122 protein-coding genes are annotated in these 111,132 nt (G+C 55.5%); 63 read left to right on the top strand and 59 right to left on the bottom strand.

Annotated features, from left to right (window positions below):
* The first annotated feature begins 219 nt into the window (after positions 1–219).
* Both DS901_RS10880 and DS901_RS10875 read left to right on the top strand, forming a co-directional pair.
* Positions 220–1,920: a tetratricopeptide repeat protein gene (locus DS901_RS10880; protein ID WP_258546700.1), complete on the top strand. Its 1,701-nt coding sequence runs from the start codon at positions 220–222 to the stop codon at positions 1,918–1,920.
* Positions 1,907–2,782, top strand: a complete 876-nt coding sequence (locus tag DS901_RS10875; RefSeq protein WP_113776958.1) for a 4-(cytidine 5'-diphospho)-2-C-methyl-D-erythritol kinase — start codon at positions 1,907–1,909, stop codon at positions 2,780–2,782. The genes DS901_RS10880 and DS901_RS10875 overlap by 14 nt, the downstream gene beginning before the upstream one ends.
* Here the strand turns inward: DS901_RS10875 and DS901_RS10870 are convergent.
* The 3 genes from DS901_RS10870 to DS901_RS10860 are packed head-to-tail and all read right to left on the bottom strand — an operon-like array spanning position 2,770 to position 5,188.
* Positions 2,770–3,423: an HAD family hydrolase gene (locus DS901_RS10870; RefSeq protein ID WP_113776957.1), complete on the bottom strand. Its 654-nt coding sequence runs from the start codon at positions 3,421–3,423 to the stop codon at positions 2,770–2,772. The two genes, DS901_RS10875 and DS901_RS10870, sit on opposite strands and share 13 nt — an antisense overlap.
* A complete protein-coding gene (gene rsmD / locus DS901_RS10865; protein WP_113776956.1) occupies positions 3,420–3,977 on the bottom strand; it encodes a 16S rRNA (guanine(966)-N(2))-methyltransferase RsmD in 558 nt (185 codons plus the stop codon). The genes DS901_RS10870 and rsmD overlap by 4 nt, the downstream gene beginning before the upstream one ends.
* Entirely contained in the window at positions 3,974–5,188 is a 1,215-nt protein-coding gene (locus DS901_RS10860; RefSeq protein ID WP_113776955.1) for an NAD(P)/FAD-dependent oxidoreductase, read from the bottom strand. The genes rsmD and DS901_RS10860 overlap by 4 nt, the downstream gene beginning before the upstream one ends.
* Before the next feature lie 87 nt (positions 5,189–5,275).
* Here DS901_RS10860 and DS901_RS10855 point away from each other — a divergent pair, with 87 nt between their 5' ends.
* Positions 5,276–5,767: a peroxiredoxin gene (locus tag DS901_RS10855; RefSeq protein ID WP_113776954.1), complete on the top strand. Its 492-nt coding sequence runs from the start codon at positions 5,276–5,278 to the stop codon at positions 5,765–5,767.
* Positions 5,768–5,806: 39 nt separating this feature from the next.
* Here the strand turns inward: DS901_RS10855 and DS901_RS10850 are convergent, their stop codons facing one another.
* The 7 genes from DS901_RS10850 to DS901_RS10820 are packed head-to-tail and all read right to left on the bottom strand — an operon-like array spanning position 5,807 to position 12,452.
* A complete protein-coding gene (locus tag DS901_RS10850; protein ID WP_113776953.1) occupies positions 5,807–6,673 on the bottom strand; it encodes a mechanosensitive ion channel family protein in 867 nt (288 codons plus the stop codon).
* Complete coding sequence (locus DS901_RS10845; protein WP_113776952.1) at positions 6,645–6,941, bottom strand: 4a-hydroxytetrahydrobiopterin dehydratase; 297 nt, start codon at positions 6,939–6,941, stop codon at positions 6,645–6,647. Before DS901_RS10845 ends, DS901_RS10850 begins: the two co-directional genes overlap by 29 nt.
* Entirely contained in the window at positions 6,938–8,122 is a 1,185-nt protein-coding gene (locus tag DS901_RS10840) for a GNAT family N-acetyltransferase (protein WP_113777035.1), read from the bottom strand. Before DS901_RS10840 ends, DS901_RS10845 begins: the two co-directional genes overlap by 4 nt.
* A 31-nt stretch (positions 8,123–8,153) precedes the next feature.
* Complete coding sequence (locus tag DS901_RS10835) at positions 8,154–8,906, bottom strand: glycerophosphodiester phosphodiesterase family protein (protein WP_113776951.1); 753 nt, start codon at positions 8,904–8,906, stop codon at positions 8,154–8,156.
* Complete coding sequence (locus DS901_RS10830; protein ID WP_113776950.1) at positions 8,903–9,364, bottom strand: RidA family protein; 462 nt, start codon at positions 9,362–9,364, stop codon at positions 8,903–8,905. Before DS901_RS10830 ends, DS901_RS10835 begins: the two co-directional genes overlap by 4 nt.
* Positions 9,365–9,417: 53 nt before the next feature.
* Positions 9,418–10,722, bottom strand: coding sequence for an HlyD family type I secretion periplasmic adaptor subunit (locus DS901_RS10825; protein ID WP_113776949.1), 1,305 nt, complete (start codon positions 10,720–10,722; stop codon positions 9,418–9,420).
* Complete coding sequence (locus DS901_RS10820; protein WP_113776948.1) at positions 10,719–12,452, bottom strand: type I secretion system permease/ATPase; 1,734 nt, start codon at positions 12,450–12,452, stop codon at positions 10,719–10,721. The genes DS901_RS10825 and DS901_RS10820 overlap by 4 nt, the downstream gene beginning before the upstream one ends.
* 147 nt (positions 12,453–12,599) lie before the next feature.
* Here DS901_RS10820 and DS901_RS10815 point away from each other — a divergent pair, with 147 nt between their 5' ends.
* Positions 12,600–12,959 (top strand): hypothetical protein, encoded by a 360-nt coding sequence (locus DS901_RS10815; protein WP_113776947.1) that lies wholly within the window; start codon positions 12,600–12,602, stop codon positions 12,957–12,959.
* Here DS901_RS10815 and DS901_RS10810 read toward each other — a convergent pair.
* Positions 12,956–15,112 carry a transglycosylase domain-containing protein gene (locus DS901_RS10810; RefSeq protein WP_113777034.1) on the bottom strand — a complete coding sequence of 719 codons (2,157 nt, stop codon included), beginning with the start codon at positions 15,110–15,112 and terminating at the stop codon, positions 12,956–12,958. The two genes, DS901_RS10815 and DS901_RS10810, sit on opposite strands and share 4 nt — an antisense overlap.
* Positions 15,113–15,385: 273 nt before the next feature.
* Here DS901_RS10810 and DS901_RS10805 point away from each other — a divergent pair, with 273 nt between their 5' ends.
* From DS901_RS10805 to DS901_RS10785, 5 genes are all read left to right on the top strand, one after another.
* Complete coding sequence (locus DS901_RS10805) at positions 15,386–15,724, top strand: P-II family nitrogen regulator (RefSeq protein ID WP_113776946.1); 339 nt, start codon at positions 15,386–15,388, stop codon at positions 15,722–15,724.
* 32 nt (positions 15,725–15,756) lie between these two features.
* A complete protein-coding gene (locus DS901_RS10800) occupies positions 15,757–17,121 on the top strand; it encodes an ammonium transporter (protein WP_113776945.1) in 1,365 nt (454 codons plus the stop codon).
* Positions 17,122–17,352: 231 nt separating this feature from the next.
* On the top strand, positions 17,353–18,354 hold the full coding sequence (gene dgcN, locus DS901_RS10795; protein ID WP_113776944.1) for an N-acetyltransferase DgcN: 1,002 nt from the start codon (positions 17,353–17,355) through the stop codon (positions 18,352–18,354).
* A 59-nt stretch (positions 18,355–18,413) separates the two neighbouring features.
* Positions 18,414–19,373: an N-acetyl-D-Glu racemase DgcA gene (gene dgcA / locus DS901_RS10790; protein ID WP_113776943.1), complete on the top strand. Its 960-nt coding sequence runs from the start codon at positions 18,414–18,416 to the stop codon at positions 19,371–19,373.
* Entirely contained in the window at positions 19,370–20,236 is an 867-nt protein-coding gene (locus DS901_RS10785; RefSeq protein ID WP_113777033.1) for a D-amino-acid transaminase, read from the top strand. Before dgcA ends, DS901_RS10785 begins: the two co-directional genes overlap by 4 nt.
* Before the next feature lie 95 nt (positions 20,237–20,331).
* On the opposite strand, the gene DS901_RS10780 is transcribed toward DS901_RS10785, so the two are convergent.
* Positions 20,332–20,625 (bottom strand): DUF1244 domain-containing protein, encoded by a 294-nt coding sequence (locus DS901_RS10780; protein WP_113776942.1) that lies wholly within the window; start codon positions 20,623–20,625, stop codon positions 20,332–20,334.
* A 184-nt stretch (positions 20,626–20,809) separates the two neighbouring features.
* Between DS901_RS10780 and pyk the strand changes: the two genes are divergently transcribed.
* The 5 genes from pyk to DS901_RS10755 all read left to right on the top strand — a co-directional run bounded on the left by pyk (position 20,810) and on the right by DS901_RS10755 (position 24,040).
* Positions 20,810–22,255, top strand: a complete 1,446-nt coding sequence (gene pyk / locus DS901_RS10775) for a pyruvate kinase (RefSeq protein ID WP_113776941.1) — start codon at positions 20,810–20,812, stop codon at positions 22,253–22,255.
* Positions 22,256–22,287: 32 nt separating this feature from the next.
* The gene (locus tag DS901_RS10770) at positions 22,288–22,512 is read left to right on the top strand and encodes a hypothetical protein (RefSeq protein ID WP_113776940.1); all 225 of its coding nucleotides are present in this window, start codon (positions 22,288–22,290) and stop codon (positions 22,510–22,512) included.
* A gap of 110 nt (positions 22,513–22,622) precedes the next feature.
* Positions 22,623–22,823 carry a 50S ribosomal protein L35 gene (gene rpmI, locus DS901_RS10765; RefSeq protein ID WP_045997239.1) on the top strand — a complete coding sequence of 67 codons (201 nt, stop codon included), beginning with the start codon at positions 22,623–22,625 and terminating at the stop codon, positions 22,821–22,823.
* 17 nt (positions 22,824–22,840) lie between these two features.
* Positions 22,841–23,203, top strand: a complete 363-nt coding sequence (gene rplT / locus DS901_RS10760; protein WP_106746300.1) for a 50S ribosomal protein L20 — start codon at positions 22,841–22,843, stop codon at positions 23,201–23,203.
* Positions 23,204–23,317: 114 nt separating this feature from the next.
* Positions 23,318–24,040: a hypothetical protein gene (locus DS901_RS10755; protein WP_113776939.1), complete on the top strand. Its 723-nt coding sequence runs from the start codon at positions 23,318–23,320 to the stop codon at positions 24,038–24,040.
* A gap of 24 nt (positions 24,041–24,064) precedes the next feature.
* Here DS901_RS10755 and DS901_RS10750 read toward each other — a convergent pair whose 3' ends face one another.
* The gene (locus DS901_RS10750) at positions 24,065–24,691 is read right to left on the bottom strand and encodes a YrbL family protein (RefSeq protein WP_181820839.1); all 627 of its coding nucleotides are present in this window, start codon (positions 24,689–24,691) and stop codon (positions 24,065–24,067) included.
* 192 nt (positions 24,692–24,883) lie between these two features.
* Here DS901_RS10750 and pheS point away from each other — a divergent pair, with 192 nt between their 5' ends.
* The 4 genes from pheS (at position 24,884) to DS901_RS10730 (ending at position 29,708) form a co-directional block, all read left to right on the top strand.
* A complete protein-coding gene (gene pheS / locus DS901_RS10745) occupies positions 24,884–25,948 on the top strand; it encodes a phenylalanine--tRNA ligase subunit alpha (RefSeq protein ID WP_113776937.1) in 1,065 nt (354 codons plus the stop codon).
* A 384-nt stretch (positions 25,949–26,332) separates the two neighbouring features.
* Positions 26,333–26,761 carry an ASCH domain-containing protein gene (locus DS901_RS10740; RefSeq protein ID WP_113777032.1) on the top strand — a complete coding sequence of 143 codons (429 nt, stop codon included), beginning with the start codon at positions 26,333–26,335 and terminating at the stop codon, positions 26,759–26,761.
* Between the two features lie 95 nt (positions 26,762–26,856).
* Positions 26,857–29,253 carry a phenylalanine--tRNA ligase subunit beta gene (pheT, locus tag DS901_RS10735; RefSeq protein WP_113776936.1) on the top strand — a complete coding sequence of 799 codons (2,397 nt, stop codon included), beginning with the start codon at positions 26,857–26,859 and terminating at the stop codon, positions 29,251–29,253.
* An 11-nt stretch (positions 29,254–29,264) separates the two neighbouring features.
* Entirely contained in the window at positions 29,265–29,708 is a 444-nt protein-coding gene (locus DS901_RS10730) for a YtoQ family protein (RefSeq protein ID WP_113776935.1), read from the top strand.
* Here DS901_RS10730 and DS901_RS10725 read toward each other — a convergent pair whose 3' ends face one another.
* On the bottom strand, positions 29,709–30,407 hold the full coding sequence (locus DS901_RS10725; RefSeq protein WP_113776934.1) for a glutathione S-transferase family protein: 699 nt from the start codon (positions 30,405–30,407) through the stop codon (positions 29,709–29,711).
* A 132-nt stretch (positions 30,408–30,539) separates the two neighbouring features.
* Here DS901_RS10725 and mscL point away from each other — a divergent pair, with 132 nt between their 5' ends.
* Positions 30,540–30,968: a large conductance mechanosensitive channel protein MscL gene (gene mscL, locus DS901_RS10720; protein ID WP_113777031.1), complete on the top strand. Its 429-nt coding sequence runs from the start codon at positions 30,540–30,542 to the stop codon at positions 30,966–30,968.
* 57 nt (positions 30,969–31,025) lie between these two features.
* On the opposite strand, the gene ald is transcribed toward mscL, so the two are convergent.
* Entirely contained in the window at positions 31,026–32,144 is a 1,119-nt protein-coding gene (gene ald / locus DS901_RS10715; protein ID WP_113776933.1) for an alanine dehydrogenase, read from the bottom strand.
* A gap of 133 nt (positions 32,145–32,277) precedes the next feature.
* Here ald and DS901_RS10710 point away from each other — a divergent pair, with 133 nt between their 5' ends.
* A complete protein-coding gene (locus DS901_RS10710; protein WP_113776932.1) occupies positions 32,278–32,736 on the top strand; it encodes an Lrp/AsnC family transcriptional regulator in 459 nt (152 codons plus the stop codon).
* 10 nt (positions 32,737–32,746) lie between these two features.
* On the opposite strand, the gene DS901_RS10705 is transcribed toward DS901_RS10710, so the two are convergent.
* Positions 32,747–33,766 (bottom strand): YHYH protein, encoded by a 1,020-nt coding sequence (locus tag DS901_RS10705; RefSeq protein ID WP_113776931.1) that lies wholly within the window; start codon positions 33,764–33,766, stop codon positions 32,747–32,749.
* A 239-nt stretch (positions 33,767–34,005) separates the two neighbouring features.
* Between DS901_RS10705 and DS901_RS10700 the strand changes: the two genes are divergently transcribed.
* Positions 34,006–35,028, top strand: a complete 1,023-nt coding sequence (locus tag DS901_RS10700) for an aspartate-semialdehyde dehydrogenase (RefSeq protein WP_113777030.1) — start codon at positions 34,006–34,008, stop codon at positions 35,026–35,028.
* A 33-nt stretch (positions 35,029–35,061) separates the two neighbouring features.
* On the opposite strand, the gene DS901_RS10695 is transcribed toward DS901_RS10700, so the two are convergent.
* Entirely contained in the window at positions 35,062–35,949 is an 888-nt protein-coding gene (locus DS901_RS10695) for a DMT family transporter (RefSeq protein ID WP_258546698.1), read from the bottom strand.
* Positions 35,950–36,106: 157 nt separating this feature from the next.
* Here DS901_RS10695 and DS901_RS10690 point away from each other — a divergent pair, with 157 nt between their 5' ends.
* Positions 36,107–37,774 (top strand): DUF4139 domain-containing protein, encoded by a 1,668-nt coding sequence (locus DS901_RS10690; RefSeq protein ID WP_113776930.1) that lies wholly within the window; start codon positions 36,107–36,109, stop codon positions 37,772–37,774.
* A 64-nt stretch (positions 37,775–37,838) separates the two neighbouring features.
* On the opposite strand, the gene DS901_RS10685 is transcribed toward DS901_RS10690, so the two are convergent.
* On the bottom strand, positions 37,839–39,488 hold the full coding sequence (locus tag DS901_RS10685) for an electron transfer flavoprotein-ubiquinone oxidoreductase (RefSeq protein WP_113776929.1): 1,650 nt from the start codon (positions 39,486–39,488) through the stop codon (positions 37,839–37,841).
* A 205-nt stretch (positions 39,489–39,693) separates the two neighbouring features.
* Here DS901_RS10685 and greA point away from each other — a divergent pair, with 205 nt between their 5' ends.
* From greA to DS901_RS10645, 8 genes are read left to right on the top strand one after another with little or no spacing between them, the layout of a single operon-like run.
* Positions 39,694–40,164: a transcription elongation factor GreA gene (greA, locus tag DS901_RS10680; protein ID WP_113776928.1), complete on the top strand. Its 471-nt coding sequence runs from the start codon at positions 39,694–39,696 to the stop codon at positions 40,162–40,164.
* Between the two features lie 14 nt (positions 40,165–40,178).
* Positions 40,179–41,042 (top strand): hypothetical protein, encoded by an 864-nt coding sequence (locus tag DS901_RS10675; RefSeq protein ID WP_113776927.1) that lies wholly within the window; start codon positions 40,179–40,181, stop codon positions 41,040–41,042.
* Positions 41,043–41,048: 6 nt separating this feature from the next.
* Positions 41,049–41,978 (top strand): AEC family transporter, encoded by a 930-nt coding sequence (locus DS901_RS10670; protein WP_113776926.1) that lies wholly within the window; start codon positions 41,049–41,051, stop codon positions 41,976–41,978.
* A 38-nt stretch (positions 41,979–42,016) separates the two neighbouring features.
* Positions 42,017–42,847, top strand: coding sequence for an S-formylglutathione hydrolase (gene fghA / locus DS901_RS10665; RefSeq protein ID WP_113776925.1), 831 nt, complete (start codon positions 42,017–42,019; stop codon positions 42,845–42,847).
* On the top strand, positions 42,844–43,287 hold the full coding sequence (locus DS901_RS10660) for a YaiI/YqxD family protein (RefSeq protein WP_113776924.1): 444 nt from the start codon (positions 42,844–42,846) through the stop codon (positions 43,285–43,287). The genes fghA and DS901_RS10660 overlap by 4 nt, the downstream gene beginning before the upstream one ends.
* A gap of 59 nt (positions 43,288–43,346) precedes the next feature.
* Entirely contained in the window at positions 43,347–43,970 is a 624-nt protein-coding gene (locus DS901_RS10655) for an HAD family hydrolase (protein ID WP_113776923.1), read from the top strand.
* Positions 43,967–44,896 carry an ornithine cyclodeaminase family protein gene (locus DS901_RS10650; protein WP_113776922.1) on the top strand — a complete coding sequence of 310 codons (930 nt, stop codon included), beginning with the start codon at positions 43,967–43,969 and terminating at the stop codon, positions 44,894–44,896. The genes DS901_RS10655 and DS901_RS10650 overlap by 4 nt, the downstream gene beginning before the upstream one ends.
* Before the next feature lie 14 nt (positions 44,897–44,910).
* On the top strand, positions 44,911–45,831 hold the full coding sequence (locus DS901_RS10645) for an alpha/beta fold hydrolase (protein ID WP_113776921.1): 921 nt from the start codon (positions 44,911–44,913) through the stop codon (positions 45,829–45,831).
* Here DS901_RS10645 and DS901_RS10640 read toward each other — a convergent pair.
* Positions 45,828–47,066: an MFS transporter gene (locus DS901_RS10640; RefSeq protein WP_113776920.1), complete on the bottom strand. Its 1,239-nt coding sequence runs from the start codon at positions 47,064–47,066 to the stop codon at positions 45,828–45,830. The genes DS901_RS10645 and DS901_RS10640 overlap by 4 nt on opposite strands.
* 92 nt (positions 47,067–47,158) lie before the next feature.
* On the opposite strand from DS901_RS10640, the gene zapE reads away from it, so the two are divergent.
* Complete coding sequence (zapE, locus tag DS901_RS10635) at positions 47,159–48,214, top strand: cell division protein ZapE (RefSeq protein ID WP_113777028.1); 1,056 nt, start codon at positions 47,159–47,161, stop codon at positions 48,212–48,214.
* On the opposite strand, the gene DS901_RS10630 is transcribed toward zapE, so the two are convergent.
* Positions 48,211–48,858, bottom strand: coding sequence for a carbonic anhydrase (locus DS901_RS10630; protein WP_113777027.1), 648 nt, complete (start codon positions 48,856–48,858; stop codon positions 48,211–48,213). The genes zapE and DS901_RS10630 overlap by 4 nt on opposite strands.
* 111 nt (positions 48,859–48,969) lie before the next feature.
* Here DS901_RS10630 and DS901_RS10625 point away from each other — a divergent pair, with 111 nt between their 5' ends.
* The 3 genes from DS901_RS10625 to DS901_RS10615 all read left to right on the top strand — a co-directional run bounded on the left by DS901_RS10625 (position 48,970) and on the right by DS901_RS10615 (position 51,648).
* Positions 48,970–49,386, top strand: a complete 417-nt coding sequence (locus DS901_RS10625; RefSeq protein ID WP_113776919.1) for a hypothetical protein — start codon at positions 48,970–48,972, stop codon at positions 49,384–49,386.
* Between the two features lie 70 nt (positions 49,387–49,456).
* Positions 49,457–50,836 carry a leucyl aminopeptidase family protein gene (locus tag DS901_RS10620; RefSeq protein ID WP_113777026.1) on the top strand — a complete coding sequence of 460 codons (1,380 nt, stop codon included), beginning with the start codon at positions 49,457–49,459 and terminating at the stop codon, positions 50,834–50,836.
* A complete protein-coding gene (locus tag DS901_RS10615) occupies positions 50,833–51,648 on the top strand; it encodes a C40 family peptidase (RefSeq protein ID WP_113776918.1) in 816 nt (271 codons plus the stop codon). The genes DS901_RS10620 and DS901_RS10615 overlap by 4 nt, the downstream gene beginning before the upstream one ends.
* On the opposite strand, the gene DS901_RS10610 is transcribed toward DS901_RS10615, so the two are convergent.
* The 4 genes from DS901_RS10610 to DS901_RS10595 form a co-directional block, all read right to left on the bottom strand.
* Positions 51,645–52,124, bottom strand: a complete 480-nt coding sequence (locus DS901_RS10610; protein WP_113776917.1) for a hypothetical protein — start codon at positions 52,122–52,124, stop codon at positions 51,645–51,647. The genes DS901_RS10615 and DS901_RS10610 overlap by 4 nt on opposite strands.
* Positions 52,121–52,288, bottom strand: a complete 168-nt coding sequence (gene hemP, locus DS901_RS10605) for a hemin uptake protein HemP (protein WP_113776916.1) — start codon at positions 52,286–52,288, stop codon at positions 52,121–52,123. Before hemP ends, DS901_RS10610 begins: the two co-directional genes overlap by 4 nt.
* Before the next feature lie 163 nt (positions 52,289–52,451).
* Positions 52,452–52,787, bottom strand: a complete 336-nt coding sequence (locus DS901_RS10600; protein ID WP_113776915.1) for a DUF2794 domain-containing protein — start codon at positions 52,785–52,787, stop codon at positions 52,452–52,454.
* A 214-nt stretch (positions 52,788–53,001) separates the two neighbouring features.
* Positions 53,002–53,265, bottom strand: a complete 264-nt coding sequence (locus DS901_RS10595) for an I78 family peptidase inhibitor (protein ID WP_113776914.1) — start codon at positions 53,263–53,265, stop codon at positions 53,002–53,004.
* 107 nt (positions 53,266–53,372) lie between these two features.
* Between DS901_RS10595 and DS901_RS10590 the strand changes: the two genes are divergently transcribed.
* Positions 53,373–54,485, top strand: a complete 1,113-nt coding sequence (locus DS901_RS10590) for an S-(hydroxymethyl)glutathione dehydrogenase/class III alcohol dehydrogenase (RefSeq protein WP_113776913.1) — start codon at positions 53,373–53,375, stop codon at positions 54,483–54,485.
* 57 nt (positions 54,486–54,542) lie between these two features.
* Positions 54,543–55,262, top strand: a complete 720-nt coding sequence (locus DS901_RS10585; protein WP_113777025.1) for an NYN domain-containing protein — start codon at positions 54,543–54,545, stop codon at positions 55,260–55,262.
* 4 nt (positions 55,263–55,266) lie between these two features.
* Here DS901_RS10585 and DS901_RS10580 read toward each other — a convergent pair whose 3' ends face one another.
* Positions 55,267–55,884, bottom strand: a complete 618-nt coding sequence (locus tag DS901_RS10580) for a TetR/AcrR family transcriptional regulator (RefSeq protein ID WP_113776912.1) — start codon at positions 55,882–55,884, stop codon at positions 55,267–55,269.
* Between the two features lie 282 nt (positions 55,885–56,166).
* On the opposite strand from DS901_RS10580, the gene mbfA reads away from it, so the two are divergent.
* Positions 56,167–57,144 (top strand): iron exporter MbfA, encoded by a 978-nt coding sequence (gene mbfA, locus DS901_RS10570; protein WP_113777024.1) that lies wholly within the window; start codon positions 56,167–56,169, stop codon positions 57,142–57,144.
* Here the strand turns inward: mbfA and DS901_RS10565 are convergent.
* The 6 genes from DS901_RS10565 to DS901_RS10545 all read right to left on the bottom strand — a co-directional run bounded on the left by DS901_RS10565 (position 57,141) and on the right by DS901_RS10545 (position 62,287).
* Entirely contained in the window at positions 57,141–57,719 is a 579-nt protein-coding gene (locus tag DS901_RS10565; protein WP_113776910.1) for a GNAT family N-acetyltransferase, read from the bottom strand. The two genes, mbfA and DS901_RS10565, sit on opposite strands and share 4 nt — an antisense overlap.
* Positions 57,716–59,800, bottom strand: a complete 2,085-nt coding sequence (locus DS901_RS10560) for a molybdenum cofactor synthesis domain-containing protein (RefSeq protein ID WP_113776909.1) — start codon at positions 59,798–59,800, stop codon at positions 57,716–57,718. The genes DS901_RS10565 and DS901_RS10560 overlap by 4 nt, the downstream gene beginning before the upstream one ends.
* The gene (gene mobB, locus DS901_RS10555) at positions 59,797–60,288 is read right to left on the bottom strand and encodes a molybdopterin-guanine dinucleotide biosynthesis protein B (protein WP_113776908.1); all 492 of its coding nucleotides are present in this window, start codon (positions 60,286–60,288) and stop codon (positions 59,797–59,799) included. Before mobB ends, DS901_RS10560 begins: the two co-directional genes overlap by 4 nt.
* Positions 60,285–60,872, bottom strand: coding sequence for a molybdenum cofactor guanylyltransferase MobA (mobA, locus tag DS901_RS10550; RefSeq protein ID WP_113776907.1), 588 nt, complete (start codon positions 60,870–60,872; stop codon positions 60,285–60,287). The genes mobB and mobA overlap by 4 nt, the downstream gene beginning before the upstream one ends.
* Positions 60,873–60,992: 120 nt before the next feature.
* Entirely contained in the window at positions 60,993–61,454 is a 462-nt protein-coding gene (locus DS901_RS18580) for a hypothetical protein (RefSeq protein WP_147249904.1), read from the bottom strand.
* Complete coding sequence (locus tag DS901_RS10545) at positions 61,451–62,287, bottom strand: formate dehydrogenase accessory sulfurtransferase FdhD (RefSeq protein ID WP_113776906.1); 837 nt, start codon at positions 62,285–62,287, stop codon at positions 61,451–61,453. The genes DS901_RS18580 and DS901_RS10545 overlap by 4 nt, the downstream gene beginning before the upstream one ends.
* Positions 62,288–62,392: 105 nt before the next feature.
* On the opposite strand from DS901_RS10545, the gene DS901_RS10540 reads away from it, so the two are divergent.
* The gene (locus DS901_RS10540) at positions 62,393–63,115 is read left to right on the top strand and encodes an AzlC family ABC transporter permease (RefSeq protein ID WP_113776905.1); all 723 of its coding nucleotides are present in this window, start codon (positions 62,393–62,395) and stop codon (positions 63,113–63,115) included.
* A complete protein-coding gene (locus DS901_RS10535; protein ID WP_113776904.1) occupies positions 63,112–63,447 on the top strand; it encodes an AzlD domain-containing protein in 336 nt (111 codons plus the stop codon). Before DS901_RS10540 ends, DS901_RS10535 begins: the two co-directional genes overlap by 4 nt.
* Here DS901_RS10535 and DS901_RS10530 read toward each other — a convergent pair.
* Genes DS901_RS10530 through DS901_RS10515 form a run of 4 tightly spaced genes read right to left on the bottom strand, consistent with a single transcriptional unit; the run spans position 63,431 to position 65,189 of the window.
* On the bottom strand, positions 63,431–64,045 hold the full coding sequence (locus DS901_RS10530) for a hypothetical protein (RefSeq protein ID WP_113776903.1): 615 nt from the start codon (positions 64,043–64,045) through the stop codon (positions 63,431–63,433). The two genes, DS901_RS10535 and DS901_RS10530, sit on opposite strands and share 17 nt — an antisense overlap.
* A gap of 7 nt (positions 64,046–64,052) precedes the next feature.
* Positions 64,053–64,187: an aa3-type cytochrome c oxidase subunit IV gene (locus DS901_RS10525; protein ID WP_113776902.1), complete on the bottom strand. Its 135-nt coding sequence runs from the start codon at positions 64,185–64,187 to the stop codon at positions 64,053–64,055.
* Between the two features lie 55 nt (positions 64,188–64,242).
* On the bottom strand, positions 64,243–64,731 hold the full coding sequence (locus DS901_RS10520) for a DUF6173 family protein (RefSeq protein ID WP_181820838.1): 489 nt from the start codon (positions 64,729–64,731) through the stop codon (positions 64,243–64,245).
* Positions 64,728–65,189: an Lrp/AsnC family transcriptional regulator gene (locus DS901_RS10515; protein ID WP_113776901.1), complete on the bottom strand. Its 462-nt coding sequence runs from the start codon at positions 65,187–65,189 to the stop codon at positions 64,728–64,730. The genes DS901_RS10520 and DS901_RS10515 overlap by 4 nt, the downstream gene beginning before the upstream one ends.
* A 105-nt stretch (positions 65,190–65,294) precedes the next feature.
* On the opposite strand from DS901_RS10515, the gene DS901_RS10510 reads away from it, so the two are divergent.
* Complete coding sequence (locus DS901_RS10510; RefSeq protein ID WP_113777022.1) at positions 65,295–65,540, top strand: DUF6356 family protein; 246 nt, start codon at positions 65,295–65,297, stop codon at positions 65,538–65,540.
* Positions 65,541–65,558: 18 nt separating this feature from the next.
* Here DS901_RS10510 and DS901_RS10505 read toward each other — a convergent pair whose 3' ends face one another.
* Genes DS901_RS10505 through DS901_RS10495 form a run of 3 tightly spaced genes read right to left on the bottom strand, consistent with a single transcriptional unit; the run spans position 65,559 to position 69,051 of the window.
* Positions 65,559–66,578 carry an MBL fold metallo-hydrolase gene (locus DS901_RS10505; RefSeq protein ID WP_113776900.1) on the bottom strand — a complete coding sequence of 340 codons (1,020 nt, stop codon included), beginning with the start codon at positions 66,576–66,578 and terminating at the stop codon, positions 65,559–65,561.
* Positions 66,579–66,587: 9 nt separating this feature from the next.
* Positions 66,588–67,367 (bottom strand): Stf0 family sulfotransferase, encoded by a 780-nt coding sequence (locus tag DS901_RS10500; RefSeq protein ID WP_181820837.1) that lies wholly within the window; start codon positions 67,365–67,367, stop codon positions 66,588–66,590.
* On the bottom strand, positions 67,348–69,051 hold the full coding sequence (locus DS901_RS10495; RefSeq protein WP_113776899.1) for an acyl-CoA dehydrogenase: 1,704 nt from the start codon (positions 69,049–69,051) through the stop codon (positions 67,348–67,350). Before DS901_RS10495 ends, DS901_RS10500 begins: the two co-directional genes overlap by 20 nt.
* 114 nt (positions 69,052–69,165) lie before the next feature.
* Between DS901_RS10495 and DS901_RS10490 the strand changes: the two genes are divergently transcribed.
* On the top strand, positions 69,166–70,116 hold the full coding sequence (locus DS901_RS10490) for an L-threonylcarbamoyladenylate synthase (RefSeq protein ID WP_258546697.1): 951 nt from the start codon (positions 69,166–69,168) through the stop codon (positions 70,114–70,116).
* On the opposite strand, the gene DS901_RS10485 is transcribed toward DS901_RS10490, so the two are convergent.
* From DS901_RS10485 to ubiA, 3 genes are read right to left on the bottom strand one after another with little or no spacing between them, the layout of a single operon-like run.
* Positions 70,113–70,445, bottom strand: a complete 333-nt coding sequence (locus DS901_RS10485; protein ID WP_113776898.1) for a hypothetical protein — start codon at positions 70,443–70,445, stop codon at positions 70,113–70,115. The two genes, DS901_RS10490 and DS901_RS10485, sit on opposite strands and share 4 nt — an antisense overlap.
* Entirely contained in the window at positions 70,438–72,390 is a 1,953-nt protein-coding gene (locus DS901_RS10480) for an OmpA family protein (protein WP_113776897.1), read from the bottom strand. The genes DS901_RS10485 and DS901_RS10480 overlap by 8 nt, the downstream gene beginning before the upstream one ends.
* 56 nt (positions 72,391–72,446) lie before the next feature.
* On the bottom strand, positions 72,447–73,412 hold the full coding sequence (gene ubiA, locus DS901_RS10475) for a 4-hydroxybenzoate octaprenyltransferase (protein WP_113776896.1): 966 nt from the start codon (positions 73,410–73,412) through the stop codon (positions 72,447–72,449).
* 11 nt (positions 73,413–73,423) lie between these two features.
* Between ubiA and DS901_RS10470 the strand changes: the two genes are divergently transcribed.
* From DS901_RS10470 to DS901_RS10455, 4 genes are all read left to right on the top strand, one after another.
* A complete protein-coding gene (locus DS901_RS10470; RefSeq protein ID WP_113776895.1) occupies positions 73,424–74,146 on the top strand; it encodes a 16S rRNA (uracil(1498)-N(3))-methyltransferase in 723 nt (240 codons plus the stop codon).
* Positions 74,143–74,982, top strand: a complete 840-nt coding sequence (locus tag DS901_RS10465; protein ID WP_113776894.1) for a GNAT family N-acetyltransferase — start codon at positions 74,143–74,145, stop codon at positions 74,980–74,982. Before DS901_RS10470 ends, DS901_RS10465 begins: the two co-directional genes overlap by 4 nt.
* Entirely contained in the window at positions 74,975–75,493 is a 519-nt protein-coding gene (locus DS901_RS10460) for a hypothetical protein (protein WP_113776893.1), read from the top strand. Before DS901_RS10465 ends, DS901_RS10460 begins: the two co-directional genes overlap by 8 nt.
* A gap of 62 nt (positions 75,494–75,555) precedes the next feature.
* Positions 75,556–76,926 carry a glutamate--cysteine ligase gene (locus tag DS901_RS10455; RefSeq protein WP_113776892.1) on the top strand — a complete coding sequence of 457 codons (1,371 nt, stop codon included), beginning with the start codon at positions 75,556–75,558 and terminating at the stop codon, positions 76,924–76,926.
* 45 nt (positions 76,927–76,971) lie between these two features.
* On the opposite strand, the gene DS901_RS10450 is transcribed toward DS901_RS10455, so the two are convergent.
* From DS901_RS10450 to DS901_RS10420, 7 genes are all read right to left on the bottom strand, one after another.
* Complete coding sequence (locus tag DS901_RS10450; protein ID WP_113776891.1) at positions 76,972–77,334, bottom strand: DUF805 domain-containing protein; 363 nt, start codon at positions 77,332–77,334, stop codon at positions 76,972–76,974.
* Between the two features lie 145 nt (positions 77,335–77,479).
* Positions 77,480–78,091, bottom strand: a complete 612-nt coding sequence (gene plsY / locus DS901_RS10445) for a glycerol-3-phosphate 1-O-acyltransferase PlsY (RefSeq protein ID WP_113776890.1) — start codon at positions 78,089–78,091, stop codon at positions 77,480–77,482.
* Positions 78,091–79,371: a dihydroorotase gene (gene pyrC / locus DS901_RS10440; RefSeq protein WP_113776889.1), complete on the bottom strand. Its 1,281-nt coding sequence runs from the start codon at positions 79,369–79,371 to the stop codon at positions 78,091–78,093. Before pyrC ends, plsY begins: the two co-directional genes overlap by 1 nt.
* Positions 79,368–79,895 (bottom strand): aspartate carbamoyltransferase catalytic subunit, encoded by a 528-nt coding sequence (locus DS901_RS10435; RefSeq protein WP_113776888.1) that lies wholly within the window; start codon positions 79,893–79,895, stop codon positions 79,368–79,370. The genes pyrC and DS901_RS10435 overlap by 4 nt, the downstream gene beginning before the upstream one ends.
* Positions 79,892–80,449, bottom strand: coding sequence for a hypothetical protein (locus tag DS901_RS10430; RefSeq protein ID WP_113776887.1), 558 nt, complete (start codon positions 80,447–80,449; stop codon positions 79,892–79,894). The genes DS901_RS10435 and DS901_RS10430 overlap by 4 nt, the downstream gene beginning before the upstream one ends.
* A complete protein-coding gene (locus DS901_RS10425; RefSeq protein WP_113776886.1) occupies positions 80,446–81,405 on the bottom strand; it encodes an aspartate carbamoyltransferase catalytic subunit in 960 nt (319 codons plus the stop codon). Before DS901_RS10425 ends, DS901_RS10430 begins: the two co-directional genes overlap by 4 nt.
* A 52-nt stretch (positions 81,406–81,457) precedes the next feature.
* The gene (locus DS901_RS10420; RefSeq protein WP_113776885.1) at positions 81,458–82,228 is read right to left on the bottom strand and encodes a hypothetical protein; all 771 of its coding nucleotides are present in this window, start codon (positions 82,226–82,228) and stop codon (positions 81,458–81,460) included.
* Between the two features lie 103 nt (positions 82,229–82,331).
* Here DS901_RS10420 and DS901_RS10415 point away from each other — a divergent pair, with 103 nt between their 5' ends.
* The 4 genes from DS901_RS10415 (at position 82,332) to DS901_RS10400 (ending at position 88,579) form a co-directional block, all read left to right on the top strand.
* Positions 82,332–83,111: a uracil-DNA glycosylase gene (locus DS901_RS10415; RefSeq protein WP_113776884.1), complete on the top strand. Its 780-nt coding sequence runs from the start codon at positions 82,332–82,334 to the stop codon at positions 83,109–83,111.
* The gene (gene moaB, locus DS901_RS10410) at positions 83,108–83,641 is read left to right on the top strand and encodes a molybdenum cofactor biosynthesis protein B (RefSeq protein ID WP_113776883.1); all 534 of its coding nucleotides are present in this window, start codon (positions 83,108–83,110) and stop codon (positions 83,639–83,641) included. The genes DS901_RS10415 and moaB overlap by 4 nt, the downstream gene beginning before the upstream one ends.
* Before the next feature lie 67 nt (positions 83,642–83,708).
* On the top strand, positions 83,709–85,166 hold the full coding sequence (locus tag DS901_RS10405; protein WP_113776882.1) for an efflux RND transporter periplasmic adaptor subunit: 1,458 nt from the start codon (positions 83,709–83,711) through the stop codon (positions 85,164–85,166).
* Complete coding sequence (locus tag DS901_RS10400) at positions 85,166–88,579, top strand: efflux RND transporter permease subunit (protein ID WP_181820836.1); 3,414 nt, start codon at positions 85,166–85,168, stop codon at positions 88,577–88,579. The genes DS901_RS10405 and DS901_RS10400 overlap by 1 nt, the downstream gene beginning before the upstream one ends.
* A gap of 32 nt (positions 88,580–88,611) precedes the next feature.
* Here the strand turns inward: DS901_RS10400 and DS901_RS10395 are convergent, their stop codons facing one another.
* Positions 88,612–89,301, bottom strand: a complete 690-nt coding sequence (locus DS901_RS10395; protein WP_113776881.1) for a hypothetical protein — start codon at positions 89,299–89,301, stop codon at positions 88,612–88,614.
* Between the two features lie 144 nt (positions 89,302–89,445).
* On the opposite strand from DS901_RS10395, the gene DS901_RS10390 reads away from it, so the two are divergent.
* A complete protein-coding gene (locus tag DS901_RS10390) occupies positions 89,446–90,594 on the top strand; it encodes a helix-turn-helix domain-containing protein (RefSeq protein ID WP_113776880.1) in 1,149 nt (382 codons plus the stop codon).
* Positions 90,595–90,625: 31 nt separating this feature from the next.
* Here the strand turns inward: DS901_RS10390 and DS901_RS10385 are convergent, their stop codons facing one another.
* Positions 90,626–91,420, bottom strand: coding sequence for a protein-disulfide reductase DsbD domain-containing protein (locus tag DS901_RS10385; RefSeq protein ID WP_309472528.1), 795 nt, complete (start codon positions 91,418–91,420; stop codon positions 90,626–90,628).
* 110 nt (positions 91,421–91,530) lie between these two features.
* On the opposite strand from DS901_RS10385, the gene DS901_RS10380 reads away from it, so the two are divergent.
* The gene (locus DS901_RS10380; RefSeq protein WP_113777017.1) at positions 91,531–92,100 is read left to right on the top strand and encodes a YqgE/AlgH family protein; all 570 of its coding nucleotides are present in this window, start codon (positions 91,531–91,533) and stop codon (positions 92,098–92,100) included.
* On the opposite strand, the gene DS901_RS10375 is transcribed toward DS901_RS10380, so the two are convergent.
* A complete protein-coding gene (locus DS901_RS10375; protein ID WP_113776879.1) occupies positions 92,097–92,657 on the bottom strand; it encodes a TlpA family protein disulfide reductase in 561 nt (186 codons plus the stop codon). The genes DS901_RS10380 and DS901_RS10375 overlap by 4 nt on opposite strands.
* A 13-nt stretch (positions 92,658–92,670) precedes the next feature.
* Between DS901_RS10375 and argH the strand changes: the two genes are divergently transcribed.
* The 5 genes from argH (at position 92,671) to DS901_RS10355 (ending at position 98,525) form a co-directional block, all read left to right on the top strand.
* A complete protein-coding gene (argH, locus tag DS901_RS10370; protein ID WP_113776878.1) occupies positions 92,671–94,059 on the top strand; it encodes an argininosuccinate lyase in 1,389 nt (462 codons plus the stop codon).
* Entirely contained in the window at positions 94,056–94,229 is a 174-nt protein-coding gene (locus DS901_RS18755) for a hypothetical protein (protein ID WP_181820834.1), read from the top strand. The genes argH and DS901_RS18755 overlap by 4 nt, the downstream gene beginning before the upstream one ends.
* On the top strand, positions 94,229–94,567 hold the full coding sequence (locus tag DS901_RS10365; RefSeq protein WP_113776877.1) for a DUF2834 domain-containing protein: 339 nt from the start codon (positions 94,229–94,231) through the stop codon (positions 94,565–94,567). The genes DS901_RS18755 and DS901_RS10365 overlap by 1 nt, the downstream gene beginning before the upstream one ends.
* A gap of 72 nt (positions 94,568–94,639) precedes the next feature.
* A complete protein-coding gene (gene lysA / locus DS901_RS10360) occupies positions 94,640–95,917 on the top strand; it encodes a diaminopimelate decarboxylase (protein ID WP_113776876.1) in 1,278 nt (425 codons plus the stop codon).
* Between the two features lie 34 nt (positions 95,918–95,951).
* Positions 95,952–98,525: a TIGR02302 family protein gene (locus tag DS901_RS10355; protein WP_309472529.1), complete on the top strand. Its 2,574-nt coding sequence runs from the start codon at positions 95,952–95,954 to the stop codon at positions 98,523–98,525.
* A 3-nt stretch (positions 98,526–98,528) separates the two neighbouring features.
* Here the strand turns inward: DS901_RS10355 and DS901_RS10350 are convergent, their stop codons facing one another.
* Positions 98,529–99,404, bottom strand: coding sequence for a zinc-ribbon domain-containing protein (locus tag DS901_RS10350; protein WP_113776874.1), 876 nt, complete (start codon positions 99,402–99,404; stop codon positions 98,529–98,531).
* Between the two features lie 166 nt (positions 99,405–99,570).
* Here DS901_RS10350 and DS901_RS10345 point away from each other — a divergent pair, with 166 nt between their 5' ends.
* Genes DS901_RS10345 through DS901_RS10330 form a run of 4 tightly spaced genes read left to right on the top strand, consistent with a single transcriptional unit; the run spans position 99,571 to position 102,440 of the window.
* A complete protein-coding gene (locus DS901_RS10345; RefSeq protein WP_113776873.1) occupies positions 99,571–100,245 on the top strand; it encodes a cell division ATP-binding protein FtsE in 675 nt (224 codons plus the stop codon).
* Entirely contained in the window at positions 100,242–101,114 is an 873-nt protein-coding gene (locus tag DS901_RS10340) for a cell division protein FtsX (RefSeq protein ID WP_113776872.1), read from the top strand. The genes DS901_RS10345 and DS901_RS10340 overlap by 4 nt, the downstream gene beginning before the upstream one ends.
* Entirely contained in the window at positions 101,111–101,842 is a 732-nt protein-coding gene (locus DS901_RS10335; protein WP_113776871.1) for a lysophospholipid acyltransferase family protein, read from the top strand. Before DS901_RS10340 ends, DS901_RS10335 begins: the two co-directional genes overlap by 4 nt.
* On the top strand, positions 101,832–102,440 hold the full coding sequence (locus DS901_RS10330) for a pyridoxamine 5'-phosphate oxidase family protein (protein ID WP_113776870.1): 609 nt from the start codon (positions 101,832–101,834) through the stop codon (positions 102,438–102,440). Before DS901_RS10335 ends, DS901_RS10330 begins: the two co-directional genes overlap by 11 nt.
* Here the strand turns inward: DS901_RS10330 and DS901_RS10325 are convergent.
* Together DS901_RS10325 and DS901_RS10320 are read right to left on the bottom strand one after the other, a co-directional pair.
* Positions 102,424–103,119 (bottom strand): M50 family metallopeptidase, encoded by a 696-nt coding sequence (locus DS901_RS10325; protein WP_113776869.1) that lies wholly within the window; start codon positions 103,117–103,119, stop codon positions 102,424–102,426. The two genes, DS901_RS10330 and DS901_RS10325, sit on opposite strands and share 17 nt — an antisense overlap.
* Positions 103,120–103,124: 5 nt before the next feature.
* Positions 103,125–104,087 (bottom strand): acetyl-CoA carboxylase carboxyltransferase subunit alpha, encoded by a 963-nt coding sequence (locus tag DS901_RS10320; protein WP_113776868.1) that lies wholly within the window; start codon positions 104,085–104,087, stop codon positions 103,125–103,127.
* 138 nt (positions 104,088–104,225) lie between these two features.
* Here DS901_RS10320 and DS901_RS10315 point away from each other — a divergent pair, with 138 nt between their 5' ends.
* On the top strand, positions 104,226–105,059 hold the full coding sequence (locus DS901_RS10315; RefSeq protein ID WP_113776867.1) for a hypothetical protein: 834 nt from the start codon (positions 104,226–104,228) through the stop codon (positions 105,057–105,059).
* A 10-nt stretch (positions 105,060–105,069) separates the two neighbouring features.
* Here DS901_RS10315 and DS901_RS10310 read toward each other — a convergent pair whose 3' ends face one another.
* From DS901_RS10310 to smpB, 5 genes are all read right to left on the bottom strand, one after another.
* Positions 105,070–106,026, bottom strand: coding sequence for an L-malyl-CoA/beta-methylmalyl-CoA lyase (locus DS901_RS10310; RefSeq protein WP_113776866.1), 957 nt, complete (start codon positions 106,024–106,026; stop codon positions 105,070–105,072).
* Between the two features lie 136 nt (positions 106,027–106,162).
* Positions 106,163–107,347, bottom strand: a complete 1,185-nt coding sequence (locus tag DS901_RS10305; protein WP_113776865.1) for an amino acid aminotransferase — start codon at positions 107,345–107,347, stop codon at positions 106,163–106,165.
* A complete protein-coding gene (sseA, locus tag DS901_RS10300; RefSeq protein WP_113776864.1) occupies positions 107,347–108,213 on the bottom strand; it encodes a 3-mercaptopyruvate sulfurtransferase in 867 nt (288 codons plus the stop codon). Before sseA ends, DS901_RS10305 begins: the two co-directional genes overlap by 1 nt.
* 169 nt (positions 108,214–108,382) lie before the next feature.
* Positions 108,383–108,664 carry a hypothetical protein gene (locus tag DS901_RS10295; RefSeq protein ID WP_113776863.1) on the bottom strand — a complete coding sequence of 94 codons (282 nt, stop codon included), beginning with the start codon at positions 108,662–108,664 and terminating at the stop codon, positions 108,383–108,385.
* Positions 108,665–108,779: 115 nt separating this feature from the next.
* A complete protein-coding gene (gene smpB / locus DS901_RS10290; protein WP_113776862.1) occupies positions 108,780–109,253 on the bottom strand; it encodes an SsrA-binding protein SmpB in 474 nt (157 codons plus the stop codon).
* 109 nt (positions 109,254–109,362) lie between these two features.
* Between smpB and DS901_RS10285 the strand changes: the two genes are divergently transcribed.
* On the top strand, positions 109,363–109,806 hold the full coding sequence (locus DS901_RS10285) for an ion channel (protein ID WP_113776861.1): 444 nt from the start codon (positions 109,363–109,365) through the stop codon (positions 109,804–109,806).
* On the top strand, positions 109,803–110,984 hold the full coding sequence (locus DS901_RS10280) for a winged helix-turn-helix domain-containing protein (protein ID WP_113776860.1): 1,182 nt from the start codon (positions 109,803–109,805) through the stop codon (positions 110,982–110,984). Before DS901_RS10285 ends, DS901_RS10280 begins: the two co-directional genes overlap by 4 nt.
* Positions 110,985–111,132: the final 148 nt, after the last annotated feature.

The raw sequence follows: 111,132 nt of genomic DNA, 5'->3' as shown, positions 1-111,132 counted from the left end.
TAGTGTCGCTCTAAACGTAAAACGTCACACGCAATAGGCGTTGCGGAGCAGTCTTGGCAGGGCAAGCGGGCGGGCCATTATGGCCTGTCTTCTTGTGCCAGCGTCAGTGTTTTGAACCTTCAATTTAGCTTGATCCGCTGTGTTCACGAGGACGTGTTTGCAAGCTTCGCCAGCTGTGCGTAGGCTGCAGTTGAAACTTCCATAAGGCTTATTTGTATTTTGCTCAAACGTTCCTTTATTCCCGCTCTCGTTGTGTCTTGCTTTTTGACCTCTGGTGGGGCAGCACATGCCGATCCGGATGCAGGCGCATATTTGGCCAGCCGTCAGGCCGTCTTTGACAGCAATTTTGAAACCAGCGTGCGGTATTTAGCCGAAGGTTTGCTTGCTGATCCGACGAACGCTGATCTTTTGGACCTGAACTTGACCGCCTACGTTGCGCTGGCTGATTTTGATAAAGCGGTGGTTATCGCAGAGGCGCTTGCCGATCTTGATATCCGCAATCAGGTGGCACATTTGGTCTTGCAAGCGGATGCTGCCGACGCTGGAAACTGGGACGATATCTTTCGCGGGCTTGAAAACGGCCGCACGGTAAGCCCGTTGATTGATGGCGTGGCGCAGGCTTGGGCGCATTTGGGTAACGGCGATATGCGCAAGGCGAGCGCGGCGTTTGACCGGGTCATTGAAGCAGACGGGCTCGCTGTCTACGGAATGACCCACAAGGCCTATGCGCTGGCTTCCGTCGGTGATTTCGAAGGTGCGGAAGCCGTGTTTACGACCTCAATCGCAGGCGGGATGCGCTATAACCGCAATAGTGGTATCGCCCATGTTCAAATCCTTAGTCAGCTGGGCCGCAATGACGATGCGCTGACGGTTTTCGATTTGATTTTTGGAGCAAATTTGGACCCTGAACTGGTCATGCTGCGCGCGCAGGTAGCAGCAGGTGAAGCTGTGGCCTATGATGCAGTCGCGACCCCCCAGCAAGGCATTGCCGAGCTCTACCATATCACCGCTAGCGCCGTGATGGATGATGCGCATAGCGCTTACACATTGATGTTTGCCCGTTCGGCGAATTTTTTGTGGCCGGACAATTCGGGCGTAGTTTTGATGACCGCAGGCTTGCTGGAAAAGCTTGAACAATATGATCTGTCCAACGCGGCCTACACCAGTGTCGCGCGCGATGACCCCGCGTTTTATGCCGCTGAACTGGGCCGGGCTGATGTTCTAGAGGCAGGCGGGCGCGTTGATGCTGCCATCGAGGTGCTGGATGCCCTATCGCGGAGCCATTCTGATATGCCGCAGGTTTTTGCAAACCTCGGAGATGCGCTGCGCCATGATGGACAGTTTGATGCGGCAAAAGCCGCCTACACAAGTGCGCTCGAACTTTATTCAGATGACAACCCTGCCAAATGGTTTGTCTATTACACACGTGGTATCTGTGATCACCAAACGGATGATTGGTCCAGTGCAGAATCAGACTTTCGAGCGGCGCTTGCGCTCCAGCCTGATCATCCGATGGTGTTGAACTATTTGGGGTATTCGCTAGTCGAACGCGGTGAAAAGCTTGATGAGGCTTTGGGCATGCTTGAAACTGCGGCAGACGCGCGCCCGGATAGTGGTGCGATCATCGATAGTCTTGGCTGGGTGTTGTTCCAACTTGGGCGCTATGACGAAGCCGTTGGATTGCTTGAAAGTGCTGCCGCGCTCGTCCCTGTCGACGCTGTGGTGAACGATCATTTAGGGGATGTGTATTGGGCCGTTGGCCGCACCATCGAAGCCCGGTTCCAGTGGCACCGCGCGCTGTCATTTGATCCGCTTGAAAAGGACGCCGCACGTATCCGTGACAAACTAGAGCGCGGGCTGGATCTTGTACTGGTTGACGAAGGCCTTGCGCCGATCCGGGTGGCCAGTGGCGACAATTAAGGCGATCGCCCCGGCCAAGGTGAACCTCACCTTGCATGTGACGGGGCAGCGTGACGATGGGTATCATTTGCTTGATAGTCTGGTGGTGTTCGCAGGGGTCTGCGACCAGTTGAGCGCGACAATCACGCCTGACCTAAAGATCAGCGTACACGGCCCGTTTTCGGGCGGGGTGCCAACTGACGAAAGCAATCTGATGATCCGTGCAGCGCAGACGCTTCGCCGGGTACGTGGGGTGATCAATGGTGCCTCATTGACGTTAGAAAAACATCTGCCACATGCGGCGGGCATTGGCAGTGGTTCGTCGGATGCTGCGATTACCTTGGCGATGCTGGCCGAACTTTGGGGTGTTGCACCGCTTGAGGCCGAGCATCCCGCCGTCGCGGCGCTTGGCGCGGATGTGCCAGTTTGCTTGGCAGCGCCCAATCCGATGCGTATGTCCGGCATTGGTGAAGAACTGACACCGGTGCCGCAACTGCCCACCTGCGCGATTGTCCTGGTGCGCCCCAAGGTCGTGGTGCCAACAGCGCAAGTTTTTGCCAAAATGACCGATAAAAACGGCGCGCCTATGAAGCCAATGCCAGATGGCACGGATTACGATGTCTTCGTGGCATGGCTGCGCGAACAACGTAACGATATGCAGGCTGCGGCACAGGCGATTGCCCCTGAAATCAGCGCGGTTCTTGCCAAGCTCAATTCACTGCCCGGTGTCAGCGTTGCAGGCATGTCGGGGTCGGGCGCGACATGTTTTGGGTTGGTCAAAGACATGGCCACCGCGCGCCATGTCGCGCGGATTGTTCAGGTTTCGCAAATGGATTGGTGGGTTGCCCCCGCCGAAGTGCTAGGCACCAATCAGGTATTTTGACCCAGCCCCAACGCCTGTGTGATTTGGTCCATATGGGTAATTGGTGTAGCACCTGTATCGCCGATGCGGGCGGGGTCGCCATCTGCGACATAGCCAAAGCAGGGCATACCTGCAGCTTTGGCGGCTAAGAAACCAGCAGGCATGTCGTCGATCATCACCGTTTCACCCGGGCCGACGCCGTGATCTGACATGATTTTGCGCAGCATGTCGGGGCTTGGCTTGGGGCCGTGATCATGACCTGAATAAATCCGCCCGGCGAACAGATCAAATAGCCCAGAAGGCGCGAGGCTGATTTCCATCTTGGGCACAGGGCCGTTTGATGCAATCGCGCGTTTAACCCCAGCGCGGTCAAGCGCGTGGATCAGGTCAATCACCCCCGCGATGACGGGCACGCCTTTGCGCAAGGCCGCAAAAATTTCGACATAGATATCCGCCTCCCAAGTATCGGGAAGCTGCGCGCCACGGCGCGTGGCCTCAACGCCGACCCCTTCAATCGTGCCTCCTGCGAACATGTGATGGACGTCGTTGGGGCTGATAGTCAGGCCGAAACGCGCGAGATTGGCCGAAATGATCTGATCTGTCATGGGTTCAGTGTCGACCAGCACGCCGTCGCAATCAAAAATTACCAGTTTGGGGGTCATGAATTTGCCTCTAAGAATGTGACCCAGCTGTCGCCATAGCGGCGCTGATCACGTGTTGAAAATCCGGGTGGGGCGATTTGTGCGGTGCTTTCTTCCCAAACGATCAACGCGCCGGGCGCGATCCATCCGGCGGCGTTTGCCGAAGACAAGGCCTTTGCACCAAGCGCTTGCCCGTAAGGCGGGTCCAAAAACACCAATCGACAGGCTGTACCCGCTGCCAGCTGCGTCGCATCTGCGCTGATCAGCTTAGTGTCTGCTTGGCGTCGCAGCTTTGCAATGTTTTCACGGATTAGTTTTTGTGCCACCCGCCCGTTCTCAATGAATGTCACATGGGATGCCCCGCGTGAAAGTGCCTCAAGCCCGAGCGCACCCGTGCCAGCAAAAAGGTCCAATACTGTAACCCCGTTAATCGGATCACCAAAGCGACCGCCTTGCAGCACGTTAAACAGGCTTTCACGCACGCGGTCTGTTGTTGGGCGCAAATGTGCGGCCGTATCACCCGCGCCGACATCAGCCAACACAGTGCCGCGATGGGTGCCAGCAACGATCCTCATGGTTTCAGAAGGGCCTTCATATCTGTTGCGGGGTCGGTGATTTGTGCAGGTGTTGGGCTGCACCCTGCCTCGATCAGGCGTTTGCCGATCATGTAATTGCGTGGATCATTCATCGCATCAACCGCCAGCAATGTGTCGCCTTGAAAATACCAATGCGATTGCACGCCCGGCGCATCACCTTTGCGGATATAAACATCTGTGTAGCCAGTGTTCAGCCCGGCAATTTGCAATTTGCAATCATATTGATCCGACCAGAACCACGGCTTGGGCACATAGGGTTCTCCGTTGCCCATGATATTACGCGCGATGGTTTCGGCCTGGTCGATCGCATTGCCCACACTTTCAAGCCGAATACGCGTGCCCTTGAACAGACAAGATGCGCAATCGCCTGCAGCCCAGATATGCGGGTCAGACGTGCGTCCGTTTTCGTCAGTGGTGATCCCGCTATCGACTGTGATCCCGGCACTTTCGGCAAGAATCGTCGCGGGGGTGATTCCCACCCCGACAACGGCAAAATCGATGGCGATTTCGGTGCCATCGGTTAGGCGCGCGCCAGTGACATGATCGTCTCCAAGCAGGCGAACAAGCCCTACGCCTTCGCGGATATCGACGCCGTGTGACTTGTGTAGCGCACGGAAATAATCCGACGTTTGCGGCGCGGCGACTCGTTGCAAAATGCGATCTGCCATTTCGACCAACGTGACTTTTAGCCCGCGTTTCGCAGCCACCGCCGCTGCTTCTAACCCGATATAACCGCCGCCGATAATCAACACGTGCCGGCTTTCAACGAGCGCTGGTGCCATTGCACCTGCGTCGTCAAGATCGCGCATTCCGTAGACCCCATCGAGCATGCCACCGACGGATGCGGGCAACATGCGCGGATGTGCGCCGACTGTGAGTGCCAGTTCGTCGTAGCTCACAACACTGTTATCGGACAGGGTGACGGTCTTGTCTTGGCGGTCAATTGCGACCACCCGGGTGCTCAAACGCAGTGAAATTTGCTGATCTTCGTAGAATTCGGTGGGGCGCAAATACAGCCGTTCTTTAGGCATTTCCCCAAGTAAATAAGCCTTTGAAAGCGGTGGACGCTGGTACGGGGGCACAGATTCGGCCCCAATCATCGTGATGTCACCCGCAAAGCCGTCTTTGCGCAGTTTCGCGGCCAATGCGGCGCCAGCTTGGCCTGCGCCGACGATGACGACATGTGTCATGCTGATCTCCTTGGGGGTCGCCCACTTGTTTCACGCCCATCTATATGTGAGTCACCAAAAGAAACAAACACGAAGGGGCAAATAATAATGACAATAAAAACAGGCGACACACTACCAGACGCAACACTGCTGGTGCTAGGCGACAATGGACCAGAGGAAGTCGCGCTTGCCGATAAATTGGCGAACCGCAAAGTAATCATCTTTGGTCTGCCGGGTGCCTATACCGGCACATGTTCGACAGCGCATGTTCCCAGCTTTATGGTGACGTCTGATGATTTTATGGCCAAAGGCGTGGATGAGATTATCTGCGTTGCGGTTAATGATCCATTCGTGATGAAAGCATGGGGCGAGGCGACCCGCGCCACCGATGAAGGGATTACGATGCTTGCGGATGCGCGCAGCGAATTCACTACCGCAATCGGTATGGAATTTAGTGCGCCGCCTGCTGGGTTCATCAACCGTTCAAAACGCTATGCAATGCTGGTTGATAACGGTGTGGTCAGCATTTTGAATGCGGAAACTAATCCGGGCGAATGCGACATTTCTGCGGGTGAGACGCTTCTCGAAGCGATGGAATAGAAAAAGTCTGGGCGGCGCGTTTTACGCCGCCCAATCGGCCTAGCCGTTGGCTTGTACAATTGTCTGGGTCGGGAACGGAATATCGATCCCGGCTTCATCAAGCGCCTCTTTGACCTGACGTTTCATATCGGCTTGGAATTGGAATAGATCGCCACGATCACACCAAACACGCACCAGAAAATCAACAGAGCTATCACCAAGGTTATTGACCTGTATAAACGGTTCGGGATCGATTTTGGCACGTGGGTCGGCAAGGATTGTATCGCGGATCACCTGTTCAGCAGCTTTCAGGTTTGCACCGTAGCCGACGCCAAACACCCATTCTGCACGCCGTGTTTCATAGATAGAATAGTTGACGATCGTATTGCCCCAAACCTGCGCGTTTGGGATGATGATTTGTAGATTTTCGGGCGACGCGAGTTCGATAAAGTTCAGCGTGACATTTTGCACCGTGCCCATTTGACCGGATACTTCGACAAAATCACCGATTTTGACAGGGCGGAAGAATACGATCATCACACCAGCAGCGACGTTCGACAAAGTGCCTTGCAAGGCTAGGCCAATGGCCAAACCCGCCGCACCGATGACCGCGACAAATGATGTGGTTTGAACGCCAAATGTGTTCAGCACAAACAGGGAGGCAAAGCCAATCACCACATAGCGGGTGATGTTGCCAAGGAAATTAAACAGCGTGATATCAAGATGCGGGTTGGCTTGACCAAGTTTGACCAAACGCCGCCGTAGCCAGCCTCCAATGAAAAATCCGGCAACTAAAATAAAAATCGCGGCTGCGACATTTCCAAAGATAGAGACGAGAAACTGTACCGTCAGTACATCTCCGATGGTGTTTCCATTCCAAATGGCGGTATTTAACAGCTTATCCAAGACGGCCTCCTGCAAGTTCATCCAATTTTTCGCCAAGCTTGACGTCTCGCGCCGATAGACCACCTGCATCATGCGTGGTCAACGTGACCGCGACGGTTTTATAAATATTTGTCCATTCGGGGTGATGATCCCATTTTTCTGCCCAAAATGCAGCACGTGTCATGAACCCAAAGGCGTCAATGAAATTGGCAAAGCGGTAAGTCTTGCTAATTGCGTCGCGCCCGTCGGCCATGGCCCAGCCATTTGCCAATAGCGGGGAAATCAGATCTTCGCGTTCTGCCGGTGTCATTGCTGTTCCTCTTGGTCGGATTTCTTGAACGGGCCATAGCTGGTGAGGATTTCGATTTCATTGTCAACAGCAGCGCGTTCGGCCTCAAGATACTGCCCAACAGCGTCACGAAACCCGGGATCGCCGAACCAATGCAAAGAATGTGTGGCGACAGGTAGGTATCCGCGCGCAAGCTTATGTTCACCTTGGGCCCCGGCCTCGACTCGACGCATTCCGTTTTTGATCGCAAAATCGATGGCCTGATAATAGCAAAGTTCAAAATGCAGGCAGGGGTGGTGTTCTGTGCAGCCCCAATACCGTCCATAAAGCGTATCACGGCCGATGAAATTCAGCGCCCCGGCAACTGCCCGCCCGTCGCGCATAGCGAACACCAACAGCATGTCGTCGCGCAAGCAGTCTTGTGCCCGGTCGAAAAATTCTCGGGTGAGATAGGGGGTCCCCCATTTGCGACTGCCAGTATCTTGGTAGAACGTCCAAAATGCATCCCAATGGGTGGGTTGGATTTGATCGCCCGTCAGGGTGATGATTTCACCACCAAAGGCGTGCGCTTGGGCGCGTTCTTTGCGGATGTTTTTGCGTTTACGGCTGGACAGCGTCGCCAGAAATGCGTCGAAGTCTGCGTAGTCATCGTTGATCCAATGGTATTGTTGGCCAATGCGAGATTGCAGCCCCATTTCAGCGCCTGCGATGGCCTCGGCCTCGGTGCAGAATGTGGCGTGCAATGAAGACAGTTCATTGTCAGCGGCAATTTGGATGGCCCCTTGGATCAGGGCCGACATACCGACGGTTTCAAACCCCGGACGGGTTAAAAAGCGGCGACCTGTGGCTGGTGTGAACGGCACCGCGATCTGCAGTTTCGGGTAATATCGCCCGCCCGCGTTTTCATAGGCCTGCGCCCAATTGTGATCAAAGATATATTCGCCCTGACTATGCCCTTTGGCATAAAGCGGGGCGGCGGCGATCATCTGCCCGTCTTGATGCGCGGTCAGATAGCGGGGCTGCCAACCGCTGCCCGCGCCCACTGATCCGCTGTCTTCAAGCGCGCGTAAGAACCGATAGGTCGTGAACGGGTCAACGGGCCGCCCGGCTGCGTCTTCGGGGCAGGCGCAGGCATCCCATTCTGCGGCGTCAATGCTGGCAAGGCTGGGGTGCGCTGCGATCTCTATCGGGGTGTTGGTCATACCCACAGATTTGGGGTTGCGCGGCCTCGCGTCAAGCGCGGTACCCTTCAAAGGTCACATTTTCCGCGACTTCGCGCGCCTTTGCTTCTGCCTCGGGCGATCTGATGGTCCAACACAGCACGCGCGCGCCCTGCGATTTTAGAGTGGCCACGCGTGGGCGGTCTAGGTCATCGGCCTCGTGACTGATAAAGCACGCCCCGGTGCGGGCGTAATCTGGAATTTCGCGCAATTCATCACGTCTATCGCTGGGAACCTCGGGCCAAAATTCAGGCAGGTAGCTAGAGGTCGTGATCCCGCGCGGGATTTGCGGGGCAAGATGTGCCATCGCCGCAACGCTATGTGGGTTAAACGACATCACGGCGACGTCACCACTGTAGTTGGCAAGCGCGTCGGCGGTGGCCTTTTCAAGCTGGCCGACGTTCGGGCCCATCGCGCCGTCTTGATCTTTAATCTCGATCAGCAGCGGGACTTGTCCGCTCACCGCGGTCAGAACCTCTGGCAATGTCGGAATTGTGCCCGCGTCGTCCGTCAGAGGAATTTGCACCAATTCCGCAAGATCGCGCGCTTTCACGAGACCGGTTTGCGCGGTCAGCCGATCAAGCTGATCGTCGTGAAACACAATGGCGTGCCCGTCGCGCGATAGCTGCACGTCAATTTCAATGCCATAGCCTGCATCAATCGCGGCCTGTATCGAGGCAAGGCTGTTTTCAACGCAGCCCTTTGCACGGGTATGCAAGGCGCGGTGGGTGATTGGGCGGGCAAAGAAGGATGCGGGCAACGTCATTTGATTTGAAAGATCGCTTCGATTTCGACGGTGACGCCTAGCGGCAGGCTGGCCGCGCTGACAGCAGACCGGGCATGGCGGCCCGCATCGCCAAGGGCCGCAACCATAAAGTCAGATGCACCGTTGATGACCTTAGGCTGGTCCGTGAAATCAGCAGTGGAATTGACAAAACCAACCAGTTTTACAACGCGCACAAGCCGGTCGATGTCGCCATCACAAGCGGCCTTGAGTTGGGCGAGTAGGCTAATTGCACAGGCTTTGGCAGCGTCGGCACCTGCTTCTACACTTATATCAGCGCCCAACTTACCTGTAATCAAACCCTCTGCTGTGGCCGAAATCTGACCTGAAACGTAAACTATATCGCCAACAATAACATAGGGCACATAGTTGGCGGCGGGTGCGGGTGCGTCAGGCAGGGTCACACCCAATTCGGCCAGTTTTGTTTCAATCGCGCTCATGGGAATCTCCTGTCATTTTGTCGGACGCTAGCGGGCAATCAGGCTGCGTGCAATCACGTCTCGCGGAATGCTTTGGCAAAATAATCTGCGAGCGGCTTAAGCAGGTATCCCATCGGGCTCCGGTCCGCAGTCCGGATGAATGCCTCGACGGGCATGCCGGGGATCAGCGTCATATCTGCGGGCAGCCGGGCGATTTCACCATCGTTTAATTGTACCTCTGCGCGGTAGAATGACAGCCCCGAGTTTTCGTTCTGAAATGCATCGGCTGAAACTTGGGTGACGGTACCAAAAAGTTCAGGCGTGCGGCTGCGATCAAACGCAGAAAAGCGCAGCGTGACTTCTTGGCCCACGTAAATCTGATCGACATCTTGCACGTTTACTTGGGTCGCAATTACCAATGGGCGGTCTTGCGGGATCAAGAAAAGCACCGGATCGGCGGCACGGATGACAGATTGTTCGGCGAATACCTGCATGCCGTAGACGATACCAGACACGGGCGCGCGGATATCCAGGCGATCCAGTTGCCGGATCAATGTGCGGTGCCGTTCGGCCAGTTCTAGCTGGTTGTATTGCAGGTCGCGCAGGCGGGTGATTGCTTCTTCGCGCCGCGTAGTTGAGAGCGCTAGAATTTGCAGGTCTATTTCGGTGGCGCGTTCAGCGGCTTGCGCGGCTTGTGCCGAAAGATCCCCCATCGTGCCAAGCAGGCTGGCCTCTTCGCGCTGCAGTGACAAAACCCGGCTGGCCTGCGCAAGTCCGCGGTCAAGCAGCGTTTGCTGATCTGCCAGTTCTTGCGCGATCAAGGCGCGCTGGGTGGACAGGGCGGTTTGCTGTGCGGTGATGCCGTCGATTTGGCTCGCGATTTGGGCGCTTTGCTGGTGTAGCTGCTCAACCGCGCTTTGATTCGATTCACGGCGCGCCGCAAAAAGCCGGTTTTGCCCAGCAATCAGCTCGGCCGCTTCAGCCGTGCCTGCGTCGGTCAGGGTTGCGTCAAACGTCAGCCTATCTGCACCGTCGCGTTCTGCCTCGAGCCGCGCACGTCGCGCGAGAATTTCAAATAACTGCCCTTCAACAACAGCACGTTCTGATTGCAGTACTGCTGCATCAAGCCGGACAAGTAAATCGCCTGCTTCAACAGTGTCGCCTTCAACCACCAAAATTTCAGACACGACCCCGCCGTCAGGGTGCTGCACAACTTGGCGGTTGCGGTCCACTTCGATCTGGCCGCTGGTGACGACCGCGCCGGTGATTTGCGCAACGACGGCCCATGTTCCGAAGCCGCCAACAAGAACGACCAAGGTTAATATACCTGCCCAAAGCAGCCGTTGTGCAGACCAGTTATGTTGGGTTTGATCGGTCATGTGACGCCCCCGGCTTTGCCGCTTGCGCGTTGAATGTCGCCATGATTTTTGACCATGTCGGCCATCACGGCATCTTTGGGGCCAAAGGCACGGCGTGCGCCGTTTTCAATCACCAAAATCGTGTCGCATTCTTGGATCGCGGCGGGCCGGTGCGCCATGATAAAGACAATCGCTTTTTCGGATTTAAGCGTTTTGATTGCTTGATTGAGCGCAATCGACCCCTCGTTATCAAGGTTCGAATTGGGCTCATCGAGCACCAACATGACGGGGTCGCCATAAAGCGCGCGCGCCAAGCCGATCCGCTGAATTTGCCCGCCCGACAGTCGGCTTCCATTGGCGGTCACACGGGTGTCATACCCATCGGGTAAGCGCAAAATCATATCATGCGCTGCGGATTTTTGCGCTGCTTTGACCACGGCTGCGTCATCCGGTTGCAACGCCATCCGGGCGATGTTTTCTTTGATTGTGCCGTCGAACAACTGCACGCGCTGCGGCAAGTAACCGATATATTGCCCCAAAGTGTCGGGATCATATTGCTCAAGCGCGGCGCCATCTAGTCGGACTTTACCCGCCGCTGGCTGCCACACCCCGGTCAGCACCCGTGCAAGCGAAGATTTCCCCGCACCAGAGGTGCCAATTACCCCAACGGCCTGACCCGGTATTACGTTGAAGCTGACGGAACGCAGTGCGGGACTGGTCTCTCCGGGGGGGATGACTGTGGCTTGCTCTACATGTAAAAACGCGTTGGGTTTTGGTAACTTTGTGCGTGTGGTGTCGTCTGGGATTTGACTGAGCAGGACTGATAGGTTGTTCCAGCCTTCGCGTCCGCTCTGAAATACCGCCCACTGACCTACGATCGCTTCAATAGGCGCGAGGCCGCGGCCCAATAGGATTGATCCAGCAATCATCGCGCCGGGCGATAGTTTATTGTTGAGCACTAAGTAAGCCCCAAGACCCAGCATTGCCGATTGCAAGATAAGCCGGAACGTTTTGGTCAGGGTCGTGAATGTGCCCGAGGTGTCAGCGGCTGATATGGCGGCGTCTAGCGACTTTCCGCGCGCTTGCTGCCAACGGCCAAATGCGGCGTCGCGCATCCCCAAAGAATGTACCATCTCGCTTTCATGGCGAATTTGGTTGCCGAGCTGATCGGCCGTAAACCGGGCTGTGTTCGCCGTAGCCAGTGGCTTGCGACTGCTGAATTGGTTCATCAGTGCCACAGCGACCAGGATGATCGCCCCAAGCAAAGCAAGCATCCCCATCAGCGGATGGAATATGAAAATGCCCATGAAAAACAGAGGTGCCCAAGGCAGATCAAATGCCGCCATCAACGCCGGAGACGTGATCATGCGCTGGATGGATTCGAGGTCGCGCAACCCGGTCGCTGCTTCGCGCGGGGCGCGTGCGAGCGTTGTGGCCTGCATAACGGCGGCAAAGACCGGACGATCTAGCTGCGTTTGAAACTGTGCGCCAACACGGGCCATGACCCGTCCACGGACATAATCCAAAATGCCCATCATCCCGTATAGAAACCCAACGAGAGCCGATAGTGCGATCAAGGTCTCAAACGACCGCGAACTCAGCACGCGGTCATAGACGTTCAACATATAAAGCGGCCCGGTCAGCATCAACAGGTTCACAAAGAAGCTGAAAATTGCGACGGCCCAATAAAGCGCGCGGCTAGACTGTCTGGCAGCGCGCAGTTGAGACAGACCTTTGGCGTTGTCGGGCATGAGTGAGAATATCCTTACTGCGCAGATTTTGCGCAACGTATAGCAAAACACAAGAGTGTTAACCTTCAATCGACACCTATGAATTTACAGGCAAACATTCATTTAAAAGATTGATCATCTTGCCGCATTCCCGCTAGCCTTGTTGCTATGACATATTTGCCCAAAATTGCCTTTGCTCTGCTTGTCCCCAATCTCGCTTTTGCCGACCCGTTTGACGGTGTTTATAAACAGACGGCCCATTCGGAATGCGCGTTGGTTGGTGTTGATGGCGGATCACTTGAAATCAAAGACGGGATTTTTCATGGCGTTGAAATGCAATGCCGCATGACCAACCCTATTGATATCAACGAAATGGACGCAACCATTTTTCAGATGGAATGCTCGGGCGAGGGGCAAACCTGGTCGGAACGTGCCATCTTTATGAATGACGCCGAACAAACCGGCATCATTATGGTGTGGAACGGCTATGCGTTTCGCTATTCGCGCTGCGAAGATGGCGAATATTAGTCGCCGATAATCGAATCCAGCAGATTCAGGATATCCTGATCGAGCACCTCACCGCCTTCGCTGTGCAAGAGACCTGAATCGACAGGGCGTTCCGGTACAACCAGCGGCAGCGGCGTCGGTGTTTTATCGGCCAGCACACGGGTCATGGTTTCGCGCCAAATCGTTGCGGGCAGTCCGCCGCCCGTGACACCTGTCAGTGGACGGTTGTCATCGTTGCCCATCCAAACCCCGGTGACATAATCGCCAGTAAATCCGATAAACCACGCGTCGCGCGCGCCTTGGGTTGTACCGGTTTTTCCGGCGATGTCCCACCCATCAATCCGTGCACGGCCTCCGGTGCCTTCTTCGACAACTTTGGTCATCATCCACGTCAATTGACGTGCTGCGTTTTGGCTGATGATGCGTTCACCGATGCCAGATCCTTGCGAATCCATCAGCGATTCATTGTCGCCACGAATACGCAGATCTACCAAGCCGTAGGGTGTCACTTGCGACCCACCGTTCAAGATGCCGGCATATGCGCCTGTCATATCCAATAACGTGCTTTCCGAAACGCCCAACGCCAACGCGGGTCCCGTCGCGAGATCACCGTTGACCCCAAAGCCATTGGCGACGTTCCGCACCAATTCGCGGCCGACATCTTCGGATAGGACAATCGCTGGAATATTGCGGCTTGTCGCAAGGGCCTCGATCATTGTGATTGGCCCTACGAATTCGTGGTCGTAGTTTTTAGGGCAATAATCGGCAGCACCGCGCACTTTCCAACAGATTGGGGAATCATCGATCATCGTGTAGGGCGACATGCCCAGATCAAGTGCTGCGGCATATATAAATGGCTTGAACGCCGAACCCGGTTGCCGGTTGGCTTGGGTCGCGCGGTTGAACGCGCCGGTTTCACCTATGTTGCGCCCCCCGACCATCGCACGTACCGCGCCGTCTGCGGACATTACGATAATCGCAGCCTGGGCCGTGGAATCGGCGCTGACCCTTTCCACGAACACGCTGATCATTGCTTCTTCGGCTGCGGCTTGGATTTCCGGGTCTAATGTGGTGCGGATATGCACATCTTCGGTGGTGTTGCGTGTGAATGATTCCGGCCCGCTGCGCATGATCCAATCGGCAAAGAATGTAGCGGCATTTGCGCGCGCGGTTTCCGATAGGGTCGCAGGGTTGGTTCGGGCCTCATTAGCTTCGGCGGTCGTTAAATAGCCTTGGTCCTCCATCAAGCCGACGACGACAGCAGCCCGGTTCTGGGAACGCTGCAAATTGGCGGTAGGCGCTAAGGTTGACGGCGCGGTGAGCAATCCGGCCAACATCGCTGACTGTGCGGGGTCTAACGCCCTTGCGGGAATGCCAAAGTAGCGTTGCGATGCGGCCTCAAAACCGCGTGCACCTGCGCCTAGGTAGGCGCGGTTCAGGTAGATGGCGAGAATTTCGTCTTTGGTATAGGCGATTTCCATACCGACAGAATACACAGCCTCGCGGGCCTTGCGCCAAAGCGAGCCTTGGCGACAGTCGTTTTCGTAGTCGGATTCCGATTCCCAGCGGGTGGGGTCAAATGGTACACCCAGACAAAGTAACTTTGCGGTTTGCTGCGTAATTGTGGACCCGCCGTGCCCAGACAGCGGCCCGCGCCCTTCGCGCAGGTTGATGCGTACAGCGGATGCGATCCCGCGCGGGGAAATACCAAAGTGGCGGTAGAAACGTTTGTCCTCTGTTGCGACGACGGCATTGGTAAGGTGGTCTGATACAGTACCAACCGTGACCATGCCGCCAAATTGGTCGCCGCGCCAGGCAAAGACTTCGCCGCGGAAGTCGGTCATTGTGACCGATCCACGCGTCCGCCCGTCAATCAGTTCTTCAACGGGGGGCATCTGAGCCGCGAAATAGAATGAAAATCCGGCGATGATCAGCCCAACGACAAGGCCAAGACGCCAGCTAACGGCCCAAATGATGCGGATGGCCCAACGGAGCGGCAGCAGAATCCAGCCCAATAGCCCGCGCGGCTTGCGCTGTTTTGGCGTGGCCTTGCGGCGGGCCGCAGGTTTCGCGACGGGTTTTTTCTTCGGCGCGGGCTTCTTTTTTGGCGTTGTTTTCGCCGGGTAGCGCTTATCGGCCACCAAAGGTGTCCGTTTATTGCCGTTTCCAGTCATTGTCTGCTCAATTGATTGTTTATCATATTTTTCACAACCATAACGCCGGTTTTCACAAATGTAGAGCGCGATGAGTCGCGGATACCATGTTTTTATATCGCTCAAAATGTAGGCGGTTGTGGCAATTTGTGCAAAAATTGTGCAACTGTGGCCGCTTTGTGGGCAGTTTAACACCTCGGAAACCTTGCTCGGACGGGGCGCACGCGGTTTTTGTCCCCTTGCAAGCCGTCGCTGCAAAAGCGGCGTGCATTTAAATATTGCAAGGGGACGAACGTGAAACTCATCATTGCAACAATCAAGCCGTTTAAACTCGAGGAGGTCCGCGAGGCGCTGACCACCGTGGGTGTACGTGGCATGATGGTGTCAGAAATCAAGGGCTTCGGCTCACAATCCGGCCACACTGAAATTTACCGCGGCGCAGAATACGCCGTGAATTTCGTGCCGAAGGTCAAGCTTGAAGTCGTCGTACCTGCGTCGATGGCCGAGCAGGTGGTTTCCACCATCGCATCCACCGCTAAAACCGAAAAAATCGGCGACGGCAAGATTTTCGTTCTCGACGTTGAAAGCGCCGTTCGCGTGCGGACAGGCGAGACAAACGACGACGCGCTGTAAGCGCGCCCCCAAAAAACAAGGGACAGACACTAATGAAACTCTCAAATCTTATTCCAGCCTCAGCGCTCGCGACTGCGATGCCGTTGGTGGCCTTTGCGCAGGACGCCGAAGTGGCGGTCGCTGTGCCAACGGATTCCGTCTTTATCTTTAACACGCTGCTGTTCTTGATCGGTGGCTTTCTTGTGTTCTTTATGGCTGCAGGCTTTTCCATGTTGGAAGCCGGTCTTGTGCGTTCAAAGAACGTGACCACACAGCTGACCAAAAACGTCGCGCTGTTTGGGTTGGCGTCAATCTTTTACTACCTCATCGGTTACAACCTGATGTACCCGCTCGGCGATTGGGCGATTTCCACTACGAAAATCGTAGAGGGTGAAGAAGTCGTAATCGGCTACCTATCTGGCCTCTTCGGTCCAGGTGTTCTGGAAGCTGTTGGTGTGACTGCTGAAGGCGCTGACGACTATGGCTATGCGTCGACCGGTTCAGACTTCTTCTTCCAGCTGATGTTCTGTGCGGCAACCGCATCGATCGTTTCTGGTACTGTTGCTGAGCGTATCAAACTGTGGCCATTCTTGATCTTCACGATCATCTTGACTGCAATTATCTACCCTATCACAGCCTCTTGGACTTGGGGTGGCGGTTTTGTTGATGATGCTGGCTTCTCTGACTTTGCTGGTTCGACCATCGTTCACTCTGTTGGTGGCTGGGCTGCGTTGACTGGTGCGATCATCCTTGGGCCACGTTTGGGCAAATACAAAGACGGTAAGGTAACACCTTTCCCCGGTTCAAACTTGCCATTGGCCACATTGGGTACATTCATCCTGTGGATGGGCTGGTTCGGCTTTAACGGTGGTTCACAGCTTGCTATGGGTTCCGTTGGCGATGTTGCTGATGTATCACGCATCTTCTCGAACACCAACGCGGCTGCTGCTGGTGGTGCCGTTGCTGCGCTGCTGCTCACACAGCTTTTGTACAAAAAAGTCGACCTGACAATGGTTCTGAACGGCGCACTTGCTGGTCTGGTGTCTATCACCGCTGAGCCTTTGGCGCCGTCTTTGGGCCTGTCTACGATCATTGGTATGATTGGCGGCGTCTTGGTTGTCGTTAGCGTACCACTTCTTGACAAGTTCAAGATCGATGACGTTGTTGGCGCGATTCCAGTTCACCTCGTCTGCGGTATCTGGGGTACGCTGGCTGTTGTGTTGACTGGTGGCGCAAGTGTTGGTCAGCAACTATTCGGTATCGTTGTGATTGGTCTTGCGACCATCGTTGCATCGGCTGTTGTCTGGTTCATCCTGAAAGCAACCGTCGGTATCCGGGTTTCTGAAGAAGCTGAAATCAACGGTTTGGATGTATCTGAACTGGGCATGGAAGCCTACCCTGAGTTCTCAAAAGGTTAAACTTAACCTTTGTGAAGTGAGCATGACCCGGGCGTTTGCGCCCGGGTTTTTTTTGTGTGCTGGTGGATCGAGATCCACCCTACGGGCTGTACGCAAAATTATTCGAACTATTGCAATTTGGCGCGATATTTTTGCGTCTTATAGCTGGCAATAGGCTAAGGTAACAAAGAATTCCCGCGATTGGCGCTGTAATCGTCAAGAAAGAGTTTTCCCTGCATTCGGAGTAGTCCCATGATCCAGACCCCATATCTTTTGTTTCTTGGCGATGCGCCTGATCAGCTTGCCGCGAAGGTGGCGCAGGGGATCAAAGATTGGCGCCCCGATAACGCCGTCGGCCAATTTCGCATGCCAGGTTGTGGTGCAGACGTCGGCGTTGCCGATATGACTCTCGCCCAAGCGAAAGAGGCAGGTGCCAAGACCCTTGTTATCGGGGTCGCCAATCGCGGTGGTGTGATTTCGGATGCGTGGAAAGAAGTCTTGGTCGAAGCCCTGCAAATGGGCTTTGATATTGCTTCGGGTCTGCACAATTTGCTGCGCGATGAAAACGACTTGATGGCAGCTGCACGTGTGAACGGGCGCACCTTGTTTGATGTGCGTATTCCGTCTGTGGCCTATCCAATTGCCAACGGCAAAAAACGTACAGGCAAACGTTGTTTGGCTGTAGGGACCGATTGCTCCGTTGGGAAAATGTACACGGGTCTTGCGATGGATGCGGAAATGCAAAAGCGCGGCTTGAAGTCGACCTTCCGCCCAACCGGGCAGACGGGCATTTTGATTACCGGGGGCGGTGTGCCGCTGGACGCTGTGATCGCCGATTTCATGGCGGGTGCGGTCGAATACCTAACCCCGGACAATGATGATGATCACTGGGATCACATTGAGGGGCAGGGCAGCCTGTTCCACGTGTCTTATTCGGGCGTGACGATGGCGTTGATCCATGGCGGCCAGCCCGACGCGCTTGTGTTGGCGCATGAACCGACCCGCGCCCATATGCGCGGTCTGCCGGGTTATGCGTTGCAAAGCCTTGAAAAGTTGCGCGATACCGCGCTTCCGTTGGCGCGTATCGCGAATCCAGATTGCCAAGTGATTGGTGTTTCCGTGAACACCCAGCATTTGTCTGAAGCGGAAGCCGAGGCATATCTGGCCGAAGTCGAAGCCCGCATGGGGCTGCCTGCGGTGGATACATACCGTCAAGGTGCTGAACGGCTGGTCGATGCGCTTGTGGCGCTGTAAATCAAACTTAACTAAATTTGATTGGGCCTCGTAGGGCAACGAGCGAAAAGGGTATCGTGATGAAGTTCGACGTAACGCGCGACGTGTTCCAGCTGGCGCAGGTGTTTACGATCAGTCGCGGATCGCGCACGCAGGCCGAAGTCTTGACCGTCACCGCGCAGGGTGAGGGCGTCACTGGTTGTGGTGAATGCGTGCCCTACGCCCGGTACGGCGAAACGCTGGATAGCGTGACCGCGCAGATCGCACAATTCGAAGGGACGTGGGACGATCTGCCCGATGCGCTGCCTGCGAGTGCCGCACGCAACGCGTTAGATTGCGCACTTTGGGATCATGCGGCGAAACGTGCGGGCAAACGCGTGTGGGATTTGTTGGATTTACCCGCGCCCAAACCCGAGATCACGGCCTTCACCCTGTCACTTGATACGCCAGAAGCGATGCAAGCGCAGGCCGCCAAAAATGCGTTTCGTCCGCTGCTAAAAATCAAACTGGGCACCCCAGATGATATGGCCCGGCTAGAGGCCGTGCGCCGTGGTGCGCCAGCGTCGCAGATTATCGTGGATGCCAACGAAGGCTGGACCGCTGACGTCTATGCTGACCTTGCGCCGCATTTGATCCGCCTTGGTGTGCAGATGGTTGAACAGCCGCTGCCCGCAGGCGCCGATGACATGCTTTCTGAGATCGCGCGCCCCTTGCCCGTTTGTGCCGATGAAAGTTGTCATGATCGCGCGAGCCTGCCGGGGCTCAAGGGTAAATACGATATGGTGAATATCAAGCTGGATAAGACAGGCGGGCTGACTGAGGCTCTTGCTTTGAAAGAGCAAGCGATCAAAGAGGGTTACGGCGTGATGGTCGGCTGCATGGTCGGATCGTCGCTTGCGATGGCGCCAGCGACCATTTTGGCGCAGGGCGTGGCGTTTACGGACCTTGACGGGCCGCTCTTATTGGCCGAAGACCGTGACCAACCACTGCAATTTGATGACAATGGCGTGCATGCACCTGCCGCCGCATTATGGGGATGACCATGCGCACAGTATACGTCAACGGCGACTACCTACCTGAAAACGAAGCCAAGATTTCGATCTTTGATCGTGGGTTCTTGATGGCCGACGGCGTTTACGAGGTCACGTCGGTGCTGGACGGTAAGTTGATTGATTTTGATGGTCACGCCAAGCGTCTTGCACGTTCTTTGGATGAGCTTGACATGCCACACCCGGCTGTGTTGCCCGATCTGCTTGAGGTGCACCGCGAACTGGTGCGTTTGAACGGTATCAAAGAGGGCATGATTTATCTGCAAATCACACGTGGTGCACCTGACGACCGTGACTTTGCGTTTCCCGACCCTGAAACGACGACCCCGACAGTTGTTCTGTTCACACAAAACAAACCCGGTCTTGCCGATAATCCGGCCGCGCAAAAAGGCATCAAGGTCATCTCTATCGAAGATCAACGCTGGGCGCGTCGTGATATTAAGACCGTGCAATTGCTCTACCCATCAATGGGCAAAATGATGGCCAAGGCCGCGGGCGCTGATGACGCTTGGATGGTCGAAGACGGAGCCGTGACCGAAGGCACGTCAAACAACGCCTATATTGTCATAGGCAACACGATCATCACCCGCAACCTCGGCAATGAAATATTGCACGGGATTACCCGCGCTGCCGTTTTGCGTTTTGCACGCGAGGCCCAAATGCAGGTCGAAGAGCGCAGCTTTACCATTGCTGAGGCGCAAGAAGCCGACGAAGCCTTCATCACCTCCGCCAGTACATTCGTGATGCCCGTGGTCGATATCGACGGCGCAACCATCGGCACAGGCACACCCGGCCCAATCGCCGCGCGTCTGCGCGAGATATATTTGGACGAAAGCCGTAAGGTCGCGATTTAAAGCACCATCTCAAAAGACATAGCCGCTGGGTGCATTGGGCCCCAGCGGCTTTTTAACTTTTGGCATTGCAGGGGCGCGGACATGTGGCCTTATAATCAACTATGCGATGTCTTGAACGCTTCTTGTGCTTCGGCGCTCGCTTCGGTTTGGTGTTTTGCTTTCCATTCCGCAAACGGCATTCCATAGAACGCTTCACGCCCCGCATCTTTGTCCATTTCGATGCCGCGTTCATTTGCGGCCTCTTGGTACCAGCGTGACAGGCAGTTGCGGCAGAATCCGGCCAGATTCATCATGTCGATGTTTTGCGCGTCGGGGCGGTCTTGCATCAAGTGCCGTTGCAAGCGTCGAAATGCGGCGGCTTCGATCTCGATCCGGGTTTGGTCGTCCATGGTATCCTCCGTTGTTGTCTTAACCTAGCTGCAATGGCAGCCTATAAAAAGGGCGCATGTGACATGTTTGATGTCATTCCGGTGTCACGCGTAGTAGGCTAGTTGTGATAGAGATAGAATTGCGCAATAAGGGCGCAAAGCCGGGTGTTATCGCTAACGGCATTAGACGCACGAAGGAATTATCATGAGACGTCACCGCAACGTAAAGATCGTCGCCACACTTGGCCCTGCCTCCAATGATTACGAAATGATCCGAGCGTTGCACGAAGCGGGCGCTGATGTTTTTCGTTTGAATATGTCACATGGTGATCACGCTGAAATTCGCGTCCGCCACGAAATTATTCGCCAAGTTGAAAAAGATTTGGACAGCCCGATTTCAATTCTCGCTGACTTGCAGGGACCAAAACTGCGTGTCGGTGTCTTTGCAAATGGCGAAGAGGAATTGGTCGTTGGTGCGTCATTTCGGTTAGATCTTGATGATGCCGAAGGCGACGTCAATCGCGTGAAGCTGCCGCATAAAGAAATTTTTGATGCCCTAGAGCCCGGCGCGCACCTGTTGGTGAATGACGGCAAAATCAAACTACGCGTGAAAGATTGCGGCGCGACTTTTGCGGATTGTGAAGTCATCGTCGGTGGCACAATTTCGAACCGCAAAGGCGTGAATGTGCCAGACGTGACCCTGCCATTGGCGGCGCTGTCTGAAAAGGATCTCAAAGACCTCGAATTCGTATGCGAATTGGGTGTTGACTGGTTGGCCCTTTCGTTCGTGCAACGTGCTGCCGATGTTGAACAAGCCCGTGCTTTGGCCAAGGGCCGTGCTGCGATCTTGTCCAAGATCGAGAAACCAAACGCAGTGAAATCGTTTGATGAAATTCTGAAAGTCAGTGATGGCATCATGGTTGCCCGCGGTGATCTGGGTGTAGAATTGCCTGTGCACGCGGTGCCGCCAATCCAAAAACAATTGATCCGCAAATCACGCGCGGCGGCGAAGCCGGTGATTGTTGCGACGCAGATGTTGGAATCAATGATCGATTCCCCAATGCCGACCCGCGCCGAAGTCTCCGACGTTGCGACCGCGATTTATGAAGGTGCAGATGCAATCATGCTTTCTGCTGAATCGGCGGCGGGTGATTATCCGATCGAAGCGGTAACCACGATGAACAATGTCGCAGGCGAGGTTGAAACTGACCCAACCTACACGGATATCATCGAGGCATCACGCCACACGGAGGGTAAAACAGTAGCGAACGGTATTGTGTCCGCGGCACGCGAAATCGCTGAAACGACCGATGTCAAAGCGATCTGCTGTTTCTCACAATCCGGCACGACTGCTTTGCTTGTATCACGCGAACGTCCGCGCGTGCCGATCATTGCCATGACCAGCCATATTGATACGGCGCGTCGCCTTTGCCTATCTTGGGGGACAAATTGTGTGGTCACTGGCCCGGTTGACCGTTTTAAGGATGCGGTGATCGCTGCTGTGCGTGCAGCCATTGGTCAAAACCTCGCGACCAAAGATGATATGGTGGTCATTACCGCTGGTGTGCCTTTCAACACGCCCGGTTCGACCAACATTCTGCGTGTCGCCCCGTGCGATGAACGTTTGATCTTCCCTGCCGAAGCGGATTAAGTTGTCGGGAAACGATTTGCGGGAACACTGATATGGATTTGGACCTGATTTTTGTGGTGGGCGTGCTGTGCTGCGCTTTTGCAATTCCGGCCTTGATCGCTGCGTTCTCGGATCGTCGCTTTCCGCGGGTCGCGATCGCATTTGGTGTGCTGGGCGGCGTCAGTATTGCTTATGCGATGCAAGAGAATCCGGGCGTCTATGGCATTTCGACGATTGACGAGATCTTTGTCGATGTGATCGGGCGCTATCTGCTCTAATCCACTTGCCAATTGTTCGGATGCGTCCTATACGGCGCGTCTGAACCCGCGCGTCCGGCCGATATGGCATGCCGAGTCGCGTTTTCTACCGACCCAAAGAGGAGACGGAAATGCCGAAGATGAAGACAAAATCGAGCTGCAAAAAGCGGTTCAAAACGACGGCTTCTGGCCGTGTCGTGGCTGCCCAAGCGGGCAAGCAACACGGCATGATCAAACGCTCGAACAAATTCCTTCGTAACGCACGTGGCACAACCACATTGTGCAAAGCTGATGAAGGTATCGTTAAATCAATGATGCCTTACGCACGTTAATTAGAGGGATTTAGGATATGCGCGTTAAAGGTGGTACAGTCACTCATCGTCGTCACAAAAAAGTTCTCGACGCTGCCAAAGGTTATTATGATCGCCGGTCAAAGACTTTTAAAGTCGCCAAACAGGCCGTCGACAAAGCCAATCAATATGCAACACGCGACCGTCACAATCGCAAGCGCAACTTCCGCGCTTTGTGGATTCAACGGATCAACGCAGGTGTGCGTTCAGTTGACGAAACACTGAACTATTCAAAGTTCATCAACGGCCTGACATTGGCTGGCATCGAAGTCGACCGTAAGGTTCTGGCCGATCTGGCCGTGAACGAACCTGACGCATTTGCGACAATCGTTGGCAAGGCTAAGGACGCACTGGCTGCCTAAGCTGCCAAGTGTACTGAATTAGAAAAGGCCGTGTCAGGAAACTGATGCGGCCTTTTTTGCATTCGTGGCTTTTTAGAAACGAAAACGCAACGAATCTACTAGATACTCTGCGCTATGATGATCTTGCGTTTTGTAATCTGTTGCACGTTGGTAGTTTATCCGGTGATCTGTCGGGCGGAAACAGGTTCGCTTGTCGGGGACGGTGCGTTTGGGTCAGCGCGCGGGTTGTTGGCGCAATCTATTGATGCAGCTGAACCTGCGTCAACAGGTGCGAGCCTATTTGCAGGCAGCGCGGGTGCAAGCTTTTTTGCACCATTTCCTGTGGTTGCACGGCATACGGCACCGCTTGGGATCGATGCCAGCGCGGTCCAGCGCGTGCGCTACATCATTGGGCAGGCTGAATCCCCGTTCGCAGGGTATGACGCGGTGCAGCACGGGGCCGTGATTAAGCCACCCAGACCGCCAACCCAGATGACCATTGGCGAAATATTTGTTTGGATTGCGGAAACACCGGGACAGCCGCATGCGATTGGTCGCTATCAATTTATCCCTGATACATTGACGCGCGTGGTTGAACAAACAGGTGCGCGCAGGACAGACCGATTTACACCGCAAATGCAGGACCGGCTTGCTGATGTGCTGCTGTTGGACGCGGGTTTGCCCGCATTTCTGGCCGGGGACCTTAGCCAGCAAAGGTTCATGAATAACCTCGCGGGTATTTGGGCTGGACTGCCGACATCGTCCGGGCGTTCAAAATATCATGGCGTCGCGGGGAACAGAGCGACCGTAACATTGGCGTATTTTCGATCTGAGATCGCTAAAATCGCACCAGGATGATGGCGACGGGTCGGGCGGGAGCCGTCAGATGGTGCTTGTCGAACGATCAATGGCTTTTAGAATACGGTCTTTCCCACTCATTGCAATTTTGCGGAATGCGCGTTTGCTAAATTGCGTAAAAGGCATGAGGGCTGGGTTGCCCAAACCGTCAATAACCATGAGGCGCGGATTCGTGTCGCCGCTAACGACGATGTTGCGCTGATGTATATCGTGAAAGTGGACCTGATCACGATTAAGCGTGTCAAAAAGTTCTTCAACATCATTTCGGAGTTTGGCCAGCGTGGTTGCGCTGTGTTGCATTTTATTTAGATAACTTGAAAATGTGGGGGCAAGATAACCATTCGGGTCTGATATTTTCTCTACGACAATGCCGGGGCCGTATGATGTATCACAAAACCCATAGTAGCGTGTCAGTCGATCGCAATGAGTTCCAGTGCGGGACAGCGTCGCAATATATTCGCTCAATTCGCGTTGCCAGCCACGTAGTCGATTGTAACGCCACACCGAATATCGTTTGAGAATGCGTTTCTTTTCATTTGGCTTTACGACCTTAATCAACCGGTTTTTCTTTTTGGGATGTTGAAAAATCAATTGACCACGCCCCTCCGCAAGGTGGCTTTGACGGGATAAATCATAGTAGGAATTTGACATGCGGTGACTTTGCAAGGTGCTTGGTTGGGGTGTTGACGCTGCGATTTGATTTATGACAGTTTCATGACTGATATGGAATACGTGGCATGTCGGGCGCTTGTGTCGCCTGTGGGTATAGCGTCTGTACCACATTGCATTCAGGCCCCGCTATGATAGCAGGGGGCGATAGGAAACCTGACAGTGTGTGGGCTGATGCAAGAACTTAAAAATAGATACCTTTCCCTAATTGCTGACGCTGCTGATGAGGCCGCGATCGAAGACCTGCGTGTTCAAGCGGTTGGCAAAAAGGGCGAAATCAGCCTGAAAATGCGCGAACTAGGCAAGATGTCCCCAGAAGAGCGCCAAACAGCTGGTCCTGCGCTGAATGCGTTGAAGGACGAAATTAACAGCGCCTTGGCAGGTAAAAAGGCCGCGCTTGCAGATGCGGCGCTGGATGAACGACTGCGGAGCGAATGGCTGGATGTGACATTGCCATCACGTGACCGCCGCGTGGGGTCAATCCACCCGATCAGTCAGGTCACCGAAGAGGTCAGCGCGATCTTTGCCGATATGGGTTTTTCGGTTGCCGAAGGGCCACAGATCGAATCCGATTGGTATAATTTTGACGCGCTCAACATTCCCGGCCACCACCCTGCGCGGGCTGAGATGGATACGTTTTATACGCATCGCGGCGCGGATGATGACCGCCCGCCGCACGTGTTGCGCACCCACACCAGCCCAGTGCAAATCCGCAGCATGGAGGCGAATGGCGCCCCTATACGCATCATCTGCCCCGGTCGTGTGTACCGTGCGGATTATGACCAAACGCATACGCCGATGTTTAATCAGGTTGAGGGCCTCGCCATCGATAAAGACATCAGCATGGCGAACCTGAAATGGGTGCTTGAGGAATTCTTTAGCGCCTATTTTGGTGCCCGCGTGAAAACCCGTTTCCGCGCGTCCCACTTCCCGTTCACCGAACCATCGGCCGAGGTGGATATTCAGTGTTCATGGGTTGATGGGCAGTTGAAGGTCGGCGAAGGCGACGGTTGGCTCGAGGTTCTTGGCTCTGGCATGGTCCACCCCAAGGTACTGCAAGCCGCGAAGATTGATCCCGATCTCTGGCAGGGCTTTGCCTTTGGCGTTGGCATCGACCGGATCGCGATGCTGAAATACGGCATCCCTGACCTGCGTGCGTTCTTTGATTCAGACCTGCGCTGGCTGCGCCACTATGGGTTTGGCGCGCTTCAAGTGCCGACGCTGCATGGTGGGCTGTAGGGAGTAAATGTGCAGTTAGTCGGAGTTTTGGTAGCAGCATACTATGATCGTTGCTTTGTTCTCGTATCACGTGTGTCGCGGTTGCAAGGTAGCCTATTGTGGTTTGGTCCTGTCCTGATGCTGATCTTACTTTTGGGGATGCTTGAATTACCTGCATGGGCGTTTGTGATGCTTCTCCTGATAGTGCACGTATTCTGCGTTCCAATGATGTTTGCGCACTATAATTATTGGAAGAACAAGTGAGCAGAAAGACGTGAAGTGGAGGCCACTTTTAATCTTGCCCGGCATCGCCGGGCAGCGCCCGGACCTCCCCCATGGGGAGGGCGCTTCGCACCCACCCTGAGGTCCGCACGCTGCCCTCTGTTTTGAATGAATGGAAACCAAATGGCCGATGAAATTGAAGACCTGCAAGACACATACCCCGGCGCGGGGACGTTTCGGTTTGGTGATGGGCCAGAGCTGTGCCAGCATTTGATTGCGCTGGTCCGCAAGGGCAAGAAACGCGCGACCTGCGCGCCGCTGTCAGAGTTTGACGATGACCCGGATGCGCTGCCCGTCGTGGGCCGCTGCGATATTGCCGCCAATTGGGATGGTACCCCCGCGTTGGTGATCCGCACAACGGGCGTCGAAGAGGTCCGCTATTGTGATGTCACCGAAGAGATGGCGCTGTCTGAAGGCGAAGACGACACGTTGCTTGCATGGCGCAAATCACACAAAGCTTATTTTAAGCGGAACGGCGAGTTTCACCCCGAAATGATGCTCGTATTTGAAACCTTTGAACTGGTCGAAGACCTTGCTGGTCGTGAACTTTGACGGGGCGGTGGGGTAAACCCCACCCTACAGCCTTTCCCATTTGTGCGTAATCCGTTAAGCCCAATCCAACCAATGCAAACCGCAGGACCGGACCTATGAAATTCACCCTCTCCTGGCTGAAACACCATCTTGAGACAGACGCGACCCTTGATCAGATCGCTGACGCGCTGACTGACCTTGGGCTTGAGGTCGAAGGCATCGAAGACCCAGCGGCAAAGCTGCGCGATTTTACCATCGCTAAGGTGACCCACGCCGAAAAGCATCCTGATGCGGACAAGCTGAAGGTCTGTAAGGTACAGTCGGATGAAGGCGAAACCCAGATTGTCTGCGGCGCGCCCAATGCGCGTGCGGGGATCACTGTAGTCTTGGCAAAACCGGGTACTTATATCCCCGGCCTCGATATCACTATCAAGGTCGGCAATATCCGTGGTGTCGATAGCTTTGGCATGATGGCGTCTGAAAAAGAGCTGGAACTGTCCGACGAACATAACGGCATCATTGAATTGCCATCGGGTGAGGTTGGTGAAAACTTTGCCGATTGGCTGGCTGCAAACGATCCGGCAAAGGTCGATCCGGTGATCGAGATCGCGATTACGCCGAACCGGCCTGATGCGTTGGGTGTGCGTGGGATTGCGCGTGATTTGGCCGCCCGCGGTTTGGGCACGCTGAAACCATGCGAAGTTGATCCGGTTGCGGCCTCTTTCAAGGCAGACCTGAATGTATCCATTGATGAGGATACGCTTGATGGGTGTCCAGTTTTCTATGGCCGCTTGATTAAGGGTGTGAAGAATGGCCCGAGCCCTGAGTGGCTTCAGCAGCAATTGCGCGCGATTGGACTGCGCCCGATTAGTTTCTTGGTCGATGTGACCAATTGGTTCACCTATGATTTGAACCGCCCCCTGCACGTATTCGATGCGGATAAGGTTGCTGGCAACCTGCGCGTACACCGCGCCGCAGGTGGTGAAGTGATCACTGCGCTTGATGACAAAGACTATACTTTGCAGCCGGGCCAGATGGTGATTTCGGATGATACTGGTGTTGAAAGCATTGCCGGGATCATGGGCGGTGCGGCGACCGGTTGCACCGAAGAGACCGTGAATGTGTTCGTCGAAAGCGCCTATTGGGACCCGGTGCAGATTGCATATGCGGGGCGCGCGCTCAAGATCAATTCAGATGCGCGCTACCGGTTTGAACGCGGTGTTGACCCGGCGTTCACGCCCGAAGGTTTGGAACATGCCGTACGCATGATCGTTGATATCGCGGGTGGCGAAGTGTCCGAAGTTATTCACGCGGGTCGCGTGCCTGACACGGCGCGCGCGTATAAGCTGGACGCAAAACGTGTGATCAGCCTAGTTGGGATGGATATCCCTGAAAGCACGCAGCGCCAGACGCTGACTGCGCTTGGATTCAAGCTTGAGGGCAATATGGCAAGCGTGCCCTCCTGGCGTCCGGATGTGCAGGGTGAGGCCGATTTGGTCGAGGAAGTCGCGCGCATTGCGTCCCTGACGAAATTGCAGGGCGTGCCATTGCCGCGGATGACCTCTGGCGTGCCAAAGCCGATTTTGACCGATGGGCAATTGCGCCAGCAAGCGGCGCGCCGGACGGCGGCGACGCTTGGGTACAATGAATGTGTGACCTATACGTTCATCGACCGCGAGGCCGCGACGCTGTTTGGCGGCGGTGATGACGCCACGATGCTTGAAAACCCGATCAGTTCGGAAATGTCACATATGCGTCCTGCGCTTTTGCCCGGTCTGTTGCGCGCAGCCGCCCGCAATCAGGCGCGCGGTTTCATGGATATGGCTTTGTTCGAGGTTGGGGCTGCTTTTCATGGCGGTGAGCCGGGGCAGCAACACAATCTGATCAGTGGCGTTTTGATCGGGCAGACCGCGCCCAAAGACGTGCATGGCGCGGCACGCCCTGTCGATCTATTTGATGCTAAGGCTGATGCCGAGGCGATCCTGAGAGCGATCGGCGCACCTGCCAAAGTTCAGATTATGCGCGGCGCATCCGAATGGTGGCACCCCGGACGGCACGGCAAAATTTGTCTTGGCCCGAAAAAGGTCATGGCTGTCTTTGGTGAATTGCACCCCAAAGTGCTCAGCACCATGGGCATCAAAGGGCCGGCAGTTGGCTTTACAATTTGGGTTGATGAAATTCCAACCCCGAAAAACAAATCCGCGACCCGGCCCGCGTTGGCCGCGACCGATTTGCAAGCCGTTGACCGCGATTTCGCCTTTGTCGTAGACGCCGATGTTGCGGCACTGACATTGGTGAACGCAGCGGCCGGTGCTGACAAGGCGTTGATCGCTGATGTGCGTATTTTTGATGAATTCATCGGCGGGGCGCTGGGCGAAGGTAAGAAATCGCTTGCCGTGACCGTGCGTTTGCAGCCCAAAGATAAGACGCTCAAAGACGCGGAGATCGAAGCGGTGTCAGCGAAAATCGTTGAAAAAGTCACCAAAGCGACCGGTGGCGTGCTGCGCGGATAAGGGAGAAAACCATGCTGAATGTCTATTTATCGGGTGAAATTCATACAGATTGGCGCGATCAGATCACCGCAGCGGCGGCGGATTTGGCCGTTACATTTTCTGCCCCGGTGACGGATCACGCGGCATCAGATGATTGCGGCGTTGCGATTATGGGGGCTGAGTCTGACAAGTTTTGGCACGACAACAAAGGCGCGAAACTAAACGCGATCCGCACCCGGCACGCTATTGAAAACGCGGATGTCGTCGTTGTGCGGTTTGGAGACAAATACAAACAGTGGAACGCGGCGTTTGACGCGGGCTATGCGGCGGCCTTGGGTAAATCATTGATCGTGATGCATGGGGCAGATCACCAACATGCGCTGAAAGAGATCGACGCGGCGGCCCTTGCGGTGGTGCAAGAGCCGGCACAAGTCGTTGAGATTTTGCGCTATGTCATCAGCGGGCAGTTGCCCTAACTACCCGTTTGGGTTCGGGATGAATTTGGCCTTTTGAACGGCTGGGCGGGCAAAAAACCGCTCAACATAGGCCGGCACGTTTTTCAGGTCGTGATAGCCGACTACGTCTTTGGTGCCATAAAATTCAAGCGCGTTGATCCAGGGCGCAATCGCGATGTCGGCAATGGAAAAGCCGCCCGCGATCCAGTCTTTTCCTTCAAGTTGGCCGTCTAAAACAGCCAAAAGGCGGATTGCTTCGTTCAGATACCGTTCACGCGGGCGGGGGTCTTCGATATCGGCACCGGCAAATTTGTAGAAAAACCCCATCTGCCCCAGCATCGGGCCAAGCCCACCCATTTGGAACATGAGCCATTGCGTGATCGTCGCCTTTTCGGCCGCTGTGTTTCCTAAAAACTTCCCTGATTTTTCAGCAAGATACAATAGTATCGCGCCGCTTTCGAATAGCCCGATAGGGCCATCTGGCCCGTTGGGATCAATGATGGCGGGGATCTTGTTGTTGGGGTTTAACGAGAGGAACGCGGGGCTTTTGACGTCTGCATCGCTGAGCGTCACAAGGTGCGGCTCGTAGGGCAAACCCATTTCTTCGAGCGCGATTGAAATCTTTACCCCGTTTGGTGTGGGGTACGAATAAAGTTGGATAACCGATGGGTCATTGGCAGGCCAACGCGCCGTAATCGGAAAAGCAGTTCTATCAATCATGATTGGTGGTCCTATTGTCGGTGTCTGGCCCCGTTGACTTATGTCCGCCGCACGAGATTAAAACCTATGGAAACCTTCCCAAAAATAGAGGATGATGTGCGCCAATGCGCAACAGAAAGAGTGAGACAAATTATGATCAACGAATTCAAAAGCTTTATCGCCAAGGGCAACGTCATGGATATGGCTGTCGGTATCATCATTGGTGCCGCCTTTACGGCGATTGTGACATCGCTTGTGGGCGATTTGATTAACCCAATCATCGGGCTGGTGTCCGGCGGTATGGACTTTACTAACAAATACGCGGTTCTTGCGGGCGAAGTTCCTGCAGGTGCGTCGCTCGAAGCTGCGCGCGAAGCTGGCGCATCGATCTTTGCTTACGGGTCGTTCATTATGGCTATCATCAACTTTCTAATTATCGCGTTTGTGGTGTTCATGTTGGTAAAGACAGTGAACCGGGCCAAAGACGCTGCTGCCAAAGAAGAAGAGGCAGCACCAGAGGCGCCAAAAGGCCCAACGCAAGAAGAGCTACTTGCGGATATCTTGGCAGCTTTGAAGAAGTAAGCTTCGCGCTATAGAGAAAGGTAAAAAGGCCCGCAGATTTAGCGGGCCTTTTTGTGTTTATGACTTAAGCGCGGCACTTGGCGATAACACGTCAATTTTAAGCGCTGTTCCAACGGCAGCATAGGTCAGTTTGCCTGCATGCACATTCAGCCCGCGCAGCAGATGCGCGTCATCTTCGCAGGATTGACGCCAGCCTTTGTCAGCCAATGCGATCATAAAGGGCATCGTCGCATTCCCAAGCGCGATTGTGGATGTGCGCGCGACCGCACCCGGCATGTTGGCCACGCAGTAATGCATGATTCCATCGACCTCGTAGACTGGGTCTTGGTGGGTTGTTGCGCGCGATGTCTCAAAGCAGCCACCTTGGTCAATGGCCACGTCCACAAGCGCTGCACCGGGTTTCAATTCGGCCAATTGCGCGCGCGAGATTAGCTTGGGGGCAGCCGCACCAGGGATCAATACTGCGCCGATGATCATGTCTGCTTCACGGGCAAGCTCTATAGTGTTGCCTGCGCTGGCGTAGCTGGTGTTGAACTGCCCACCAAATACGTCGTCAAGATAGCGCAACCGCGCAAGCGACCGGTCAAGCACAGTGACATCCGCGCCCATGCCCGCCGCGATTTTCGCGGCTTGTGTGCCAACAACGCCGCCGCCGATCACGACAACGCGGGCAGGGCCGACGCCGGGCACACCGCCCATTAAAACACCACGTCCTCCGTTAGCCTTTTGCAGGGTCCACGCCCCAACCTGCGGGGCCAAGCGCCCGGCGACTTCTGACATTGGCGCAAGCAGTGGCAGGCCGCCACGATCATCAGTGACCGTTTCATAGGCAATACATGTCGCACCTGATTCCATCAGATCACGGGTTTGATCCATATCGGCAGCAAGGTGCAGATAGGTGAATAGAATTTGCCCTTCACTCAGCATTTTGCGCTCAACGGCTTGGGGTTCTTTGACCTTAACGATCATATCTGCGGCCGCGAAAATCTCAGCGGCAGTGCCTGCGATAGCAGCGCCAGCAGCGATATAGTCGGCGTCGCTAAAGCCTGCGCCGATCCCAGCACCTGTTTCGATGGTCACGCTATGGCCGTGATTGACAGCCTCTTGTGTCGCGTTTGGGGTCATACCAACGCGGAATTCTTGGGGTTTGATCTCTTTTGGGCAACCGATGTGCATTGTTTCTCCTCCTGTGTTGGGAAACCTTCGGCCTGATCAGGCACAATTTCTTTGGGAATAGCATTGGTTGTTTGCGCTAACTGTGGCAAGATCGTGCGTAAATATTTTAAATTTCAAAAGGATTGTGCGTCACATGGAGCTGGACAGTATCGATCGCCGAATCTTGCAGGTGCTGCAAAAAACTGGACGCATGTCGAATGCGGAACTATCCGAGGTTGCGAACCTGTCACCATCGGCTTGCCACCGTCGGGTACAAAGGTTGGAAAAAGACGGCTATATCCGCGATTATGTTGCGCTGCTCGACCCGCGCAAAGTGGGCCTGCCGACAACCGTGTTTGTTGAAATCACGCTCAGCGCGCAAGCGGATGAGGTGCTGGACGCGTTTGAACGGGCGGTGGCACTGGTGCCAGATGTGCTGGAATGCCACTTGATGGCGGGTACAGCTGACTACCTGCTCAAGGTCGTGGCGGACGACACTGATGATTTCGCGCGCATCCATCGCCGTTATTTGGCGCGTCTGCCCGGTGTGGCGCAGATGCAATCTTCGTTTTCTTTACGGACGGTGCGGCATACCACGGCTTTGCCTGTATGATGCACCCATCTTACTGATCTGCGCCCGGAGGTGGGCCGCTCGGTCTGCCGCCACGTGGCGACGGGTCACAGCCGCCGTCTTCGTTGAGTTGGGTGCAGGCGGTTTGCCCGGTCAGGCAGGGCAGGATTTGGTTCGTCGCTGTATCTGATACGTGGTAGTGATAGCCCAACCCCGCTACGCTATGTCCACGGCAGGCGTCTAAATCAGCGGGTTCTGTGCCGTCTTGATCAAGCTGTTCGTACAGATCAAACCCATCCAGCGCGACACCCAATTGTGCCGCATGCCCATCGATCGCGGCTGCAACACGCGCGCCGCAGCCGTCCATGATCCCATGATAGTGATAGCCTTCGGAAGGGTTAATATGCCCCCCGCAATCATCGAACGGCCCAAGTGTATGCCCGCCAAGGATCAATTCAAGCGGCGCTGGCCCTTCGACCTTAACGCCGTTGAACGCTAGACCGACGCCTTGACGGATGTCGCTTTCGCTGGTTTCACGCGGGACCGGGCTAAGCGGGATTTGATAGGTGTTGGTGACGGTCTCACCGATAAAGCCGAGGCTACAATCAACGCAGATATTGTTGGGCTGCCCGGTTGCGTTGGTCGGATCACCGGCCACGATACAGCCGATCTCATTGTTACGCAGGAAAACATCACCAGTTTCTGGATCAAACATTTGCCAGATGTCATCTTGGTAAATTTCTGAGAGATTGGCGATGAATTCCCCATCGACATCCATGACTTTGCCGTCGACGAACCATTTGCCGCCAGCCTCGGCGGTGTCGGAAATGTTAAGCGGGCAATAAGGGCCAGTAATGTGGTCCGCTGGGGCCGCAACCACCGTAATATTCAGGCAATAACCTGCGGCGTTTTCGGACAATGTGCAGGGCGAAAGGCTTGGCTCTCCAACGATTGTGGCGGATTGATAGTGTGCCACAAGCGCATCATAGCGGTCTTGTTCTGCTTGGCTTTGGGCCAGCGCCGAGCTTGCAAAAACGGCGGTGGTAGCAAGTGAAAGGAGGGCGCGTTTCATGGGGCGGTTCTTTTCGGTTGTTGTTCGCGGTCAGCATATCGGGCTGTACGTACAATTCCAAATCACGTTTTGAACGAAAGGGTCTTATGTAAGCCTATACATCTAAACCCCAAAATCCGCTTTCGACGTATTTTTTGATGATCCGGGCGCATTGATAGATGCATGGCATTTTGTATGCCTCTTTTCCTTATTTCACGAAGGGTGTAACAGGCAGCAACCGCCAAAAAGGAATTGATGACATGGGCTATAAAATTGCCGTCGTAGGGGCCACTGGTAACGTGGGCCGTGAAATGCTGAACATCCTCGCCGAACGGGAATTTCCTGTGGACGAGATCGTCGCTCTTGCCAGCCGCAAATCGCAGGGTAGCGAAGTCAGCTTTGGTGAGAAGACCCTGAAGACAAAGGACCTTGATACCTTTGATTTCACGGGCTGGGACATGGCCCTATTCGCTGTTGGCTCTGATGCGACAAAAATCTACGCCCCTAAAGCCGCCGCTGCTGGCTGTGTGGTGATCGATAACTCTTCGCTTTACCGCTATGATCCCGATGTGCCGTTGATCGTTCCCGAAGTGAACGCAGATGCAATTCACGGTTACACAAAGAAAAACATCATTGCGAACCCGAACTGTTCGACCGCGCAAATGGTAGTGGCTTTGAAGCCACTGCACGACCGCGCGACAATCAAACGTGTCGTGGTCAGCACCTATCAATCTGTGTCCGGTGCGGGCAAAGGTGGGATCGACGAATTGTGGGATCAAACCAAATCGATCTACAATCCGACCGATGATAAGCCTGCCAAGCAGTTCACCAAGCAGATCGCGTTCAACGTGATTCCGCATATCGACGTGTTCATGGAAGATGGATCGACCAAAGAAGAATGGAAAATGGTCGCCGAGACCAAAAAGATCATCGACAAGGCTATCAAAGTCACGGCGACCTGTGTCCGCGTGCCTGTGTTCGTCGGCCATTCTGAGGCGATCAACATTGAATTCGAAGAGCACCTTGATGAGGACGAAGCCCGCGACATTCTGCGCGAAGCCCCCGGCATCATGGTGATCGACAAGCGTGAAGACGGAGGCTACGTCACCCCAATTGAATGCGTTGGCGATTTTGCAACCTTCATCAGCCGTATCCGCCAAGATAGCACAATCGACAACGGCCTGAACCTGTGGTGTGTCTCTGACAACCTGCGCAAAGGTGCGGCGCTGAACGCTGTGCAAATCGCCGAAGTACTGGGCCGTGAGTGTTTGAAAAAAGGCTAGTCGGTTCGTTCCGAACTGCTGGAAAAGGGGCGCTTACGGCGTCCCTTTTTGCGTTCTTGTGCGCCAAACGATCACCAGCCCTGAGGTCACAATCAAGGCGCTGCCGATCAACATAGCGGGTGTCACAGTTTCGCCAAAAAACAAAACACCGCAGCCGATCCCAAACAACAGCCGTACATAGCGAAACGGCGTGATGGCAGAGACTTCGCCCGTGCGCATTGCTTTCATCAACCCGCCATATGCAACTGCCCCGACCAATGCGAGCCCGATCAAATAGGGGGCATTTGCGGATGTGATTGCCGTAAACGGCTGGCCTTCATGGGCTGCATAAAGTGCGCCAGCAGCAAAGAGGGACATGAACCCGTAAAACCCCAATGCGGCGGTGCCCAGTGTTTTAGGGGCCGCGCGGCTGGCAAGGTCGCGCCCCGCGAAACCAAACATCCCAATCAGGGCAAGAATGGACGTCGCCGTAAAACTATCACCGCCGGGTTGGATGATGATGACAACACCCAACAGCCCAATAAAAATCGCAACCCAGCGACGTGGACCAACCGTTTCGCCGAACACCAACGCAGCCCCCGCAACAACGACAAGCGGGGTTGCTTGCAAGATGACCGTAGTCGCAGAAAGCGGTGTCAGCGCAAGGGAAAGCGCAAAGAATAAGCGTCCAAGAACCTCAAAAACTACCCGAACGCGCATTGCGGGCGATACAACATCACGGCTGATTAACCGGGTTTTGGTGACCATCGCCATAGCCCAAAACGCCAGCGCGCCACCCGCGCCAAAAAGCATCAAAAGTTGCCCCACGGCCATGCTTTGGGACGCCGCTTTGAACAAGACGTCTTCGATCGCAAAACAGGCCATCGCCCCGATCATCCACAGGCTGCCGATCAGGTTGGCGTGTCTATTTACTGCGTGCATATTGGCCCTCCACGGGCATGTGTGGGCGGCTTTACGGGGGCGGTCAATTGCTTGCAAACCGCCGCATGAATTTAATTTCCAAGCCACCCAAGGATTGCGTAGTGGCGCGCGTCCTACCATCATACAATTATTCAAAGTCCCAATGAGGAGACCACATATGTTGCGCCCACTTTTGACAACCAGCTTGATCGCGCTTTGCGCGCCCGCCTTGGCGGATAGTTTCACGGGCGAAGCCCATGTTGATACCGTCACAATCTACCCCGGCCTTGCGACGGTCACGCGGCAGGTCACGCTTGATTTACCCGCAGGGCAACATGAAATCACGGTGCCCGGATTACCCCAAGGGCTCATGACCGAAGGGTTGCGGTTGGCCGCACCGCAAGGCGTGCAAATTGGTGCCGTGAACCTTGCGCATGATCGTTTGCCCGTCACGCCTGACCAAACCTCGCCGGAAATTCAGGCCGCCAAAGATGAGGTCGAGCGGCTTGAGGACGTGCTGCGCATGCGTGATACGGCGATCGCGGAAATCCGGTTACGGATACAGGCCGCTGATGAGCAAATCGCATTCCTTCAAAGCCTCTCACAAGCCAGCGCGGGTGATGCATTGTCGGCCAATGGTATTGATGATATCCGCGCACTTTCCCAAATGGTCGGCGCCGAAACTTTGGCTACGCGTCAGGCGGGGTTTGCTGCTGAACAAGAGGCCCGCACCGCCGAGCGCGCGCGCGAAGACGACGTGAAGGCCTTGAATGATGCGCTGCGCGCGCTCGACGCCTTGATGGCTCCTGAAAAAGACGGATCAGTTTTGACGTTTTCTGTTTTGATGGCTGAGGCGGGCGAAGTCGCGATTGATGTTAGCACCCAAGAAGGCTTTGCCAATTGGGCACCCGTTTACGATATGCGGCTGACGACTGGAGATGCGCCTGTGTTTGATCTGGATCGGTCGGTGGTGATCAGCCAAAGCAGCGGTCAAGATTGGATGGATGTAAAGCTGGTGCTATCTACCGCACGTCCAGGTGAACAAATCGCCCCCAGCGGCGTTTGGGCGCCGTTGCGCCAGATTGTATCCGAAGAAGATCTAGAGAAAGAACGCAATGTGCGTGCGGTATCTGACCGAATGTCCGGGTCTGTTGCCTTGATGGACGCGCCGGCGCCTATGGCGATGGTCGCCGAGATGGCACCTGCCGTGGTCGCGACCGCAGATTTCAGCGGGGCTGCTGTGACCTATACCTATCCGGGCCGCGTAAATATTCGCAATGGTGTCGAAGATTTGCGCCTACCGCTTGATACCCTGTCGTTGGACGCTGATGTCTGGGCCGAAGCGGTGCCAAGCCGTGACAACATTGCTTACCGCGTCGCCGAATTTACGAATACGACGGATGAATTACTGCTGCCCGGCACGGCCTTGATGTTTGCGGATGGCACGATGATTGGCTTTAGTGAATTGCCGTTGATTGCGTCGGGTACGGACACGCAGATGGGCTTTGGTCCATTAGACGGGATTATCTTGAACCGCATGACCCCAAACCGGTCAGAAGGCGACCGCGGCGTGTTCAGCAGTACAAATGAGCTGAAAGAAGAGGCGGTGATCACTGTCGAAAACCTGACGGGTCAAGACTGGGATGTCTTGCTGCGTGACGCGGTGCCTTATTCGGAACAGGATGACCTCGAAGTGACCGTTTCGGCCAGCCCATCCGCTGACCGCACGAACCCCGAAGGGCGGCGTGGCATCCTCGAATGGGATCTGAATGTGCCAGCGGGTGAGAGCGCAGAGATCGCGCTTGATTACACGCTGACATGGCCGGGTGGATATGTTTTGCGGTAAGGTGGATTAAAATCCACCCTACGGATGCCGCGTAAAAAAGGGGCCTTTTCGGCCCCTTTTTTACTTACATATTTGGGTAATTCGGCCCGTCACCGCCTTGTGGGACCGTCCAGGTGATATTCTGGCTTGGGTCTTTGATGTCGCAGGTTTTGCAGTGCACACAGTTTTGGAAGTTTATCACAAACTGTGTGTCTTTGCCTTCTTCGTGAATGAATTCGTAGACGCCAGCCGGGCAGTACCGCGCGGATGGGCCAGCGTATTTGGCGAGGTTCACATCAACCGGCACGGATGGGTCGGTCAGCTGCAAATGTGCGGGCTGGCTTTCTTCGTGGTTGGTAAAGCTGAACGACACGTTGGTCAGACGATCAAACGACAGCTTTCCGTCTGGTTTCGGATAGTCGATGACCTTGTGCTTGCTGGCGTCCTCTGTCGCCTCTGCATCAGATTTTCCGTGCTTGAGCGTGCCAAGTAGCGAGAACCCAAATGTGTTGGTCCACATGTCCATCGCGCCGACCGTCAATGAAGCGAGTAGTCCAAATCGTGACCAAAGCGGTTTCACGTTCCGTACTTTTTTCAGGTCTGCGCCGATGTCCCCTTCGCGCACTGCTGTTTCATAATCGGTCAGCTCATCGCTTTGGCGATCTTCTTTGATCGCGGCGACCGCAGCTTCGGCGGCGGCGATGCCTGACAGCATGGCGTTATGGTTGCCTTTGATCCGCGGTACGTTGACCATACCCGCTGAACAGCCCAGCAGTGCGCCGCCGGGGAAGGTCAGTTTTGGCATAGACTGATAGCCGCCTTCGGTGATTGCACGCGCGCCGTATGCGACGCGTTTGCCGCCTTCGAGCAAATCCGCGACCATCGGGTGATGCTTGAACCGTTGGAATTCCATATAGGGGAACATATGTGGGTTTTTATAGTTCAGGTGGACCACGAACCCGATATATACTTGATTGTTCTCAAGGTGGTAGATGAATGACCCGCCGCCCGCGTTGCCGCCCAAAGGCCAGCCCATTGTGTGGGTCACGGTGCCTTGCTTGTGCTTGGCAGGGTCGATTTCCCAAATTTCTTTCATGCCGAGACCGTATTTTTGGACATCATGCCCATCGGTCAGATTGTATTTGGCGATGACTTGCTTGGACAGCGATCCGCGCACGCCCTCAGATAGGAACACGTATTTGCCGTGCAGTTCCATGCCAGGTTCATAGCCAGGGCCTTCTGACCCGTCTGCTGCTTTGCCGAATTCGCCCGCGACCACACCTTTGACTTCGCCGTTTTCGCCAAAGACCAGTTCGGAACAGGCCATGCCGGGAAAAATCTCAACCCCAAGCTCTTCGGCTTGTTCAGCCATCCAGCGGCACACGTTGCCCATAGACACAATATAATTGCCATGGTTGTTCATCAGCGGTGGCATGGCCATATTAGGCAGGCGAATTTGGCCTGCTTCACCCATCATATAGAAATTGTCTTTTTCAACGGGCACGTTCAACGGCGCGCCTTTTTCTTTCCAATCGGGAATCAACGCGTCCAAGCCAGATGGGTCAAGCACCGCGCCTGAGAGAATATGCGCGCCAACTTCGGACCCTTTTTCAAGCACGACGACCTCAAGATCAGCATCAAGCTGTTTCAGGCGGATCGCCGCTGACAGCCCGGCTGGTCCTGCGCCAACGATTACTACGTCATATTCCATCGTTTCGCGTGTCGTCTCGGCCATCTGGGTATCCTTCGTCTATCGGGGCGGTGCCCCCTTTAAATTGCTTGCCCTAAGCGTTACCTGATGCAGGATTGTGGGGCAATCAATACACGACGTCAAAGCGTTTGACCGCGACACGGTAGCGCGCCAAGACCCTTGACTTTGCTTACCCCACTTAGGCTATGAACGTCCGATTGACACTTTTTTACCCCGGAGCAAAGGCATTATGGACAAGATCCCACTTACACGCGCAGGTTTTGACAAGCTGGATGCCGAATTGAAGCATCTAAAGACTGTTGAACGCCCAGCCATCATTCGCGCCATTGCCGAAGCACGCGAACATGGTGATCTGTCCGAGAACGCCGAATATCATTCCGCGAAGGAAAAGCAGTCCTTTATCGAAGGGCGCGTCAAGGAATTGGAAGGCGTAATTTCACTGGCCGATGTAATTGACGTGGCCAAGCTGACCGGCACGATTAAATTCGGCGCGAGCGTCGCATTGGTTGATGAAGAGACCGATGAAGAAAAAACCTATCAGATTGTTGGCGAATACGAAGCCGATATCGAAAACGGCAAGCTGAACATGCAGTCGCCCCTGTCACGTGCCTTGATCGGCAAAGAAGAAGGCGACAGCGTCGAAGTGCGTACCCCCGGTGGCGTGCGCAGCTACGAAATCCTGTCGATCACGTTCAAATAGAGGGCAATCGTCGTATGGCGCGCCCTTTGATCACCGATCCAGACCCAGTTTCACGCGTTGCCGTGGGGTTCGCGGTTGGGTGGCTTGTCTTGCTCGGGGTGCTTTTTTTGCTGGTACCGCCGCTAATTGTAACGGACGCGGGGTTTGATAGCCTGCGGTTTGTGGCATTGATTGTTGTTACATGTTTGCCTGTTGCAGTCGCCTTATTGGTTGCAGCGGGACTTCGCGCGCACCGTAAGTTGCGTGACGACGCGTTTCGCATGCAGTCCGCACTTGATGCGCTGCGGCAAACCCGCGCGAGCCAGCCTGCGCCCCAACGGCCCGTTGATACAAAACCTGTACAAAAACCCCAGGCCGCGCCAGAATCCAAACCAGCCGCCGTATCTGTGGCCCCGGCGTCTGCCAGTGCTTTGGACCCAATCGATCTGATCCGTGCCTTGAACTTTCCCAATACCGAAGACGATGCCGAAGGTTTCGCGGCCCTGCGTGCGGCGCTGCGTGATCCGCAAGCCCGGCAATTGGTGCAAGCAAGCCAAGATGTGCTGACGCTTTTGTCGCAAGACGGCATCTATATGGATGATCTCAAGGTCACGACAGCCAGCGCAGAGTTATGGCGTAAATTTGCGGCGGGCACGCGCGGGGCCGCGATTGCGGGCTTGGGCGGTGTCGCCGATCCCGCAGCACTTGCTGCCGTGATGCACCGCAAGAAAGACGACACGATTTTTCGCGATTCGATGCTGCATTTCTTGCGCTACTTCGACAAAATGCTCGCACAATTTTTGCCTGAAATCAGCGATGACGCCTTGCTTATCCTTGCCGAAACACGCAGCGCGCGTGCGTTTATGCTGTTGGGCCGTGCGGTGGGCACGTTTGAATAATCGCAGATGATAGATATTTTTCTGCAGACCTCGCCGTTTTTCATGTTGATTGCTGTTGGCTATGGGGCGGCCCGAACTGGGTTCTTTCCGGCTGAGGCCAATGCCTATCTGTCGAAATTTGTGTTCTATTTCGCCCTATCGGCGATGCTGTTCCGGTTTTCCGCGAACTTGGCGCTGGATGATGTGTTGGACTGGCCTTTCGTCCTTGCTTATCTTTGCGCGACAATGGTGGTCTATCTGATTGCCACATTTGCCGCGTTACGCCGGGGCGTCCCGATGACTGAAGCCGCAGTTGAGGCCCAATGCGCGGCTGTTGGCAATGTCGGCTATCTGGGTGTTCCAATGCTGGTTTTGCTGCTTGGAGATGCCGCAATTGGGCCGGTGATGATGGTGTTGATCGTCGATTTGATCGTATTTGGTAGCTTGATTGTCATCTTGATCACCGGTGCGCGGGATGGGCGGATGTCACCGCGTGTCTTGGGGACCGTGGGGCGGGGTTTGCTGAAAAACCCAATGATCGTGTCAATTTCATTCGGGGTTCTTACGTCGGCAACTCACCTCTCGGTTCCGGGGCCGATCAACGATTTCCTGAGTTTACTTGGCGCCGCGGCGACACCTGGGGCATTGTTTGTGATTGGCGCGTCACTTGCCTCAAAATCGGCAGAGCGTGTTGCTGTCGCGGGGTGGTTAAGCTTTTGCAAGCTGATCTTGCACCCGCTGGCCGTCGCCATTGCTGCACTATTTGTTTTCGATATCGCCCCCTATGCGGCGGGGGTCATGATCGCGGCGGCGTCTTTGCCGGTCGCAGGGAATGTGTATATTCTCGCCCAGCACTACGGCGTCGCCCCGGCCCGCGTGTCGGCAACAATCTTGATTTCTACGGTTGCCAGCGTGGTCACTGTTTCGCTGGTGATTGCGTGGGTGACAAGCATTTGATCCTGCGCTAGCCGTTGTGCAACTGACAGGAGGCCACGATGAAAACAATTTCTGAAAATCGCTGCTATGGCGGGACCCAAGGGGTCTATTCACACGCATCGACAAGCTGCAATTGCGATATGACCTTTGGGGTGTTTTTGCCCGAAGAAGCCGCGCATGGCCCCGTGCCTGTTTTGTGGTTTTTGTCGGGCCTGACCTGCACCCATGAGAATGCGATGACCAAGGCTGGTGCGCAGGCATGGGCGGCTGAACAAGGGATTGCACTGATTTTTCCGGATACATCCCCGCGTGGTGCGGATGTCCCGGATGATGAAGCCTATGATCTAGGGCAGGGAGCTGGGTTTTATATTGATGCGACCGAGCACCCTTGGGACAAGCATTTCAAAATGTGGACTTATGTTGCCGAGGAACTGCCCGCGCTGGTGGCAGAACGCTTTGCGTTGGATATGGATCGCCAATCCATTTGTGGTCATTCGATGGGTGGGCATGGTGCATTGACCATGGCGATGGCATTGCCGGGACGGTTTCGGTCGGTGTCGGCTTTTGCGCCGATCTGCAACCCGTTGGCCAGCGAATGGGGCCGCAAACAGTTCACGGCTTATTGGGGCGCAGATGAGGCCAAGTGGGGCCCGCATGACGCCAGCGTTTTGATGCAGGCCGATGGCTTTGACGGTCCGGTTCTGATCGATACGGGCACGGATGATCAGTTCACGCATTTGCTTGGCACGCCAGCGCTCGCGCAAGCGATGGCTGCGAAATCGCAAGAAGGCACGATCCGCCTGCAAAAGGGCTATGATCATTCCTATTTCTTTATCGCAACCTTCATGGAAGATCATGTCGCATTCCATGCAGAGGCGCTTTACGCATGATCTATGTTGACGCGGATGCATGCCCGGTCAAGGCAGAGGTCGAAAGGGTGGGCACCCGTCATAAACTGAAGATGTTTGTCGTCTCAAACGGGGGGATTAGACCATCGGCGAATCCGTTTGTTGAGACCGTTGTCGTACCGGATGGGCCTGATATCGCGGATATGTGGATCGCGGATCGCGCCACCAAGGGCGATGTGGTGATCACAGGGGATATTCCGTTGGCCGCGCGTTGTATCGAAAACGGGGCGCTTGTGCTGAAACACAATGGCGAACCGCTGACGACGGCCAATATCGGTAATGTGCTCGCGACCCGTGATCTAATGGCAGATATGCGCGCCGCTGACCCGTTTCGGCAGGGTGGCGGAAAACCCTTTGGCAAAGCGGATCGCGCCCGTTTTTTAGACGCATTGGAACGGATGGTACGCCAAGCAGCGCGATAGCATTTACACCCATCCTCCGGCTGCTAGACTATCCGCAACAAGAAATTTTGGGGGCCGGTATGGCAAAAATTCAGGCCGTCATTTTTGACATTGGAAACGTGCTGATTGAATGGCAGCCAGAGCGGTTTTATGACCGTATCATCGGCGCTGAACGCCGCAAGGCGATGTTTGCAGAGATTGATTTGCACGGGATCAATGATCTGGTCGACCGTGGTCATAATTTTCGTGACACAATCTATGCCGCGGCGGACGACAACCCCGGTTGGGCCGCAGAAGTGCGGATGTGGCACGATAATTGGGCCGAAATGGCCACACCCGCGATTGATCATTCTGTGCGTTTGCTGCGGGCATTGCGTGCAGCAGGGGTGCCGGTGTTTGCCCTGTCTAACTTTGGTATTCAGCCTTTTGACATTGCAGAACCCGTCTATCCGTTCCTGAAAGAATTCGACCGCCGCTATATTTCGGGCCACATGCAAGAGGTGAAGCCGGGCCACCGGATTTATGAAATGGTCGAACAGGATTGCGGTATCGCGCCTGAGGCTTTGTTGTTTGTTGATGATCGTGCCGAAAACATCGACACGGCAGCAGCACGCGGATGGCAAACGCATTTGTTTTCCGGCGCGCAGGGCTGGGCGGACCGTTTGGTTGCTGAGACACTTTTGACCGCGGGGGCCGCACAATGACCGTTATGATCCCATTTACTGAGGGCGAGGCGCAGCTAGACTGGATCGCGCTTACCGACGCATTGGCCGCCGGGCATGATTTAGCCAAAGCGGATGTCGCGGATGTGTTTCTTTACGAGGGTGATAATACGCTGTTGAACAGGTCTGCTTGGATTGCGGGCATGGGGCTTGCGGTGAAATGCGCCACGATTTTTCCGGGCAACCGTACGGTGGGCAAACCGATGGTTGGCGGTGCTGTGAACCTGTTTTCGGGGGATGACGGATCGTTAGAAGCCATTGTCGATTTCCATCTTGTGACCAAATGGAAAACTGCGGGCGATAGCTTGCTTGCGGCACGGCGTTTGGCGCGACCCGATAGTAAGAATATCCTCATTGTGGGTGCGGGCACGGTCGGGCACAGCTTGTTTTCTGCTTACTCTGCTGCCTTTCCGGATGCTTCATTCACAGTGTGGAACAGATCGCCTGCGGGGGCTGAATCGTTTCAAAAGACACATCCAGAGGTTAAAGTTGCGCAAAATCTCGCCGAGGCGGTGAACGCCGCTGACATTGTGACTTCTGCCACGATGTCGACCGATCCTCTGATCAAGGGCGAATGGCTACGACCAGGGCAACATATTGATCTTATTGGGGCATATCGGCCTGATATGCGCGAGGCCGATGATCTCGCGCTCCAACGATCACGGATCTTTGTGGATAGTTTTGACACCACATTGGGCCACATCGGAGAACTCAAGATTCCGCTGGAAACAGGGGCAATTGCGCAAAAGGATGTTGTGGCCGACTATTATGCGCTAAGCCAGTTTAAACGCGTCGATGACGCTGAGATTACGCTGTTCAAAAACGGTGGTGGGGCGCATCTTGATCTTATGACAAGCCGCTACATACTGGCTGCATGGCAGACGCGGGGCTCGGTCCCTGCTAAATAACGGGACGAAAGATCATGTGGTATTACTGGATTCTTGGGGCATTTGTGGTTTTGGCTGCCTTGCCATTGCTGTTTGAGCGCATGCGTAAACCAGTCAGCGAATGGGATCGCGGACAGACGACCGGTGATCTCGCACCTTTGTCACAAGGTTCAACGCATTACCGCTGGGTGGGTCCCGTGCGCGGTCCGGTAGCGGTGATTGTGCATGGGATATCAACATCTTCGGCGTCTATTGATGGGCTTGCAGATGGCTTGGGCGAAATGGGGTACCGGGTCTTAGTATATGATCTTTACGGGCGCGGGCTGTCTGACACAGTATCTGGGCGACAAAATCGGGCGTTTTTCTTGCGGCAGCTGACCGAATTGCTTGCTTATCACCGTCTCTCGGAAGATATCACGCTTGTCGGCTATTCGATGGGTGGCGCGATTGCGACGGCGTTTTCGGCCGATAACCCGCACTTCATAAAGCAACTAATTCTTGTCGCTACAGCAGGCGTCGTGACCGAAGAAAGCAAATTTTCTGAATTTTGTCGCAAGACGCCAGTGCTGGGCGATTGGGTGCATGGAGTGTTTGCGCGCCGCCGTGCAGCAAAGGCGATTCCAAAGGTCGGACCAAGTTCAATGGCAGGCAAGGTCTATGCCGCACAGCGCCTTGAATTGCGGCGCCGTGGATATTTACCTGCTGTTCTTTCAAGCCGTCGCGGTATGTTGTCCGAGGCGCAGGAAAAGGATCATCGTCGCCTTGGACGTGTTGATGTGCCTACAATCGCCATTTGGGCAGAACATGACCAAGTGATCCCAATTCAGGCGCTGGGCGTGTTGGCGCAATGGCACCGCGCCGTCCACCAAGAGGTTGTCGCGGGCGCTGACCACGCGATGCCTTATACACATTGCCCGCAGCTTTTGCAGGCGATTGTGAAAGCCATGAAAATCTAAGCTGGGGCCGGTGCGGGGCAATTTTCTTTGATCGGTAAATGCACGATCGCGCTGAATGCGCCAATCGCCACCCCGACCCACCAGACATGTGTGTATGTCCCATAGATATCGTACAGCTTACCGCCGAGCCATACCCCCAAAAACGATCCAAGCTGATGAGAAAAGAACACAATGCCGTAGAGCGTGCCCATGTAGCGAATCCCATAAAGGTGCGCGACGAGCCCCGAAGTGAGCGGCACAGTCGCGAGCCACAGGCTCCCCATTCCGACAGAAAACAACACCACCGATAGCGGTGTAATTGGTAACAGAATAAACAAAGCGGCGATAATAGTCCGCCCTGTATAAATACCTGCAAGCAAATATTTCTTAGAATATCGATTGCCAGCCCATCCGGCCAATAAGGTGCCCCCGATATTGGCCAGCCCAATCAATGAAATCGCGACCGCGCCAAGCCGACTGGTTGTCGTAATCCCAAGCCCGGCAAGCAGCCCACCTTGGTCTAATGGCCCGCACATTTCTGTCACAAGCGCCGGGAAATGCGCCGTCACAAATGCGAGCTGATAGCCGCATGAAAAGAACCCCAAAAAGATCAGCGTATAGGACGGGTCCTTGAACGCGCGGATCAGGATCGTGCCCATGCTTTCTTCAAGCTCTGCCTTTGAAGCCCGTGCAGGGCTGCGCATCATAGGTAGGACCAAGAGGGTCGCCATAATCATGCCTGCAAAGGCCACAAACGTGGATTGCCAGGTCATGAAGCCCAACAGATATTCGGCCAGTGGCGCGCCAAAGACCTGACCCGCAGACCCAGCCGCCGTTGCAATGGCCAGCGCCATCGATCTGTTCTCAGCCGATGCCGCGCGCCCGACAACGGCAAGGATCACCCCAAACCCGGTGCCCGCAATTCCAAAACCGACCAAGATTTCATAAAACTGATGTGCCTCTGGCGTGGTCGCGCCCGCCGATAGCAGTAGCCCGGCGGCATAGAACAAGGCCCCCATAATGATCGCTTTGCGGTCGCCGATCTTTTCTGCGACTGCCCCAAATATCGGTTGCCCAATCCCCCAAGCCAAGTTTTGGATCGCAATGGCGAGACTGAAATCGGCGCGGACCCAGCCAAATTCATCCGCGATTGGGATTTGGAAGACCCCAAATGATGCACGGATCGCGAATCCGGTCATGATGATAAGGCAGCCGGCAATCAAGACCGGGGTGATAAGGGGGGATTTATGTTCCATTGGTGCAGTTCGCGTGCTTGTCGCGGTTTTGTCAAATATTCAATTGTATCGACACGCTTTCCATCGCCGCAGTCGCGGGGTATCTGACCGATATGACAATTCAAGATGTATATCATGCCGCCGTTGCTGCGGGGACCTTAACGTCTGACGATGCGCAGCTAACCGTTCTACCCGGGTTAGAGCGCGTACGCCTAGCGCTTGCGACCCCGCCAGCAAAGCGTGGGTTGTTTCGCAAAGCCCCGCCACCTGTGTCGGGGTTGTATATGTGGGGCGGTGTAGGACGCGGGAAATCCATGTTGATGGATTTGCTATATGATCAGGTTGATGCCCCCAAACGGCGCGATCATTTCCACGCCTTTATGCAATGGGTGCATGCCGAAATGACCGAAGCCCGCAAACGCGGCGTGGATGATGCAATTGCGCCCGTTGCCGCGAAACTGGTGGATGATGTGCGGTTTTTGGCCTTCGACGAAATGCAAATCACCGACATCACCGACGCGATGATTGTTGGGCGCTTGTTCGAAGCGCTTTTCGCAGCAGGGGTTGTGGTTGTGACCACATCCAACCGCCCACCAGATGACCTCTATAAGAACGGTTTGAACCGCCAGCTTTTCACACCCTTCATCGCTTTGATCAAGGACCGCATGGTGGTGCATGAGCTGATCAGCGACACAGACTATCGGCAGGATCGCTTGGCTGGAAAGCAAAGCTATTTTTCTCCCAATGATGCCGCTGCGCAGGCCGCGATTGCCGAAATTTGGGATCATCTGAGCAATGGCAAATCAGAACCATTGGTGCTGCACGTCAAAGGTCGCGAAGTCGACTTGCCGGGTTATCACAACGGTGTGGCACGCGCTAAATTCTATGATCTCTGCGGGCGCTTTTTGGGCGCCGCAGATTACCTTGCGCTGGCAGAGGCCGTGCGCGTACTGATCCTTGAAGATATTCCAGCATTGTCGCGCAGCAATTTCAATGAGGCGAAACGCTTTGTCACCCTAATTGACGCGCTTTACGAGGCGAAGGTGCAGTTGATTTGTTCAGCCGCCGCCGCGCCTGAATTGCTGTATCTCGAAGGCGAAGGGACGTTCGAATTTGAACGCACCGCCAGCCGTTTGCGCGAAATGCAATCGGCTGACTGGGGGGCTTAGATCGTCACGAACCCGTCCACGTCTGGATCATAAGATTCGAGGGTGCCTTCGCCGATGTCATTCCAAAGACCGTGCAGTGACAATGTGCCTTCTTCGACGGCTTTTTGTACAAATGGAAACGTCATGAGGTTGTTCAGCGATACCGTGACAGAAATTTTTTCCAGCGCACTTTTGCGGGATTCGTCGTCCCCTTCGGGCAACGCGTCAAAGCCGGGGCGCAGAATTTCCATCCAGCGCCCGACGAAGCTAGTCTTTTCTTCGAGCTCAGGCGCGTTGCCCGAACACATGTCATAGCAGCCCGCGACACCGCCGCAGCTAGAATGACCCAAAACCACCAAATGCGAGACTTTCAACGCGTTGACCGCATATTCTACCGCTGCTGACGTCCCGTGGTTTTCGCCGTCGGGGTTATAGGGCGGCACCAGATTTGCGATGTTGCGGTGAATGAAAAATTCGCCTTGGTCCGCGCCAAAAATAGACGTGACATGCACCCGGCTGTCGCAACATGAAATGATCATTGCCCGTGGGCGCTGACCTTCGTCGGCAAGACGACGATACCAGCTTTTGTTTTCGGCATGGGTCGTTGCTTTCCAACCATGGTAGCGGGTGACCATATAAGAGGGCAGAGGGCGGGCGTATTTCATTTTGGGCTCCGTCATGATTTTAGCCAAACTAAATCGAATTGAGCAGAAATTCGAGCGCTTTTTCTGCCGTGCGTAAACATTCCGAAAACTTTCAGCGCGCATAATGCGCCTATGAAAAATATACATCAAACGCTGGTACCAACTGTAGATGCTGATATTGACGTGATCACGCTTCGCTGTCCTGATCTGCCGCAACTCAATGCGGTCCCGTTGCAACGTCTTTTTGCCACCAAAAGCGAAAGTGAAGCAGAGGCAATCGTGTGTCGTGTGCTTGAAGATCTCGCGCTGCGTTTGGATGTGCTGCAAAAAGGGTTGGCATCGCAAAATCTTGCGATGATGCTAAAACCCTGCCGTAAGATTCGCTTGATCGCGGAACAAATTGGTCTGACAGAAATCGCAATCACGGCGGATCATGTGCAAACCTGTCTACGTCAAGCTGACCTCACCGCGCTTGCGGCGACATTGGCGCGGCTGGAACGCAGCTTTGATGCGGCAGGCAACGAGCTGTGGAATTTTCGTCAAACCTAAGCGGTGCCACTTGCGGTGCCGTCGTGGCGGGGTAATCTAGTGTTTCAATTGACCCTATTGGATGCACCCCATGCTGTTGACCTTCGCCCCCGAAACCGCCCGAGCAATTCCTATTACGGTGGTCGATAAGCCGGGGTTTGATTGTGCATTGGCGGCGCTTGACGATGCGGGCCGCGCGTGGGCGGCAGCGCAAGGGTTTACTGCCGGATTGGGACAGGTCCTGACCCTGCCAGCGACGGATGGCAGCATTGCGCAGGTCTTGGTAGGTTATGGCACCGTCGAAAGCCGCGCGCGCGGCCGGTTTCATATGGGCGCAGCGGCAGCTAAATTGCCTGCTGGCGTCTATGAGATTACCAATGGTCTCGAAGGGCCTGCACTGGAAGAGGCGGCTCTCGGATGGCTTTTGTCACAGTATAAGTTTGATCGCTACGCGACCGCCAACGCGACGACCGCGCAGCTGGTCGCACCCGCTGGGATCGATGCTGAAAAAGTTGCAATCACTGCCAATGGCGAGGCACTCACCCGTGATCTTATCAACACGCCCGCATCCGATATGGGTCCGCAAGAACTCGAGGATGCCGCGCGTGCATTGGCGGGCGAGTATGGCGCAAAGATCGCCGTCTCTACTGGCGATGATTTGCACGCGGACGGGTTCCCAATGATCCACACGGTTGGTCGCGCATCATCGCGCGCGCCGCGTCTGCTGGACATGCGTTGGGGGGATGCCGGCCCGCAGCTGACGCTTGTGGGCAAAGGTGTTTGCTTTGACACTGGCGGGCTGAATATCAAACCCGGTGGCTCGATGGGGCTGATGAAAAAGGATATGGGCGGCGCTGCCACTGTCTTGGGCCTTGCGCATATGATTATGGGGTTGGGCCTGCCGATCCGTTTGCGTGTGCTCATCCCAGCGGTGGAAAACAGCATTGATGGTGACGCATTCCGCCCGCAAGATATCCTGACATCCCGTAAAGGGCTGACCGTCGAGGTCAATAATACTGATGCCGAAGGGCGGTTGGTACTGGCGGATGCCCTGACCTATGCCGACGAAGATCGGCCTGCGCTGGTGATTTCGATGGCGACATTGACAGGCGCTGCGCGCGTGGCTGTCGGCCCGGATATTTCACCGTTCTATACCGATAACGATAGCTATGCCGCGGCCCTAGCGGATGCGGCGATGAATGTTGCTGACCCGGTATGGCGCATGCCATTTCATAGCCCCTATGAGCCGATGATCGAGCCGGGGGTCGCTGATCTTGATAACGCGCCCAAAGGTGGGATGGCCGGCAGCATCACAGCCGCATTGTTTTTGCGCCGCTTCACAACAAGCCCTTACATCCATTTTGATATCTACGGGTGGCAACCCTCTGCGTCACCTGCACGGCCAAAAGGCGGCGTCGGGATGGGCGCGCGCGCCGTGCTTGCCGCATTGCCAGCGCTGCTAGACTTATGACCGACCGCAGGCTTTTGGCCGCCAATGGCCGGGTCGCGGCGTTGGATTTGGCGGGCACGGTTAAGGCGGATAGCTATGTCGTCGGTGTGCCGATGATGGTGTGTCGCCCGGTGACGGACTTGCGCCGGGCACCCGGTGGGCCCCGGGATCGGCAGGTTCTGCTTGGCGCGATTGTCACTGTATTAGAAGACCGCGAGGGGTGGTCGTTTGTACAACTTGCCAATGGGTATGTTGGATATGTGCTTTCGACGCATCTTGCGCGTCATCAAGATACCACACATTTTGTTAGCACAATGGCGACCCACACATATACAGCGGATGATTTTCGATCAGAACCGCTGCTGTCATTGCCCTTTGGGGCGCGTGTAACTGTCGTGGATGAACGGCGCGAATTTTATGAGACGACCGTTGGGTTCGTATCAAAGAAACATCTGCGCAATGTGGATCGCCCCTTTCAGGATCCGATCAATGTCGCGCAGCTTCATTTTGGCGTGCCTTATCTTTGGGGCGGGGATTCAACACGCGGCATCGATTGTTCAGGGTTGATTTCTGCCAGCCTGACAGCTTGCGGCATCGCTTGCCCCGGCGATAGCGATTTGCAGCGCGATGTGATCGGGACGGATGTGCAGGGAGACCTGATGCGCGGAGATATCGTGTTTTGGAAAGGTCATGTGGGTATGATGGTTGATGCGGATACTATGCTGCATGCGAGCGCCACGCCCATGGTTACAGTCTATGAACCGCTGACCAAGGTGATTGCCCGCGTGGAATTTCAAGGTCACGGGCAACCGTTGGCGCGGCGACGGGTTTAGTGGAGCGTTGCGGTGATTGGTTCGCAGTGATGAAGCGGCGGTCGGTGTCGTTTCATCATGCGTGTTAACGCACATCCCAAATCTGCCGCGATTGGGGTGATGATAGGGGCGACATCGGTGCGTACCAAAAGCGTTGCGATCAACATCGCGTCTTGACGGTCGCCCTCGGTCGCTGTTGTCACAAAATGCGCAAAACAGGCTTCATCCGCACCAAGACAGCGGCAATCCACGGCGTGGCGCATCAGTGGGCGTCGGCGGTGGCGCGCACAAAAGTCGAACAGGCTTTCGAGAATTTCCAAGGTTGACCGCGCTTGTGCCTCGCCTAAACCAGAGGCAAGATCCTTCCAGACGGCGGTTTGCCCTTCGGGGCCATCACACCACATCCGGAAATATAGAACGACATAGCGCGCAAGCGGCGATTGGTCAGCCAATTGGCCGACAGCCGCGCCGCCGGGATTGCGAAATGCCGCGGTCATTTTGTGAGAATCAGTTTTCCGGCGCGCGTGATGCGAAGCGTATAGGTCTGATCGCGCAGGACGATATTGGCGAGATCGCCATCTTGGGTCAGTACTTCGGCATCATATGTGGGCAATTTCGGTGCGGTGCTCGGCTGTGGGCGCGGGACGCTGTGGAAAGACATTTTTAGTTCCTTACGGTGACGGAGGCATGAAGGTGCCTGCGCACTTTCATCCTTGGAAATTGGCGGATTGGCTGACTGTCACGCGAACAGGTGGCTTGATATCGCGCAATTTAGCCGGATATGGGGGCATGAGTCAATCCGACATTTTTAGTCAGGTATTAAATCACTCAACTGCTCGGATCAGCTTGCGTTCTAGCACGCGCAAGACCTGCCGTAGATCGTGACCGCGTTTCAGAACCTGCCCATCCATGCCAATCACCGCATATTGACCTTGGCGCTGGCGCAGCTTTGGACGTTTCTCTATCCGGTAAAGCGGGTGTTCCGCCGCGCGCCGGAAGATCGAAAATACGGCCACTTCGCGCAGGCATGAAATACCGTAGTCCCGCCATTCACCCGCTGCGACCATTCGGCCGTAAAGGCCCAAGATTACGCCTAACTCAGTTCGATGGAATGCGATTTGGGGTGGGTGCGAAAACGGATCAGTCGGGTGTACACTCATAGCAAACCGTCGCGTTAATCCGAAAGAAAATCAAGTCCGTAAGGGGCTGCGTCGCGTTCACGCCGCAATGTTACCGCATTGGCGCCACAGATATTACCCAATGGGGTCACATCTGCATGCAAGGGTTTCGTTATAGCAAATTGCTACCCCGGTGTTGCGGCTAATTGCCCCCACCTCGTTCGCGATGCCGGGGACCATTTTTCTTTAAAATAAGCTAACCGCAGGTAATCGCCGCGATCTTTTCGTTGGCGTCAATTTGAAAATTGATCCGCTCAGGTCGGAAATCCATAGTGACAATGTCGCCCGGGCGCGTGACCCGGACCATTCCCAAAATCAGAACACGTTCAAGTGTTGTGGCATCTTGCCCGATCAATTCGGCGTGATCGTTTGCGCCGCATGTGTCGTCTTGGGCCTCGGGCAGGCTGGGCATTGCAGCAGTACAGGCGGAAAGTACCAGAAACGGGATGATATATTTCATCTTTTGATCATGCGGTAATTGCCCAAGCCTGTGCAAGCCGAAACAAAACCGTCGTTGCAGTTTCCGTATTTTTCGCAGATCGTTGCAGCAAACAAACGGAGACGAAAATGCGGACACGTGCAGCAGTGGCAATGGCAGCGGGACAACCGCTTGAAGTGATGGAAGTGAACCTTGAAGGGCCGCGCGCAGGCGAGGTTTTGGTCGAAATCAAAGCAACCGGCCTGTGCCATACAGATGAATTCACGCGATCTGGCGACGATCCCGAGGGTATTTTCCCTGCGATTCTTGGCCATGAGGGCGCGGGCGTCGTGATCGAAGTTGGCGAAGGCGTCACGACGCTTGAGGTCGGCGATCACGTGATCCCGCTTTACACGCCAGAGTGCCGCGAATGCGAATATTGCCTGAACCCCAAGACAAACCTTTGTCAGAAAATTCGTTCAACCCAAGGGGCGGGGCTCTTGCCTGACGGTTCAACGCGGTTTTCGATGCTCGATGGGACTCCAATCCATCATTACATGGGCTGTTCTACCTTCGCGAATCATACGGTCGTGCCGGAAATTGCGCTGGCGAAAGTCCGCAAAGACGCACCGTTTGATAAGATCTGCTATATCGGCTGTGGCGTGACCACCGGGATCGGTGCTGTCATCAACACGGCCAAAGTTGAAATCGGTAGCCGCGCGATCGTATTCGGTCTTGGTGGAATCGGTTTGAACGTCTTGCAAGGGCTGCGTCTTGCGGGGGCTGACCAGATTGTCGGCGTCGATATGAACGACGCCAAAGAAGAAATGGGCCGCCACTTTGGCATGACCGATTTCGTGAACCCTGCCAACGTTGAAGGCGATTTGGTTGCCCATCTTGTCGAACTGACTGGCGGAGGTGCCGATTATACGTTCGATGCCACGGGCAACGTTGGCGTGATGCGCACCGCACTTGAGGCCGCACATAAAGGCTGGGGCGAAAGCATCATCATCGGCGTGGCCCCTGCGGGCGCTGAAATCTCTACCCGACCATTCCAATTGGTCACAGGGCGCAGCTGGCGCGGGACCGCATTTGGCGGCGCAAAAGGACGCACTGATGTGCCAAAAATCGTGGATTGGTACATGAATGGCAAAATCGAAATCGATCCTATGATCACGCATAAGCTGAAGCTTGAAGATATCAACGAGGGTTTTGAATTAATGCACGCCGGGAAGTCGATCCGGGCCGTTGTGGAATATTAATGCACTATGGGCCCGGCGTATCGTCGGACCACATCTATGATTTTAAAAGGTCTTACTATGTCAAATGAGCGAAAACTTTTCGCAGTATTGATTGATGCGGACAATATTTCAGCAAAATATGCGGAGGCAATCTTGCGCGAGGTTAAGGCATATGGGGAGCCGGCCTTGCGCAGGGTTTATGGCGATTGGTCTAGTCCGTCGCTTTCCAGTTGGAAGACACAAGTCGTGGACTTGGGTTTGGTGGCGAACCAAGAAACGGCGAATACAAAAGGAAAGAATGCCAGCGATATTGGGCTAGTTATTGATGCAATGGATATATTGCATGCTGGTAGATTTGACGGATTTGTACTTGTAAGCTCCGACAGTGACTTTACTGCGCTGGCTAGCCGTTTACGTGAAGATGGCGTCGAAGTGATCGGTATCGGTGAGAATAAAGCCCCGGCTAGTCTCCGAAACGTGTGCAATCGCTTTATTTTGATCGAGAATTTGGTTGACCAAGCTATGGAGCCCGATCAGGCGGGGGCGGCAGATGGTAAGCCCAAACCGATCACTCAACCGAGAAAGCTGATCGAACTAATCAGGGCCGCGATGCGCGCAATCGAACAGGAAGACGACTGGTATCGGCTCGGTACAATTGGTAGCTATATTGTGAGGGCCAATCCAGATTTTGATCCACGTACTCATGGGCGTTCTAAGCTAAGTGAACTGGTCGCAATGCTTGACCCGTTCGAGACAAGAAAAGTTGACGGCAATCATCTGGAAATACGACACCTTTAGCGAGCTAAACTCCGTACTTCGCCAAAAACACCTCTACCGCACCTTTAGCGATCCTATGCTTCTCTTCATCTGAAAAACTGTCGGCGATGTTGAAAAGCATACGCGGAAAGATATCGGCGCGGCAGAGTTCGTTGAACTGGTCAGCGGCCAATGTGCGGTCTTCAATCACCAAATCGCCTTTGGAAATTGCACATTCAAAGTAATCTTCTAGCCGGCTGCGGACCAACATTGGGCCGCTTTCGTAGAACTGCTGCCCTAATTCAGGAAACCGCCCGCCTTCACCGACGCAGACCCGAAAAATGCGCATCCCAAATTCAGAGGTGATGAATTCCCCAATCTCGCGGGCGGCCTGATAAAGCACGTCTTCGACTGGGGCGTCCATGTCGATTGCGTCAATCGCCCGTTCTGATTGCGCGCAGCATTCTGCCTTGGTGACTTGCAAGAACAAGAAACGTTTGTCTGGAAAGTAGCTATATAGGGTTGCCTTTGACACGCCTGCCGCCTTGGCGATGTCGTCCACAGATGCGCCTTCAAAGCCATCGCGCAAGAATACAGTTCGCGCACCTTCAAGCACCTGATCGAACTTGCGTCCTTTTTTGGGTTCTACAGCGCCATCAGGCATAGGTCCGCCTCCTCGTGGGGACCTCAACTATAAACTGCCCCGTTCAGTTCAGGCAAGTGCGACGTCGTGATGGGTTATTTTGCGACCACTGGGTAGGTGAGCAGCAACAATTTGACTAAAAACGCGTGCCCCGCAGGTGTGGCGAGAACGATCGCCGGGAATATACGGGTCATGAGTGGTTCCTTTTGATGCTGCAATGGCAGAACTAAACGGTTCAGCTTGCGGGATTGACCCAAGAATAGAACTGAGTAGATTAGAAACATTCTAAACATGAGGCCTATGATGATTCCCGGAATTGCCAGCCGTCGCCGCTTTAAGGATTTGTCAGAGCAGGAGATACTGGCGCTTGCAATTTCGTCCGAGGAAGACGACGCGCGCATTTATCGAAGCTATGCAAACCACTTGCGCGCCGATTTTCCTGCCTCTGCCGCCGTGTTTGATGGCATGGCCGCTGAAGAAGATGATCACCGCCGCCGCCTTATAGAAATGCACACATCGCGCTTTGGTGAAGTGATTCCCTTGATCCGTCGCGAACATGTGTCGGGATTTTATGCGCGCAGCCCTGTGTGGTTGATCGAAAACCTTGGGCTTGAACGTATCCGCGAGCAAGCCGCACAGATGGAACACGACGCCGAACAGTTCTATCTATTGGCGGCGTCCAAGACCGCAGATGCGGGGACCCGGCAGCTTTTGGGTGATCTTGCCGCCGCCGAGGCGGGGCATGCAGACACGGCCGAAGCTTTGGAAGCGGAACATCTGGGTGACGCGGAAAAGACCACCGAAGAAGTCGCCGCCCATCGCCAGTTTGTCTTAACGTGGGTCCAGCCAGGATTGGCTGGCTTGATGGATGGGTCTGTGTCGACACTGGCCCCGATTTTTGCCGTCGCATTCGCGACTCAAGATACATGGACCACATTTCTTGTCGGGCTTGCCGCATCGGTTGGTGCGGGAATTTCAATGGGGTTTACCGAAGCGGCGTCAGATGATGGTCAGCTTTCGGGTCGCGGATCACCAATTAAACGTGGGATTGCGGCCGGCGTGATGACAACGCTCGGCGGGCTTGGTCACGCGATGCCTTACCTCATTCCAGAATTTTGGACAGCAACGATTATCGCGCTTGTTGTGGTCTTCGTTGAACTCTGGGCAATTGCTTGGATACAAAACCGCTATATGAACACGCCGTTTTTACGGGCCGCGTTTCAGGTGGTTTTGGGGGGCGCATTAGTGTTCGCGGCAGGTGCGCTCATTGGGTCAGGTTAGACGTCGCGGATCATAATTGTCGCCGCATTAAACCCGAAAATATACCGTAAAAGCCCCATTTTGTGGGTCTCAAGTTCGCGGAACCCTTCGTGTAGATAAAGTGCGCGGGCACGTGGATTGGTATCGACCACGTCGAGCCGGACTTGACGGTAACCGCGTCGTCTGGCCTCTGCGCTGACTTCGTTCAATAATGCCGTGCCAACCCCTTTGCCGCGGGCCTCATGGGCGACGAACAACCCGTCCATTAAGAACCTCTCATTTTCAGTGTCGCTTTCAAGCGCGCCCATCAACCGGACCCGGATCGCCGCGCCAACCCAGCCGTACACTTTGCGAATATCCGTGAAGCTGCCGCCAACAAGCGCACCTTGCGAGGTTTTAAATCCCGCAACCCCGATCAATCGCCCCTGCGCGTCATGGGCGCAAATCCCGTGATCCGACCGCATCACCCGGTTGATATAGACGAGCGCGCGATATTTTGGCCCCATTGTAAAGCCAAGCTTGGTGCCGAAAGCCTCCCAATATAGGGCCGCTGCTTCGCCGCGGCTAACGTCAGGAATGCCAACTGTAATTTTCATAACGCGAAGTTTCCGAAAGGAATGAAGCGGACAAGATCGCCCGGTGCTACCTTTTGCGCGGGATCGTCCAATTCGACAAGCCCTGTCGCCCAACTTAGCCCAGAAACCCTGCCTGACCCTTCGGAAGCAAAGACCTCCACGCGGCCATCCGTGACCCGTGCACGCAGATATTCACGACGACCTGCCTTTTTGGATTTCGTGAAGGCGGCAGGTAATAGATAGCTTTCAGTCTCGGCCCAATCGCCGCCCGCCAATTGGCGCAGCGCAGGGCGCGCAAATATCAAAGTGCAGACCATCGCTGCAACCGGATTGCCGGGCAGCCCAAAGACGGGGATGTCGTTCCATAGCCCAAGCGCTAGCGGGCGGCCCGGTTTCATTGCAATCCGCCAAAGCGCAAATGACCCGGTGTCAGCGAGCAGCGCAGACATATGGTCTTCGTCCCCCGCAGAGGCCCCGCCAGAACTCAGGATCACATCACAGCGCGCGCTGGCGTCATCCAAGATCGCCCGCAGTTTGGGGCGGTCATCAGGCGCGCGGCCAAGGTCAACCACCTCGTAACCCCAGTCCGCCACAACCGCGCAAAGCATGGGGCGGTTGGCATCAAATATCTGCCCTTCATGCGCGGGCGTGCCGGGATCACGCAATTCATCCCCTGTCGATAAGATACCAACGCGCAAGCGTTTGCGCACCTTAATATGCTCAACGCCAGCGGCAGCCATTGTGCCGATGTCTGCTGGCGTGATCTTGTGCCCCGCTGAAAGAATGGCATCGCCTTTACGCATATCTTCGCCCGCATTACGCGCGTTTGAGCCTTTTTTCAGTGGCCCATGAAATGCGATTTGATCATCCGTCGCGGTGACGTCTTCTTGTAAAATAACGGTATCGACGCCTTGCGGGAGGTTTGCCCCGGTCAAAATGCGGATCGCCGTGCCGGGGGGGACCGCATGGTTGTAGGGTTGCCCAGCAGCCGAGCGCCCCGCGAGCAGCGGCAATACATGGGTGCCAGCAGGGATGGGTCCCGCAAACCCATAGCCATCAACGGCGGAATTGGGGGCGGGCGGGTGTGACCGGGCCGCAGATACGCCTTCTGCCAAAATCCGGTGCGTCGCCTGCCCGATTGGTACCTCTGCGACATCCGTCACCGCGCCAAGCTGGTCGCGTAGATGCGCGAGCGCGGTGTCAACCGGCGTCCAATAGGCCCCTTGCGGCATCGCAAAACAATCATTGCGCAGCGCAGGCGGCGCGAGACTGGCGCGCAAAATGTCCGCTGATCCCGCACCAAGCACCCAGCCTTCGGGCGACGGCGCAACATCCATCATCGCAGCCATTTCATCTGGAGTAAGCGCCGAAAATGCGCGGGCGTAAAGCGCGACTTGCGCGGCATCTTTGATCGGCTCGGGAGAAGCCGCAACAAGATCGGGAAGTTGCGAAAAATAGGTCTCGGCCATGACGATTTGCGCGTCAGGGGATTGAAACGGCCAAACGCAAATATCTGCGCCAAAATGATGGCGCAATCGCGAAAGCGTCGGCAGGCCCATAATGACTTGGCCGCCAACCGCGCCAGCCCCCGCCAATTGCCATGGTGAAAAACTCCCTTTGATCGCGAGATCGGCGGCGCGTTTTTCGGGCATCCCATGCCCATGCCGATCGTTGCCTTTGCGCTGTAGATCGGGGATGTCGCGTTGTAGCCCGTTGAACCAATAGGGTCCGGTGCCGGGAAAAAGCGCATTGATTTGCCCGGCCAGATCAAACCGATTGTTTAACTTTGGCCCGTCTTCGACGCGGGCAGCAAACCAATCCCATAGGCCCAGCGTGTCTTCAGAACCAATCACATGCGTGGCGAACCCGGTGGGGTAGGCGAAGCACAGATCGAATGCCAAAAGCACGCGTAGACCTTGGTCGCGCAAATTGGTCAGCGTGTCGATCAGCCAGCTTTCTGCCACCTGCCTATTGCGGAAATAAATGGGAGGTTCGGATACGCCATCCGCGCCAACTGCAGCCCAGATCGCGTCTTTTTTGGGGGTTGGGCCTCGGTCATTGCCGCCCGACCAATCCACCATTATGACCCGGTCAAATTTCATAGCCCGACCTCAGCGAGGATAAAATTAGCAATGGCCGCCGTGTCATCCAGATTAAAAACTGGGCGATCGGTATCGACAGCCGTGTTTGATGCGATGGCGCGGATGCTGGTGTCCTCTGGCGCGATCAGCGGATTTTTGGCCTCTGCGCGAAAGGCTTCGACTTTGGGGTGGGCGTCGCGTTTGTAGCCTTCGATCAAGATCAGATCGACAGGGGCAAGCTGCGCAAGAAGGTCAGAAAGCGGGGGTTCTGGGTGGTCGCGTAGCTCTGTCATCAAGGCCCAGCGCGACTGCGATGCCAAAAGCACCTGCTGCGCCCCCGCGGCCCGGTGGCGGTAGCTGTCTTTTTCGGGTTGATCGACGTCAAAGCTGTGATGCGCATGCTTGATGGTCGAAACGCGCAGGCCTCGGCCGCTGATTTCAGTCACGAGGCGCTCCATCAGCCCAGTTTTACCTGCGTTTTTATATCCAACGACACCGTAAATTTTCATAGCATTGCCCGCGCTTTGACCAGATCATCTGGCGTGTTCACATTGAAAAAAGCCGCGTCATCCGCGAATTCAGCGTATCCCGCCCTATGTTTCTCGGTCCAAAGTACGACCTTACGTAATCCGCCTTGCAAGGCCAGGCGGAGGTCTTCGCGCAGGGCAACTGGCCACAAGCCGAACGTTGGTTGCCGCCCGCTTGGGCTGGCTGCCAGTGCCAGATCAGCGCCTGCATTTTCGGCGGCGAGCATCAGTTGTGGCACTAGATCACAGGGAAAAAACGGAGTGTCCGCAGCAGCGGTGACGATATGGGTGGCCCCTTGTTGTGCGGCCCAATCCAACCCGGCCAAAACGCCCGATAGCGGCCCGGCAAAGCCCGCGATACTATCTGCGATCACGGGTAGGTCGAAGCCCGCAAACCGCGCGGCATCCCCATTTGCGTTCAATGCGATGCCGCCAACCTGTGGTTCAAGCCGATCAATTACATGCGACAGGATTGTGCCCGCACCCAGCGGTAAAAGCGCTTTGTCGCCGCCGCCCATACGGGTTGCTTGTCCGCCAGCAAGAATAACGCCCAAAGGTTGGATCATTTTTGCCCCCCGTCTGCGACGCGGTGCATCCGCCTTCGGCGGGAGTATTTAGGGCAAGATGATATGAGGGTCACTGTGCGCTTTGCCAACGTAGAATTTGCGCCTTAAGGTCGTGGGGCGTCATATCATCAGGCAGGCCATCTTTAGAGATTGGCAATGTCCGTTCCGGTTCCATACGAATAAGGATTCCTTTTTTCTAAATTCAGGTGACGGAAGTGCTGCCCACGAAACCCAAGTCGCGGCGGTTCGCGATTTGAAATGCACACCATTGGCGTCGAGTGTAACCCGTTGTGGCCAATATTTCATTTGAAGAGCGAAATGTGGCGCAGCTTTACGGTAAATGTAGGGCTTAATTTTTAACTCAAATATACGATGGGCAAGGTATCCAGAAGCAAATCCTAATAAGACGTGTGAATCGATGTACCCCAGAAACAATAGCGTAACTGGCAAAACAATTATCAGCGCGCGACCGAACGCGCCAAACCACGCATATCGAGGCATGTAATATCTGCTGCCACGGACGACTTTTAAGCATCGTTGTATCTGCTTCGGGTCGGAATAAACGATATCAATTTTCTTCACAGCCGCCTCTTTCGATCAGATTGTTTGGGTTCATCGGCGACCTTGTTGGGGTCAGCGTCGCGGATTAGCCGCGTTTCGCCGGAGAGGCAGACAAACCTTTGCCCTTTCATCCGGCCGATGAGCGTCAGCCCCACTTGGTTGGCGATTTCAACGCCCCAAGCGGTAAACCCAGAGCGTGACGCGAGGGTTGGGATGCCCATCAATGCCGTCTTGATCACCATCTCGGATGTCAGCCGTCCTGTGGTGTAGAGGATTTTGTCGCCAGATTTGACCTTCTCAGAGAGCATCCAGCCGGCGATTTTATCAACGGCGTTATGGCGGCCGACGTCCTCCATGTAGACCAGCGGTCGGTCGCCTTGGCAGAGCACGGTTCCGTGAATCGCGCCCGCCGTAAGATAGAGCGATGGCGTGCGATTGATCTTGGCGGCAAGTGTATAGAGGTCAGAGGTTTTTACGGGCGTGGCGGGCAGGGTCACATTCTCAAGCCCTTCCATCATGTCGCCAAAGACGGTGCCGACAGCGCAGCCGCTGGTGCGGGTCTTTTTCTTAAGCTTGTCTTCAAATATGGTTTTATTGTCGGTGCGCACGACAACCACATCAAGCTCTGCATCGTAATCGACCCCGGTGATTGTGTCTGCGTCGCGCAGCATGCCTTGGTTACGCAAAAAGCCGAGTGCGAGGTATTCTGGGTAGTCGCCAATGGTCATCGCGGTCACGATTTCTTGGGCGTTTAGGTAGATGGTCAGTGGGCGTTCTTCGATCACGTTAAGATCAATGGGTTGACCATGTTGATCGGTCCCGATGACGGCCCGCGTCAGCCCTTCGCTCTGCATGCACGGGGCGATTAGGTAATCTGTCGTATTCTCAAGTCGCGCCAATTGCCATTCCCGTTTTGCAGGTCTAAGCCTATCGTAATGGGCTCAGGCTAGGGGAAAGAGATGACAACTTCCACCGTCAAAACGGCAAGCAAATCCGCCTATTGGGCCGGGGTGCGCGATGGTGTGCCATTTATTTTTGTTGCGGGTCCTTTTGCGCTGTTGTTCGGAGTGATCGCGACGGATGCCGGACTGACAATTGGTCAGGCGATGGGTTTTTCCGTTTTGGTCATCGCGGGGGCATCACAGTTTGCGGCCGTGCAGATGATCACAGAGAATGCGGGCATTGCGTTTGTGCTTTTGGCCGCATTGGCGGTGAACCTGCGCATGGCGATGTATTCGGCGTCGCTCGTGCCGTATCTTGGTCCTGCGCGGATGTGGCAGCGCGCGTTGATTTCTTATCTGAACTTTGACCAGACCTACATCACATCAATTGCCCGCTATGAGGCCCGCCCTGAAATGACGGTGCCGGATCGGGTGATGTATTTTCTTGGCGTGGCGAGCCCAATTACCCCCTTATGGATGATTATGACATTGGTTGGCATCTTGGCCGGAACCGCGATCCCAGAGGCCTGGGCGTTGGATTTCATCATGCCGATTATGTTTCTTGCGATGGTTGCGCCGATGCTCAAGTCAGTTGCGCATATTGCGGCAGCGATGGCGTCGATTATCGTGGCCCTGGTGCTTGTGGATATGCCGTCGGGAACGGGCCTGTTGGTTGCGGCAGGTGTTGCGATGCTAACGGGTGCGACTGTTGAAACTTGGATGGAGAAACGTGCCGGATGACGTATAGCGCTGCTGAAATTTGGATTGTGATTGCCCTTTTGGGTGTCGGGACGTTTTTGATCCGGTTCTCGTTTTTAGGCCTGATCGGTGACCGTCCGATGCCGCCATTTGTGTTGCGCCTACTGCGGTTCACACCCGTTGCGGTGCTACCTGGGATGGTTGCGCCATTGGTGCTTTGGCCTGCAGCGACGGGCGGGCAGCCTGACATCGTCCGCATTTTAGCCGCGCTTGCCACTGTGGGCGTCGGGCTATGGACGCGCAATGTGCTGTGGGCCGTCTTTGCAGGTGTTATCACGCTTTACGCGGGTTTGGCGGCTACTGGTCTGCTGTAAGCGCTGCGTTTATTTGCGCTGCGGCGATTGATTTGTCGTCTGCATCTGTTTCGCGGTATTCGTGCGTGGTCACACCGGGAAGGTGCGCGAAATCCTCGGATACCCGGTTCGGGTCCCATGTCTGGCGGAAGTTACCGAATCCGGGCAGTTGGCGCAGGATGCGTGACGTTGACCGGGCGCAATGTGCTTGTGGCTCAGGGCCGTTGGCCAGTGCCAGTTGCAACGCTTGCTCTGCGACTTCTGGACGAACCTCAACGGTCTGTCCAACCACGTAATAGGTCACGCGGGCATGGTAGCTGACGTAATAGGACTCAAGTTCGGGGGTCACCCCAAAAAGAACGTCATTGCGTTCGGGCATCCGGGTTTGTTCGAATGATCCAGCCGGGTCAAATATCACGCGCTGGCTTGCATTGATCAAAAGCGCAGTATGGGCCCCGTTGTCAGAACCCGTGTTTTTCATCGTGTATAATGTCAGGTAGGCTGGATCTGGATCGCGGTAAACGGCGCGCGATACGATGTCGTCAGGTGCCCAGCTTTCTGTTGCTGAGCACGCGGAAAGGGCAAGCGGAAGCCCAACGATAAACTGACGGCGATTCATGGCGCAGTTAGCCGTTTACGAGGCCGATAAAGATCAAGACGCAAATGCAGATGATCGCGCCCTTGGTCACCATGCTCATAAAACCGTTAAAGGTTTTTTCTTGGACAGAAATATCCATTTCACCGTGTTTGTGGTCTGACATGTGTGTATTCCTTTTCGGTCGTTTGTTCACCGCATAGCCGATAATTTGGGGTCTGTCACCCGGTCACATCCGCGTCGCGATCCAATGCCGTGGCAAGCTGGAACCCGATCCGATTTGGTTCGGGTTGGTCGATGTTCTTTGGGCTGGCAATCAACGTGACATTCAGTTGGCTGACATGTTGAATCAGCTGGGTTTTGGCGCCTTCATCATTGACCCCGTAATAGGTGACAATATCGGGGTCGTAATAGCCTAACCCTTCAATCTTGATAACGCCGGTCAACCCGCCCGCAAGGCTCACGCCGATTTCGTGATCATTATCCAGCTGTTTCTCAAAATTCTGGATATACATGATGATACGCTCATAGGCCCATTGCGCGGGGCTTTTCTTGGCGGTTGATTCGTTCAAGGCCTTGGGCAAATCTGCCGCAGAGGGAGAGGGGACATTGGGGTCCGTGTGCACCTCTTGGGTTTTGGGTAAGATATCATTCTCTAACAGCTCGGCAGAGGTGTCGATTGTCATATGCAGAGGCGTGTCAGAGGTCATAGGGGTACCGCAGTTGTGTCTTTGATTTCTTCCATAACAAAACTTGCCGAAATATCCGATACAGAAATGCGTGAAGTCAGCCGTTTATAAAAGGCATCATAGGCCGGGACATCGGCCACGCGCACACGCAGCACGTAATCGAGATCCCCGGTCATCCGGTACGCGCCGACAACTTCGGGGAAAGCTTGTAGGGCTGACTGAAACGCGGTCATCCATTTGGCATCATGCGCGTTCGTCCGGATCAAGACCATTGCTGATAAAGGGGCGCCAACTTTGGCTGGATCCACAAGCGTTACGCGTCCGGTGATCACTCCGACTTGTTCCATCGCTTTGATCCGCCGCCAGCAGGCATTGCGCGAAAGATTAACCTGCGCGCTGATGTCATCAACGGATTGCGAGGCATCATTTTGTAAGCTTCGCAGGATATTGCGATCAATTTCGTCTAAATTGTGTGTCATAAGTGAGATTTTATCTCAAAATATATTCAAATACTAGGAGGGTTTGGGATCGATATGATGCAACGCTGGGATACGCTGTCGGAAACTCAATCTGAAAGACGCTCTATGTCCGATACTTCCCCAACCCCCGCCCGCCGCAATCTCATTGCAACTCTGTTTCTGGATCATCCGGGTTCTGTAAACGAAACCTATTTCACACACATGCGGTTTGCGCTGAGTTTCGGGTTTTGGTTGGCCGTCGCCGCAATCGCCGCATTGCTGCATGCGTTTATCCCTGCAGTTTGCGAAACGACTGCCAGCCGCATTTTGAAACGGCTGCAAGAGCGGATCGATAATCGTCACGCGGGATAGGTGTGATTTTGGCGCGCCCTATTTGGCCTGAAACACATAGGCCCCGTCGTCGCGCAGCTGCCGCGTCACTTGGCCTGTGTGATACAGATGGTTCACATGGGCGATAGCTTCGACCAGTGCTAGCCCGTATTCTGCTGGACCTATTTTGCGCTTGAACAGCGGGGCAAAACATTCGCCCGCCGCGCGGGGTTCCGACAGATGCTTAAGCAGGCGGGGCAGGGCGTTGTGGTGGTTGTCGATCATCTGCCTAAGCCGCAGAGGAAGACCCTGAAACGGCAGCTTATGCCCACCTAAGACCAATTGTTCATCGCGCGCATAAGGCATCAGCCGTTCGCAAGACGCGAGCCAATCGGCGACCGGATCGGCCTCTGGCTCTGTTGGGTAGACTCCGAGATTGGCGCTGATCGAGGGCAGCAATTGATCGCCCCCAATGACCAGATTGTCATCCCGGCTCCAGAATGTGGCGTGTTCGGGCGCGTGCCCGTCGCCCATCCGAATATCCCAACTACGCCCACCCATATGGATCGTGCCACCATCGATCAGGCGGGTATAGCCCAGCGGCAGCGGCGTCACGCAATCGGCGAAATTGAACGGGCGATCTGCACTACGTCGTGCAAATTCGGCGGGGTCCATGCCTGCGCGTCTATAGAATGCGAGCGTTTCTTGCGGGGCTGTTTCTTGCACATCCAGCGTCAACATGCGCGCCATGAGCCAGCCTGTGCGTGGCATCGCGAGACTGGCGCCATTGGCCACGAACCAACCAGCAAGCCCGACATGATCAGGATGATGATGGGTCACGATTACGCGGCCTACAGGTTTGTCTGCCATCGGCCCATCAAGCAGCCCCTGCCAAATTTCGCGGGTCAGCTTGCTTGCAAACCCGGTATCAATCACCGTCCAGCTATCGCCATCGTCAAGCGCGTAGACATTCACATGATCGAGTGCCATTGGCAGTGGAAGACGCATCCACAATACGCCCGCAGCGACTTCGATAGCCTGACCAGAGGTCGGCGGTGTATCCCAAGGGTAATGTATCATGCTGAATGCCTATGGTGCGGGCGCGGGCAGAGCAAGCCCCGCATCTTTACGAAACCTCGCAGCCCATAGGCGGTTCCGTTTCGAAGAGAGCACGGCGGTTTGCGCCGTTGCGTTGTTCGCTTTGTCCGGCTCAACGCCAACAAATGATAGAATGCGCCGCAATTGGGGCGCGGGCTGTGCAGCAAGTGCTTCATAGCTAACACGTAGCGGCGTGATGCTTTGTTGCGTGAACCAAGCGTTCCAAGCGCGCTGGCCATCGGTGACTTCGTCATAGGCAGCTTGGATGCGGGCGGTGTCATATATAGGTTCGGCGGCCTCTGCCGTCCGTTCGCGTTCGGTGCCGTCGGCATTGCGGTGCCACAGGCCCGATTGTTCGGCGATATCGAGTGACACCGCTTCGGCAACTTTGTCGGCACGCGCGAGATGAATGAACTTTAACGGCCCAAATGCGGCTTGTAGAAGCGCGTGATCATCTGCCGTAGACCGAAAAAGCTGTGAAAGCCGTGCGGTCAATAGCGGCATGTTGGCCCACATGATTCGCATGCCAAAACACCCGGTCTCCGCGGCCCCGCGGTTCCGTACGGTGTCGATGTAAGATTGGTCAAACCCGTCGATCGTTTGTGGCGGGATCCCCCAATCGTTGGCAAAATCACCCATTGATTGGGGACGAAAGAATGAATTTGGCCGCCCCGCGATCCCTGTTTGTGTCAGCAGATCGCAGAGCAAAGTGCTGCCGCTGCGCGGCATCGTGCACAGAAAATATGCGTGATCAGGCAACGAGATCGTCAACGGTGATGGCCAGCAAATCGTCAGCCCCTTCGCGGACGTGGGCCAGCAGCCCAACATGCTCTGGCAGCAACCGTTTGATGTAGAAGCTTGCCATTTTGACCCGCGCTGCATCGCCTGCCATTGCGGACGCAAGGTGAACATGCCCGCCCAATACGCGCGCAAATGCGCGTAGATAGGGGACAGCACCTGCAAAACGTTGGTTCAGATCGGATTGCGCAACGAGCCATTCGGTCGCTTCGCGTAACGATTCGGCAGATTGCCAGACCGCTTCGGCCAGATCGGGATATGTCGCTTTGGCAGCTTCAGCGCCTTGTTCGATTTCTTCGAGCAGACGGAACGCGGCATCGCCACCATCCATGAGTTTGCGAGCAACAAGGTCCATCGCTTGGATTCCGTTGGTGCCCTCATAGATTGCCGTGACGCGCACGTCGCGGCCGAATTGGGCAGCGCCGGTTTCTTCGATAAAGCCCATGCCGCCATGTACTTGGATGCCTGTGTTGGCGGTTTCAATCCCAATATCGGTGCCAAAGGCCTTGGTGATTGGGGTCAAAAACGCGGCACGCGCTTTCCAGCCAGTGTCATCTGTGGCTGACGCCATATCAATCGCCACCGCATTCATCAGTGCAATCGCACGTGCGGTGTAAGTTTCTGCCTTCATCGTGGCCAGCATTCTGCGGACATCAGCGTGTTCAATGATCGTGCCTGACCCGCCTGCTTTGCCTTGCGTCCGTTCTTGGGTATAATCCAGCGCATGTTGATAGGCGGCTTCGGCAATGCCGATCCCTTGGACCCCAACGCCCAAACGCGCGTTATTCATCATCGTGAACATCGCAGCCATGCCACCATGTTCGGGCCCAACGAGCCAGCCTGTCGCACCGTCATATTCCATCACGGCCGTTGGCGACCCATGCAGACCAAGCTTATGCTCAAGGCTTACAACCTTCAGGCTATTGCGTTTGCCGGGGTTGCCATCTGCATCTGGAATGAACTTGGGTACCATGAACAGGCTAATGCCTTTTGTTCCGGGCACGCCGTCAGGCAGGCGGGCCAATACGAGGTGGCAGACGTTTTGGGTGAAATCATTGTCGCCCCATGTGATATAGATTTTCTGCCCGGAAATCGCGAACGACCCATCGCCGTTTGGCTCGGCCTTGCTACGCAGCGCGCCGACGTCAGACCCGGCTTGGGGTTCGGTCAGGTTCATCGTGCCGCACCATTCGCCAGATATCATCTTTGGGATATACAGGTCTTTGATCGCGTCTGAGGCGTGGTGTTCCAAGGCTTCGATCTGGCCTTGCGACATCAGCGGGTTGAGCTGCAAGGACAGGCAAGAGGACGACATCATATCGTTGACTGCAGTTGTCAAAGTCATCGGTAGCCCCATCCCGCCCACGTCAGGGGATGCCGACATGCCGACCCATCCACCTTCGGTAATCGCGCGGTAGCCATCGGCGAAGCCCGGCGATGTGCGTACCACACCGTTTTCAAGCGTGGCGGGATGCAAATCGCCCGCGCGGTTCAACGGAGCAATGACTTCTTCACACATCTTTGCAGCTTCGGTCAGAATTGCATCAACCATATCTGGGGTGCTTTCGGAAAATCGGTCGGTTTTGGCCACTTCGTCAAAGCCGATGATGTGATCCATCAAGAATTGAAAATCGCTGACAGGGGCGCGATATGGCATTGGTATTCTCCAGTATATGCGGCCGCTTGGCAAATTTGGGTGCTGCGGCTATGCATCAATAAATCTTGTTCACACTAACTGCACCGCCACCCTCATCAACTGAAACGCCACGTCATGACCAACACGCCGATGCAAATACTTGCGCCAGATACCGCTGGTTTGACAACAGCCGCCGAGATTTTGCGTGCGGGTGGACTTGTCGCATTTGGGACTGAAACTGTCTATGGGTTGGGGGCGGATGCGCGCAATGACACGGCGGTTGCGCGGATTTACGCGGCCAAAGGGCGTCCAAGTTTCAACCCGTTGATTGTGCATCTGCCCGACCTTGCCACGGCTGAACAATACTGTGTATTTAACGACGATGCGCGCGCTTTGGCGGCTGCGTTTTGGCCGGGTGCGATGACCTTAGTGCTGCCTTTGCGACAGGGGGCGGGTATCTCTAAACTGGTCACTGCGGGCCTTGATACATTGGCGGTCCGCTTGCCGGACCATAAGGTGGCGCGGGACTTTCTCGAAAAATTCGATGGCCCAGTAGCTGCCCCGTCCGCGAATCCGTCAGGCCGGGTTAGCCCGACAAATGCAGATCATGTGATCGCCGGTTTGGGCGGTAAAATAGATGCGATAATCGACGGCGGGCCATGTGGGGTTGGCGTTGAATCTACGATTGTGAGCTGCGTCGGGACGCCTGCAATCTTGCGCGCGGGCGGCATTCCCACCGAGGCGATCAGTGCTTGCCTTGGCCACCCGATCGCCATGCCAGACGATCCCGATACGCCACAATCGCCCGGACAACTTGCATCACATTACGCCCCCAAAGGGCAGGTGCGGCTGGATGCGCAGCAGATCGACCCAGACGAGACGCTTTTGGGATTTGGGGCAGTTGATGCTGCGCTAAACCTGTCGCCAAGCGGCGATTTAACCGAGGCCGCGGCGCATCTGTTTGATTACTTGCACCAACTAGACGCAATGGGCGCTATGCGGATTGCGGTGTCGCCAGTTCCGGATCGTGGGCTTGGGCGTGCGATCAATGACCGTCTAAAACGGGCTGCGGCCCCGCGCGATTAGGCCTCGCCGCTGTTTTGGCGTTCAACATAGGCGCGTAGTTCCTCGGCTTCGCGCCGGGCCTCGCGCAAGCCATCCATCGCCGCACGCAATTCAGCTTCGGTTTGCGCAAGCTGATTGGTCATCTCTGCCTCGCGCTGCTGCAAATAGGTAATAGCTTGGTCGCGGGTTTCTTCGGCCTCGTGCAAGGCTTGGGCCATTTTGTCCAATTCGCCAACTTCGGATTTTGTCACGCGGGTAAACCGATTGACCAGCCAACTTGCAAACCAGCCAAGACAAAAGGCGACAAACAAGATGCCTGCAGTGGCGATGATGAATTCAGATCTATTCATTTGGGGTGCCTTCTGTTTCTTCTGCGGGCGCTTCCTCGGTTGGGGTTTCCTCGGCCTCGGGTGCGTCTTCTTCGGTTTGTGGCAGAATGTTTTCTTCTGCAATCGCTTCAAGCGTCGTTTCTTCTTCGGGAATCGGTTCGGGGACGATCAAGCTAAATTCGATCCGGCGGTTTGCCTCGCGGCCTTCTTCGGTTTCATTGTCGGCGATTGGGTTCTCTTCGCCAAAGCCGATTGATTCGAACGTGGACACAGGCACGCGGCGCGCGCGCAGCGCCGTTAGAACGGCATCAGCGCGGCGTTGCGAGAGCTGCTGGTTCATTTCTTCGCGGCCTTGGCTGTCGGTGTAGCCGGCCACTTGGATACGTAGATCACCGCATTTCTTAAGGATATCGGCGATGTCGTCGATCAGCGGCACCGCCGCTGCAGAAATATCCGCTGAACTTGGATCAAAGGTAATCTTGCGATCTTCTGTTACCGACAGAATTTGGGCGATGCACTCTTCGGGGCTTGGTAGGCTTGCAATTGGATCAAGCTGCTTGACGTAGGTGACATTGATATCAAAATCTGCGGTTTGCCCCAGCTTTTCGATTAACAGCCGTGAAATATCGGCGCTAGCGACCTCGTTACCCGTGTTGCCGCGGATTTCCATTGTGTTGGGTTCAACGACCACAACGCCGTTTGACAGCTCTGAAAGCGCTTCGATCCCGGCAAGAACGCGCACCGACCATCCGTTGGGCAACCCGTCAACCACACGTGTGCCCATTGTGATATTGTCTTGGCCAAACTTGGCGATGGCAAAGTTTTTGGCGACGGTGTTGGTCAGCTCATCTGGGATGCGGCCACGCAGTTGGACTTGCCCCTCTGGGCTGCGGGTTGCGGTGAATCGCGGCGGGCCTTCGGGGCTTGCCTCTGGGGCCACAGGCAGTTCGGCGGTGACGGCGAAACCATCAGGTAGATTGTTTTCAAGCGTGCCAACGACATCGTCGAACAGACGTGGATCGGTGCCCATAGGGGCCAGCAAGGTCACATCGGTGTCGGCAATTGTCACCGTGCCCCCGCCCAAATCACCGACCGCTGTGATCGCAAGCGCAACGGCGCCCCCCCAGCTTCGTGACGGTGCGCCAAGCGCCAAAGTGCAGTTAACCTGCCCTGTATAACCAACCTCGGTTGCGGCGGCGATAATTTTGCCAACGGCTTCGCTTGTATCGGCGGCGCAGGCATCGAACATTGGCCCATCGTGATCAATCCCAAAGCGTACCGTAAACGGTGAAATAACCGGGCGTGGGGCGCTGATGTCGATAATCAAATCGATGTCGGGCGGCGTGTTGCGCCCTAACGCGATTTCAAGCCGGTGCTTTTCTTCGGGGCTATCAGAAATGGCATTCACAATAACCCGATCCGCATCGATTGATATCTTGGACCTTGGCAGCATTTGCAATGCGCGCAGACTGTAGTTCAGCGCTGGGCGCCACGTATCAGGGGTTGGATAGTCGGCTGCTTCAAGCAGATCTACGACAGGTAATCCGTCGGCGATATTGCGGATACGTGCGTTCAGTGTTTCGCGATCTGTCGTGGCCGGGATCAACCCTATCAGCGAAACACCGCTGTCGTTGCGTAGGATTTCGATTGCAAAGGTCGGGGCGACGATCTGTTTGGATGCGGTAACGGACATATTGTCGATAACACGCGACGCATCGACAATCGCGCCAGATGCAGAAATTGCGCGGAACCGTTCGGCTTCGGTTGGGGCCTCGCCTTCAAGAATGACCTGAAGCCCATCCCCCAGCACGGTGGCCCATCCGTAACCGCGGTCTTCAAGCGTGACTTGCACACCCTCGACCGAACGCTCCTCGACGGTGGCAACCGTGAAGTCCGCCGCGACATAGGCAACGTAGCCAGCGATGGCAAAAACGATCAAACGTATGAAAATGGCTGAAAGGCGCATAGGGGTCCGCTTTGTTGAGTGATGCCCTCCATAGGGCTAGCCGCGTCGGTGATCAATCACACGAGCATCGCTAAGGCGAAAAATGGCAGAACAATGAGGCCAGCGTTTCGATTTGAGCGGAAAAGCTGCACCAAGAAATGATTGTCGTTTGGATCGAAACGGCTAAGCTGCCACGTTAGGTGCCACCCCAGTGCCCAAGGACCGCCAAGCGCGATCACGAGCGATAAAATGCTGCGATTGATGCATGCAAAGATAACTGCGCCACCAAGAAGTAAGATAGTCAGCGTTAAGAATAACCGCAACCATTTGCGTGACTGATCTGCAAACAGGCGTGCTGTGGATTTCACGCCGATCAATGCGTCGTCTTCTATGTCTTGATGCGCATAGATGGTATCGTAAAACAGGGTCCATGCGATGCCTGCCAGATACAATAAAATCGGTACGGGGCCAATGCTTCCGGTATGTGCGGCCCATGCCAATAGCGCGCCCCAGTTTATCGCAATTCCGAGGAATGCTTGCGGCCACCACGTGAATTTTTTTGCAAATGGGTAGATCGCTACAGGGATGAGCGACAACACGCCAATAATAATCGCTGCCCCGTTAAAGCTCAACAAAATTGCGCAGGCGACAACCGCTTGAGCAGTCATCCAAATCAGCGCACCACGCACGCTCACTTGACCTGACGGCAGAGGGCGGGATTTTGTGCGCGCGACCTGCGCATCAATATGGCGGTCGGTGATGTCGTTCCACGTGCAACCAGCGCCACGCATCAAAAACGCGCCAATTCCACAGCTCACCGCGATCCACAGGTCGTGCCAGGTTACGGAATGTGTCGCGATCATCGCAAGCCCTAGCGCCCAAAGGCAGGGCAAATAAAGCAACCAAGTTCCAATGGGGCGGTCTGCACGCGACAGCCGGAAGTAGGGGCGCGTCAGGGCAGGCGCGAATCTATCCACCCAGTTTCCCGACACAGCGTCGGAAACTGCGCCTGTTGGCTCTGGTGTTGCTGCGTCGTCAGTCATATGGTCCGCCTATGGCTTCCAAGGTTCGACTTTATGTAGATCACCCGTTGGGTGAAGGGCAATCAGTTCCGCTGACCCGCGACCAAGCGCATTACCTGTTTGGAGTGATGCGGCTGGGCGAGGGCACGGTTTTATCGTTGATAAACAATCGTGATGGTGAATGGGATGCCGAGATCGTGAAGGCTGGTAAAAAAGGCGGCATATTGTTGTGTTCGTCTCAGACACGCCCGCTCCAGGCTCCGCCTGACCTATGGTTGATCTTCGCGCCGATCCGCAAAGAGCGCACGGCCTTTATCGTCGAAAAAGCGGTCGAGATGGGCGCGGCCCGGATTACCCCGGCGCAAACTGATTTTACTCAAGGGGCCAACCGTATCCGGCAAGATAAATTGCAAGCCCACGCGGTCGAAGCGGCAGAACAATGCGGCGGGACGTTTGTGCCTCCGGTTGATGATTTGCAAAAGCTGGACCGGCTATTGGCGAATTGGCCAGCGGACAGGCAGTTGATGTTTTGCGATGAGGCCAAGATCGGCGAACCAACCGGGCTCCCTGATATCTCGGGCCCTTGGGCTATACTTATTGGCCCCGAAGGTGGGTTTTCCCCTGCCGAGCGCGAAAAATTGCATGCGCTGCCCTATAGCCATCCTGTGAGCCTTGGCCCGCGAATTTTGCGTGCAGATACGGCTGCGGTTGCTGCGTTGACGATCTGGCAGAAGGCTTTGGGGGACTGGGTGTGATCCGCGCGCGCCACGAGGATCGCGCAGCTATCGAATCGTTTCTGACCGACCACATCGCGACGTCTATGTTTCCACTGTCGAACCTGCGTGACCACGGTATGGCAGGTGGCCATCCGCGTGCGGTGACATTTTGGGTGCGGTGGAAGGCGGGGAAAATCACCGATGTTGTGACCGTAACGGACGAAGGTTTCGCGTTTCCGCAATGTCCGACATGGCCGTGGGGCGAGGTGCGGGTTGTTTTGGCAGGGCAAGCGTTGACCGGCATTTTGGGTGATGCGGGGCAGGTCGTGGCATTACGCGATGCGCTAGGGTGGACAGCATCCGCGGATATTGATGAAATTGAGCCGCTTTACCAATTGAAGCTGACGGACCTGCGGCTGCCAGATTGCACGGGCTACGCATTGCGGCCTTTGGCAGAAGCGCCGCGCGATACTTTGCAGGCGTGGCGCGTGTCCTATCTGAATGAAACAGGGGTCTATCCGGGCGAAAGCCCCGAAGTGACTGCAACGAAACAAATCGCGGAGTATATCCAACGTGACAGCCACCGAGCGCTGTACCGTGGCAACCAGCCGATTGGCATGACCGGGTTTAACGCGCAATTGCCGCAAGTTGTGCAAATTGGCGGTGTCTTCACACCAGATGAATTTCGCGGCCAAGGGGTTGCGCGGCGGGCTGTTGGGCTCCACCTAAAAGAAGCGCGTGAAAACGGTGTGAAGGACGCAATTCTTTTTGCGGCAAGCGACATTGCTGCACGCGCGTATGAGGCGATTGGTTTTGAAAATATCGGCGCCTTTGCAATGATGATTTATAGGGACCCACAGGTGATCCATGTCTGACTTTTTCCGCCCCGAAGTGCGCGCTTTACTCTGGCGCTGGCGCGATGCGCTTGCTGGGCTTGCGCTGATTGCGCTGGGCCTATGGTGGGGCTTGCGGGCATTTGGGGCTGTGCAGTGGTTGGGGTATGTCGTGATCGTCGGCGGGATCATCTTGACCGCCGCAGGCGTACAGCGCGCCCGGTTCCGCCAAGATGGCATTGGGTCGGGCGTTGTGCAGATCAACGAACGGCGCTTGTCGTATTTCGGGCCGTTGGATGGCGGCGTGATTGACGTGGCTGATCTGACCAAACTAGAACTGGATCCAAGCGCGCACCCTGATCCCAATTGGGTTCTGACAGGCGTTGGCGGGCAAACCCTGTCGATTCCGATCAATGCGACTGGGGCAGAGGCATTGTTTGATGTCTTTGCCGCTTTGCCTGAAATTAAAACAGGAGATGTTTTAGATGTGCTTTCACGCACACCTGATGCGCGCGTGACGATTTGGGCGCGTGTGCGTCCTCTCTTGCATTGACAGCGGGCTTGCAGCAAGTCACCGATAGTAATTCTGATAGATCGCAAGCACGGAGCGCGCCTATGTCCATTCCTCAGTCCGGTGGTGGCCCAATCGAAGATCATGCGCAGCTCGCGCAGATGTTGTCCGACGGCTGTAAGCCCAAAGATCAATGGCGCATTGGCACAGAGCATGAGAAGTTCGGCTATTGCCAAGATACGCTGCGCCCGCTGCCTTATGATGGGGAACGCTCTATCAAGGCAGTGCTGGAAGGGCTAGAAGCCCGGTTTGGCTGGAACCGTGTTGAGGAAGAAGGCCATATCATTGGCCTCACCAAAGACGGTGCAAACGTCAGCCTAGAACCGGGTGGCGCGTTGGAACTGTCAGGTGCCCCGCTTGAGACGATTCACCAAACCTGTGACGAGGTGAACACCCATCTGGCCGAGGTGAAATCAGTCTCGGATGAAATCGGCGTGAAATTCATCGGTCTGGGCGCGGCGCCAGAATGGTCACACGACGAAATGCCCTTGATGCCCAAAGGCCGCTACAAGCTGATGGACGCCTACATGAACAAGGTTGGCACGATGGGCACCGCGATGATGCGCCGGACCTGCACGGTGCAAGTGAACCTTGATTTTGGGTCCGAAGCGGACATGGTCAAGAAAATGCGTGTGGCTGTTGCATTGCAGCCCGTTGCTGCCGCACTTTTTGCAAGTTCGCCGTTTTTTGAGGGCAAGGTTAACGGCCACAAATCATGGCGTTCACGGATTTGGCGCGATTTGGACGCGTCGCGGACGGGCATGATTCCGTTCGTCTTTGACGAAGGGTTCGGGTTTGAGGCTTGGGTGCAATGGGTGCTCGATGTGCCGATGTATTTTGTCTACCGCGATGGAAAATATATCGACGCGCTGGGCATGTCATTCCGCGATTTCTTAAAGGGCGAATTGCCCGCGTTGCCCGGCGAAAAGCCGCAATTGTCGGATTGGGCGGACCACCTAACAACCGTCTTCCCCGAGGCGCGGATGAAGCAGTTCATTGAAATGCGCGGTGCGGATGGCGGCCCGTGGCGGCGGCTATGCGCGTTGCCTGCTTTCTGGACCGGGCTGACCTATGATCAAACGGCGCTCGATGCGGCGTGGGATCTTTGCAAAGACTGGACGGCGGAACAACGCGAAGCCTTGCGGGTGGCAGCATCTGTGGATGGGCTGCAAGCGCAGGTCGACGGCATAAACATGCATGACCTCGCCCGCGAAGTCGTTGCGATATCAGATGCCGGGCTGCAAGCGCGTGCGCGCCCCGGTGCCGGCGGCTTGGTTCCCGATGAAACACATTTTCTAAATGCGCTTCATGAAAGCATCGAATCCGGCAAAACCTTGGCTGATGAATTGCTGGACCACTACAATGGCGATTGGAACGGCGATCTGAAACGGATTTATGGCGAATATAGCTATTAATCACACCGCAGGCGGCCAGACCGGGCAACCGATCTGGCCAAAGTGTTATTCTGCCGGTTGTTCACCAAATTGGTTTGCGCCTTCGGTGCCTTCGAAATAGCATGTGTAAAGCAGCCACAGTGCGCCCAGCAGTGGGATTAGGCCAACAAGTGCAAGCCAACCTGTCATGTCACGATCGTGCAAACGGCGCACGGTGACGGCCACCGATGGTACTACGAGTGCAAGCGAGACAACCGTTGCGACGATGCCAAGGCCTATCATCCCAAAGATGACCGATGCCAATACATTGACGACAATGCTGAAGACGATGAATGTCCAAAATTCCGTGCGACCGGCACGGCCCGCGAAATCAGCATATTTTGTTGTGAGGGTTTTTTTGACGAGCTCGAGCGATGCGTTAAAGTCCATAATCTTCTCCGTGTTTCATTGATTGCCCGCAATTGTCGTATTTTTGAATCATGTTCAAGCGGCAACACGGCCTTGTGATGCCCTCATGAACGGTAGGCGGAATACCGCTTGTCCGCGGGGCGTGTTCTCTTGCGAAGCGTATACGTTAAGCGCTTTTTGCGCCGATCTTTGTTTCGGAGCCCGCGCGTAGCCGTTTGATGTTTTCAGCGTGTCGTAGGTACATCAGCAAGCATAAAATAATCGCCAAAATAAAGCAGGTTCCATAGCCGGTGAAGGCCATGACAACAGGCATCCAGCCCGCCGCGACAAGCGCCGCCAATGATGAATACCGGCTGATCAGCGCGACGACCAACCAAATTCCGCAGGCAGCCAGCCCCATAGGCCAAGCCAGTGCCAGCAAAATACCGATATAAGTCGCGACGCCCTTGCCACCCTTGAACCCTAGCCAAACCGGGAAACAGTGCCCCATAAATGCGGCCAAAGCGCCGATTTGCGCGGCGTCTTCGCCTGCAAATGCGCGTGCAATCAGCACGACAATCGCGCCCTTGGCGGCGTCAAACACCAGCGTGAGCGCAGCGGCCGTTTTATTACCCGTGCGCAGGACGTTGGTCGCGCCAATATTACCTGATCCGATGTCGCGCAGGTTTCCAAGGTTCATCACGCGGGCCATGATCATCCCGCCTGAGACTGATCCAAAAAGGTAGCCAATGACAGCCCAAAGACCCAAGATCAGATAAGAACTTTCGATTGAAGGCATTATGCTTTCTCCCAGATGCGGTCGCCATCGACCCAAGTTCCCAGCACTTTGCCTTGCATCCGCGCGCCGTCAAAGGGGGTATTTTTCGATTTCGACAAAAGCTGTGACCGATCCAGTTGAAACGGTGCATCCGGATCAAACAGGATCAAATCAGCGGGCGCACCTGCTTGCAGTCGTCCAGCTTCCAAGCCCAAAACCCGCGCCGGGTTCAGGGTGAGCGCCCGGAACAGCCGGGGTAGGTCGATCATTTCTGCATGGTACAGACGTAGCGCAGCAGGAAGCAATGTTTCAAGCCCGACAGCGCCGCTTGCGGCTTCTTCAAAGGGCAGGCGTTTGCTTTCTTCATCTTGTGGCGTGTGCATGGAACTGATCACGTCGATCAACCCATCGGCCACGGCTTGGACAACGGCGATCCGATCGTCTTCGCTACGCAATGGTGGCTTGACCTTAAAGAATGTCCGGTAGTCCGCGACATCCATTTCATTTAGCGTCAGGTGGTGCACGCCAACGCCTGCGGTGATATTCAGCCCGTTGCGTTTAGCGCGTTCTAACGCGGGCAGCGCACGCGCGGTGGTGATCTGGCTTGCGTGATAGCGCGCGCCGGTCATTTCCAGCAGTGCAATATCACGGTCGAGCGCCATGCGCTCAGCCATTGGCGTCACGCCGGGCAAGCCGCGCAAAGATGCAAATTTTCCCGAAGTAACGGCGGCGCCCTTGGACAGACCCGGGTCTTGGGTATGGCCGATAACAAGCGCATCAAGGCTGCGCGCATAGGTCAGCGCGCGGCTGAATACTTTGCTATCTGTCACGACACGGTCCGCATCGGAAAACGCGACGGCCCCAGCGTCTTGCAAGAATCCGATCTCTGTCATCTCGCGACCTTCGCGGCCCTTTGTCAGCGCGGCCATCGGTAGGACATGCACGGGCGCGTCTGCCTGCGCGCGGCGTTCCACGAATTCAAGCGTTTCGGGCGTGTCAATCGCGGGCAATGTGTCGGGGCGGGTCACAATTGTGGTTACCCCGCCTGCCGCAGCCGCACGCCCCGCAGAACGAAACGATTCCTTGTGGCGTTCGCCGGGTTCAGACACCTTTACCCCAATGTCGATGATCCCAGGGGCCAGACATTTGCCGCTGCAATCAATAACCTGCGCGTCGCCTGCATCTGGATTGGTGTCAAATACCTCGGCGATCCTGCCGCCGCGCACCAGTAACGCGCCCAGCGTATCAGTCAGCGCAACAGGGTCTATAAGACGGGCATTGATAAATAGGGTATCGGTCATTTCTGGTCCTTTTGGACGGATCGCAGCAAGGTCAGAACCTCGCGCGCATCGTGGATAAGTTCAAAGCCGATTGGTACGGTGTAGGTGCTGTTCTTGCCGCGTTTGGTTTCACTTGCAAACATAACGGAAGGGATCGGATCATCGCGTAGTTCAATGGGGGTATCTGCGGTGATCGGGTATGATTTCAGCTTTTTACCAACCACCGGCAATTCAGTGGCGATAAATGCGCGGCGGTTGGTCAGTGTGTACCATGTGCGGCGACGCTGAAATGATGGGAAAAAAATTGGGCCGACGATGATAATCACGCCAACCGTAAAATGAATCAATCCAAACGTCCAAAATAACCCACCCGCCGAAGCGGCCATAACCATCCAAAACAGTGCGAAGCCCGCAAAGACCAATCCAAACAGTGTGGAAAAGATCATGGAAGGTCTGAATGCAAAGCCGGGACTAGGACGCCCTTGCCAAACGATTTCTTCGTCGGTGTCTAGAATGCCGTCCCATGCGCTACCGTGTTGTGTCATCCGGCGATCCATATCATCATGGCGACAATCAAGAACATGACGACCAAGGCCGCCGTTGCGACCATGCCGCTCATTCTTGCGTCTGATTTGGGGGGCTGGGGTTGGGGTAAGACCCCTTTTGCGGCCTCGGTTTCTATCTTTTGCACCGGATGGATTGATGGAGACGCGCTATACCGCCCGACGAACCGCAATGGGGCTTTGGGCGCCAATGTCTGGTCTTTCAGCGCGTCTGAAAATACCAATAAAACATGACCAGTGATCGCTGCGAGCATTGCTGTTTCAGGGTTCACCTGCGCCGGGTTCATGCCGTTGGCGTCGGTCAGGTATTTTGCGAACCCGTAGTCGCGGATTGTTTCGGTGTCGAAGACTTCGATGAAATCGGTGTCGATATGCGCAAGCCCCAGTGCAGCAACCAGTGGTGAAATCGGGGCATCATCATCGCTATATTTTTCTTCTTTGAAATTCGCGATTTCTTCGGCGGGCAGATCAATCGCAAAGACCCAGACGACCTTTTCATGGGCACGGGCCGGGGCGAATGCGTCTAGGGCAATCATACCATGACACCTTGGGTGTCTGCGCGGGCCGCACGCAGGTTTTGCGCCAAAAGGTCCATCGCGGCCATGCGCACGGCGACGCCCATTTCGACCTGTTCTTGGATCACGGATCGGTTGATATCGTCTGCAATCGTGCCGTCAATTTCAACACCGCGATTCATCGGGCCGGGGTGCATGACAATGGCGTCGGGCTTGGCGTGCGCCAGCTTGGCCGCATCCAGCCCGTAACGGTGGAAATATTCGCGCTCTGACGGGATAAAGCCACCGTCCATACGCTCTTTTTGTAGTCTGAGCATCATCACAACATCGACGTCTTTCAGCCCTTCTTCCATGTCCTCAAACACTTCGCAGCCGAACTCATTCATGCCCGATGGCATAAGTGTGGGCGGGGCGATGAGACGGATACGGTTTTCCATTTTCCCGAGCAGCATGATGTTCGAGCGGGCGACCCGGCTATGCGCAACATCACCGCAAATCGCGATAGACAGGCGGTGCAATCGTCCCTTGGCGCGGCGAATGGTCAGCGCATCCAATAGCGCCTGTGTCGGGTGTTCATGTTTGCCGTCGCCGGCGTTCAGCACCGCGCAATTCACCTTTTGCGCCAGCAAATCGACAGCACCCGAATGTGGATGCCGGACCACCAGTAAATCAGGATGCATCGCGTTCAGCGTCAGCGCCGTATCAATCAAGGTTTCACCTTTTTTGATCGAAGAGGCCTGCATCTCCATATTCATCACATCCGCGCCCAAGCGTTTGCCCGCGATTTCGAAACTGGCTTGCGTGCGGGTCGAATTTTCAAAGAACATGTTGATCTGCGTCAGCCCAGCCAAGACATCGCGGTGCGCTACGCCACGACGGTTATGATCCGCATAGCTGTCAGCCAAATCAAGCAGCGTCGTGATTTCCGTGGGGTGCAGATGTTCGATGCCCAAAAGATGTTTTGCGCGAAATGTCATGAACGGTCCCCTATCACGGTTTGCACCGCTTATAGCAGGCCGGGTTGGCGCATCAATGGTCAGTCGGGCATTGGAGATGTGTTGGGAGTTCGCCAAGATACCAAGGAACCATGAATTGGTTTTGGTAATAGGACCAATTGCCATACCGGGTAGCATCACCTGATCCAATGACAAGGACAGCATGAGCGGACCAATCGCCTTTATCCAACGTAAAAAACGTGAGGTCTTGCGGGCTCTCAGCGAAACGCTTGCTTTGGTTTAGATAGATACAGAACGGTGCGTCACCAGCGGCCGCGTGAGCTGAGGAGTAAACTTGTTTTGGGTAGGTCGCATTGAAAAACGCCAGCGCCGCGCAACCCGTCGCCATGCCGCAGAAATAGAATTTGGATAGGCCGCGCAAGCGAAGAAACGCCAGTGGCAAAGCGGACAGCAAAATAAGAACTGCATGAATAATATAGGCGTTGGTGCCTGCGGTGATCGACGCGCCGATGAAGCCTGCGATGCAACCGATCACAACCCCGTTTGCGATATGTAGGATGTAGGTTGCTGGGTGATCAAGCCGCAACGTCATGTTGCGTTGACGATGCGCGTGAAAAAAGAACCTCCCTAAGAAGACGGCACCAAGCATGACGGCAGCAGACAAAAGTAAAAATGCGACGACAATGTCGGCAAAGTTGCTGTTTCGCCCGAGAAGAGGCGGCGTTGCTATGATGAATGCGCCGTACCCAAGGGTGATAAAGTTAAGCCATGCCCATACCCAGCGCCAAGGAAGCAGAAGAACTGGGGCGATTAACATAGCGTAAAAGAATAAGATTTTGTCCATAGGTGCCGTTTGATGTCCTGTTTACGCAATCGATGAGCGGGCTTTGCGCAGATTTCACACAAGCCCCTGCACATCCTCTGCATTCACGCGTAGTCTAGGGCTCATGGATTCGGGTAATACATATTGGGATGACCGCGCGCTGCTGGAATGGCAGGTGGAGCTGGGGGCGGATGATGCCATTCAGGACAATCCTGTGGATCGATATGCGCTTGAAGCGGCCAAGCCGAAGCCCAAAGTTGAGACAGCTAAATCACCGCCTCCGCCGCCAGAACCTGTTAAGGTCGATGCTGTCGCCGAGGCCCGTATCGCCGCAAAAGGTGCCGTCGATCTGCCCGCGCTTGCAGCCGCCCTGCAAGCGTTCGAACATTGCGAAATCAAACGCGGCGCGCGGTCTTGCGTGTTCAGCGACGGCAATCCCGCCGCGCGGGTGATGATCGTGGGCGAGGCGCCGGGTCGCGAAGAGGACCGCGCAGGCAAGCCATTTGTCGGACCTGCGGGGCAATTGCTGGACAAGATGCTTGCCGCAATTGATCTGGGCCGCGCGCACGAAGACCCTGCACGAACTGTCTATATTGCCAATGTCATGCCATGGCGCCCGCCGTCGAACCGCGCGCCAGACCCCGCTGAAATCGCGATGATGCTGCCCTTTCTTGAACGGCACATCACCTTGGCCAATCCCGATTTTGTGGTGCTGATGGGAAATACGCCCTGTCAAGCGCTGTTAGGGCGCACAGGTATCACGCGAATGCGCGGGACATGGACCGAAATCTTGGGCAAACCCTGCCTGCCCATGTTCCACCCCGCCTATCTGTTGCGCAACACGTCTGCCAAACGCGAAGCGTGGGCGGATTTGTTAGATTTGAATGCGAGGCTTAAGTCATGAGCGATACCGCTGAATTTATCCCCGTTCGTATCGCTGTGCTGACGGTTAGTGACACGCGACGGTTGGCGGATGATAAATCAGGTCAAACCCTTGTGGGCCGGATCTCGGACGCTGGGCATCAGGTGGTGGATCGCAAGATTATCGCGGATGAGCGGGCGCAGATCGCGGATCAGCTGCGGGCATGGTGTGCGGATGATGGCGTGGATGCGGTGATTTCGACCGGGGGGACGGGCTTGACCGGGCGTGATGTCACCGTCGAGGCGCACCGCGATGTTTATGAAAAAGAAATCGACGCCTTTGGCACGGTCTTCACGATCGTCAGTATGCAGAAAATTGGGACAAGCGCTGTGCAAAGCCGGGCGACTGCGGGTGTGGCCGAAGGCACGTATCTGTTCGCTTTGCCGGGCAGTCCGGGTGCTTGTAAGGACGCTTGGGATGAAATTTTGTGCAAACAGCTCGACTATCGGCACCGTCCTTGTAACTTTGTCGAGATAATGCCGCGATTAGACGAACATTTGCGACGCAAGTAGATATGCTTGCCGTATAAGTAGGAATGCGTTTGCGCCGTTTCGGGTGGCGCTGGTCAAGGATATATATATGCGGTTTTTGCGTCGAAGCCTCACCGGGGTCTTTTTGCTGTCAGTCACGCTGGCGGTTTTGGCTTGGGCGGGTAGCTTGGTCAACGGGGCTGTGCAAGTTCGCATGGGGCAAGAGCCGCGTAGTTTCCCGCAGCGAGAGCGCGTTTTGGCAGTCAATGTTGCGACGTTGACGCCGCAAACGATCACCCCTGAAATGACTGCGTTTGGCGAACTTCTTAGCCAGCGCCACCTAGACTTGCGTAGCGCGACGGGCGGTATCGTGCAGGAAGTTTCAGACGCGCTGATTGATGGCGGAACAGTATCCGAAGGCCAGCTTTTGCTGCGCATTGATCCCACCGATGCAGAGGCCGCTTTGAACCGCGTGCGTGCCGATTTACAAGATGCCGAGGCAGAGTTGCGCGACGCTGACCGCGCGTTGATCTTGGCCGAAGATGAATTGACCGCCGCAGAAGAGCAATCGGCGCTGCGCGATCAGGCGCTGACACGCGCGCAAGATTTGGCAGGGCGCGGTGTTGGGACCGCCGCAGCGGTGGAAACGGCCGAATTTACCGCGTCGTCTGCGCAGGCCGCTGTTTTGACCCGACGGCAAGCGGTGGCATCGGCGCAGGCACGTATTGATCAGGCGACCACCAGTTTGGCCCGTCAACAAATTAACCTGTCAGAGGCAGAGCGCGATCTGGCCGATACAGAAATATATGCGCCTTTTGACGGGCAATTGTCGAATGTGACCGTCAGCCTTGGCGGTCGTGTGACGGCGAACGAGCTTTTTGCGCAATTGGTTGATCCAACGCAGCTAGAGGTGTCATTCCGTGTTTCGACCTCGCAATATGCGCGGTTGCTTGATGCACGCGGCCAGTTGGCGCAAGCGCCCTTGCGGGTTGCACTGGATGTTGCTGGGCTTGATCTCACGGCTGCGGGCCAAATCACCCGAGAAAGCGCCGCAGTGGCGAGCGGTCAAACGGGTCGTCTTCTGTTCGCGACACTGGACACCGCCGTCGGGTTTCGGGCCGGCGATTTTGTGACCGTTCGCATCGACGAACCAGCGCTTGAAAACGTCGCTCTCGTGCCCGCAACCGCAGTGGCCGCCGATGAAACGGTGTTGTTGATCGGCGATGAAAACCGTTTAAGCGTTGGGCAAGTTGAATTGCTACGCCGTCAAGGGGACGACGTGATTGTCAGCTTGGGCGACTTCGCTGGGCGTCAAATCGTTGCGGAGCGCTCTCCGCTTCTTGGGGCGGGGATCAAAGTGGACCCAATTGCGCCGCCCGGTACCGAAACGGTGGCTGCAGCCCCTGAAATGATTGTGCTTGATCCCGAACGCCGCGCCCGGCTTGTCACCTTTGTTACCGAAGGACGGATGCCCGACGAGGTCAAAACCCGGATATTGGGGCAGCTCGAACAAGATAAAATTCTGTCTGAAACTGTTGAGCGGCTTGAAAGCCGGATGGGCAGCTGATGGTAACCGGGGGCGAAGACATGACAAATCGTGCGAGCGGCATTCTGTCGTATTTCACGCGCCACCGCACGGCGGCGAACCTTTTGTTGGTATTGATGCTGACCGCCGGGCTTTTGGCGCTCCCCAAAATGCGGGCGCAATATTTCCCAGATGTTGTGGTTGATGACTTGAACGTTTCGGTGACGTGGTCAGGCGCGGGCGCAGAAGATGTCGACACGGCAATTGTTCAGGTATTGGAACCGGCACTTTTATCTGTTGAAGGGGTCACCTCATCGACATCAACCTCTGTCGAAGGGCGCGCGACGATCCAGCTTGAATTTGAACCGGGGTACGACATCGATCGCGCGGCAGAAGATGTCCAGCTTGCGGTTGATAGCACCAGTAACCTGCCTGCCGACGCCGATGATCCAACCGTGCGCCGCGGTGGCTGGTCGGATACGGTTACGGATGTTGTTGTCTCTGGCCCCGTCGGGGTCGATCAATTGGCCCGGTTCTCGGATGAATTAGCGATACGTTTGTTCGCACAAGGCGTCACCCAAGTATCCGTGCAAGGCGTCGCAGCCCCTTCGACAATCGTCGAAGTTCCGTCACTATCGTTGATCGAACATGATATAGGGCTTGCCGATATTGCCGCGCGGATCGCCGAGGAAGCAGAAGCCGATCCCGCGGGCGATGTATCCAGCAATGCGCGGGTGCGCACAGGCGTTGCAAAACGCAGCGCCGATGACATCGCAGCGATTGTTTTGCGCTCTAACGCTGACGGATCACAGCTGACGATTGCAGATGTTGCAACGGTCCGGGTCGAAGGGACTGATCGCGAGCGGGCTTATTTCGTTGGCGATGACCCGGCGATCAAGCTCAAGGTTACGCGGTCGGCACAGGGTGACGCGATTGAGCTACAAGCCACGGTGCAAAAAGTCGCCCAAGAGTTTATGGCATCTTTGCCCGCAGGCGTGAAAATTGACCTCACCAACGGGCGTGCCGAACTGATCAGCGCGCGGCTGGAAATCTTGATGAAGAACGCAGCCAGCGGACTTCTTTTGGTCGTCGCATTGCTATTCTTATTCTTGAACGCGCGCACCGCACTTTGGGTTGCGGCTGGTATCCCCGTGGCGATGCTGGCAGCGGTCGCGCTGATGTATGTATTCGGTATTACGTTTAATATGATTTCGATCTTCGCGCTTATTATCACACTTGGGATTGTCGTCGATGATGCGATTGTTGTGGGCGAACACGCGGATTTTCGGGTGCGCCAACTGGGCGAAACGCCTGTCGTCGCGGCCGAGAATGCGGCGCGGCGGATGTTTACCCCCGTGCTTTCGGCCACTGTTACGACGATTATCGCGTTTTACGGGCTGACCATGATCGGTGGGCGCTTTGGCCAGTTTATCATGGATATTCCGTTCACGGTGGTCATGGTATTGGCCGCAAGCCTTGCGGAATGTTTTCTTATTCTGCCAAACCACCTGTCACATAGCATCGGCCATTCGGCGAAAGATCATTGGTATGATATCCCTTCGCGCATTGTGAACCGCGGGTTTGTTTGGTTCCGCGAAGTGCTGTTTCGTCCCTTTATGGGGTTTGTGGTTTGGGCGCGTTATCCGGTGTTTGCTTTGGCGCTCTTGACGCTTGCCTCACAGATGGCGCTCTTCATTCGTGGTGACGTCAGCTGGCGGTTCTTTAACGCCCCAGAGCAAAGCCAAGTCACTGGGAACTTTGCGATGCTGCCGGGGGCGACACGCGAAGACACCATGGCGATGATGCGTGAAATGCAGCGCGCGACGGAGGCTCTTGGTGCGCAGTATGAAGCTGAACATGGCACAAACCCGCTAAAGTTTGTCGCGGCTGAAATTGGCGGCAACGCCGGGCGCGGGTTGTCGGGGTCCGACACCAAAGACGCCGATCAGCTTGGGGCGATTACGATTGAATTGATTGACCGCGATAGCCGCCCCTATTCCAGCGCTAGTTTTGTAAGTGCCCTACAAGAGAGCATCCAACAGCATCCAATGGCCGAAACCGTGAGTTTCCGCAGGTTCCGTGGTGGTCCGGGCGCCGATGGTCTGTCCATTCAAATGTTCGGATCAGACAGTGAAACACTCAAAGCAGCCTCCGAAGCGCTCAAGACAGAGCTGGCTCAGTTTGGTGAGATCTCCGGGCTTGAAGACACGCTGTCTTACGACAAAGAAGAAATGATCCTAGAACTGACCCCGCAAGGGGAACGGCTCGGGTTGAGCATTGATGGGCTTGGCACGATTTTGCGCAACCGGCTCGCAGGGATTGAGGCGGCGACTTATCCCGATGGCACGCGCTCTGCCACCATTCAGGTCGCTTTACCTGATGATGAGCTTTCCGCAGATTTTCTAGACCGGATGCAAATCAGAACGGCCGAAGGTGCCTATGTGCCGCTGGCGGACGTTGTGACCGTGCAAACGCGCACCGGGTTTTCAACGGTCCGTCGTGAAAATGGGATCCAGCTGATCGCGGTGACAGGTGATCTGGATAGCGACGATGCGGCGCGTGCGACTGAAATTCAGACGCTGATTAACGAAGATATCCTACCGCGCGTCGAAAGTAATTTTGGAATTGAGACCGAACTGTCCGGGCAAAGCGAACAGGAACGTGCGTTTTTATCCGATGCGAGAACGGGGCTGATTCTCGCGCTTTTGGGGATTTACCTGACGCTAGCATGGATATTTAGCAGCTGGACCCGCCCATTGGTGGTGATGTCGATCATTCCTTTTGCGCTTGTCGGCACGATTTACGGACATAATGCATGGGGTATTCCCATGAGCATGTTCACTGTGATCGGTTTGATTGGGATGGTGGGGATCATCATCAACGACAGCATCGTATTGGTGACGACAATTGACGAATACGCCGAAAACCGTGGTTTGATTCCGGCCATTGTGGATGGCACAGTTGACCGTTTGCGCCCTGTGATGTTGACAACGCTTACAACCGTCTTGGGGCTTATGCCGTTGCTTTACGAACAATCCACCCAAGCCGAATTTTTGAAACCGACGGTGATTACCTTGGTCTTTGGCCTCGCGTTCGGGTTTGTTCTGGTATTGCTGGTGGTGCCCTCTGTGATGGCAATGCAAGCGGATTTCCAGCGCCAGATTGCTGCGGCCAAACGGGCGTTGCGCGGGCGACGTATGGCGATGTTTGTGCCCGCGGGGCTTGGGGCATTGGGCGCTGTCGGGTTGTTCGCGGCGTTGGTTGCACCGGTTTTGGTCACCGGGGTTGCCTGGCCACCCGTAACTGTGGCCCTGCCAATGCTGGCGGATGCAGGATTCGGTTTGGCGTTTGGGGTCTATGTGCTGGCAGTGGTTGTTTTGCTGGTCGGAATTTATGCGATCGGTATGATCGTCGCTGGGTTCCAGAGCGGGCGGGCCGTGGCGCGCCGCTCATGATTTGTACGATGCGACAGGTTACCTGAAGCGGCCTAATGGCTAGCAGCCAAGGGTTGACGCCGACGGAGTGTTTTCCAAAGCCAATACAGCATCAGAAGCATAATTGTCAGTTCAGGGAGCGATAACACACCGGAACGTTGCACCGCCTCAGGAAACGCCGTAGCACCCGGTCCGGTGAATGCTGATCCGGCCGCGATGAAAAAGCCGATACACATCCGCAATAGATGCTGCGCGATCCGCTGTTTATAGGAAATTTGCGCCCCAAACACCATGCGTACATCACCACCCAAGGCAATGGCGGACATACCAAATAAAAAGAAGTAATCAGACGCAGCGAAGCCAAACAAGCGCGCGTCTGGTAGTGTCGTGGCATACCAGCCAGCGGTGACAAGACTTGCCGCGTTCACGAAATTTATCCCAGCGATGATGAAGAAAAATTGTTTGGCGCGGCGCACATGAATGCGCACAGCGAGCACGCCGCTTGTCACCAAGGTCGCCCCAAGAACACCGGCATGGAAGGTGATCCAGAAGGTTTCATATTTCAATGCGCCCAGCACCGCACCAAGCACGGATGCCAGCCCCATGCTTATGACAAAAATGCGGCCTGCGCTTACGTGGGTCTTGCGCCCTTTGCGCGATCCAAGGGCGATGGCGCCGGTAACAACAGCTAGAATACCAAGTGCGACATGTGCAATCAGTGTGACGAAATCGAAGGTGGGCATAGCGTAGACTTTCAAAATGGGTTGATTTCGCCCAGTTGTGCGCAGTCTTATGATGTCCTGTCGTCCGCGCATGACGGCGAGGACATTTCTCTTCAATTTATTTGACCACTGGGTCGCGTTGATAAGGGTGTTGAAACCAGCATAATGAGCGGAATGGAAAACGCAGCTGTTCTGACCCTCGCCGGGCTTTGTCTTGGCACCGCCTTGACCGGGCTTATTGCCGTCTTGTTGGGGCAGGGCAGTCGGCGCGAACGGCGCAGCATCGGGGCGGTCTACATCGCATTTATTGGGATGACCGCCCTGCCGCTGGTCCAAACTTTTGCCGCAGGTGCGGTGACCAATTACATGCCGCTGTTGTTATTCATGCTACTGATACTCCCACCTGCTTTTTATCACTACGTCGCAGCCAAGACGGCCAAAGTGTCACCTCCGGGGCTCCTCTGGCGTGATAAAGCGCTGCCAGTCACTGGCGGCGTTGTGTGTGTTGGGTTTTGGATTCTACCGGCACCAGCCAAAACAACATTGTTTATTTCAGGTGAGCTGCCTCCGGGGATGTTGCCGGCTGTTCTAACCGTAGCAACGTTTGCGCTGATCATGATCTGGTTGATTGCCTCTTTCGCCTACCTGGTCGCAATCTTGCATAGGCTTGCGGCCTACCGGGCCCATATCCGGCAACTTTATTCAGACGTCGAAAAACGAGACTTGCGCTGGGTCGATGTGGTGATGGTTTTGCTCGTTTTGATCTGGGCCACGGGGGCGGCTTCGCTCGCAGATGACAACCTCGCCGGGGGCAATTTGTTCATCGAAGAGCTGTTTCTTGCGCTCATTGCTGGAGGCTTGTTGTCTTTGAACGTCTTTGTGCCAATCACACCACCAGCCCCGCGCTCTGTCGTTGAAGAGGACACGCCGGAGGTCAAATATGCCCGCTCAGCGTTAACTGATGCGCACAAGGCGACCCTTGCCGCCCGGCTTGAGGCAGCGATGCGCACAGATACACTTTATCTCGACCCTAGTTTGTCGCTGCAAAAACTGGCACGGCACGTGGGTGCGCTTCCAAACCAAGTGTCACAAACATTGAACCAAGAAATCGGTGCATCCTTCTTTGACTATGTTGCGCGTTGGCGGATCGAGGCTTCGAAACCACTGATAATGGCAGGTGACGCATCGGTGCTGACCATCGCGCTCGCGGTTGGCTTTAACTCGCGCTCGGCATTTTACAAGGCGTTCAAGCGTGAAACTGGCATGACACCAAAAGGCTATCAGAATGCTATTCCGGGTGAGTTAATGACGTAAAGGTCAAAGTGACCTTATGTGAAATCCGCGTCTAGGTGCCTGTGCAGCCCCGAATTTCAACGGCTTGATGTCCGTTTAGTACGGTGATTGTCATCTGTGACCGGTCCAATCCAAAGGCGTTGCCCGCATTATGTACCATGTCAACACTGGCGCGTAGCTGGTTGCCTTGGCGGTCGACTTGCGCTTGCGAGACCCAGATATTGGCGTCAGCGGTTTCCACCACAACGACTTCTTCCCCGCCAAGAGGCGCAAGGTCAAAGGCTGTCGTGACCCGCAAACCGTCGCTGATCGGGTCAATGGCGCAGGTTACGTGATCAATACCTGCCTCGGCTTGGGTGAGCGGGCGATCAACCAATGCGGCGGTAATGGCGCTATCGCGGCTGCCGCTTGCGGGAAGCGAAGCATCGAATTCAAGACTGACCGGAATGCAAATTTCTTCGCAAACGCCAATATCTATGTGACCGCTGATCTGCATGGGTTGGTCCGGGGCGTCGCTGTGCACTGTGAGCGGAAAGACCACGCTGTCGTGGTACCCGATGGTTTGCATCCCGGCACTGTCAAAGATTTCTGGCGTCGGCCAGTGGGGGGCGATTGCAGTGATGTTTTGCGATCCGTTAAAGGAAAACATCGGTGGGATGCCCGCATCACCGGGGGCCCGCCAATAGGTTTTCCAACCCGGTGCAAGCGTGATCCGCAGTCCTGCGACATGATCGCCATTGGCCTTGCGCCAACCGGGCAGAACCTCGATTTGGGCAAGATCATCATATGGTCCGGCTGTGGCCGCACCAGTCAACGCCACAAGGGCAAGGGGGATCAGTGTTTTCATTCGCATGGCACGTTCATTATGCATTTGCGCTGCAATAGGAAGTCACATTCAAGCGATCCGATGCAATGTGGGGCTTGCATTGAGTCCGTATGTTGAACAATTTGTCCGACATGAAAGAATTAGATACAAATATGACGGGTAAGCTGCTGATCGCGATGCCCGGAATGGATGACCCGCGGTTTGCGAAAAGTGTTATCTATATGTGCTCTCATTCGGATGATGGCGGCATGGGGTTGATCGTGAATAAGCCGCAGGCAGATTTGCATTTTTCGGACCTGCTGGATCAAATGGGAATCAATAAAGCGGCAGGGGTGCGCGACATTCGGGTGCATTTTGGGGGACCAGTGGACCAAACACGCGGGTTTGTTTTGCATTCGAACGAATACGCAGCGGCCACGGGGACACTTAACGTTGCCGATGAAATCTCGATGAGCGCGACACTGGATGTGATCGAAGATATTGCCAGTGGCACGGGGCCAGACACGTCAATGCTGGCGTTGGGCTATGCTGGCTGGGCGCCGGGGCAGCTTGAAGCCGAAATTGCCCACAATGGCTGGCTGACCTGTGATGCGCGCAGCGATATCGTGTTTGGCCGCGCGAATGAGCACAAATGGGTAGGCGCGCTGAAGCACATGGGGATTGATCCGCTGTTACTGTCGGATACTGCCGGGCGGGCCTAGGTCCCGCCTGCGATCAGCGCCTGCATCACGGCGACCGCGCTATCACTGGACCAATCTGCCTCACCTTGCATGCGTGCGATTTCATTGCCTTCGCGGTCCAGTACGATGGTTGCAGGCAGCCCCAACACCCCCATGCTGCGCGATAGCGATTGGCGTGGGTCAACGTGTTTGGGCAGGTTATCAACGCCGATTTCGCCAAAGAACTGGTTGATCGCAGGGGCGGGGTTGCGCCCGGTCGCGACGGTGACCACTTGCATATCATCGCCGCCCATTTGCGCCTGAAGCGCGGCCAGTTGCGGCATTTCTTGACGGCAAGGTGCGCACCACGTCGCCCAGAAATTCAGGACAACAAACTGTCCTTCATAGGCTGCGAGGGTCATTTCTGCACCGGTTTCGGTCAAAAAAGGCGCGTCAGAACCTACGACGGTGGTTTCATGGAACATCAGCTTGCGCATATTACCTTCGCGCAGGGCCTCAATCGCGGACATATCGGCGTGGGCCGTGTTTGCAACAACGGCAAGGGCCGTATAAAGCAGGGCTGACTTTAACTTTCGCATAGGCTTTTTCCTCATGACCAAGACCGCAAATACGATGTGGGGCGGACGTTTCGCCGCCGGACCAGACGCGATTATGGAGGCGATTAATGCCTCAATCGGGTATGATCAGCGCCTTGCGCCGCAAGACATCGCGGGATCGCTTGCCCATGCCACCATGTTGGCTGCCACAGGCATCATCACAGATACCGATGCCGCGGCGATTAAGGAAGGCTTGGTCACCGTATTGTCAGAGATTGAAACAGGAAATTTCACATTTTCTGCCGCGCTTGAAGACATCCATATGAACGTCGAATCGCGGCTGAAGGAAATTGTTGGCGAACCTGCGGGCCGTTTGCATACGGCGCGGTCACGCAATGATCAGGTTGCCGTCGACTTTCGGCTTTGGGTACGTGATCAATGTGATCTGGCGGATGCGGCACTTGCCGGTCTGCAAAAAGCGCTTTTGGGACAGGCCGAAGCCGGGGCCGATTGGGTCATGCCCGGTTTTACACATCTGCAAACCGCGCAGCCCGTCACTTGGGGTCATCACATGTTGGCGTATGTTGAAATGTTTGACCGTGACAGGTCGCGCTTTGCGGATGCGCGCAAACGGATGAATACATCGCCATTGGGTGCTGCAGCGCTTGCGGGTACGTCTTTCCCGATTGATCGTGAAATGACAGCTAAAGAGCTTGGTTTTGATCGCCCGATGACGAATTCATTGGACGCCGTGTCTGACCGCGATTTCGCGCTCGAATTTCTGGCGGCAAGCAGCATTTGTGCGATGCACCTTTCACGCATGGCCGAAGAACTGGTGATCTGGTCATCAGCGCAGTTTCGGTTCGTGAAGATGTCAGACAAATGGTCCACGGGATCATCGATCATGCCGCAAAAGCGCAACCCCGACGCCGCCGAGCTGATTCGCGCCAAGATTGGCCGGATTTTCGGCGCCAATGTTGCATTGATGACCGTAATGAAGGGTCTGCCGCTGACCTACTCTAAGGATATGCAGGAAGACAAAGAACAAACCTTTGATGCGGCTGACAATCTGATGCTCGCGCTGGCGGCAATGTCGGGCATGGTTGCCGACATGACGGCCAATCGCGAAAGCCTAAAACAGGCGGCTTCTAGCGGGTTTTCAACGGCTACGGATCTTGCCGATTGGCTCGTGCGCGAACTTGGGCTACCTTTCCGGGATGCGCACCATGTGACCGGGTCGCTTGTCGCGATGGCCGAAGGCAAGGAATGTGATCTTCCTGATCTGACGCTAGAAGATATGCAAACGGTTCACGCGGATATTCGCGCAGATGTATTCGACGTATTGGGCGTCGAAAATTCGGTCGACTCGCGGATGAGTTTGGGCGGCACTGCCCCTGCACAAGTCCGCGCCCAAGCCGCCTATTGGAGAGAGAAATTAAAATGAAGAATATTGCATTGATTTTGGCCATTGCTGCCCTTGCCGGTTGTGGCGCTGACGGCGCGCCGTGGACACCGTCTGCCAACGTTGGCATTAACGCGGGTACCGGTGGCGTAAGCACATCAACATCATTAGGCGCGACAAACGGTACAGTCTCTATAGGCGCGAACCTTTAATGCGTTTCGTCTTCCTGATCCTTGCGATTTGGGGTGCCGTGCATCCGATGTATTTCTTTGTGCAATGGTTTCTGGCCGAAGGTTGGAGCCTCTTTGCGCTGGTGGATGCTTGGCGCGCCAATTTGGCATCGACAGGTTTGACGTGGGACCTTGTGATCAGCGCCGTGGTGCTGATCATATGGATATTGTCCGAAGTCGCGAAAACACGTAATTTGCGCAGCCTGTGGGCAGTTGCTGCAACGATCTGCATTGGGGTGAGTTGTGGTTTGCCGCTCTATCTTTATCTACGCAACCGTGTGGTTTATGCACGCGACGGTTCCATAAATCGCAACCTTTAGGCTGTAAATCAGGGTTGGTCTTTGGGGCTGATCTGCTATGTCCAAGACTGATTTTGGACAAGGAAGACCGGTTTGGACCATTTTTTGTATCGTGACGGCGCGCTTTACGCCGAAGATGTGCCCATCGCTGACATTGCCGCTGCAGTAGGCACCCCGTTTTATGTGTATTCGACCGCAACACTGAAACGTCACTTTACCTTGTTTGATGATGCTCTGTCTTGGGGTGATCATCTGGTCTGTTTTGCGATGAAGTCGCTCTCTAATCAGGCTGTCCTGAAAATTCTTGCCGATCAAGGCGCGGGGATGGATGTTGTGTCCATCGGTGAATATCTGCGCGCCAAGGCCGCTGGCGTCCCCGGCGACCGGATTGTGTTTTCGGGCGTTGGCAAAACCGCTGACGAAATGCGTCAGGCGTTGGAAGGTGGTATTCGCCAGTTCAATGTCGAAAGCGAGCCTGAGATGATCATGCTTGATAAGGTCGCGCAATCACTGGGCACAGTTGCGCCAATCACCGTGCGGGTGAACCCTGATGTAGATGCCAAAACCCATGCCAAAATCGCAACGGGTAAGTCTGAAAACAAATTTGGCATCCCAATTTCGCGCGCGCGCGACGTTTATGCGATGGCCGCAAACTTGCCGGGCCTCAAGGTGATCGGGATCGATGTGCATATCGGATCGCAACTAACCGAACTTGCCCCATTTGAAGCCGCTTATGCCAAGGTCGCAGAGCTGACTGAACAGCTGCGCGCCGACGGCCATGAAATTACCCGCCTAGATTTGGGTGGCGGTTTAGGCATTCCTTACACGCGGTCAAATGACGCCCCACCTTTGCCGACAGATTACGGCGCGATGGTGCAACGCGCTGTTGGTCATCTGGGCTGCGAGATTGAGATTGAGCCGGGCCGCTTGATTGCGGGCAATGCCGGGTTGCTCGTGTCCAAAGTGATCTATGTAAAGTCCGGCGAAGACCGCGAGTTTTTGATCATTGATGGCGCGATGAACGATTTGATTCGTCCCGCGATGTATGAGGCATGGCATGATATCGTGCCTGTGGTTGAACCCGCACCGGGCTGTGAGCCCGCCAAATACGATATTGTTGGCCCGATCTGTGAAAGTGGCGATACCTTTGCCAAAGCGCGTGAAATGCCTGCGGTTGCAGCGGATGATCTGATCGCGTTCCGCTCAGCGGGTGCATATGGGGCTGTGATGGCTTCTGAGTACAACTCACGACCGCTAATCCCCGAAGTTTTGGTGGATGGTGATCAATTTGCGGTTATCCGCCAACGTCCGACCTATGAAGATATGATCGCGCGCGATACACTCCCACCATGGCTGTCGACGCCAGACTAAAGGGAGAGCCCCGCTGACCGACCCAAGCGATCACCTGCGCCATCTGCGGCTGCCGATTACGCTCACGCAGGCGGGAATGTTGGCCGAGCAGCTTATGCGGGCGTTCTGGCCTCTATGGACAGTGTTGTTATTGATTCTTGCTACTATGATGATGGGCTGGCATGAAACAATGCCGCTTGAGCTGTTTTGGGCCGCCGTTGTCGTCAGCGCGGTTGCGACGTTTAGCACGTTGTTTTGGGGGCTACGCTGGTTTCGGGTTCCCTCGAGACTGGAAGCGATTGCGCGTGTTGATGCCGCCATGCCGGGCCGCCCGATTGCGGCCATTGCCGATACCCAAGCGATTGGCGGCAATGACCCCGCATCAACCGCCGTGTGGCAGGCGCATCTGGCCCGTATGGCGGAACGTACCAAATCGGCGCATGCGATCGAACCAGATCTGAAGTTGACGGATCGTGACCCTTACGGGCTGCGGTTTATGGCGCTTTTGTTTTTTGTCGTGGCGCTTTTGTTCGGATCACTTTTGCGGATTACATCGGTGGGCGATGTGGTTTCGGGAAGCAATGATACCCTTCTTGCGGGCCCGGTCTGGGAAGGCTGGGTCGAACCGCCAGCATACACAGGCAAACCTGCGATCTATTTAAACGATGTGCCTGCTGGCGGTTTGTCTGTCCCCACGGGCAGCCAAGTCACGCTGCGGTTATACGGTGAAGTTGGCGCACTGACCTTGGCTGAAACCGTGTCCGGGCGCACGGGCGAGGTCGCCGCGGCGTCCGAACCGCAACAGAAATTTGATATCACCCAGTCTGGTACATTGTCAGTATTGGGCGACAATGGGATCGCATGGGACATCACCGCAATCCCAGACGAGCCCCCAGAGGTAGAACTAACCGGGCCGATTGAAGCGGATGCAATGGGCGAATTTTCACAACCCTTCATGGCATTTGATGACTACGGCGTCGAAACAGGGACCGCGACGATCACGCTTGATTTGACGCAAGTGCCCCGAGAATACGGGCTGACGATCGACCCCGATCCGATTGATCCATTGGTGATCGACCTGCCGATGCCTTATACTGGATCGCGTACCGATTTTGATGCGCTGCTGATTGATGACCTGAGCGAACATCTCCTCGCCAATCTTCCGGTTACGATGCAAGTTCAGGTCGTGGATGCGGCTGGACAGGTGACAGATGCAATGGCCGAGAAGATGATCCTGCCGGGGCGCCGGTTTTTCCGCCCCTTTGCGAAGGCAGTGATCGAACAGCGGCGCGACCTGATGTGGTCCAAGGCCAACGTCGTACGTGTGAATCAGGTGTTGCGTGCGATGACGCACCGGCCTGATGAACTTGGTATCGAAGAGACATCGTATTTACGCTTGCGCACAATCATTCGCCAATTGGATCGGATGTCCGAATTCGGCATGAATGATGATGGGCAGGCCGAGATTGTGCAGGCGCTGTGGGATTTGGCCGTGCAGCTTGAAGATGGGCGGCTAGCGGACGCGCGCAAACGACTTGAACGGGCGCAAGAACGGCTGGCAGAAGCGATGCGCAATGGTGCATCGGACGCCGAAATTGCCGAGCTGATGCAAGAGCTACGCGAAGCGACAGATGACTATATGCGCTTGCTTGCCGAAGAATCAGAGCCGAGCAATGGCACGGATCAGGCCGACAACAGCGAAAATGCCACAGAACTGTCCATGGATGAAATCCAAGCCTTGATGGATCGCATCGAAGAGCTCATGCAAGAAGGCCGCATGGCCGAAGCTGCAGAGCTGATGGAACAACTTAATGAGCTGATGGAAAACATGCGCGTCACCCAAGGCGAAGGCGGCGACGGCCCGCAAACGCCGGGTCAGCAATCAATGCAAGACCTCGCGGAGACCCTGCGCGATCAAGAAGAACTGTCAGATGATGCCTTCCGCGAGTTGCAAGAACAGTTCAATCCCGCCCCCCAAGGGCAGCAACCCCAGCCGGGGCAGCAAGGCGAGCAAGGTCAAGACGGCACCGAACCGGGTGAGCAACAGGGCCAGCAGGGCGAGCAGGGGCAAGAACCTGGCAATAGCGGATCAGGCGGTGACACCGGCGAAGATGGTCAAGGTGGCGGCCAGAGCCTTGCCGAACGTCAGCAAGCGTTGCGCGATGAATTGCAACGGCAACGCGATGGGTTACCAAGCTTGGATGGCGAAGCCGGCGAAATTGCACGCCAATCGTTAGAACAGGCAGAAGGCGCGATGGACGGGGCCGAAGAGGCGCTGCGCAACGGCGATTTGGCCGAAGCAATCGATCGCCAAGCCGAGGCAATGAACGCCTTGCGCAATGGTATGCGTGAATTGGGGCAGTCCTTGGCAGAAAACGGGAATGACGATCCAGGCCAAGGCACCGAACAAGGCGAAGCATCAGGACGGCCCGTGCCGGGGGCACGCGATCCTTTGGGGCGCGAAATTGGTAACACGGGGCAATCCGGGACCGAACAAGAATTGCTAGGCGGCGTGGATGTTAATCGACGCGCCGAAGAGCTGCTGGATGAAATCCGGCGCCGATCAGGCGAGCAAGAGCGCCCAGAGATCGAGCGCGACTACCTGCGCCGCTTGCTCGATCAATTTTAGCGTTTACTCTGACGGTGCGGCAGGCGCTGCCGGTGCCGTGCTTTCAACCGCAGGGCCGGGCACGGCGGGTTCAGTTGGTTCTGCCGCTGATCCGGTGTATTCTGCAATTAGGCCACGCAGCGTCTGGAACTGGTCGTTCAACCACAGCCGCAGGTTATCCATAACTTCGATGTATGCTGCCATGGGTTCCGCCACCTGCGGGAACTTTGCGACGATTTGATCCGCAAAGATATAGGGCGCAATCGCGAGCGCGATCAAAATAAGCATAAAGGAAAAGCCGCGACGGAAACCGCGGCGCTGCACGACTTCTTGTTGTTCGGCGTCGGTTAGATTGGCGCCATCGCCAGATTGCGACCGGGTGCGTAGCTGTTGGTTGATTTCATCAATGCTTGGCACGGTGCGCATGTTTGTGTCATCAGATACGGCGCCTGTTGCGGCGGCGGCTACAGCCGCGGGCGCATGCGTATCTTCTTCGGCCATCATTGAAATGCGGCGGCGCGTTTCTTCAGCGGTAACCGGGTCATTGCGACGGGGTTCAGCAGGCGTTTCAGCGGCGGGCTGTGTTTGCTCCGCGACTTTGGCTTCGGCGGCGGCTTGTTCGCGCGCGGCTTCCTGGCGCAAGATGTCTGCGATAGAAGAATCGAGGGGTTTGCGTTTAGTAACTGCGTTTTCGACCTGTGTTACGACCCGAGATTGCGCGGCAGGGGCAGCGGTTGGGGTGTGCGCAGCAGGCGCTACGACACTGGCCGCTTCGGCGGGCTTTTCGGTTTGGAACCATGTGTGCGAACAGCTGGAACATTGCACATCGCGCCCACCGGCGGGAATTGCGTCGCTGGACACATCATATTGTGCATTACATTTGGGGCAAATTAGCCGCATTATTCTTATCCTTCAGCCCGAAAAACAATTACTCAATTCACAAAACTGCCTGTAATCTAACAATAATCGGGACAAACGCAAAGCATTTGCTCGAATGTGATCCGGGCGGTCATTGTATCCTCACGTTGATTTAGGCAATACAGGCGCATGACGCAAAGGAAAAGCCGTGATTGAATTGGATAATGTGTCCTATGGCCACGGGGGCACAGCCCTTTTTTCCCAATTATCCCTAACACTTGCACCAGGTTCGTTCCAGTTTTTGACGGGGCCTTCTGGTGCGGGAAAGACCACGCTGTTGCGGCTGTGTTACGCCGATTTGCAGGCGCAACGCGGCAAAGTTCGGCTGTTTGGGCAGGACGCGCACACGCTTGATCGCGACGCGGTGGCGATGTCCCGCCGACGCATTGGGGTGGTTCACCAAGATTGCCAGTTCCTTGATCACCTGAGCGTCGCTGAAAATATTGCGCTGCCTTTGATTGTGGCTGACCGTGTTTCTGAGGCCAGTGAAAATCTCAAGGAATTGTTGACTTGGGTCGGACTTTCCAAGCAATCAGGGCAGTGCCCGCCCGAACTGTCCGGCGGCGAACGCCAGCGCGCCGCACTTGCGCGCGCGGTGATCATGTCGCCTGATGTAATTATCGCGGATGAGCCGACCGGCAATGTCGATTGGGAGATGTCGCAGCGGTTGCTGGCCTTATTGGTTGAGCTTAACCGGATGGGCAAGACCGTGCTGATCGCGACCCATGATCTAGCGATGATCCGATCGCTGAAATCTGACGTCGATGCGCGAATCTTACGGTTGAAAGACGAGCAATTGACCAGCGCGGGGGCGGTTCTATGAAACTGCTTTTGGACCTAATCATCGGTGATCCGCAGGCGGATCGGGTGGTTCCGCCAACAGGGCTAACCGCGCGGCTGACCATATTTGTAGCCGCGGTCATGGCGTTTTTAGCGGTGATTGCACTGGCGCTTTCGATGTCTGCGGGACGTGTTGCGGACCGTTGGGCCGATGAATTGGCGCAAGCGGCGACACTGCGGCTTCCCGCGGATACCGACTCGCTGCAAAAAGCCCTGCAAATTCTAGAAACCACACCGGGTGTGGCTAGCGCCCATGCGCTTACCGCTGATGAACAAGAGGCTTTGCTGACCCCGTGGTTCGGCACAGAAATACCGCTTGATAGTTTGCCGATACCTCAGCTGATAGAAGTGATCGCAGATGATCCGCCCTATGATCCGGCCGGGCTTCAGGCGCGGTTTGACGCTGAAATTCCCGGAGCCGTCTTTGATGATCATGGCGATTGGCGCGATCCGCTTTTGGCGGCCGCCGCGCGTGTGCGGTTGATTGGGTGGCTGGTGATTTTGCTGATTGCTGCCTGCGTTGCGGCGATGATCACGCTTGCGGCCCAAGCCTCGCTTGCCGCGAATGTGCAAGTGATCCGGGTGCTACGCCTTGTTGGCGCGCGTGATGTCTATATCGCGCGCGCTTTTGTGCGACGTTTTACGTTGCGTGCAGGAGCAGGCGCAATTGCTGGCGTTGTAATGGGCGTGATTGTGGTGCAGATTTTGCCCGATGGCGGCGGTTTTTTTGCCGAGATCGGTTTTTCGGGCGTGGGTTGGATGTGGCCCGTGCTTATTCCACTACTCGCGGCAGGCGTCGCGTTTTTCGCCACCCGGGCGGCGGCAATGACAAGGTTGAAGGAACAAACATGAGCTATGCAATCCAATGGCTGCGGTCCCTTATTTTCGTTGGCCAGATGTATGTTGCAATGTTGGTCGTTGGGCTCTTGTTTTTGCCTGCGGCAATTGTTTCGCGGCGCGGTGCCATTGCCGCTTGCCATACCTACGTGCGCTATGTGCGTTGGTCTGCGTCATGGATGATTGGGCTCAAGTGGGAAGTGCGTGGCACGCCGCCGACTGACGAAGTCATGGTTGCCGCGAAGCATCAGTCTTTTATGGATGTTTTGGCGATTTACGGGGCGATTCCACGCGGAAAATTCATCATGAAAGCGATCCTAAAGTACGCACCGATCATTGGTCAGTTTGGTCTGCGTATTGGATGTATTCCGGTCAACCGTGGCAAACGGGGGGCCGCGATCAAGCAAATGTTGGACGATGTGCAAGCTGGGCGCGCGTTGCCCGGTCAGCTTATTATTTATCCCCAAGGCACACGGATCGCGCCCGGGGCAAAGGCAAAGTATAAAATAGGTACAGGCCTTTTGTACCGTGAATTGGATCAGCCAGTTGTTCCTGTGGCGACGAATGCGGGTATATATTGGCCTAAACGTGGGATTTACCGTAAGCCGGGTGTCGCTATTTTTGAATTCTTGCCGCGAATTGAACCGGGGCTAGAGATCCCGGAGTTCATGGCGCTGCTCGAAGAGCAAATAGAGACAGCGAGTGACCGTCTCAATGCGGAGGCCGGGTTTAATGGTGAATGATACGATTTCGAGTATTGCAGCGCTCGAAGCGCTTTATGGTAAGCCCGGTAAAGCCTCTTTGATTAAAGTCGCGGACCATCTAACGCCACTATATCACAAGTGGATCGCCGCTTCGCGGTTTTGCGTCGTTTCGACCGTTGGGCCCGAAGGGACGGATGGCAGCCCACGCGGCGATGATGGTCCCGTGGTGGCCGTAGCGGACGCAAATACCCTGTTGCTGCCCGATTGGCGCGGAAATAACCGTATGGATACCTTGCGCAATATCGTCGCTGACGGGCGGATTAGCCTGATGTTTTTTGTTCCTGGGTCCAACAATGTGATCAGGGTGAATGGTAGGGCGGTTGTCTCAGTCGATCCTGATTTGCTGGGGCGTTTTGATCAAAAGGGTTGCCAGCCGCGCAGCGTTGCCGTGATCACCGTTGCTGAAGTTTATAGCCAATGCGCGCGTGCCTTGATGCGCGCAGGGGTTTGGTCCGCCAAAGACGAAAGCGCCGACCTGCCCAGTGTGGGGGATATGCTTGCCGAACAAGAAGCCGGTTTTGACGGTGCTGAATACGACGCAAGCTGGGGTGCGCGGGCCGCTAAGACGATGTGGTAGGTTTCCAGGGCAGTGGTAAGTTGCTGTCGCGCCCTAACCCGAAGCGCAGACTAAGCCCGATCAGCCCTACACTGACGAGCAGCCAAATGCCGCCCCAAATCATGGTTGTCCCGCCAAATTCTTCGGCAAGCATCCTCGCGTCTGAACTTAACTGCGCGCGCAGAATTGTATCGCTGACAATATCGTAAGGCACGTAGAACATGCTGCTCAACCCAATGATGCGCAGGCACAGGTCATTGATACCATGCCCGAATTTCCACGCAAGCAAGAGCATGACACCACCTGTCGCCACTGTAAACGACAGCGCAAATGCGCTCCGAATATAGAAGGTGGCGATTAGCAGCATCGCAATACCGAGCCCGGCCATGATTTTGCGGTCGGCTGCCGTACGAAGGGCCGCAATCAATAGGCCCACGCCGATTAGCAGTGACCCAAGGTAGCCCGCAGTGAGCGTGACAAAGCGGTTTCCGCCTCTGGCCCAGACTATGCCACCTTGGTTTTGATTAATCGAAAAGCTTACGACTTCACCACCCGTCAACAGCACGGCAGTGGCGTGGGATGCCTCGTGCAAAAACACGATCAATATCTTGAGCGGTGTCATTACGGGCGTTTGCCATAGCGCAAAGACGATGACCGTCAGGACGATCAATTGCCAATGGCCACGGGCAAACGCACGCATGGTGCCTACGCCGCGAGCCCTTTGGACCCGAGCTTCAGGTATTTGTTCCGGCGATCAGCACGTAGTTTTTTCGCTGATTTTCCGTCAAGTTCGGCCAAAAGCGTAGTCAGTTTTGCACCGACCGCAGCGATTGCTTTTTCCTTGTCGCGGTGCGCACCACCCTTGGGTTCAGAAATGATGGTGTCGCAGACGCCTAGCTCGTTCAGTTCTTTTGAAGTCAGGCGCAGGGCCTCGGCGGCTTCGCGCATTTTGCCGCCGTCTTTCCAAAGGATTGACGCACAACCTTCGGGGCTAATCACTGAATAGATCGAGTTTTCTAGCATCGCGACGCGGTTTGCCGTCGCAAAAGCCACTGCCCCGCCAGAGCCGCCTTCACCAATGATCACGCTGATCAAAGGCACGCCGAGTTCAAGACATTTTTCGGTCGCGCGGGCGATGGCCTCGGATTGGCCGCGTTCTTCGGCCCCTTTGCCGGGGTAGGCACCGGGGGTGTCCACAAGCGTAATAACGGGGATGCCAAAACGGTCGGCCAAATTCATCAAGCGGATCGCTTTACGGTATCCTTCGGGGCGGGCCATGCCAAAGTTACGTTCAATCCGGGATTTGGTATCATTACCTTTTTCATGACCGATCACCATGACGGGCTTGCCGTTGAACCGCGCAATGCCGCCCATGATGGCGTGGTCATCCGCAAAATTGCGGTCGCCAGCCAGTGGGGTGTATTCGGTAAAAAGCGCATTGATGTAATCGATGCAATGCGGGCGCTCAGGATGGCGCGCTACCAGACATTTGCGCCAAGGGCTGAGGTCCGCGTAAAGTGACACAAGTAGGTCAGCTGCCTTTTTATCAAGCGCGGCTGCTTCTTTTTCAACGTCCATTTCGGGATTGTCGCGTGCCATTGCGCGCAATTCTTCTGCTTTGCCTTCAATCTCGGCCAGCGGTTTTTCGAAATCGAGATATTGTGTCATGGGTAGCTCAAACCTTGTTGCGATAGCTCTATGATATATGGCGTAACCTCACCACGTTGGCAACGGGAGGCACGAGGTGATTGCAATTACATCAAAGTTGCGCGACACGAGGCTGTGCATTTCAATATTTTGGAGAAAATGATGCGTATTTTGAACCTCGTAAGTATTTTGGCAATTGTTTCTGCCGCCCCTGCAATGGCCGACGATCTGATTATTGATGGGATCAACTTTGGCAATGATGACGGTCAATGGAGTAATGACGGTGAATGTGATGATCCGCGCTTTACTGGCGCAGGCATGACCACGACACCGTTACTCAGCGATGATGTTTTGCGTGATTCGAGCGATTGTAGCGCGGGCTACCTTGCAGGCACGTTGACGCAAATCGGTGTCGGCGCTGACGGAACCATCGACTTTGGTGATGACAATGGCGAATGGGTTCATGACAACGAATGTGACGATATGCGGTTCATGGGGCCGGGTATGACGTCTACACCACTGTTGAACGACGACATCATGCACGACGCGACCGATTGCCGGACAGCGTTTAATGCGGGACTTTTGACGCTGGTCGAAACCGTGCCTGCGGGGCCTGACCTCGTCATCGACGGCATCAATTTTGGCAATGATGACGGTCAATGGAGCAATGACGGCGAATGTGATGATCCACGCTTTACCGGCGCGGGTATGACGACGACACCGCTGCTATTTGATGACCTGATGCGTGACGCCAGCGATTGTAGCGCGGGCTATGAGGCTGGGACATTATCTCTGATCGGTATTGGCGCTGATGGGGCGGTCGACTTTGGCGATGATAATGGCGAATGGGTCCATGACAACGAGTGCGACGACATGCGCTTTGAGGGACCGGGCATGACAACAACGCCATTGCTGAACGATGATATCATGCACGATGCCACTGACTGTGAGACTGCATTTAACGCAGGCCTTCTGACCGTCGCAGGTCAATAAAACAACCGCGTCAGCCCGCGATCATCTCGGACTGACGCACGATGACTTCGGCTTGCTTGATCGATGCAATATCGACCAAGCGGCCTTTGTAGACTGTGGCGCCTTCGCCGCGGGCCTTGGCCTCTTCCATCGCAGCTAAAATTTCGCGGGCCTCTGTGACGGCTTCTTCTGATGGGGTGAATACCTCGTTGGCGAGCGCGATTTGCTTGGGGTGGATTGCCCATTTGCCGACCATGCCCAATGTGGCCGAACGGCGCGCCTGTGCGCGGTAGCCTTCGTCATCCGAGAAATCACCAAATGGTCCATCTACGGGCAGAACGCCATGGGTGCGGCAGGCGGCGACAATCGCGGTTTGCGCCCAGTGCCAAGGGTCTGAATAGTGCCGTGTGTCGCCTTGCAGCATGTAGTAGTTATCTTGCGTGCCGCCGATGCCAGTTGTCTGCATGCCCATTGAGGCTGCAAAATCCGCAGCACCGAGTGACATCGCAGCAAGACGTGGTGAGCTGGCAGCGATTTCTTCAACATGGGCGATGCCCGCGGCAGATTCGATGATCACTTCAAAGCTGATAGGTTTGCTGCGGCCTTTGGCCGTTTCAATCGCCGTGACCAACGCATCGACGGCATAAACATCGGCGGCACAGCCTACCTTGGGGATCATGATTTGATCCAGTCGGTCGCCTGCCTGCTCCAACAGATCAACCACATCGCGGTACCAATAGGGGGTATCTAGCCCGTTGATCCGTACGCTGAGGTACTTGGTGTTCCAATCAACCGTGTTGATCGCATCAATGATGTTGGCGCGCGCGATTTCTTTATCTGATGGGGATACGCTGTCTTCGAGATCAAGGTTGATCACATCCGCAGCACTTGCCGCCATTTTCGCAAATAGCTTGGTGTTTGAACCTGGTCCAAACAGTTGACAGCGGTTGGGGCGTGCGGGTGGCGTTGGCTGGATGCGGAATGACATGATATTTCCTCGCGTATCAAAATTGCAGAAATCTGCGAGGCTTTGGTATTATGTTGCGCAGCGGATCGCAACAAAAATATGCGCCCGCAGCATTCTTTGCTGCGGGCGCAAAATATCATTAATACTGCGTGATGGATCAGATGCCAGCGTCGACAATCGCTTTGGCAAGAATCGGAACCGTTTGGGCGTTCAGGCCTGCAATATTCATCCGGCTATCACCAACCATATAGATCCCATGCTCCGCACGCAGCTTTTCAACCTTCTCGGGCGATGTACCAAGACGGCTAAACATGCCTCGGTGATCGGCAAGGAAATCGAAACGGTTGCTGTTTGTCAGGCGCTTTAGTTCCGCTGCAAGCTGGGCGCGCAGGTCAAGCATCCCGTTGCGGGTTTCTTCCAGTTCGGCTTCCCAATCGGCGCGCAGAGCGGGATCGTTCAGGATTGTGCTGACGACGCGTGCGCCGTGATCTGGAGGAAACGAATAGTTCTGACGGTTCAAAAACGCGAGCGTTTGCTGCGCAAGCGCCTGTTGGCCAGCGTCTTTGGCGATGGCCAACAAAACGCCTGTCCGTTCGCGGTAAATCCCAAAGTTCTTTGAACAGCTTGCGGCGATCAACACGTTGTCAAAGCTGTTCGCGATCAGTCGAGTGATGGCTGCGTCTTCCTCAAGCCCGTCACCGAAGCCTTGGTAGGCAATATCGACCATGGGCACAGCACCACGTTCTTGCAGCTTGGCAATCACTTGGGTCATTTGGTCCAGGGTCAGGTTTGCCCCGGTTGGGTTGTGACAACAGCCGTGCAACAGCACCACGTCACCTGCAGCCACATCGTCGAGGTCTGTAAGCAGCCCGTCAAAATCAACGCCGCGTGTCGCCTCGTCGAAATAGCGGTAGTCGGCCATGTTCATGCCAAGGTATTTGATGATCGACGGGTGGTTTGGCCATGTTGGGTTCGACAGCCAGACGGTAGCCTCAGGGGCGGCCATTTTGATCAGTTCAAGCGCTTGGCGAATAGCGCCAGTCCCGCCGGGCGTGGCCACAGCCGCCACACGGTCCGCCGCAACGCTATCAGCAAGGACAAGTTCGCGCATGGCTTTGCTAAATGCGGGATCACCGGCCAAACCGGTATAGGCTTTGCTGGTCTGGTCCGCCAAAATCCGGCGCTCGGCTTCTTTGACGGCGCGCATCACCGGGGTGTTGCCGCTTGCGTCTTTATAGACGCCAACGCCCAAATCGACCTTATCGGTGCGCGGGTCGTCTTTGAACTTAGCCATCAGGGCCAAGATTTTATCGGCGGGCAGGGCGGTGAGATTTTCCAGCATTAGGCAGCTCCGGTAGCGATTGGAAGGTCGGCGTACATGCCCCATTCGGACCATGAGCCATCGTAAAGTGAATGATCAGTCTTGCCGATCCGTTCAAGCGCGAGCGATAGGATCGCCGCAGTGACCCCGGACCCGCAGGTGGTGATAATCGGCTTTTGCATATCGACGCCTGCATCGGTGAACACGGTGCGCAGTGCATTCGCGGGCTTCATCGTGCCGTCGGCGTTGAACAGATCTTGATAAAACACATTGCGCGACCCCGGAATATGGCCGGACCGCAGCTCTTCACGGGGTTCTTCGGTGTCGCCGCGGAACCGAGCCGGAGCGCGGGCGTCAACGATATTGTGGTCACGTAGTTTGGCTGCGCGCGCGACCTGTGTGACATCCTTGATCAGATCAGGGCGCGGCTTCACCGTCATATGGCGGTCGCGAATTGTCGCGGGGGTTTTCGTAGTCTTATGCCCATCGGCCAGCCATTTGGGCAGGCCACCGTCCAGTACCGCGATGTTTTCTTGGCCCATGAGGCGAAACAGCCACCAGACACGGGCCGCAGAAAAAAGCCCGCTGCCGTCGTAGACAACCACTTGATGCCCATCACCCACGCCCATTGCCCGCATGCGTGACATGAATTTTTCGACAGGTGGGGCCGTGTGCGGTAACTCGGAACGCTGGTCGCTGACATCATCAATGTCGAAAAAGCGCGCGCCCGGGATATGCGCCTCGTCAAATTCTGCACGCCCATCGCGGCCCGCGTCGGGCAAATACCAGCTTGCATCAAAAATCCGCAAATCTGGGTCTTTGAGATGCGCGGCAAGCCAGTCTGTGCTGACCAGTGTTTTGGGGTCATCGGGCGCAGAGTTTGTCATGGCATTCACCTTTTGTGGCAATCGCCGAAGAGGTAACCTGCGCAGGGAATTATGACAAGTAGAACAGCTGTGATTGGCGGGTTCTGTCTGCGTTTCATCACCCAAATTATAGGCGATACGCGTGTTGTGGCGCCCCAGTACTATGCGGGACGCCATATAAAAGTCTGTGTTAGCTGGACATCTTAGATTTGATCATGCCGGCAATAGCAGTCAAAATCGCCCCACCTCCGGCTCCCCCGGCTACCTGTGTGACCATGCCCATGATGTCACCGCTGCCGCCTGCCGCAGCAGCGCCGCTACCAAGCAATGCGACCAGTTGGCCGCCACCTGCGCCACCAATGAGCCCTGCAACCGTATTGCCAATCGTCCCAAGTGAAAGACCCTTCATTGCCGTCCCGGCGGCATTCCCGCCAACTGCACCGGAAATAAGCTGAATAATCATCTGTTCCATCGATTCTCTCTCCCATATGGATCGTTACGTTTGACGCGTCAGCGCGATCCAAAAGCTGCGCTTGGAGGGGAGGTTAACTACAATTCGACGAACCGCAAAGGGTTTCCTGCCACAGTTAGTCGCCGTGCCGCAGCAGCCGTTGCTTTTGACGGCCCCAGTCGCGCTTCGCTTCTGTCGCCCGTTTGTCGTGGTTTTTCTTGCCTTTGGCGATGCCGATCTTGAGCTTCACCAACCCGCGGTCATTGAAATACATCACCAGCGGTACAAGCGTCATACCCTCGCGCTTGGTCGCGTTCCACAGTTTCGACAGCTCTTTACCGCTAACCAACAGCTTGCGTTTGCGCCTCTCTTCATGGCTGAACATCGCGCGGTCATAGGGGGCGATATAGGCGTTGGTCAGCCAAAGTTCGCTTTCATCCACTGATGCATAGCTATCAGCGATGTTGGATTGCCCAATGCGCAGCGATTTGACCTCGGAGCCATGCAAGATGATCCCGACTTCCAGGTCGCTTTCAATCGCGTAATCATACCGAGCGCGCCGGTTTTCCGCGATGACTTTGTAATTTTTGTTTTCAGGTTTCTTTGCCATAGTCTGGTCGAGATAGGGCATGTTGCAGGGCGGAACAAGGGATTGCCGCTTTGCATTGTGCGTCATGGCGTTATGCTGCAACTTCGCACAGCTTTCAGGACTACATATCATGTTCGTTCAACTTGCCCTTGGCACGACCTTACTTCTTGCGTCCATTTTTGTGGCTGGACTTAGTTTTTGGGCGATGGAGGGGATGACCGTGCGGATGCACCCTTGGCTGACGCGCGAACCACACCGGATCAAACTGATGCTTGTGCTGTGTATCGCGGCCGTGTGGGTGATGGTGCAAATGACCATTGGTGTTTGGATCTGGGCGCTGACCTTACGCGGCTTAGGCGTGTTTGATGCGATGGAACCGGCTGTCTATTTCTCGCTTGTTGCGTTCACCACCTTGGGCTTTGGTGATATTTTGCTTCCGATGGAGTGGCGCCTTTTGGGTGGGTTGGCTGCGGCAAACGGGCTGTTAAATATCGGAATGGTGACAGCTTTGTTGGTCGAGGCACTACGCCAAGTACGCCTACAACAGCTTGCCGTGCGAAAGCCAAAACATTGAACGTTCCGGTTCTTAGCAACATTCAAGCTCGTCATGTTTTCTTGCGAAAACACGGGCTGTCGTCGCGTCCTTCTGGTGCAGGCAAAGGCACTGATCTTGCCGCTGTGATTGACGACCTTGGGTTTGTGCAGCTTGATAGTGTGAACACTTTCGCACGCGCGCATGACCTAATCTTGTGGTCGCGGCGGCAACAGTACCGCCCGACTGGCTTGCAAAACCTACTGCATCGCGACCGCGCTGTGTTTGAACATTGGACCCACGATGCGGCGGCGATACCTATCGCCAGCTTTCCATATTGGCGGATGCGGTTTGCCCGTGATGAGGCCCGGCTTGCGGACAGGTGGAAAGACTGGCGGCGCGACGACTTTATGTCAAAAACCCAAGACGTGATGAACCGCATTTCCGACGACGGCCCTTGCACCTCGGGTCAGGTCGGCAACGATGAAAGCCGTGGGTCCGGGGGCTGGTGGGATTGGCACCCGTCGAAAACTGCGCTCGAATTCTTATGGCGATCCGGGCAATTGTCGGTTCTGCGCCGTGACGGGTTTACCAAAGTCTATGATTTGACCGAACGCGTGATCCCCGAAGCCTACCGCGCCCCACGTCCAGATATACACGATACGATTGAATGGTGCTGCGCCGGTGCGATGGACCGGCTTGGCTTTGCGACAAGCGGTGAATTGGCTGCTTTTTGGGATAACGTCACCCCAGCAGAGGCCAAAACTTGGTGTGCGGACGCCCTTGCAGATGGGCGGATCATTGAAATCGACGTGGCAGGCGCGGACGGCAAATTGCGACGCTCATTCGCATGGCCGGATGTGATGGACCAGATCACAGCGCCCAGCCCGCGCCTGCGTATCTTATCCCCGTTTGATCCCGCATTGCGTGACCGTAAACGCGCCGAACGGCTGTTTGGGTTTCACTACCGGATCGAAATATTTGTGCCCGCGGCCAAACGCAAATACGGCTACTATGTCTTTCCAGTGATTCAAGGCGATCAAATGATCGGACGTATCGACATGAAGCGCGACAAGGACGTGCTGCATGTGAAGACGTTTTGGCCAGAAGCGGGGGTTCGCATGGGGACTGGGCGTGTACGTGCGTTAACACGCAAATTGGAACGGGCGGCTACATTTGGCGGCTGTGATGGGGTCAGTTATGTGGATGGGTGGTTGTAGTAGACGGGTCTTGCGTGCTTGGAGCGATTTCACATCATGAAGCGTTCGACAGCTTTGACCTTTGCGTGACAAACGACCCCAAAGCCGAAAAGCGGACGTTTGCGCAACGCGCAGCGGATGTCAGGTTTGAGCCCTTTCTACTTGATGC

This window comes from Loktanella sp. D2R18, assembly GCF_003318235.1.
GTDB lineage: Bacteria > Pseudomonadota > Alphaproteobacteria > Rhodobacterales > Rhodobacteraceae > Yoonia.
Note: the sequence above shows the minus strand (reverse complement) of the source record. Positions and strands in the feature narration are given on the sequence as shown.

Bases quoted from the DNA above. Each gene is read 5' to 3' on its own strand.
- hemP (WP_113776916.1), bottom strand. From the start codon at position 52,288: ATGTCTTTCCACAGCGTCCCGCGCCCACAGCCGAGCACCGCACCGAAA.
- DS901_RS10580 (WP_113776912.1), bottom strand. From the start codon at position 55,884: ATGCCTGATGGCGCTGTAGAACCCAAAAAAGGACGCAAGTTCGATCAG.
- DS901_RS10675 (WP_113776927.1), top strand. From the start codon at position 40,179: ATGGCGCGCCCTTTGATCACCGATCCAGACCCAGTTTCACGCGTTGCC.
- DS901_RS10340 (WP_113776872.1), top strand. From the start codon at position 100,242: ATGAAACTGCTTTTGGACCTAATCATCGGTGATCCGCAGGCGGATCGG.
- mobB (WP_113776908.1), bottom strand. From the start codon at position 60,288: ATGAAAATTTACGGTGTCGTTGGATATAAAAACGCAGGTAAAACTGGG.
- DS901_RS10490 (WP_258546697.1), top strand. From the start codon at position 69,166: ATGACCAACACGCCGATGCAAATACTTGCGCCAGATACCGCTGGTTTG.
- DS901_RS10785 (WP_113777033.1), top strand. From the start codon at position 19,370: ATGACCATGCGCACAGTATACGTCAACGGCGACTACCTACCTGAAAAC.
- DS901_RS10800 (WP_113776945.1), top strand. From the start codon at position 15,757: ATGAAACTCTCAAATCTTATTCCAGCCTCAGCGCTCGCGACTGCGATG.
- DS901_RS10470 (WP_113776895.1), top strand. From the start codon at position 73,424: ATGGCTTCCAAGGTTCGACTTTATGTAGATCACCCGTTGGGTGAAGGG.
- DS901_RS10860 (WP_113776955.1), bottom strand. From the start codon at position 5,188: ATGACACATGTCGTCATCGTCGGCGCAGGCCAAGCTGGCGCCGCATTG.
- dgcN (WP_113776944.1), top strand. From the start codon at position 17,353: ATGATCCAGACCCCATATCTTTTGTTTCTTGGCGATGCGCCTGATCAG.
- DS901_RS10840 (WP_113777035.1), bottom strand. From the start codon at position 8,122: ATGACCAACACCCCGATAGAGATCGCAGCGCACCCCAGCCTTGCCAGC.
- DS901_RS10615 (WP_113776918.1), top strand. From the start codon at position 50,833: ATGACCGACCGCAGGCTTTTGGCCGCCAATGGCCGGGTCGCGGCGTTG.
- plsY (WP_113776890.1), bottom strand. From the start codon at position 78,091: ATGCCTTCAATCGAAAGTTCTTATCTGATCTTGGGTCTTTGGGCTGTC.
- DS901_RS10450 (WP_113776891.1), bottom strand. From the start codon at position 77,334: ATGGACTTTAACGCATCGCTCGAGCTCGTCAAAAAAACCCTCACAACA.
- DS901_RS10830 (WP_113776950.1), bottom strand. From the start codon at position 9,364: ATGAGCGCGATTGAAACAAAACTGGCCGAATTGGGTGTGACCCTGCCT.
- pheT (WP_113776936.1), top strand. From the start codon at position 26,857: ATGAAATTCACCCTCTCCTGGCTGAAACACCATCTTGAGACAGACGCG.
- DS901_RS10430 (WP_113776887.1), bottom strand. From the start codon at position 80,449: ATGATTGCCCTAGACGCATTCGCCCCGGCCCGTGCCCATGAAAAGGTC.
- pyrC (WP_113776889.1), bottom strand. From the start codon at position 79,371: ATGACCGATACCCTATTTATCAATGCCCGTCTTATAGACCCTGTTGCG.
- DS901_RS10810 (WP_113777034.1), bottom strand. From the start codon at position 15,112: ATGACTGGAAACGGCAATAAACGGACACCTTTGGTGGCCGATAAGCGC.
- DS901_RS10295 (WP_113776863.1), bottom strand. From the start codon at position 108,664: ATGGAACAGATGATTATTCAGCTTATTTCCGGTGCAGTTGGCGGGAAT.
- DS901_RS10425 (WP_113776886.1), bottom strand. From the start codon at position 81,405: ATGACATTTCGCGCAAAACATCTTTTGGGCATCGAACATCTGCACCCC.
- DS901_RS10640 (WP_113776920.1), bottom strand. From the start codon at position 47,066: ATGGAACATAAATCCCCCCTTATCACCCCGGTCTTGATTGCCGGCTGC.
- DS901_RS10515 (WP_113776901.1), bottom strand. From the start codon at position 65,189: ATGACACACAATTTAGACGAAATTGATCGCAATATCCTGCGAAGCTTA.
- mscL (WP_113777031.1), top strand. From the start codon at position 30,540: ATGATCAACGAATTCAAAAGCTTTATCGCCAAGGGCAACGTCATGGAT.
- DS901_RS10560 (WP_113776909.1), bottom strand. From the start codon at position 59,800: ATGAAATTTGACCGGGTCATAATGGTGGATTGGTCGGGCGGCAATGAC.
- smpB (WP_113776862.1), bottom strand. From the start codon at position 109,253: ATGGCAAAGAAACCTGAAAACAAAAATTACAAAGTCATCGCGGAAAAC.
- rsmD (WP_113776956.1), bottom strand. From the start codon at position 3,977: ATGAGGATCGTTGCTGGCACCCATCGCGGCACTGTGTTGGCTGATGTC.
- DS901_RS10540 (WP_113776905.1), top strand. From the start codon at position 62,393: ATGACAACTTCCACCGTCAAAACGGCAAGCAAATCCGCCTATTGGGCC.
- DS901_RS10350 (WP_113776874.1), bottom strand. From the start codon at position 99,404: ATGCGGCTAATTTGCCCCAAATGTAATGCACAATATGATGTGTCCAGC.
- greA (WP_113776928.1), top strand. From the start codon at position 39,694: ATGGACAAGATCCCACTTACACGCGCAGGTTTTGACAAGCTGGATGCC.
- DS901_RS10390 (WP_113776880.1), top strand. From the start codon at position 89,446: ATGAGCGGAATGGAAAACGCAGCTGTTCTGACCCTCGCCGGGCTTTGT.
- DS901_RS10530 (WP_113776903.1), bottom strand. From the start codon at position 64,045: ATGAATCGCCGTCAGTTTATCGTTGGGCTTCCGCTTGCCCTTTCCGCG.
- pyk (WP_113776941.1), top strand. From the start codon at position 20,810: ATGAGACGTCACCGCAACGTAAAGATCGTCGCCACACTTGGCCCTGCC.
- DS901_RS10700 (WP_113777030.1), top strand. From the start codon at position 34,006: ATGGGCTATAAAATTGCCGTCGTAGGGGCCACTGGTAACGTGGGCCGT.
- DS901_RS10870 (WP_113776957.1), bottom strand. From the start codon at position 3,423: ATGACCCCCAAACTGGTAATTTTTGATTGCGACGGCGTGCTGGTCGAC.
- DS901_RS10630 (WP_113777027.1), bottom strand. From the start codon at position 48,858: ATGAAATACGCCCGCCCTCTGCCCTCTTATATGGTCACCCGCTACCAT.
- DS901_RS10325 (WP_113776869.1), bottom strand. From the start codon at position 103,119: ATGCGTGCGTTTGCCCGTGGCCATTGGCAATTGATCGTCCTGACGGTC.
- DS901_RS10685 (WP_113776929.1), bottom strand. From the start codon at position 39,488: ATGGCCGAGACGACACGCGAAACGATGGAATATGACGTAGTAATCGTT.
- fghA (WP_113776925.1), top strand. From the start codon at position 42,017: ATGAAAACAATTTCTGAAAATCGCTGCTATGGCGGGACCCAAGGGGTC.
- DS901_RS10385 (WP_309472528.1), bottom strand. From the start codon at position 91,420: ATGAAAACACTGATCCCCCTTGCCCTTGTGGCGTTGACTGGTGCGGCC.
- DS901_RS10815 (WP_113776947.1), top strand. From the start codon at position 12,600: ATGACATATTTGCCCAAAATTGCCTTTGCTCTGCTTGTCCCCAATCTC.
- DS901_RS10365 (WP_113776877.1), top strand. From the start codon at position 94,229: ATGCGTTTCGTCTTCCTGATCCTTGCGATTTGGGGTGCCGTGCATCCG.
- DS901_RS10725 (WP_113776934.1), bottom strand. From the start codon at position 30,407: ATGATTGATAGAACTGCTTTTCCGATTACGGCGCGTTGGCCTGCCAAT.
- DS901_RS10740 (WP_113777032.1), top strand. From the start codon at position 26,333: ATGGCCGATGAAATTGAAGACCTGCAAGACACATACCCCGGCGCGGGG.
- DS901_RS10835 (WP_113776951.1), bottom strand. From the start codon at position 8,906: ATGACGTTGCCCGCATCCTTCTTTGCCCGCCCAATCACCCACCGCGCC.
- DS901_RS10435 (WP_113776888.1), bottom strand. From the start codon at position 79,895: ATGACACAACACGGTAGCGCATGGGACGGCATTCTAGACACCGACGAA.
- DS901_RS10755 (WP_113776939.1), top strand. From the start codon at position 23,318: ATGATGATCTTGCGTTTTGTAATCTGTTGCACGTTGGTAGTTTATCCG.
- DS901_RS10620 (WP_113777026.1), top strand. From the start codon at position 49,457: ATGCTGTTGACCTTCGCCCCCGAAACCGCCCGAGCAATTCCTATTACG.
- DS901_RS10610 (WP_113776917.1), bottom strand. From the start codon at position 52,124: ATGACCGCGGCATTTCGCAATCCCGGCGGCGCGGCTGTCGGCCAATTG.
- DS901_RS10590 (WP_113776913.1), top strand. From the start codon at position 53,373: ATGCGGACACGTGCAGCAGTGGCAATGGCAGCGGGACAACCGCTTGAA.
- DS901_RS10315 (WP_113776867.1), top strand. From the start codon at position 104,226: ATGATGCGTATTTTGAACCTCGTAAGTATTTTGGCAATTGTTTCTGCC.
- DS901_RS10595 (WP_113776914.1), bottom strand. From the start codon at position 53,265: ATGAAATATATCATCCCGTTTCTGGTACTTTCCGCCTGTACTGCTGCA.
- DS901_RS10535 (WP_113776904.1), top strand. From the start codon at position 63,112: ATGACGTATAGCGCTGCTGAAATTTGGATTGTGATTGCCCTTTTGGGT.
- DS901_RS10335 (WP_113776871.1), top strand. From the start codon at position 101,111: ATGAGCTATGCAATCCAATGGCTGCGGTCCCTTATTTTCGTTGGCCAG.
- DS901_RS10380 (WP_113777017.1), top strand. From the start codon at position 91,531: ATGAAAGAATTAGATACAAATATGACGGGTAAGCTGCTGATCGCGATG.
- DS901_RS10305 (WP_113776865.1), bottom strand. From the start codon at position 107,347: ATGCTGGAAAATCTCACCGCCCTGCCCGCCGATAAAATCTTGGCCCTG.
- DS901_RS10400 (WP_181820836.1), top strand. From the start codon at position 85,166: ATGGTAACCGGGGGCGAAGACATGACAAATCGTGCGAGCGGCATTCTG.
- DS901_RS10495 (WP_113776899.1), bottom strand. From the start codon at position 69,051: ATGCCATATCGCGCCCCTGTCAGCGATTTTCAATTCTTGATGGATCAC.
- DS901_RS10420 (WP_113776885.1), bottom strand. From the start codon at position 82,228: ATGGACAAAATCTTATTCTTTTACGCTATGTTAATCGCCCCAGTTCTT.
- rplT (WP_106746300.1), top strand. From the start codon at position 22,841: ATGCGCGTTAAAGGTGGTACAGTCACTCATCGTCGTCACAAAAAAGTT.
- mobA (WP_113776907.1), bottom strand. From the start codon at position 60,872: ATGATCCAACCTTTGGGCGTTATTCTTGCTGGCGGACAAGCAACCCGT.
- DS901_RS10780 (WP_113776942.1), bottom strand. From the start codon at position 20,625: ATGGACGACCAAACCCGGATCGAGATCGAAGCCGCCGCATTTCGACGC.
- dgcA (WP_113776943.1), top strand. From the start codon at position 18,414: ATGAAGTTCGACGTAACGCGCGACGTGTTCCAGCTGGCGCAGGTGTTT.
- DS901_RS10820 (WP_113776948.1), bottom strand. From the start codon at position 12,452: ATGCCCGACAACGCCAAAGGTCTGTCTCAACTGCGCGCTGCCAGACAG.
- ubiA (WP_113776896.1), bottom strand. From the start codon at position 73,412: ATGACTGACGACGCAGCAACACCAGAGCCAACAGGCGCAGTTTCCGAC.
- DS901_RS10310 (WP_113776866.1), bottom strand. From the start codon at position 106,026: ATGTCATTCCGCATCCAGCCAACGCCACCCGCACGCCCCAACCGCTGT.
- DS901_RS10655 (WP_113776923.1), top strand. From the start codon at position 43,347: ATGGCAAAAATTCAGGCCGTCATTTTTGACATTGGAAACGTGCTGATT.
- pheS (WP_113776937.1), top strand. From the start codon at position 24,884: ATGCAAGAACTTAAAAATAGATACCTTTCCCTAATTGCTGACGCTGCT.
- ald (WP_113776933.1), bottom strand. From the start codon at position 32,144: ATGCACATCGGTTGCCCAAAAGAGATCAAACCCCAAGAATTCCGCGTT.
- DS901_RS10650 (WP_113776922.1), top strand. From the start codon at position 43,967: ATGACCGTTATGATCCCATTTACTGAGGGCGAGGCGCAGCTAGACTGG.
- DS901_RS10730 (WP_113776935.1), top strand. From the start codon at position 29,265: ATGCTGAATGTCTATTTATCGGGTGAAATTCATACAGATTGGCGCGAT.
- DS901_RS10415 (WP_113776884.1), top strand. From the start codon at position 82,332: ATGGATTCGGGTAATACATATTGGGATGACCGCGCGCTGCTGGAATGG.
- DS901_RS10395 (WP_113776881.1), bottom strand. From the start codon at position 89,301: ATGCCCACCTTCGATTTCGTCACACTGATTGCACATGTCGCACTTGGT.
- DS901_RS10660 (WP_113776924.1), top strand. From the start codon at position 42,844: ATGATCTATGTTGACGCGGATGCATGCCCGGTCAAGGCAGAGGTCGAA.
- DS901_RS10485 (WP_113776898.1), bottom strand. From the start codon at position 70,445: ATGAATAGATCTGAATTCATCATCGCCACTGCAGGCATCTTGTTTGTC.
- zapE (WP_113777028.1), top strand. From the start codon at position 47,159: ATGACAATTCAAGATGTATATCATGCCGCCGTTGCTGCGGGGACCTTA.
- DS901_RS10405 (WP_113776882.1), top strand. From the start codon at position 83,709: ATGCGGTTTTTGCGTCGAAGCCTCACCGGGGTCTTTTTGCTGTCAGTC.
- DS901_RS10750 (WP_181820839.1), bottom strand. From the start codon at position 24,691: ATGTCAAATTCCTACTATGATTTATCCCGTCAAAGCCACCTTGCGGAG.
- DS901_RS10845 (WP_113776952.1), bottom strand. From the start codon at position 6,941: ATGACACCGGCAGAACGCGAAGATCTGATTTCCCCGCTATTGGCAAAT.
- DS901_RS10855 (WP_113776954.1), top strand. From the start codon at position 5,276: ATGACAATAAAAACAGGCGACACACTACCAGACGCAACACTGCTGGTG.
- rpmI (WP_045997239.1), top strand. From the start codon at position 22,623: ATGCCGAAGATGAAGACAAAATCGAGCTGCAAAAAGCGGTTCAAAACG.
- DS901_RS10565 (WP_113776910.1), bottom strand. From the start codon at position 57,719: ATGAAAATTACAGTTGGCATTCCTGACGTTAGCCGCGGCGAAGCAGCG.
- DS901_RS10455 (WP_113776892.1), top strand. From the start codon at position 75,556: ATGTCCATTCCTCAGTCCGGTGGTGGCCCAATCGAAGATCATGCGCAG.
- DS901_RS10825 (WP_113776949.1), bottom strand. From the start codon at position 10,722: ATGACCGATCAAACCCAACATAACTGGTCTGCACAACGGCTGCTTTGG.
- DS901_RS10545 (WP_113776906.1), bottom strand. From the start codon at position 62,287: ATGCAGAGCGAAGGGCTGACGCGGGCCGTCATCGGGACCGATCAACAT.
- DS901_RS18755 (WP_181820834.1), top strand. From the start codon at position 94,056: ATGAAGAATATTGCATTGATTTTGGCCATTGCTGCCCTTGCCGGTTGT.
- DS901_RS10320 (WP_113776868.1), bottom strand. From the start codon at position 104,087: ATGACACAATATCTCGATTTCGAAAAACCGCTGGCCGAGATTGAAGGC.
- DS901_RS10695 (WP_258546698.1), bottom strand. From the start codon at position 35,949: ATGCACGCAGTAAATAGACACGCCAACCTGATCGGCAGCCTGTGGATG.
- DS901_RS10375 (WP_113776879.1), bottom strand. From the start codon at position 92,657: ATGCGAAAGTTAAAGTCAGCCCTGCTTTATACGGCCCTTGCCGTTGTT.
- DS901_RS10850 (WP_113776953.1), bottom strand. From the start codon at position 6,673: ATGAACTTGCAGGAGGCCGTCTTGGATAAGCTGTTAAATACCGCCATT.
- argH (WP_113776878.1), top strand. From the start codon at position 92,671: ATGACCAAGACCGCAAATACGATGTGGGGCGGACGTTTCGCCGCCGGA.
- DS901_RS10510 (WP_113777022.1), top strand. From the start codon at position 65,295: ATGTCCGATACTTCCCCAACCCCCGCCCGCCGCAATCTCATTGCAACT.
- moaB (WP_113776883.1), top strand. From the start codon at position 83,108: ATGAGCGATACCGCTGAATTTATCCCCGTTCGTATCGCTGTGCTGACG.
- DS901_RS10710 (WP_113776932.1), top strand. From the start codon at position 32,278: ATGGAGCTGGACAGTATCGATCGCCGAATCTTGCAGGTGCTGCAAAAA.
- DS901_RS10330 (WP_113776870.1), top strand. From the start codon at position 101,832: ATGGTGAATGATACGATTTCGAGTATTGCAGCGCTCGAAGCGCTTTAT.
- sseA (WP_113776864.1), bottom strand. From the start codon at position 108,213: ATGACAAACTCTGCGCCCGATGACCCCAAAACACTGGTCAGCACAGAC.
- DS901_RS10585 (WP_113777025.1), top strand. From the start codon at position 54,543: ATGTCAAATGAGCGAAAACTTTTCGCAGTATTGATTGATGCGGACAAT.
- DS901_RS10705 (WP_113776931.1), bottom strand. From the start codon at position 33,766: ATGAAACGCGCCCTCCTTTCACTTGCTACCACCGCCGTTTTTGCAAGC.
- mbfA (WP_113777024.1), top strand. From the start codon at position 56,167: ATGATTCCCGGAATTGCCAGCCGTCGCCGCTTTAAGGATTTGTCAGAG.
- DS901_RS10670 (WP_113776926.1), top strand. From the start codon at position 41,049: ATGATAGATATTTTTCTGCAGACCTCGCCGTTTTTCATGTTGATTGCT.
- DS901_RS10645 (WP_113776921.1), top strand. From the start codon at position 44,911: ATGTGGTATTACTGGATTCTTGGGGCATTTGTGGTTTTGGCTGCCTTG.
- DS901_RS10525 (WP_113776902.1), bottom strand. From the start codon at position 64,187: ATGTCAGACCACAAACACGGTGAAATGGATATTTCTGTCCAAGAAAAA.
- DS901_RS10480 (WP_113776897.1), bottom strand. From the start codon at position 72,390: ATGCGCCTTTCAGCCATTTTCATACGTTTGATCGTTTTTGCCATCGCT.
- DS901_RS10600 (WP_113776915.1), bottom strand. From the start codon at position 52,787: ATGAGTGTACACCCGACTGATCCGTTTTCGCACCCACCCCAAATCGCA.
- DS901_RS10690 (WP_113776930.1), top strand. From the start codon at position 36,107: ATGTTGCGCCCACTTTTGACAACCAGCTTGATCGCGCTTTGCGCGCCC.
- DS901_RS10460 (WP_113776893.1), top strand. From the start codon at position 74,975: ATGTCTGACTTTTTCCGCCCCGAAGTGCGCGCTTTACTCTGGCGCTGG.
- DS901_RS10505 (WP_113776900.1), bottom strand. From the start codon at position 66,578: ATGATACATTACCCTTGGGATACACCGCCGACCTCTGGTCAGGCTATC.
- DS901_RS10285 (WP_113776861.1), top strand. From the start codon at position 109,363: ATGTTCGTTCAACTTGCCCTTGGCACGACCTTACTTCTTGCGTCCATT.
- DS901_RS10770 (WP_113776940.1), top strand. From the start codon at position 22,288: ATGGATTTGGACCTGATTTTTGTGGTGGGCGTGCTGTGCTGCGCTTTT.
- DS901_RS10625 (WP_113776919.1), top strand. From the start codon at position 48,970: ATGAAAAATATACATCAAACGCTGGTACCAACTGTAGATGCTGATATT.
- DS901_RS10520 (WP_181820838.1), bottom strand. From the start codon at position 64,731: ATGACCTCTGACACGCCTCTGCATATGACAATCGACACCTCTGCCGAG.